Origin of the sequence: Roseivirga spongicola (genome assembly GCF_001592965.1) — a bacterium.
GTDB classification, from domain to species: domain Bacteria; phylum Bacteroidota; class Bacteroidia; order Cytophagales; family Cyclobacteriaceae; genus Roseivirga; species Roseivirga spongicola.
The window spans coordinates 1-115,343 of the sequence record NZ_LRPC01000031.1 but is presented as its reverse complement, the minus strand read 5'-3'; the positions used below and the strand labels follow the sequence as shown (position 1 = coordinate 115,343).

98 protein-coding genes and 1 tRNA gene (1 of these 99 running past the window's edge) are annotated in these 115,343 nt (G+C 40.7%); 51 read left to right on the top strand and 48 right to left on the bottom strand.

Translation table 11 applies throughout. The features are described 5' to 3' along the window. From AWW68_RS18865 to AWW68_RS18850, 5 genes are all read left to right on the top strand, one after another. Positions 1-760: the 3' portion of a serine hydrolase domain-containing protein gene (locus tag AWW68_RS18865; RefSeq protein WP_068224973.1), read on the top strand. The gene continues 389 nt to the left of window position 1, outside the view; only the last 760 of its 1,149 coding nucleotides appear in the window; the start codon falls outside the window, past its left edge; the stop codon is at positions 758-760. Positions 761-1,770: 1,010 nt separating this feature from the next. Further along, a tRNA-Tyr gene (locus tag AWW68_RS20205) sits at positions 1,771-1,853 on the top strand. A gap of 564 nt (positions 1,854-2,417) precedes the next feature. Further along, positions 2,418-3,512 carry a slipin family protein gene (locus AWW68_RS18860; protein ID WP_068224971.1) on the top strand — a complete coding sequence of 365 codons (1,095 nt, stop codon included), beginning with the start codon at positions 2,418-2,420 and terminating at the stop codon, positions 3,510-3,512. Between the two features lie 231 nt (positions 3,513-3,743). Further along, the gene (locus AWW68_RS18855; RefSeq protein WP_068224969.1) at positions 3,744-4,268 is read left to right on the top strand and encodes a tetratricopeptide repeat protein; all 525 of its coding nucleotides are present in this window, start codon (positions 3,744-3,746) and stop codon (positions 4,266-4,268) included. Continuing rightward, a complete protein-coding gene (locus tag AWW68_RS18850; RefSeq protein ID WP_068225053.1) occupies positions 4,250-5,671 on the top strand; it encodes an RtcB family protein in 1,422 nt (473 codons plus the stop codon). Before AWW68_RS18855 ends, AWW68_RS18850 begins: the two co-directional genes overlap by 19 nt. A gap of 46 nt (positions 5,672-5,717) precedes the next feature. On the opposite strand, the gene AWW68_RS18845 is transcribed toward AWW68_RS18850, so the two are convergent. Further along, complete coding sequence (locus tag AWW68_RS18845) at positions 5,718-5,996, bottom strand: TIGR03643 family protein (RefSeq protein WP_068224968.1); 279 nt, start codon at positions 5,994-5,996, stop codon at positions 5,718-5,720. A 102-nt stretch (positions 5,997-6,098) separates the two neighbouring features. Beyond that, positions 6,099-7,505, bottom strand: coding sequence for an MBL fold metallo-hydrolase (locus AWW68_RS18840; protein ID WP_068224966.1), 1,407 nt, complete (start codon positions 7,503-7,505; stop codon positions 6,099-6,101). 206 nt (positions 7,506-7,711) lie between these two features. Here AWW68_RS18840 and AWW68_RS18835 point away from each other — a divergent pair, with 206 nt between their 5' ends. Beyond that, entirely contained in the window at positions 7,712-8,071 is a 360-nt protein-coding gene (locus AWW68_RS18835; RefSeq protein ID WP_068224964.1) for a hypothetical protein, read from the top strand. 4 nt (positions 8,072-8,075) lie between these two features. Here AWW68_RS18835 and AWW68_RS18830 read toward each other — a convergent pair whose 3' ends face one another. From AWW68_RS18830 to AWW68_RS18805, 6 genes are all read right to left on the bottom strand, one after another. Next, on the bottom strand, positions 8,076-9,086 hold the full coding sequence (locus AWW68_RS18830) for a c-type cytochrome (RefSeq protein WP_084375775.1): 1,011 nt from the start codon (positions 9,084-9,086) through the stop codon (positions 8,076-8,078). Positions 9,087-9,174: 88 nt separating this feature from the next. Beyond that, entirely contained in the window at positions 9,175-10,509 is a 1,335-nt protein-coding gene (locus AWW68_RS18825; RefSeq protein WP_068224960.1) for a hypothetical protein, read from the bottom strand. A 2-nt stretch (positions 10,510-10,511) separates the two neighbouring features. Beyond that, positions 10,512-10,925, bottom strand: a complete 414-nt coding sequence (locus AWW68_RS18820) for a YeeE/YedE family protein (RefSeq protein ID WP_068224959.1) — start codon at positions 10,923-10,925, stop codon at positions 10,512-10,514. 10 nt (positions 10,926-10,935) lie between these two features. After that, complete coding sequence (locus tag AWW68_RS18815) at positions 10,936-11,511, bottom strand: YeeE/YedE family protein (RefSeq protein ID WP_068224957.1); 576 nt, start codon at positions 11,509-11,511, stop codon at positions 10,936-10,938. A gap of 46 nt (positions 11,512-11,557) precedes the next feature. Beyond that, entirely contained in the window at positions 11,558-12,970 is a 1,413-nt protein-coding gene (locus AWW68_RS18810; RefSeq protein WP_068224955.1) for an MBL fold metallo-hydrolase, read from the bottom strand. Between the two features lie 91 nt (positions 12,971-13,061). Next, positions 13,062-14,777, bottom strand: a complete 1,716-nt coding sequence (locus tag AWW68_RS18805; protein WP_068225052.1) for a SulP family inorganic anion transporter — start codon at positions 14,775-14,777, stop codon at positions 13,062-13,064. A 77-nt stretch (positions 14,778-14,854) separates the two neighbouring features. Here AWW68_RS18805 and AWW68_RS18800 point away from each other — a divergent pair, with 77 nt between their 5' ends. The 7 genes from AWW68_RS18800 (at position 14,855) to tnpA (ending at position 20,640) form a co-directional block, all read left to right on the top strand. Continuing rightward, on the top strand, positions 14,855-16,186 hold the full coding sequence (locus AWW68_RS18800) for an MFS transporter (protein ID WP_084375769.1): 1,332 nt from the start codon (positions 14,855-14,857) through the stop codon (positions 16,184-16,186). A gap of 66 nt (positions 16,187-16,252) precedes the next feature. Then, the gene (locus tag AWW68_RS18795) at positions 16,253-17,896 is read left to right on the top strand and encodes a DUF885 family protein (protein WP_068224951.1); all 1,644 of its coding nucleotides are present in this window, start codon (positions 16,253-16,255) and stop codon (positions 17,894-17,896) included. Positions 17,897-18,133: 237 nt separating this feature from the next. Then, positions 18,134-18,577 carry a hypothetical protein gene (locus AWW68_RS18790; RefSeq protein ID WP_068224949.1) on the top strand — a complete coding sequence of 148 codons (444 nt, stop codon included), beginning with the start codon at positions 18,134-18,136 and terminating at the stop codon, positions 18,575-18,577. Next, positions 18,577-18,798 carry a helix-turn-helix transcriptional regulator gene (locus AWW68_RS18785; RefSeq protein ID WP_068224947.1) on the top strand — a complete coding sequence of 74 codons (222 nt, stop codon included), beginning with the start codon at positions 18,577-18,579 and terminating at the stop codon, positions 18,796-18,798. Before AWW68_RS18790 ends, AWW68_RS18785 begins: the two co-directional genes overlap by 1 nt. 10 nt (positions 18,799-18,808) lie before the next feature. Further along, positions 18,809-19,786: an NAD(P)-dependent alcohol dehydrogenase gene (locus AWW68_RS18780; RefSeq protein ID WP_068224946.1), complete on the top strand. Its 978-nt coding sequence runs from the start codon at positions 18,809-18,811 to the stop codon at positions 19,784-19,786. A gap of 119 nt (positions 19,787-19,905) precedes the next feature. After that, positions 19,906-20,124 carry a hypothetical protein gene (locus AWW68_RS18775; RefSeq protein WP_068224944.1) on the top strand — a complete coding sequence of 73 codons (219 nt, stop codon included), beginning with the start codon at positions 19,906-19,908 and terminating at the stop codon, positions 20,122-20,124. Between the two features lie 57 nt (positions 20,125-20,181). Beyond that, entirely contained in the window at positions 20,182-20,640 is a 459-nt protein-coding gene (gene tnpA / locus AWW68_RS18770) for an IS200/IS605 family transposase (protein ID WP_068224942.1), read from the top strand. Between the two features lie 862 nt (positions 20,641-21,502). Here tnpA and AWW68_RS18765 read toward each other — a convergent pair. From AWW68_RS18765 to AWW68_RS18735, 7 genes are all read right to left on the bottom strand, one after another. Further along, complete coding sequence (locus AWW68_RS18765) at positions 21,503-22,129, bottom strand: Crp/Fnr family transcriptional regulator (protein ID WP_068224941.1); 627 nt, start codon at positions 22,127-22,129, stop codon at positions 21,503-21,505. Further along, entirely contained in the window at positions 22,126-22,668 is a 543-nt protein-coding gene (locus AWW68_RS18760; protein WP_068224939.1) for a ferritin, read from the bottom strand. The genes AWW68_RS18765 and AWW68_RS18760 overlap by 4 nt, the downstream gene beginning before the upstream one ends. A 144-nt stretch (positions 22,669-22,812) precedes the next feature. Next, positions 22,813-24,075, bottom strand: a complete 1,263-nt coding sequence (locus tag AWW68_RS18755) for an NAD(P)/FAD-dependent oxidoreductase (RefSeq protein ID WP_068224938.1) — start codon at positions 24,073-24,075, stop codon at positions 22,813-22,815. Between the two features lie 128 nt (positions 24,076-24,203). Then, the gene (locus tag AWW68_RS18750; protein WP_068224936.1) at positions 24,204-25,697 is read right to left on the bottom strand and encodes a TolC family protein; all 1,494 of its coding nucleotides are present in this window, start codon (positions 25,695-25,697) and stop codon (positions 24,204-24,206) included. Position 25,698: 1 nt separating this feature from the next. After that, on the bottom strand, positions 25,699-27,057 hold the full coding sequence (locus AWW68_RS18745) for an HlyD family secretion protein (RefSeq protein WP_068224934.1): 1,359 nt from the start codon (positions 27,055-27,057) through the stop codon (positions 25,699-25,701). A 4-nt stretch (positions 27,058-27,061) separates the two neighbouring features. Beyond that, on the bottom strand, positions 27,062-29,236 hold the full coding sequence (locus tag AWW68_RS18740) for a peptidase domain-containing ABC transporter (protein ID WP_068224932.1): 2,175 nt from the start codon (positions 29,234-29,236) through the stop codon (positions 27,062-27,064). A 1-nt stretch (position 29,237) separates the two neighbouring features. Further along, positions 29,238-29,894 (bottom strand): TetR/AcrR family transcriptional regulator, encoded by a 657-nt coding sequence (locus AWW68_RS18735; RefSeq protein ID WP_245660273.1) that lies wholly within the window; start codon positions 29,892-29,894, stop codon positions 29,238-29,240. A gap of 1,036 nt (positions 29,895-30,930) precedes the next feature. On the opposite strand from AWW68_RS18735, the gene AWW68_RS18730 reads away from it, so the two are divergent. After that, positions 30,931-32,601 (top strand): glutamine--tRNA ligase/YqeY domain fusion protein, encoded by a 1,671-nt coding sequence (locus AWW68_RS18730; RefSeq protein WP_068224925.1) that lies wholly within the window; start codon positions 30,931-30,933, stop codon positions 32,599-32,601. 62 nt (positions 32,602-32,663) lie between these two features. Here AWW68_RS18730 and AWW68_RS18725 read toward each other — a convergent pair whose 3' ends face one another. The 3 genes from AWW68_RS18725 to AWW68_RS18715 all read right to left on the bottom strand — a co-directional run bounded on the left by AWW68_RS18725 (position 32,664) and on the right by AWW68_RS18715 (position 33,689). Next, a complete protein-coding gene (locus tag AWW68_RS18725; RefSeq protein ID WP_068224923.1) occupies positions 32,664-33,074 on the bottom strand; it encodes a hypothetical protein in 411 nt (136 codons plus the stop codon). Between the two features lie 85 nt (positions 33,075-33,159). Next, a complete protein-coding gene (locus AWW68_RS18720; protein ID WP_068224921.1) occupies positions 33,160-33,456 on the bottom strand; it encodes a type II toxin-antitoxin system RelE/ParE family toxin in 297 nt (98 codons plus the stop codon). A gap of 2 nt (positions 33,457-33,458) precedes the next feature. After that, entirely contained in the window at positions 33,459-33,689 is a 231-nt protein-coding gene (locus tag AWW68_RS18715; protein ID WP_068224919.1) for a hypothetical protein, read from the bottom strand. 155 nt (positions 33,690-33,844) lie between these two features. On the opposite strand from AWW68_RS18715, the gene speB reads away from it, so the two are divergent. Next, positions 33,845-34,660, top strand: a complete 816-nt coding sequence (gene speB, locus AWW68_RS18710) for an agmatinase (RefSeq protein ID WP_068224918.1) — start codon at positions 33,845-33,847, stop codon at positions 34,658-34,660. 472 nt (positions 34,661-35,132) lie between these two features. Here the strand turns inward: speB and AWW68_RS18705 are convergent, their stop codons facing one another. The 11 genes from AWW68_RS18705 to AWW68_RS18655 form a co-directional block, all read right to left on the bottom strand. After that, the gene (locus AWW68_RS18705; RefSeq protein ID WP_068224916.1) at positions 35,133-35,930 is read right to left on the bottom strand and encodes a phosphatidylinositol-specific phospholipase C/glycerophosphodiester phosphodiesterase family protein; all 798 of its coding nucleotides are present in this window, start codon (positions 35,928-35,930) and stop codon (positions 35,133-35,135) included. Continuing rightward, positions 35,923-37,656 carry a metallophosphoesterase family protein gene (locus tag AWW68_RS18700; protein WP_084375766.1) on the bottom strand — a complete coding sequence of 578 codons (1,734 nt, stop codon included), beginning with the start codon at positions 37,654-37,656 and terminating at the stop codon, positions 35,923-35,925. Before AWW68_RS18700 ends, AWW68_RS18705 begins: the two co-directional genes overlap by 8 nt. Further along, positions 37,637-38,962 carry a (R)-1-hydroxy-2-aminoethylphosphonate ammonia-lyase gene (gene pbfA / locus AWW68_RS18695; protein ID WP_068224912.1) on the bottom strand — a complete coding sequence of 442 codons (1,326 nt, stop codon included), beginning with the start codon at positions 38,960-38,962 and terminating at the stop codon, positions 37,637-37,639. The genes AWW68_RS18700 and pbfA overlap by 20 nt, the downstream gene beginning before the upstream one ends. 175 nt (positions 38,963-39,137) lie before the next feature. Beyond that, positions 39,138-40,799 (bottom strand): alkaline phosphatase family protein, encoded by a 1,662-nt coding sequence (locus AWW68_RS18690; RefSeq protein ID WP_068224911.1) that lies wholly within the window; start codon positions 40,797-40,799, stop codon positions 39,138-39,140. A 1-nt stretch (position 40,800) separates the two neighbouring features. After that, complete coding sequence (locus AWW68_RS18685; protein WP_068224909.1) at positions 40,801-42,135, bottom strand: alkaline phosphatase PhoX; 1,335 nt, start codon at positions 42,133-42,135, stop codon at positions 40,801-40,803. A 127-nt stretch (positions 42,136-42,262) separates the two neighbouring features. Continuing rightward, a complete protein-coding gene (locus tag AWW68_RS18680) occupies positions 42,263-43,342 on the bottom strand; it encodes an alkaline phosphatase family protein (protein ID WP_068224907.1) in 1,080 nt (359 codons plus the stop codon). Between the two features lie 73 nt (positions 43,343-43,415). Continuing rightward, a complete protein-coding gene (locus AWW68_RS18675; RefSeq protein WP_068224906.1) occupies positions 43,416-44,966 on the bottom strand; it encodes a SusD/RagB family nutrient-binding outer membrane lipoprotein in 1,551 nt (516 codons plus the stop codon). Between the two features lie 20 nt (positions 44,967-44,986). Next, positions 44,987-48,247, bottom strand: a complete 3,261-nt coding sequence (locus AWW68_RS18670) for a SusC/RagA family TonB-linked outer membrane protein (protein WP_068224905.1) — start codon at positions 48,245-48,247, stop codon at positions 44,987-44,989. Positions 48,248-48,432: 185 nt separating this feature from the next. Beyond that, entirely contained in the window at positions 48,433-49,542 is a 1,110-nt protein-coding gene (locus tag AWW68_RS18665; RefSeq protein WP_068224903.1) for a TIGR03364 family FAD-dependent oxidoreductase, read from the bottom strand. A 5-nt stretch (positions 49,543-49,547) separates the two neighbouring features. Then, positions 49,548-50,846: a DUF5690 family protein gene (locus AWW68_RS18660; protein ID WP_068224902.1), complete on the bottom strand. Its 1,299-nt coding sequence runs from the start codon at positions 50,844-50,846 to the stop codon at positions 49,548-49,550. Between the two features lies 1 nt (position 50,847). Beyond that, a complete protein-coding gene (locus AWW68_RS18655) occupies positions 50,848-51,540 on the bottom strand; it encodes an HAD-IA family hydrolase (RefSeq protein ID WP_068224900.1) in 693 nt (230 codons plus the stop codon). Positions 51,541-51,610: 70 nt separating this feature from the next. On the opposite strand from AWW68_RS18655, the gene AWW68_RS18650 reads away from it, so the two are divergent. Beyond that, positions 51,611-52,186 carry a helix-turn-helix domain-containing protein gene (locus AWW68_RS18650; RefSeq protein WP_068224898.1) on the top strand — a complete coding sequence of 192 codons (576 nt, stop codon included), beginning with the start codon at positions 51,611-51,613 and terminating at the stop codon, positions 52,184-52,186. 254 nt (positions 52,187-52,440) lie between these two features. Here the strand turns inward: AWW68_RS18650 and AWW68_RS18645 are convergent, their stop codons facing one another. Then, complete coding sequence (locus AWW68_RS18645; RefSeq protein WP_068224896.1) at positions 52,441-53,619, bottom strand: aminotransferase class V-fold PLP-dependent enzyme; 1,179 nt, start codon at positions 53,617-53,619, stop codon at positions 52,441-52,443. Positions 53,620-53,717: 98 nt separating this feature from the next. Between AWW68_RS18645 and mltB the strand changes: the two genes are divergently transcribed. From mltB to AWW68_RS20520, 3 genes are read left to right on the top strand one after another with little or no spacing between them, the layout of a single operon-like run. Beyond that, positions 53,718-54,680: a lytic murein transglycosylase B gene (mltB, locus tag AWW68_RS18640; RefSeq protein WP_068224894.1), complete on the top strand. Its 963-nt coding sequence runs from the start codon at positions 53,718-53,720 to the stop codon at positions 54,678-54,680. Between the two features lie 25 nt (positions 54,681-54,705). After that, positions 54,706-54,900, top strand: coding sequence for a hypothetical protein (locus AWW68_RS18635; RefSeq protein ID WP_068224892.1), 195 nt, complete (start codon positions 54,706-54,708; stop codon positions 54,898-54,900). An 11-nt stretch (positions 54,901-54,911) separates the two neighbouring features. Beyond that, positions 54,912-55,220 (top strand): type II toxin-antitoxin system RelE/ParE family toxin, encoded by a 309-nt coding sequence (locus AWW68_RS20520; protein ID WP_068224890.1) that lies wholly within the window; start codon positions 54,912-54,914, stop codon positions 55,218-55,220. A gap of 59 nt (positions 55,221-55,279) precedes the next feature. On the opposite strand, the gene AWW68_RS18625 is transcribed toward AWW68_RS20520, so the two are convergent. From AWW68_RS18625 to AWW68_RS18600, 6 genes are all read right to left on the bottom strand, one after another. Then, positions 55,280-55,552, bottom strand: coding sequence for a hypothetical protein (locus tag AWW68_RS18625; protein WP_157717727.1), 273 nt, complete (start codon positions 55,550-55,552; stop codon positions 55,280-55,282). Between the two features lie 146 nt (positions 55,553-55,698). After that, positions 55,699-56,388, bottom strand: coding sequence for a DUF4097 family beta strand repeat-containing protein (locus tag AWW68_RS18620; RefSeq protein WP_068224887.1), 690 nt, complete (start codon positions 56,386-56,388; stop codon positions 55,699-55,701). Position 56,389: 1 nt separating this feature from the next. After that, positions 56,390-57,124 (bottom strand): hypothetical protein, encoded by a 735-nt coding sequence (locus AWW68_RS18615; protein ID WP_068224885.1) that lies wholly within the window; start codon positions 57,122-57,124, stop codon positions 56,390-56,392. A gap of 58 nt (positions 57,125-57,182) precedes the next feature. After that, entirely contained in the window at positions 57,183-57,959 is a 777-nt protein-coding gene (locus tag AWW68_RS18610) for a DUF4097 family beta strand repeat-containing protein (protein WP_157717726.1), read from the bottom strand. 79 nt (positions 57,960-58,038) lie between these two features. Beyond that, on the bottom strand, positions 58,039-58,803 hold the full coding sequence (locus AWW68_RS18605; protein ID WP_068224879.1) for a HEAT repeat domain-containing protein: 765 nt from the start codon (positions 58,801-58,803) through the stop codon (positions 58,039-58,041). Then, entirely contained in the window at positions 58,790-59,302 is a 513-nt protein-coding gene (locus AWW68_RS18600) for an RNA polymerase sigma factor (protein WP_068224877.1), read from the bottom strand. Before AWW68_RS18600 ends, AWW68_RS18605 begins: the two co-directional genes overlap by 14 nt. 147 nt (positions 59,303-59,449) lie before the next feature. Between AWW68_RS18600 and AWW68_RS18595 the strand changes: the two genes are divergently transcribed. After that, the gene (locus tag AWW68_RS18595) at positions 59,450-60,214 is read left to right on the top strand and encodes a YdcF family protein (RefSeq protein ID WP_068224875.1); all 765 of its coding nucleotides are present in this window, start codon (positions 59,450-59,452) and stop codon (positions 60,212-60,214) included. Here AWW68_RS18595 and AWW68_RS18590 read toward each other — a convergent pair. The 3 genes from AWW68_RS18590 to AWW68_RS18580 form a co-directional block, all read right to left on the bottom strand. Further along, the gene (locus tag AWW68_RS18590) at positions 60,211-61,575 is read right to left on the bottom strand and encodes an NAD-dependent succinate-semialdehyde dehydrogenase (protein WP_068224873.1); all 1,365 of its coding nucleotides are present in this window, start codon (positions 61,573-61,575) and stop codon (positions 60,211-60,213) included. The two genes, AWW68_RS18595 and AWW68_RS18590, sit on opposite strands and share 4 nt — an antisense overlap. 50 nt (positions 61,576-61,625) lie before the next feature. Continuing rightward, on the bottom strand, positions 61,626-61,928 hold the full coding sequence (locus AWW68_RS18585; protein ID WP_068224871.1) for an ArsR/SmtB family transcription factor: 303 nt from the start codon (positions 61,926-61,928) through the stop codon (positions 61,626-61,628). A 158-nt stretch (positions 61,929-62,086) separates the two neighbouring features. Further along, positions 62,087-63,496 (bottom strand): OmpA family protein, encoded by a 1,410-nt coding sequence (locus AWW68_RS18580; protein ID WP_157717725.1) that lies wholly within the window; start codon positions 63,494-63,496, stop codon positions 62,087-62,089. A gap of 178 nt (positions 63,497-63,674) precedes the next feature. Here AWW68_RS18580 and AWW68_RS18575 point away from each other — a divergent pair, with 178 nt between their 5' ends. Next, the gene (locus AWW68_RS18575) at positions 63,675-64,175 is read left to right on the top strand and encodes a metallophosphoesterase family protein (RefSeq protein WP_068224867.1); all 501 of its coding nucleotides are present in this window, start codon (positions 63,675-63,677) and stop codon (positions 64,173-64,175) included. A 48-nt stretch (positions 64,176-64,223) separates the two neighbouring features. Here AWW68_RS18575 and AWW68_RS18570 read toward each other — a convergent pair whose 3' ends face one another. Then, positions 64,224-64,520 carry a hypothetical protein gene (locus tag AWW68_RS18570; protein WP_068224865.1) on the bottom strand — a complete coding sequence of 99 codons (297 nt, stop codon included), beginning with the start codon at positions 64,518-64,520 and terminating at the stop codon, positions 64,224-64,226. Between the two features lie 158 nt (positions 64,521-64,678). On the opposite strand from AWW68_RS18570, the gene hisS reads away from it, so the two are divergent. The 8 genes from hisS to AWW68_RS18525 all read left to right on the top strand — a co-directional run bounded on the left by hisS (position 64,679) and on the right by AWW68_RS18525 (position 73,789). After that, on the top strand, positions 64,679-66,052 hold the full coding sequence (gene hisS, locus AWW68_RS18565) for a histidine--tRNA ligase (protein WP_068224863.1): 1,374 nt from the start codon (positions 64,679-64,681) through the stop codon (positions 66,050-66,052). Between the two features lie 53 nt (positions 66,053-66,105). Beyond that, a complete protein-coding gene (locus tag AWW68_RS18560) occupies positions 66,106-67,839 on the top strand; it encodes a gliding motility-associated C-terminal domain-containing protein (protein ID WP_068224861.1) in 1,734 nt (577 codons plus the stop codon). A 22-nt stretch (positions 67,840-67,861) separates the two neighbouring features. Next, positions 67,862-68,194 (top strand): YbaB/EbfC family nucleoid-associated protein, encoded by a 333-nt coding sequence (locus AWW68_RS18555; protein WP_068224859.1) that lies wholly within the window; start codon positions 67,862-67,864, stop codon positions 68,192-68,194. Continuing rightward, the gene (locus AWW68_RS18550) at positions 68,194-69,195 is read left to right on the top strand and encodes a glycosyltransferase family 2 protein (protein WP_068224857.1); all 1,002 of its coding nucleotides are present in this window, start codon (positions 68,194-68,196) and stop codon (positions 69,193-69,195) included. The genes AWW68_RS18555 and AWW68_RS18550 overlap by 1 nt, the downstream gene beginning before the upstream one ends. Positions 69,196-69,543: 348 nt before the next feature. After that, entirely contained in the window at positions 69,544-71,337 is a 1,794-nt protein-coding gene (locus tag AWW68_RS18540; protein WP_068224854.1) for a tetratricopeptide repeat protein, read from the top strand. A gap of 129 nt (positions 71,338-71,466) precedes the next feature. Continuing rightward, positions 71,467-72,444 carry a pyruvate dehydrogenase complex E1 component subunit beta gene (locus tag AWW68_RS18535; RefSeq protein WP_068224852.1) on the top strand — a complete coding sequence of 326 codons (978 nt, stop codon included), beginning with the start codon at positions 71,467-71,469 and terminating at the stop codon, positions 72,442-72,444. A gap of 53 nt (positions 72,445-72,497) precedes the next feature. After that, positions 72,498-72,995: a nucleoside/nucleotide kinase family protein gene (locus tag AWW68_RS18530; protein ID WP_068224850.1), complete on the top strand. Its 498-nt coding sequence runs from the start codon at positions 72,498-72,500 to the stop codon at positions 72,993-72,995. 56 nt (positions 72,996-73,051) lie between these two features. Continuing rightward, positions 73,052-73,789, top strand: coding sequence for a hypothetical protein (locus AWW68_RS18525; RefSeq protein WP_068224848.1), 738 nt, complete (start codon positions 73,052-73,054; stop codon positions 73,787-73,789). A 474-nt stretch (positions 73,790-74,263) separates the two neighbouring features. Here the strand turns inward: AWW68_RS18525 and ffh are convergent, their stop codons facing one another. Next, on the bottom strand, positions 74,264-75,598 hold the full coding sequence (gene ffh / locus AWW68_RS18520) for a signal recognition particle protein (RefSeq protein ID WP_068224846.1): 1,335 nt from the start codon (positions 75,596-75,598) through the stop codon (positions 74,264-74,266). 142 nt (positions 75,599-75,740) lie between these two features. Here ffh and AWW68_RS18515 point away from each other — a divergent pair, with 142 nt between their 5' ends. After that, positions 75,741-78,194, top strand: coding sequence for a YfhO family protein (locus AWW68_RS18515; RefSeq protein WP_068224844.1), 2,454 nt, complete (start codon positions 75,741-75,743; stop codon positions 78,192-78,194). Here the strand turns inward: AWW68_RS18515 and wecB are convergent. Next, positions 78,191-79,276, bottom strand: a complete 1,086-nt coding sequence (wecB, locus tag AWW68_RS18510) for a non-hydrolyzing UDP-N-acetylglucosamine 2-epimerase (protein WP_068224842.1) — start codon at positions 79,274-79,276, stop codon at positions 78,191-78,193. The genes AWW68_RS18515 and wecB overlap by 4 nt on opposite strands. A 70-nt stretch (positions 79,277-79,346) precedes the next feature. Between wecB and AWW68_RS18505 the strand changes: the two genes are divergently transcribed. The 3 genes from AWW68_RS18505 (at position 79,347) to AWW68_RS18495 (ending at position 82,751) form a co-directional block, all read left to right on the top strand. Further along, on the top strand, positions 79,347-80,579 hold the full coding sequence (locus tag AWW68_RS18505) for a glycosyltransferase family 4 protein (protein ID WP_185101302.1): 1,233 nt from the start codon (positions 79,347-79,349) through the stop codon (positions 80,577-80,579). Beyond that, positions 80,579-81,106 carry a methyltransferase domain-containing protein gene (locus tag AWW68_RS18500; RefSeq protein WP_068224838.1) on the top strand — a complete coding sequence of 176 codons (528 nt, stop codon included), beginning with the start codon at positions 80,579-80,581 and terminating at the stop codon, positions 81,104-81,106. Before AWW68_RS18505 ends, AWW68_RS18500 begins: the two co-directional genes overlap by 1 nt. 169 nt (positions 81,107-81,275) lie before the next feature. After that, positions 81,276-82,751 carry an oligosaccharide flippase family protein gene (locus AWW68_RS18495; RefSeq protein WP_068224836.1) on the top strand — a complete coding sequence of 492 codons (1,476 nt, stop codon included), beginning with the start codon at positions 81,276-81,278 and terminating at the stop codon, positions 82,749-82,751. Here AWW68_RS18495 and AWW68_RS18490 read toward each other — a convergent pair. After that, positions 82,737-84,011, bottom strand: a complete 1,275-nt coding sequence (locus AWW68_RS18490) for a glycosyltransferase family protein (protein ID WP_068224834.1) — start codon at positions 84,009-84,011, stop codon at positions 82,737-82,739. The two genes, AWW68_RS18495 and AWW68_RS18490, sit on opposite strands and share 15 nt — an antisense overlap. Positions 84,012-84,119: 108 nt before the next feature. Between AWW68_RS18490 and AWW68_RS18485 the strand changes: the two genes are divergently transcribed. Then, positions 84,120-84,566: a hypothetical protein gene (locus AWW68_RS18485; RefSeq protein WP_157717724.1), complete on the top strand. Its 447-nt coding sequence runs from the start codon at positions 84,120-84,122 to the stop codon at positions 84,564-84,566. Here AWW68_RS18485 and miaA read toward each other — a convergent pair. Beyond that, the gene (gene miaA, locus AWW68_RS18480) at positions 84,553-85,470 is read right to left on the bottom strand and encodes a tRNA (adenosine(37)-N6)-dimethylallyltransferase MiaA (RefSeq protein WP_068224830.1); all 918 of its coding nucleotides are present in this window, start codon (positions 85,468-85,470) and stop codon (positions 84,553-84,555) included. The genes AWW68_RS18485 and miaA overlap by 14 nt on opposite strands. Positions 85,471-85,513: 43 nt before the next feature. Between miaA and AWW68_RS18475 the strand changes: the two genes are divergently transcribed. From AWW68_RS18475 to AWW68_RS18460, 4 genes are read left to right on the top strand one after another with little or no spacing between them, the layout of a single operon-like run. Beyond that, positions 85,514-86,266, top strand: a complete 753-nt coding sequence (locus tag AWW68_RS18475) for a response regulator (protein WP_068224828.1) — start codon at positions 85,514-85,516, stop codon at positions 86,264-86,266. Positions 86,267-86,269: 3 nt separating this feature from the next. Further along, the gene (locus tag AWW68_RS18470) at positions 86,270-86,653 is read left to right on the top strand and encodes a response regulator (protein WP_068224827.1); all 384 of its coding nucleotides are present in this window, start codon (positions 86,270-86,272) and stop codon (positions 86,651-86,653) included. Further along, positions 86,653-86,928, top strand: coding sequence for a hypothetical protein (locus AWW68_RS18465; RefSeq protein ID WP_068224826.1), 276 nt, complete (start codon positions 86,653-86,655; stop codon positions 86,926-86,928). Before AWW68_RS18470 ends, AWW68_RS18465 begins: the two co-directional genes overlap by 1 nt. Beyond that, on the top strand, positions 86,925-87,686 hold the full coding sequence (locus AWW68_RS18460) for an MBL fold metallo-hydrolase (RefSeq protein WP_068224824.1): 762 nt from the start codon (positions 86,925-86,927) through the stop codon (positions 87,684-87,686). Before AWW68_RS18465 ends, AWW68_RS18460 begins: the two co-directional genes overlap by 4 nt. Positions 87,687-87,692: 6 nt before the next feature. Here the strand turns inward: AWW68_RS18460 and pyk are convergent, their stop codons facing one another. Both pyk and AWW68_RS18450 read right to left on the bottom strand, forming a co-directional pair. After that, on the bottom strand, positions 87,693-89,126 hold the full coding sequence (pyk, locus tag AWW68_RS18455) for a pyruvate kinase (protein WP_068224822.1): 1,434 nt from the start codon (positions 89,124-89,126) through the stop codon (positions 87,693-87,695). Between the two features lie 2 nt (positions 89,127-89,128). Continuing rightward, entirely contained in the window at positions 89,129-89,557 is a 429-nt protein-coding gene (locus AWW68_RS18450) for an IPExxxVDY family protein (protein WP_068224821.1), read from the bottom strand. A gap of 111 nt (positions 89,558-89,668) precedes the next feature. Between AWW68_RS18450 and AWW68_RS18445 the strand changes: the two genes are divergently transcribed. The 13 genes from AWW68_RS18445 to AWW68_RS18385 all read left to right on the top strand — a co-directional run bounded on the left by AWW68_RS18445 (position 89,669) and on the right by AWW68_RS18385 (position 104,082). Then, positions 89,669-89,908 carry an acyl carrier protein gene (locus AWW68_RS18445; RefSeq protein WP_068224820.1) on the top strand — a complete coding sequence of 80 codons (240 nt, stop codon included), beginning with the start codon at positions 89,669-89,671 and terminating at the stop codon, positions 89,906-89,908. A gap of 21 nt (positions 89,909-89,929) precedes the next feature. Beyond that, positions 89,930-91,180, top strand: a complete 1,251-nt coding sequence (fabF, locus tag AWW68_RS18440; protein WP_068224817.1) for a beta-ketoacyl-ACP synthase II — start codon at positions 89,930-89,932, stop codon at positions 91,178-91,180. A gap of 2 nt (positions 91,181-91,182) precedes the next feature. Continuing rightward, the gene (gene rnc, locus AWW68_RS18435) at positions 91,183-91,932 is read left to right on the top strand and encodes a ribonuclease III (protein WP_068224815.1); all 750 of its coding nucleotides are present in this window, start codon (positions 91,183-91,185) and stop codon (positions 91,930-91,932) included. After that, a complete protein-coding gene (gene nadE, locus AWW68_RS18430) occupies positions 91,929-93,770 on the top strand; it encodes an NAD(+) synthase (RefSeq protein WP_068224814.1) in 1,842 nt (613 codons plus the stop codon). The genes rnc and nadE overlap by 4 nt, the downstream gene beginning before the upstream one ends. A gap of 114 nt (positions 93,771-93,884) precedes the next feature. Next, on the top strand, positions 93,885-94,988 hold the full coding sequence (locus AWW68_RS18425) for a prolipoprotein diacylglyceryl transferase (RefSeq protein ID WP_245660272.1): 1,104 nt from the start codon (positions 93,885-93,887) through the stop codon (positions 94,986-94,988). Positions 94,989-95,070: 82 nt separating this feature from the next. After that, a complete protein-coding gene (locus tag AWW68_RS18420) occupies positions 95,071-96,417 on the top strand; it encodes a BamA/TamA family outer membrane protein (protein ID WP_068224810.1) in 1,347 nt (448 codons plus the stop codon). 41 nt (positions 96,418-96,458) lie between these two features. Then, positions 96,459-97,277, top strand: a complete 819-nt coding sequence (locus AWW68_RS18415) for a PorV/PorQ family protein (RefSeq protein WP_157717723.1) — start codon at positions 96,459-96,461, stop codon at positions 97,275-97,277. Then, positions 97,277-99,352 (top strand): helix-hairpin-helix domain-containing protein, encoded by a 2,076-nt coding sequence (locus AWW68_RS18410; protein WP_068224804.1) that lies wholly within the window; start codon positions 97,277-97,279, stop codon positions 99,350-99,352. The genes AWW68_RS18415 and AWW68_RS18410 overlap by 1 nt, the downstream gene beginning before the upstream one ends. A gap of 75 nt (positions 99,353-99,427) precedes the next feature. Next, the gene (locus tag AWW68_RS18405) at positions 99,428-101,314 is read left to right on the top strand and encodes a M1 family metallopeptidase (protein WP_068224801.1); all 1,887 of its coding nucleotides are present in this window, start codon (positions 99,428-99,430) and stop codon (positions 101,312-101,314) included. Between the two features lie 107 nt (positions 101,315-101,421). Beyond that, positions 101,422-101,760 (top strand): DUF4369 domain-containing protein, encoded by a 339-nt coding sequence (locus tag AWW68_RS18400; protein ID WP_068224798.1) that lies wholly within the window; start codon positions 101,422-101,424, stop codon positions 101,758-101,760. A 3-nt stretch (positions 101,761-101,763) separates the two neighbouring features. Beyond that, positions 101,764-102,447, top strand: coding sequence for a TlpA family protein disulfide reductase (locus AWW68_RS18395; RefSeq protein WP_157717722.1), 684 nt, complete (start codon positions 101,764-101,766; stop codon positions 102,445-102,447). Beyond that, positions 102,447-102,794 (top strand): DoxX family protein, encoded by a 348-nt coding sequence (locus tag AWW68_RS18390; protein ID WP_068224792.1) that lies wholly within the window; start codon positions 102,447-102,449, stop codon positions 102,792-102,794. Before AWW68_RS18395 ends, AWW68_RS18390 begins: the two co-directional genes overlap by 1 nt. A gap of 58 nt (positions 102,795-102,852) precedes the next feature. After that, entirely contained in the window at positions 102,853-104,082 is a 1,230-nt protein-coding gene (locus tag AWW68_RS18385; protein WP_084375759.1) for an MFS transporter, read from the top strand. A gap of 51 nt (positions 104,083-104,133) precedes the next feature. Here the strand turns inward: AWW68_RS18385 and AWW68_RS18380 are convergent, their stop codons facing one another. Beyond that, entirely contained in the window at positions 104,134-104,565 is a 432-nt protein-coding gene (locus AWW68_RS18380) for a hypothetical protein (RefSeq protein ID WP_068224785.1), read from the bottom strand. 81 nt (positions 104,566-104,646) lie between these two features. After that, the coding region (locus tag AWW68_RS18375; RefSeq protein ID WP_068224783.1) for a Calx-beta domain-containing protein at positions 104,647-115,343 on the bottom strand (10,697 nt) is incomplete at its 5' end.

Genomic DNA, 115,343 nt, shown 5'->3' with positions numbered 1-115,343 from the left:
GAATCAAGTGGTCTTAGACCAATTCAACTCTAGTGACTCCACTTACACTACCTTACCTGTAGACAAACCTGTAACCATCAGAAACCTAATGACTCACACCTCAGGTATAGTATATGGATCATTCAACCCAGGCAAAATTATGGCTGTATATGATCAATTCGATATGAACGTTGGATTTACTCACCCTACATGGTCTACGGAAAAGTGGATTAACAGACTTGCAGAAGTACCACTGGCCCATCAACCGGGAGCACGTTTTTCTTATGGGCTCAACATGGATGTGATGGGAAGAATTATAGAAGTAGTCTCTGGCCAGAAACTAAACACCTACTTTAAAGAGCACATATTCGATGTTATTGGAATGGAAGACACCTACTTTTATTTACCTGAATCTAAGCACGATAGACTAGTACCTTTAGCTCAGAAAATAAACGGCACTTTTATGTCTACCGATCAACTAGGCATGAGTGCTCTTACCGACTACCCAAAGCAAGGACCTAGAGATTTCTTTGCTGGAGGTGCTGGTTTAAGTTCTACAGCATTAGATTATGCACGTTTCATACAAACGCTGGTTGAAGGAGGTGGAGACCTACTTGGATCAGAAGCCATGGCTGAAATGACCAAAGACCAGCTTCCTTTAGTGATAAATGACTATGAAAACTACCCTAAAGGCCCCGATGGCAGTTTTGCATTAGGCTTTCAACTCTATCAAGACAAACCCACCAAGAAGAGTCCGAAATCTCCAGGCACTTATGAATAGAGCGGATACTTCAATACCAAGTTCTTCATAGACCCTCAGCAAAACATGATTTTCGTTGGAATGACACAAGTCAATGCTTTTCAGGGAGGTGCTTTTTGGGAAGGAATGTATAAGCTTATTTACCAATCAATAGACTAAATTCGTATAAACGTTTACTAGGGTTTTATAAGAATTTCAAATTTTATTGAAAAAATTCTACTGACACAAAAACTTGACTATCAAATACTTAGCATTTATATATAAAGAGTAAAAAGTTAACCACTGAAAATCAGTCACTTGCAAATTAAAAATCCTTTTCAGTACATTTGCAGCCATAACAACGAAATGAAAAATTTCAACTCACATAGCGAAACATTACAGCCAATAGGTAAAACAGCCTATGATCTATGTGATGAAAGCCGTTCGGGAAAGTAGAATTTTCGATATAAGATTTTTACAACCCGGGCTTTCAGTTCGGGTTTTTTGTTTCAAAAAAATTAAGAAATGCAGAAGATGACAATTCGCTTAGAAAACACAGGACTAGCGCCTTTGGGCTATCAAAATCACAGTGATTTTGAAGTTGGTAAAATATGTCTTTTGCAAAATAAGATCGGGAAGAATATGACTTGACAATACCGTACATAAGCGCGGCATTGAAAAGCCCGGTCTGCATAAGGCCGGGCTTTTTTTGTGCCCAAACAAAATGAAACTAAAAAACCACCTCGCCCTTCGGGCACTCCTCCTAAAAGGAGGAGAGTTTAATTACTCCCCTATCAACGGAAAATGTCCGCAGTACAAAGGGGTCAAGGGGTCAAGAAGCTAAAGGAGAGGCAGAACGAGTGTCTCCTCAATCCCGAAACATCGGGAGGAGAGAGCCTGCCTGCCGCAGGCAGGGTTAAAGCCCTCAAGCAGTCTTTCTCCCGATAGCTATCGGGACGGACTGTGATGTTTGAAAAAGCTCCAATGTAAATAGCGGGTCATTGCATCCAACAATTGGTTGATCGCCAGCTGAAAGGAACAATGGCCTCAATGGAAATGCGATAACGAGGGAGAGTTATACTGGTCTGTAAAACCAGTGCCTCAGGCTGAGTAGGTTCGAATCCTACCATTTCCACGGAATATAATCGTCAGGTATAAGGCCTGATGAGGGTTTCAGTATAGCCCCATAGTGCCGAACTAGTAAGTCTCGGTATGCTACTTAGCTTGAGGACATATTCCCATGCTTGTCGGAGGTTCGAATCCTCCCTACCCCACAATTGAATGAGAAATGGGGTAGTAGCTTAGTTGGTAGAGCACCATGCTTTTAACATGGTAAATGGACTAAAAATCCATTTTCAGAAGTTCATCGGGTCTTCTTTAAAAACCGATGCCAATACTGAAAGGAAGATTCAGTTTGCCCCTTACCTACTTCGGTAGATGAGGAAAGTTTTGAAAAAGCCAAGGTGGTTTAGGATATCGCCCGATGCAAGATTTGACTTCTGCTGTCACAGGAAGACGTTGCGAACTTCAGTTCCAAGCAAATTCCCCTGACTCTAGAACTCACTTCTGAATTCAGACTCAATAAACACCTCGCTTTGGATAGATGGCAAAACTGTTCAACCTTTCATAAAACGAAACTATTTGGCCAATAGCGATAAATAAATGTTTAACCGAGGGAAACCTCACAACCATTGTAAAAATGAAAAGAATACGAATCAACGATGGAAAAGTCGGTTTGGTTTTCAGAAATGGAGATTACCGCAAAGTGATCACCGCAGGTACTACTTGGTTATCGCTAGCGGACACTGTAATGGTTTACAACCTTACCGATCAGTTCTACTCTTCTAAAAACTTAAACATCCTTTTGAAGGATGAAGCCTTGGCTTCAATGCTTGAAGTAGTAGACGTGAAAGACAATGAGATTGTCATTCAATATGCTGACGGCAAGTTCAAACAAGTTTTGACTGTAGGAAAGTATGCTTTCTGGAAAGGTTTGGTGGAATACACTTTCACCAGAGTAGACCTAAGCGATTTCAACATTTCGCAAGACATTAGCAAAGCTGTGTTTACCAGCACCGATTTGCTAAGACACATCAGAGTTTACGTAGTTGAATCTTACGAAAAAGGACTCTTGATGATAGATGGAAAGTTGGAAAAAACGCTTGATAAAGGCACTTACTACTTCTGGAAAAACACCACCGCCATCAATGTTTTGAAGGCTGATATGAGGAAGCTTCAAATGGAAATTTCTGGTCAGGAAATTCTCACCAAAGACAAAGCCGGTTTGAGAATCAACTTCTACTGCCAATACAAAGTGGTTGATATTGAGAAATTTCTTATCGACAACAAGGATGCTGAAAAACAGCTCTATGTATTGATGCAGTTAGCTTTGAGGGAATACATTGGCAACTACACGCTTGACGAACTGCTAGAGCAAAAATCTGCGATTGCAGAATATGTACTGGAAGTTCTGAAGAGCAAAGCCGAAACTCTGGGAATTGAAATCAGGGATTGTGGTGTCAAGGACATTATACTTTCCGGTGAATTGAGAAACATCATGAACCAAGTTTTGGTGGCGCAAAAACAAGCACAAGCCAACGTGATTACCAGACGTGAAGAAACAGCTTCTACCAGAAGCTTGTTGAACACCGCCAAATTGATGGAAGACAACGACATGTTGTTCAAATTGAAGGAGATGGAATATGTTGAACGAATCGCAGATAAGATCAACAACATTTCACTTTCTGGCGGCAATCAGGTGGTAGATCAATTGAAGGAGATTTTCTCTAGGTAGTTGGTCTACCTGCTGCCACTCTAATGGTATGTCATCCCCGCGTAGGCGGGGATCTCCGAATGATAGGTGAGATTCCCGTTTTCACGGGAATGACGTCCAAAGAGAGGATAAAAAGGAACATGAAACAATTACATAAAAACTGAGGGAATACCTCCCAATGCTGCGGATTCTGTGCTCCACTTTAGGGGTGCTGTCCGAAGGACTGAGGGGTATTTACCCTCTCAAACGAAAATGGACATTTACGAAGAATACATAGAAAGTATTATTCAGATGGCAGATCAAGCCATAGATAATGGCCAAGATGATGAGGCCAAAAGATGGTTTGAGAGAGGATTGTGTGAAGAGCCTGGTAGTGCCAAACTTCATTTTAGAATGGCTTGCCTACTTCAATACGGCCTTGATGATAAAGCGGGAGCTGAACAGCATTATCTGCTGGCAATAAAATTTAAACCAGATTACCGAAGTGCTTATGTCAATCTCGCGCAGCTCTATCTGGATAATGAGAAATACCTTGGTCTGGAAAACCTTATGCATAAAGCCATGAAGGTTGAAGGCTTCAACAAAACCTTTGTCTATGAAAACCTAGGCAAAGTGGCCGAAACTCAAGGTCAATTTAGCAAGGCGATTGCTTGGTACCGAAAAGGTATGATGCAAGCCCTTGACAACTATGATGTGGACGATTTGAAAGACCACATCAAGCGAAATAAGTACAAACGACTAAAGAAACGTTGGAAATTATGGCAACGAGAAAATTAACTGGAAAAGACCTGAGAAAGCTCGGATTCCCTGAAGGCAGAGCCATTGGCGAGGCAATCAAGGCTATGGAAGAGTATTTCAAAGGCAAATCCATATTGCATAAAAAAGCCATGTTGAAAAAGGTGGTCGGAAACCCTGGTCTTTACCTAAAACATGAGGCCTGGGGCCCTGTGGCGATGGCGCTGATCATCAAAAAAGACCACAACGAGACACTGGCTTTGCGGGAAAAACGCATACCATATCATATATATGGGGCAGACGGCATTGAGCAAGGAGCAATCAACCAAATGGAGATTGCCATGAAATTGCCGGTGACTAAGTATGGAGCACTGATGCCGGATGCACACCATGGCTACGGACTGCCAATTGGTGGCGTTCTGGCAACTGAGAATGCAGTGATCCCTTATGGAGTTGGGGTAGACATTGGCTGCAGAATGTGCATGACCATGTATGACGTCCCTCCTGCTTTTGTGCATCAAAACACAGAGGAGTTGAAGGACATGTTGATGGAGAACACCAAATTCGGTCAGGCGGTATTTAAAAGGCCAAAAGACCATGAGGTGTTAGACCGAGGGCTTTTCAACGAAATCAATATTTTGAAATCTTTGAAAGACACAGCATGGAAGCAAATCGGTTCTTCCGGAGGTGGCAACCACTTTGTGGAATTCGGTATTACTGAGATTCATTCGGAGATCAATGAATTCAACCTGCCGGTTGGCAAGTATTTATCGGTACTCTCCCACTCGGGATCGAGGGGACTTGGTGCGAATATCGCAAGGCATTACACCAAGCTGGCCATGGATATGACCAAATTACCGGGAGAAGCTAAGCATCTGGCTTGGTTGGATTTAGACACTGAAGCGGGTCAGGAATACTGGCAAGCTATGAATCTGGCCGGTGACTATGCCTCGGCATGCCATCACCAGATTCACGATAGACTGGCTGCTGCCTTAGGTGAGCAACCACTGGCACTGATCGAAAACCACCACAACTTTGCCTGGAAAGAGCAAGATGCGGATGGAAAGGAAATCATTGTGCATAGAAAAGGAGCTACACCAGCAGGTGAAGGTGTTCTGGGAATTATCCCAGGCTCAATGACCTCACCGGGCTTTATTGTAAAAGGCAAAGGGAACGGGGATTCTATCAATTCAGCTTCTCATGGAGCAGGAAGGGTACTTTCCAGAACCAAAGCCAAGCAGACACTTTCTAAAAAGGAAGTGAAAAAGCACATCAAAAAAGCTGGAGTTACCTTAATCGGTTCCGGTTTGGACGAAGCGCCTCAGGTTTATAAAAACATCCATGAGGTAATGGCTCAACAAACCGACTTGGTTGAAGTACTTGGTACCTTCGAACCAAAAATCGTCCGTATGTGTGGGGATGAAAGGTTTGGGGAGGTGGATTAGAACAGCCTAGAATCAATAAAGAGTCTTGTTAAAGCGCAAGGCTCTTTTACCTTTTACTAATCTTGTTTCTGGTAATATCACGCTGCTGATTACTTCTGAACTTTTTAGATGACTGAAGTGCTGAATGCTTAGTTTTCCTCCCTTGAACTCTGGCCCTCCACATTTCGAAGGAACTTGGTTTCATCTCTCTTCTCATCAACTTGATAACCTCTTTCTCAGGTAGACCAAACTGTTGTTCAATAGCATCGAAAGGGGTCCTATCTTCCCACGCCATCTCAATAATTCTATCTATATCTTCAAAAGACAAACCATGTTTCTCAATCATACTCAATAAATATACTTTTAGTCCTAAATGTTTGAAAGTCAAACAAAAAAGAACCCCTACACGTATTGCAGGGGTTTCCAACCATCAACTTAACCAGAATCACTATAGCATAGTGATTTGCTCTTGAAACTCTGTCATTGGCAGAGCAGTCTCTTTGAGCGCTTTAAAGCCTCCTTTTATGTTTACAGCATTGTAATAACCTGACGATAAAAGAATAGATGTGGCTATCATAGATCTGTAACCACCCGCGCAGTGTATATACCATTTACTCTGACTATCTAGATTTTTGAGGTTCGTGTTTATAAAATCTAGTGGAAAATTGGTTGCTCCCCTAATGTGCTGCGATTCGAATTCGCTCTCTTTCCTCACATCCAATAAGTTCGCCCCATTCTCAAAGATGGATACAAACTCTTCTGCTGTAACTTGCTCAACCCTCTGAACTTCTTCACCTGCATTGCGCCATGCTTTAATGCCACCTTTCAGAAAGCCTAAGGCGTTATCGTAGCCTACTCTAGAGAGGCGAACCACTACTTCTTCTTCTTTTCCTTCTTCGGCTAAGAATACAATTGGGGTATTTAAATCGGTTATCAAAGCACCCACCCAAGGCGCGAACGTATCGTCAATTCCAATAAATATTGAATTTGGAATAAAGCCTTCAGCAAACTGCTCCTTAGGTCGCGTATCCAAAATAAGCGCCTTATTCTTTCGTACTACTTGCTTAAATTCTTTTACGTCTAAACCAATGACACCTTGCTCAAGTATTTGATCGATACTCTCATAACCCATTTTGTTCATTACTGCATTTTTAGGGAAGTATTGAGGTGGCGCGACAAGGTCTGACGTAACTTCTTGTACAAACTCCTCCTTGGTCATATCTGCTCTCAGTGCATAGTTGAATTTCTTCTGATTCCCCAGCGTATCAACAGTATCCGAACTCATGTTCTTTCCGCATGCAGAACCTTGCCCATGACCAGGATAAACAATAACATCATCTGCTAAGGGCATAATTTTATTTCTAAGTGAATCGAACAAATGAGCTGCTAAATCTTCTCTAGACAAATCTGTTTTCACCGCCAGATCTGGCCGGCCAACATCGCCCAAAAACAAGGTATCACCTGTAAAAATTGAATGTTCTTTCCCCGCTTCATCAATTAAGAGAAAGGTTGAAGACTCCATAGTGTGACCTGGCGTGTGCAGTACCTTGATCTTTACATTTCCCAGTTGAAGCACCTCACCATCTTTTACTACATGAGCTTTAAAGTTTGGCTGGGCAGTGGGGCCGTAAACAATGGTTGCTCCAGTTTTCTTGGCTAAATCCAAATGACCAGAGACAAAATCTGCATGAAAGTGAGTCTCCAAGACATACTTAATGGTTGCTCCATTTTGCTTAGCCATTTCAATATATGGCTCAACTTCTCTCAAAGGGTCTACAATGGCCGCTTCACCGTTCGACTCGATGTAGTAAGCTGCTTCGGCAAGACATTGGGTGTAAATCTGTTCTATTTTCATATCTGAGTACTTTTTCCGATCAATGACTCAAAGTTGGAAAAAGCCTCATTTGCCTTGCGTAACCTATGTTACCTCATAAACTGATATATATCAGGATTCTATAGCACTTCAACCAGTATGAATTTTTAAATACATTTTTTTGCTGTTAACAACTATTGGAATATTTTCGTGGGAGCTCAAGAAATTGTGCCGACCAAACTAAGATTATGACTAACATCTTGCTCGTGGAGGATCGCGAGATTCTTAGGACATTGTTTTCGGATTTAATCGAAAACTATTGGCCTGATGAAAAACCTCTTTCAATAAACACATGCGGCTTTGATGCTGCCGAAAAGCTGATCTCTGAGAAGGAGTATCAGATTTACGTTTTCAACATATCTACCAATAGTGCTTCTAACTTTGGCTTAGTCAAGCAGCTAGTGCAAAAAGGCCATTGCAATAAGTCTAAGATAATTATCACTTCTGTAGATAAGCCTCCAATCATAACTACAGACCAAGAAGTAGAAATTCACTATTGTAATGAAGACAACTTTACTGCAGAGTGCCTACCACTAATGGTTCAGTAAGCGACTACTTTTTCTTTTCTATACCAAAAGTAAGCTTGTAGTATTCCATGATAGGCTGAAAAGGGCCATACTTATGTTGCTCAGCAGAAAAATTATCTCGCCAAGGCCCGTAGGGTGTAGAAACAGGCTTTAGCTCCTTCTTTGGAAAATCGGCTTCAGGGTTTGCCTTCTGAGGTCTATCAAAACTGTTAATGTAAGCTGCCACATGGTAGGCCTCTTCATCGGTTAACACTGGCTTATCGTAAGTAGCTTGTTGAAATGGCATATTGGATTTAATGAACTCTGCAGCGGTGATTACTCGGTGCATTCCCGCTCCATGATTGTAAGAATCATTGCCCCATAATGGTGGAAACTCATAGAGCGCACCTTCATTTGGTCTCACCCCTTGTCCATCTGCTCCATGGCAAACAATACAATACTTCTGAAAAATCGTTTCCCCTTTAGAAAGATCTGCCTTTACTTCAGGTAGGTCAATAGCCACATACCCCTTATACTCAGCGAGTTTCTCTTCAGGCACATCTTCACTTAGCCACTTCATATAGGCTATCATGCCTTTCATTTCTAGTGTATTATGAGGCAGTTTTTGCCCATTCATACTGCGCTCCATACAGCCATCAATTCTTTCCTCCAAGGTGCCCATTTTGTCTTCGCGCCCTCGGTATTGAGGAAATCGGTTATAGACGCCCACGAAGCTTCCAGACCCTGGCTTAGTTCCGGCTTCTAAATGACAGCTCTGACAGGTAAGGTTATTCCCAGCAAATTGCATTTCCTCTTTTTCTGCCAAAGGACCAATAAGCTCAGGAGTTCTAGTAATTACATCATATCCTAACTTGATCAATGAAGCTTTTTCTTCGCCCTCCAAATCGGTAGTTATAGATTTAGGCTTCCAAACGAGGTTATTTGGTTTATGCTGAATGAGACCTATATGCAGTGCCACAAGGCCAAATAATGCAGAGAAAACAAGCAATACTATTGTACTGAGTAATAACCGAATTCTAAAAAGCAATTTGTCCATTTTTCCCATCTCCTTAGAAAAAGTTCAAGTAACCATTCTCTCTAAAGTGGATATACACCAAAATACTCAGTTTTTGATTCCGAACATATCAAAAGCTATATACTAGGCTTAAATCTGTATGAAAAAAGTCTGCATTATTAATTATCACTGATGAGTCGGAGATAGAGTTGTCCGACAGAAACCTATAAGCTACTAATGTTTCCAAGCTTAAACTACTTAGATTTTTTATGGGCTTAACTTTTAAAACAGCATCCCAATGAATGTGAGAAGGCAACTTGTATTTATTGCTTTCAACATCACTCGGTTTTGGCAAACGGTTGTAGGCGATTGAGCTGGTAAATTGATAGCTCATTTGCTCATCAGACCAAGCATTTTGCCACTTAAACATAAGAGAAATTGCATCCCTAACACCTTCAATTCGTGTTCTTCTTTGAAAAGTATAGAAAGGCTCGTAGCCCCATTCTCTTGGCATTAAAAACCTTCCAGCATCACTAATTCTAGAAACATTCAGTTGCATTGAATTATCCTCCCATTGCTTCTCAAGTCTCAAACCATAATACAAAGCCGATTGATCTACCTTATAAGTTCTGCTTTGATCGGAATTACCACCACTGCCTAAGCGTTCTTGATACATAACCTTTGCAGCAATGCTCAAGCGGCTTTCAGAAAGCTGTAACCTCGGTTCAACTAGGAAGGTGTTCATCACCCCCTCAACCAAATAATTCCAAATATCTAAAGAGAGCCCTCCACTAAAAAGCTTATTATAGTTGGTTACCAGCAGAAAATCAGATGCTATATTATTGCGGTAACCACTCGGAGATCCATCTTTATTAAAACCAACTCCTGCAACACCTAATGAGCGCCCTATTTTTTCAAAATCTCCAGAAAATCTTGGCATAGACTTATGTATAATGGCCAATTGCCACGAGGCATTCTCAGCTTTATAATTCTCATACCAAATACCTTCTAAAGCATTAGGAAAAGGCCATTGCTCAGCTTTTAAAGCTTGAGCATTCTTAACAAACCTACCGACAGTTAGTATTTGTCCGTTGTGATTCAACTCAGCGTTAAGAACGGGAAGTGCAAACTCAGAATGAGCACTCATAGTTCTTAAATTGAAAAGGTTCGCCTCATAAATTGGCCCTCTTCCCGTTATAGCATCTCGTTTCTCCAAGTTTTCTGTGCTTGGCAGAAAAACTCCATTAACCTGACCGGAAAAACTCAGCCAAGATTTAAGCTTATAACTTGCCTTATAAGAACCATAGCCCACAAAAGCATTAAAATCAGTCAGTTCACCCTTGTTATTGGTAGACATATAGCGCATTGTCACAGCACCTTTTGTCTGAAATGGCTTTTCGTCTTGAGCCGGTAAAACTCTTACTGAAAAAGTAAGAACCGTGAAAACTATAAAAACCTTCTTCAACCCTAATGAGGCAGTTTACGCTTTATTCTTCCGTAAACGTAAGTTCCCAAAATTCCTGAAGCAATAGCCACAATAATCACGAAAACTCCATTTCCTAATAGAATGAACATTGGTCCCGGGCAAGCGCCAGTCATTGCCCAACCCAGCCCGAAAATGGTTCCACCAATAAGGTAACGTGGTATAGAAAACTGCTTAGGCGGAATAACAATTGGGTCGCCAGAGATGGCCTTCATTTTAGTACGCTTAATAATCTGAGTAATGATGATTCCCAAGACCACTGCAGTACCTATAACACCATACATGTGGAAAGACTGAAATTTGAACATTTCGTAAATCCTGAACCAAGAAACCACCTCTGCTTTGGTGAGGGTAATACCGAATAGAATACCCAGAAAGATATATTTTATGAATTTCATAAGTCTAGATTTAAAGGGAAAGAAGGTGAGGCAATAGCAAGTGCGTCATAACCAGACCACCAATAAAGAAACCTATCACAGCTACCAAAGAGGCTGGCTGAAGATCGCTCAAACCACTGATGGCGTGCCCACTGGTACAACCACCAGCATAGCGTGTTCCGAAGCCAACTAAAAAGCCTCCCACCACAAACATAATGAGGCCTTTTAGGCTGAATAGTGACTCAAAACTGAAGAGATCTTGAGGTACAATACCCTCTCCAGGATTGGCAATTCCCAACGCTTGCAAATCTGCCACAGTAGCTTCTGATATGGCAATAGTGGCATCTGGCATTAGGTATTGATGAGCAATGAAGCCTCCAATTACTGTTCCTGCCAAGAACAAAAGGTTCCAAGTTTGCTTTCTCCAATCAAAGTCGAAGAAGTCACAAGACCTGCCCCCGCCTAACATGGAGCACATATTTCTGAAGTTTGCAGAAAGGCCAAAACTGTTGCCAAAATAGAGCAATGCGAACATTACAATGGCAATAATGGTCCCGGCAACATACCACGGCCATGGCTGTTGAATGAATTCAATAAGATTGTTCATTTGATTTTTTATATGACCCCGAGCCTGAAGTGGCTCAGGGCAATTGTTAGTTTAGAGTACTTGGACAAACATAATCCGTTACTGGAATACCTACTTCCTGAATGGCTTTAAAGCCACCAGCTACATCGATAATCTTATCGTATCCTCTTGATTTTAAGATGGAAGAGAAGATCATAGATCGGTAACCACCGGCACAGTGAATGTAGTACTCAGTGTTTTTATCAATTCTTGCCATCTCATCGTTGATGAAATCTAGTGGCGTATTTTTCGCTTTTTCAATGTGTTCTGCCAAGTATTCTCCAGGCTTTCTCACATCTAAGACATTGGCAGTTCCTTCTTCGAGTTTTTCCTTCAATACATCAGCTCCAACAGAGGTTACTGAATCAATCTCTTTTCCGGCTGCTCTCCAGGCTTCCATTCCACCTTTCAAATAGCCAAGCGTATTGTCATACCCTACTCTAGAAAGTCGGGTCACCACTTCTTCTTCTCTACCTTCATCGGCTAAGAAAATAATAGGTTGCTGAAGATCAGGAATCAAAGCTCCTACCCAAGGGGCAAAACTTCCATCGATACCGATGAAGATTGAGTTAGGGATAAAGCCTTTGGCAAACTCCTGAGGCTTTCTGGTATCTAACACTAAGGCACCTTCGTGATTGGCCATAGCTTCGAAAGTCTCTACACTCAAAGCTACCTTTCCAGTTTCGAGTATCTTATCGATGCCATCCGTATTGGCAGATTTGTTCATGGCCACATTTTGAGCAAAATATTGAGGAGGTGGAAGCAAACCATCGGTCACTTCTTTGATGAACTCCTCTTTGGTCATATCAGCCCTCAAAGCATAGTTTACTTTCTTCTGATTGCCCAAACTGTCTGTGGTTTCCTTGCTCATGTTTTTTCCACAAGCCGAACCAGCACCATGAGCAGGATAAACAATTACATCGTCTGGCAAGGTCATGATTTTCTCTCTCAGGCTATCGAATAACATTCCCGCCAAATCTTCTTGCGTAATGTCGCCTTTTTGAGCCAAATCAGGCCTACCTACATCTCCTATAAATAGCGTATCTCCACTGAAAATTGCATGTTCTTTTCCTTCTTCATCAATAAGTAAGTAGGTAGAGCTTTCCAGCGTATGACCTGGAGTGTGCAATACCTTAATTTTTACATCGCCCAGCTCGAAGATTTCTCCGTCAGTTGCCTTATGGCTATCGAACTCAGTTTTTGCGCCTGGTCCATAAATTATGGTTGCGCCTGTTTTCTTGGCTAAGTCCACATGACCAGAAACAAAGTCTGCATGGAAATGTGTCTCGAAAATGTATTTGATAGTGGCCTTATTTTTTTCGGCCATAGAAAGGTATGGATGTACCTCTCTGAGCGGATCGATGATAGCTACCTCGCCCTTACTTTCAATGTAGTAAGCTCCTTGCGCTAAACAACCCGTGTAAATTTGATCTATTTTCATTTTGCTTTTCTTTTCTCGTTAAGTCGATATAAAGACAAGGTCAGTGTAAATTACGTTCCAACTTCTGAAAGCTGAAGTAACTTAAGTTACATTAGGCATTGGTTTGACTAACCAAGTGCGCTCTTCCATCTTCAAACTTACCTGATAGACAGTAATTTACTGCATCGTTGGTAGTTAAAAAGAAGGCATGTTTCTCACCTTTCTTAATCAATTCGTTTTTATAAAATGCATCTCTTACCGGGCCAATTACCTCGGCAAAAAGCATGGTAATGTTCTTCTCTTCTAAACTTTCAATGAGCTCGCGCAAACCAATGACTCCGGTGGCATCTATGTAGGCTACCGAAGCAGCATCTAAAACCACATACTTCAGCTCACCATTTCTCTTTTGCACCTCATTCATCACCTTGTCTTTAATGGTTTGAATGTTGACAAAAGCAAAAGGAGCGTCCACCCTCAACACCAACAGTTCTGGCCAGGTTTCCAACTCATTAAAACGTTTTACATTCCTATATTCTTCAATACCCTTTACCCTTCCTAGCACAGCCATATGTGGGTTTGCCGCTTTAAAAAGTAGGATTAAAATGGATAGAATAATTCCTGTAACAATACCCGGAACCATGCTGAACTGCAGCGTCACAATAAAAGTAGCTAACAGTAAACCGAACTCCACTTTGTTGGTTTTCCATAGTGTTCTTACATAGCCTATATCAATGAGGCCAGAAACGGCTACCATAATAATTGAAGCTAAAATAGCATGTGGCAAATTGTAGAACAGCGGAGTGAGGAACAGCAACGTCAAGGCAACCAAAACAGCGGAAATAATGGAGGCCAAAGGCGTATTGGCACCTGCCTGATGGTTTACTGCTGAGCGTGAAAAGCCACCAGTAACTGGGTAACTTTGGAATAGTGAGCCGACAATATTTGATGCTCCCAAGGCTATCAATTCTTGGTTTGGAATCACCTTATAATCTCTTCTTTTGGCTTCAATGGCTTTAGCCACGGAAAATGCCTCCATAAAGGCTACTACAGCAATGGTTAGTGAAAGTGGAAGCAGCTTTTGAATAGTCTCGATTGAGAAATCTGGAATGATGAGTGACGGCAATCCACTTGGTACTTCTTTCACTATGCTTACACCCTCGGCTTCTAGCCCAAATGCCGCTACAATCAGAATACCAATAACAACCGCTACTAAAGCTCCCGGAATTTTTTTGTTGATCTTTTTCGCTCCTTTGATGAGAATAATTCCAGCAATACCTAGAAGCAAAGTGAGCAGATGTGTTTCATCGATTTGACCGATAGCACTACCAATAATTCGGTGTACTTGATTACTTTTTTCTAGCTCAACCCCGAGGAAATACTTCAGCTGATTCAATCCAATAATCAATGCGGCCGCTGAAGTGAAACCACTGATAACAGGCTTGGCCAATAGATTGGTGATAAAACCCATTCTAATTACGCCTAGCAGAAATTGAGCAGTACCCATAAAGAAGGCCAACATAATAGCGTAAGTGATGTAGGCTTCGCTCCCTTCCATAGCCATCACTGATACCCCAGTTGCTACCAAGAGAGAATCCATTGCTACTGGAGCTACTGAAAGCTGACGAGAAGTACCGAAGATGGCATATATTATCTGAGGTACTACTGACGCATAAAGACCATAAACTGGTGGTAAGCCCGCGATAAGCGCATACGCCATTCCTTGAGGAATTAGCATTACCCCTACCGTTAAGCCGGCAAATAAATCACCGCTTAGGTCTGACTTTTTATAGTTCGGTAACCAAGAGAGTATGGGTAAAAACTGCTTCACTTTATTCTGATTTAGCTGACACAAAAGTAGGCCCGCTCAGAAGCTGTAAAAGTAACTAAAGTTACGAAAGCTGATAAATGATCATCAGTTGGTTATTTGGCATTTCTCTCGAATCTTCTCAATTTCATGCATTGGGCACATCTAAAATCAAAAAACTTCTAACTCTAATTACTCTGATGATTGTTGGGGAAGCTATTTTCTTCCTTCCCTTTGTAATTACTAGAGTGTTCAGACCCACCTTTCTAACTGTTTTTGAGATAGACAACCTTGAACTGGGAACAGCCTTTTCTGTATACGGAATTGTAGCTATGGCTTCTTACTTTTTTGGTGGGCCTATTGCCGATAGGTATTCACCCAAAAAACTATTAATCTTTTCTCTAATTGCCACCGCTTTGGCTGGGCTAATAATGGCCGGAATCCCTTCATTAACTACTTTGACCATACTTTACGGTTTTTGGGGCTTGAGCACTATTCTGTTTTTCTGGGCCGCATTCATTAAAGGCATTAGACAGTTTGGTGGCGAAGAATCTCAAGGAAAATCTCAAGGCTTAGTTGATGGTGGTAGAGGATTTGTAGCTGCTTTAATAGCCTCCTCCTCTGTTTTTTTATTGGATGCACTACTTCCTGTTTCGGCCGATCAAGCGACCAAGAATCAACTAGAAAATGGATTAAGCCTCATTATTATATTCTTTTCAATTTTAGTTCTGCTCACAGCAGTGCTCGTATGGAAAGCGCTGCCCAGTGCAACTTTAAAGACGACTGAGAAAGCTGAAAAAATGAGCTTAAGCGGTGTAAAAAAGGCTATCTCTCACCGGTCAGTTTGGCTCCAGGCCATTATTCTACTTTGTGCATACGTGGGTTATAAATGTACAGACGATTTTGGCCTTTATGCGCAAGATGCCTTTGGCTATGATGATGTTGAATCGGCACACATTGCGACCATCTCCTTCTGGATGCGACCTATTGCTGCCGCTTTGGCCGGTTTTTTAGGCGACAAACTGGTTCATTCGAAAATAACCAAGGCATGCTTTGTTATTCTCATCTTAGGTTCAATGATAATTAGTTCTGGTGTTCTTGGTGGAGATATTTTTCTTCTCATAGCCCTAACACTTGCCAGCACAAGCTTAGGAATTTATGGACTAAGAGGCCTCTACTATGCCCTTTTTCAAGAGTCGAAAATACCACTATCCTATGCAGGCGCTGCTATTGGCTTTATTTCTGTCATTGGCTATACTCCAGATGTTTTTATGGGTCCACTGATGGGCGTTTTATTAGATAACAACCCTGGTAAACTTGGACATCAATACTTATTTGGTGTTCTGGCTGTTTTTGGAGTTATAGGCTTGTTGGCTTCAGTTTTATTTGGAAAGGATAGCTCTGTAACTGGCGAAGAGAGCCAGAGTATTTAACCTCGCTATAAGTACACTTTCTCAAAGCCTATAATTTGGCTATTTTACAAATGTCAATTCAACCTTATGCAAAACATTAAACTCACTTTAGCCATTTTGGTCATGGTCATTTCTGGCTGTCAATCCAATAACAGCCAACCAGCCGAAACTAAAACCAAAGCATCTTATCAAGACCTTGTTCAGCTTTTCAAAGATTGGCGGGCATTTGAAACCCCTCCTTTACTCAAGGGCACACCTGACTATACAAAAGTAACTTTTGACGAGCGTTGGCCCGAGTTTAAAATGCTACAAACGCAGCTACATTCGATGGACACTACTGGCTGGTCAATCCCTGAGCAGGTAGACTATCATATTGTTTGGGCTGAAATGAATGGTTATGATTTTAATCATCGTGTACTAAAACCATGGCAAAGAGACCCAGCATTTTACAAAGTAATTTGGATGCACAGAAGCGATGTACCAGCCCATGAAGGCCCAACCAATCACGGAACCGTTGAGGTATGGACGTATAACTTTCCTCTTATCGCTGATAAAAAGGACGAGTTTCTTCAAGGTATTAAGACAATTCCCACATTTAATGAGCAAGCCAAAGAAAACTTAACCGGCAATGCCAGAGACCTTTGGATAGCCGGAATTAGAGACATCAAAACGCAATCTCAAGACTTGGAGTCCTTGAAATCATTGGCTGGAGTTGCTGAAGATAACTCTTTGATGGACGCCATTGACCAAGCCATTTCATCGACAAATGAATTAGCAGAATGGCTAGAAAATGAGTCTACATCTAAAACCGGTCCTTCTGGTATAGGCAAAGAAAACTATACTTGGTATTTGCAAAATGTGCATTTGGTACCACTAACATGGGAAGATGAGGTAATGATACTTAAAAGGGAATTGGCTAGGGCTTGGTCTGCCTTAAAGCTAGAAGAACATCGCAACCGCAACTTGCCTGAGCTTACTGCGGCTGGCTCGCCAGAAGAATATGATGCTATGGCCGATAGATCTGCCAAGAGCTTGCTGAAGTTTCTAGACGAACAGGAAATTGTAACCGTAAAAGACTATTTCGAACCAGCTCTAAGAGCACATTTAGGTGAATTCATACCTAACTTCTTTACCATTGGCGAGCACTATGATGCCCGCCCCTTATACTCTCATTTTTACCACTGGTTTGAACTGGCCAGAATGGACAATGAACCTCACCCTAGCGAAATTAGAAGAGAGCCCTTACTCTACAATATCTTCGATTCGAGAAATGAAGGTACTGCCACCGCTGTAGAAGAGATGTTTATGGATGCCGGGCTATATGAGGATGACCCGAGAGTAAGAGAAATTGTGCTTATCATGATTGCGCAAAGAGCAGCTCGTGGATTAGGCTCCCTATACGCTCACGCCAATGAAATGACCATGGAAGAGGCAGGTGGTATTCATTCAGAATTCACTCCTAGAGGCTGGATGAAAACCGAAAAGGAACTGCTTATTTTTGAACAACATTTGTACCTCAGACAACCAGGCTACGGCACCAGCTACATTACCGGAAAGTATCTCTTAGAAGCTGCTATGGCCGATTATGCTCGATTGAATGAAGATAACTTCAAGCTAAAAGACTTCTTCGACCAACTGAACTCAATTGGCTCAATACCTATTGCGCTTGGCCATTGGCAAATGACAGGAGTTAATGATCAGGTATTAAGCATTACCACAAAAGAAGACTGATTGATTTCATTGATTAAACACAAATTCTAAACCTCTATCAAACATTGAATAAGGCATACACAGTCTTATCACTTAAGATTACATCAATTATCACCTGAAAAAAATAGAATGCATCATACTGAATATCAATCAATTAAAAATTGATGTAAAATATTTTTTACACAGAGTAAAACTTTTTTTACCTTTAGTACGTCATTTTTTACATAAGGTCAAATTTATCATACTAAGTAATAAGTCATGGATTATCGTGAAAACAAGAATTGGGTCAACATGCTGGCAGCTATTATAGTACCAGCAGTCTATTTCTTCTTTATTTTTCAAGACTCGCCACAAGAAGGGTTAAACACGGATGAACTGCTCAAATTTTGGGGCAAGCAAATGATGGTGTACATACTAGTGGCCATTGGAGTTAGAATAGGAATTGAAATATTATACGCCATAATCTATTCAGCCATAACAAAAGAGGCTGTTCCGAAGACAGACGAAAGAGACAGGCTCATAGAGCTTAAATCCAAGAACATCAGCCAAATCATTTTCATCTTCGGGATTATTGCCGGAATGGGTGCTCTGGCTATGGAAAAGTCTGTCAACAGTTTCTTTTTAGCATTTTTAATTGGAGGCGTTATTTCAGAGCTAGTTGAAAACACCATCCAACTGGTTTACTATAAAAGAGGATTTTAATGGCGAAGTATAAGATCGAAAATAAGATAAGAACGCTTCGCTTTATGAACGATGAAATGACACAGCAACAGTTAGCGGATAAGGTAGATGTATCTCGTCAAACTATTGTGGCCATAGAAAAGGGAAAGTACTCTCCTACCCTTGAGTTGGCCTTTAAAATAGCGCAGGTCTTTCAGGTTCCTTTGCATGAAGTTTTTTCCTACGAGCCCGAGGTAAAGTAAATCAAGACACATGAAAGCGTATATCAGGAAAAAATACGGTGGGCCAAACAAGCTGCAATTGCTTGATTTTCAAAAGCCCAGCCCGAAAGAAGATGAGTTACTAGTTAAGGTGGTTGCAACATCTGTTAATCCAGCAGATTGGCGTGTAATGCGTGGCACACCATACATGATTCGCCTGATGATGGGAGTATTTAAACCTAAAAACCCCTTCATTGGAGCAGATGTTTCTGGCATAGTAGAAAAGGTTGGCAGCAAGGTAACTCAGTTTAAACCAGGAGATGAAGTTTTTACTGATGTAATGGGTACTGGAGCAGGTGCTTTTGCCGAATATGTTTGTGTAAAAGCATCGCACTGGGTTAGAAAGCCTCAAGAAGTAAGTCATAAAGAAGCCGCTGCAACTCCCTTAGCAGGAATTACAGCATGGCAAGGCCTCAATGATATTGGCAAACTCCAAAATGGTCAACAGGTCTTGATTAATGGTGCTTCTGGCGGAGTAGGAACATTTGCGGTTCAGATAGCTAAGCATATTGAGGCTCATATTACAGCCGTTTGTAGCACTTCTAAAGTGGAAATGGTAAGGTCATTAGGTGCTGATGTTGTTATTGATTACAAGAAGAATGATTACCGAAAGTTAAATCAACAATTCGATCTGATTTTTGATGCAGTAGGCAATGTTAGCCCATCTATAGCCAAGCGTTTGCTTAAGCCAAGTGGCATTTGTGTAATGGTTGGCTGGAGTGGTTTTGGTCACTTCATTGGCTTTAGTCTAGGAAAGCTCTGGCTCTCTAAGGCTTCTGATAAAAAATTAGAATCGTTCACAGCAAAAATGAAAACTGAAGACCTTTCATTATTAGCAGAACTAATAGCTACCAATAAGTTAACACCCGTTGTATCAGACCATTATAATTTCACAGAATTACCAGCAGCTATTGCTTTTCAAGAGAGAGGTCATGCAGCAGGAAAAGTAATAGTAACGGTCTCGGAGTAGCACAGCTCAGCCGAGGAAATAGTGACTTCAGCCAAGAAAATATCCGCTTCGGTAAGTCATTTATGGAACTAAAAAGAAAAGAATAGAGATTACATTAAAATATCAACTCAACAACACCGATGAAACTCTTAATATTCAAAACTAATATTGCCAACGAGAGCAGAATCAAGAAGGTCAACGCACTGCTCGCTTATAACCCAGGTTTAATGGATTGGTCTATCGACATGGAAGACCGAGATAAGGTGCTTCGCATAGAGGCTGAAGACCAAGTAGATGAATCTGACGTAATGGAAATTGTCAACTCTTGGGGCGTAGAATGCTATAGTATGGAGGATTGAGCTTGTAATGCATTAATGCCATGATTGTTCTAAATTGAATGGTTATTAGAACACATCATGGCTAATACATACACACAAGTACATATTCAGGTGGTTTTTGCAGTTAAAAATCGAAGTAGTTTGATTCATGCCACTTGGGAAGATGCTCTTTTTCGTTACATCACTGGTATCATTCAAAATCATGGTCATCGAGTATTGCAGGTTAATGGAATGCCAGATCATGTTCATATTTTATTCGGAATGAAGCCAGATCAGGCCTTGTCTGACTTAATAAAGCAGGTCAAACAAGATTCTTCTAAGTGGATCAATCAACAAGGGTATGTTAAAGGCAGGTTTTCATGGCAAGCAGGCTATGGCGCATTCTCATATAGCAAATCGCAGATTCCTAGGGTGGTTAGGTATATCCAAAATCAGAAAGAGCACCACAAAAAGAAAACGTTCCGAGAGGAGTATCTTGAATTCCTTAAGGCCTTTGAGATAGATTTTAACGAGGGCTATATTTTTAACGAGGTGTAATGTGATGTACCTAAAGGCACATTAAAAACAACTTTTGCATCTAATGATTCTACCGAGATGTAGTCCCTAGCGAGACAAAAAAATTACATAGATTAAATTGATATCTCACCCTATAAGGTATATTGACGAAAGGACTGTCACCTCCTTTAATGACAGAAAAAAGAAAGCAATATCCGATGCCAGTCTAAGCCGAATTCAACCCAACAAACTCTGCAAGCTTAACCCCTTTAGAGGTTAAACATTGGTGAAATTCGGATTATACGATACCCGATTTATTCCTTTAGTTAGAAAACAAATGTGATGTACCTAAAGGCACATGCTGGTCGAAAAACAATTATAGCTACCGACATGTGATCCCTAAAGGGACATGGTTGCATCCTATTATCTTTTTCTCAAAACACCCACGATTGTTAATAGAATCAGTGCATGCTCATTAAAACTAAATACGCTTAAGAGAACAAGACAACCATACCCCGTTAGGGGTTAAACATCGGTAGACCTGAAGATTGCAGGATATACCATTTGTGCCTTTAGGTACAAAACCCAAACTTGCATTATGTTATGTACCTAAAGGCACATTAACAAATTTCTCTGTTATCAAAGAGCTACCGAGGTATAGTCCCTAAAGGGACATAAGAGTTATACAGGCTGACTCGGCAGTTGGCTTTATAATATATTTACCGACAGACTGTAATTTCTCTAAAGTAGCCGAAATCAGGAGAAAGTAGTATCTAGCGCCAGTCTAAGCGGAATTCAACCCAACAAACTCTGCAAAATTCACCCCGTTAGGGGGTAAAACATTGGTGAAAATGGGAGTCTACGACATACGGTTTGTGCCTTTAGGTACAAAACATGATGGTTATCACAACACCTCTATCCTATTTCTGTGCAGCTCAATTTTATCTTCTCGTTCCAATTTTTTTAGGAGGCGAGAAACCACTACCCTTGACGTATTCAATTCCTGAGCAATTTGCTCGTGGGTTTTGTTGATGACGAATGATCCTGTGCTCTGCTTTTTGTCAAGCAGATACTTCATTAGCCTCTGATCCATATTCATAAAGGCTATGCCATCCACCGTGTTCAGCATTTCATCGAACCGATCGTGATAGGAATCGAAAATGAACTTTCGAAACGATCGGTACTTCACCATCCAAGTATCAATGTAGTGCATAGAAACCATCCAAAGTGTGGCGTCTTCCTCCGCCACTACTTTGAATTCTGAAATTTGTGTACCTAAACAGCACGAGATAGACATGGCACAGGCATCGCCTCCTTCAAGGTAATAAAGGAAAATCTCTCTACCCTCTTTGTCTTCACGCATTACCCGAAGAGTTCCATTAATTACCAAAGGCATCTCTTTAGCCTCCATACCTGGCTCAATTAAAGGTTGTCCTTCACGGACTTTTAAAAAACGACCAGTGTTAACGATCTCTTCGATCAATTGACCTTCAAGACCTACCTGTTCAAGTGCATCAGTTACTATTTTCATTGACCTCCATTGGGAACCTCTTTTCTAAGGTTCAATATTTCTTTATCTATTGTCCAAAGTCCCATACCATCTTCACCAATGATATCGAACAATTCTACAGCCCTTCTGGCTAAGGTTTCTTCTTCTCTTTGTTCTTCAACATACCAATTCAAGAAACTCATGGTAGTGTAATCCTTAATTTTATAACAATGATCTACAATGTTATTGATGGAAACAGTTACCTCAATTTCGTGATTCAGAATCTCTTCGAACACCTCTTTTAACGAACTAAAATGATGTTTAAGCTCTGTGATATCTGGCTGAATAGCATGCCCTCCGGCATCGTTGATATAATGAAAAAGCTTTAACATATGCTGTCTCTCTTCTTCAGAGTGCATATAGAGAAATTTGGCAGAGTTTTCATAGCCTGTCATTTCACACCACGAAGCCATAGAAAGATAGGCTGCCGAAGAAAGCGCCTCCATTCTAATCTGATCGTTCAACAACTTCTCTGTATCTTCTGTAAGCGATCTTTTCGCTGTTACTTTCTGTCTTTCCATAATTATAGATTTGGTTCATTAATGTAGTTCACAGCAAGCTAAATACTGTACTCTAACGACAATTTTTAATGAAAAAGAGTGCCGTCTTCACTCCAATTTAAATCTAAACCAAATCAAGACTAAATGCTTTGCACTGCGACTCAGTTAAACAGGCACACCCTTCATCATTTTATTCCAATACAGATATGGCAACATGTATTTTTTAAGCATCCATAACCTCCAATGCTCTTTAGAAGAGTCGAATACAAGCATCTTCTTTAGCTGCGGATCTGGTAAGAAGTTATTCTTATAGTCGAACTCGGCCAATACCATTTTACCATAACCAGTAACTAATGGACATGAGGAGTAACCATTGTATTTCATGTCTGTGATACTCTTAGCCTCCATAAGCTTTAGAATGTTGGCTACCACTATTGGAGCTTGTTTTCTAATGGCTGCTCCAGTCTTGGCAGTAGGAAGACCTGCAGCATCTCCCAGACCAAAGATGTTCTGATAATTTACATGCTGGAGGGTTTCAATATTCACATCCAACCAACCAGCCTCATTCGCTAGAGAAGAGCTTTTCACAAAGTCTGGAGCGGTTTGAGGTGGAGCCAAGTGCAGCATATCATAAGGCATTACTGTTGAGTATGTGCCTTCTGTTCGCTCTTGCAAAACATTGCCTTCGTTTACAATACAGTTATTCTCTTCGGGGTTGACACTTTTGAAGGTAACCTCCCTATTACTAGCATCGATTTTAACAGGTGCATAGAAGGGTTTAAAGTGAATCCCATATCTATGAATAACCTTCATTAAAGTTTTAGCAATAGCAGGAACACCAAAGATGACGGTACCTGGAGTAGCAAAGACTACATTTGTGTTATCTAGAATCCCTTCTTTTCTGAAATGATCTGCCGCTAAGTAGCAAATTTTCTGAGGAGCACCTCCACATTTAATGGGTGTTTTTGGTTGGGTAAAAATGGCGTTACCACCCTTAAAGTTCTTCAAAACCGTCCAAGTATGCAGCGGATCAGTGTAATTACTGCATACGACATCTCGGTCTAAAGCCTCGGTTAGGCCATCAATCAAGCTAGTATCAATTTTAATACCTGGTGCTACTACCAAAAAATCGTAGGTTATGGAATTTCCCTCAGCAGTAACTACAATGTTTTCTTCGGGTTTGAACTCGCTAGCCGACTCTTTTATCCAGTGGACTCCTGGCGGAATCAGCCCCTTCATTGGTCTGGCGGTTTTTTGGTAGTCGTAGGCATTTGCCCCGACCAAGGTCCATGCTGGTTGATAGTAATGGGTGTCTGCAGGTTCGATAATTGCCACATCTAAATCTCTTTTCGCTCGTTTGAGCTGAGCAGAGACCATGATTCCGGCAGTACCTCCTCCAATGACCAATACTTGATGATGAGAACTCATTTGTTTTAGGTTTAATAGTGGACAAATAGGGTTCTAAAAAGAACACAGTAAGTTTAGCTATTCCCTAAAAACTCGAGTGTTACTTTAGTTACACAGGCAGGTGACTCTCATCAGACAGCATCTGGCCTCTAATTCTGGTTGGCAGGTGTGTAATTAAAATCTAGATAAGGCTTTCCTGCAGCCCAAAGCAATTCAAGTTTGGCTTTTTCAATAGACACCTGTTGTTTGATTAGCTTAATTCTGGCCTCCAGGAGCTTATCTTGCTGAAAGTTGATTTTAAATAAATCACTCTCTCCTAAAGTAAGGTTCAATAGTTCGGCCTCTAGTAACCGCTGATAATTACTTACGGAAGTTTCTAAAAAACTGAGCATCTGCTGGCCATTCACCATTTCAAAATACGCCCCCTCAATTTCATTCACTATCTCTTGTTGAACGAACCTACTCTCTAAACCCGTTTGATCTATTTTTATTCGGGTCTGCTTTAGCTTGGCTCTTTCTTTCCTTAAGAAAAGTGGAAATTCAACTTCTAAACCGAACTTGTAATTGTTACCTAAGTCTATATCTGAAAACTCTCCATTATAATTAATGGGCGAGTTAATGAGGTTGTAATTTAAGTCTACCCTCGGCTTCAGGTTTTCCTTTGCTAACCTTTCATCTACTCCCAGTTGATCTAGTTTTAAACTATACTTTTGCAACTCAGGATGGTTTTCTACAGCAAACAACATTAGGCTATCTAACTGCTCGGCTGGCTGTTGAAAAGCCACACCCCAGATTGGTGCCACGTTATCCTGAATTTCCAGAGGCTCTTCATTTTCGCCCCATAAATAATTAGAGAGTACTAAGCCAGCACGTTTAAAGCCAATCAAAGCAGCCTGCCTATCGGCACTTCTATTTTGGAAGGTAATAGCAGCCTGAACAGTATCTACAGCCGCAACTTCACCAAACTCAAAATCTAGCTTTACACGCCTATAAATCTCCTCAGATATGGTTAAACTCTGGTCTACAAACCTAAACTCGAAATAATTGTAGTACCAATCCCAATAAGCTTTTACCGCAGATAGCAGCACCTTGTTGATCATTTTAATGCGCTCGGCTTCTGTAATTTGAGCGAACAATTCGGCTTGTTGAACTGCGGCCCGCCTCTGGTCAATGAACAACCCTCTACCCACTGGCAAACTTACCCCTGCTGTTACCTGCCTGAAATCTTCATCCTCAGAAATGTTTCTTTCCGGGTTAAGATAGTATCCTCTATTTCTGTCTACACTAATTTTAGGGTCTATGGGAAACCAAAGAGGCACTTTCAATGTGGTATTGAATATGTCGTAGTACTCGGTATCCTTATAGTTTTTCACATCCCAATTACTAGTCAGTTTTGGGTCGAAAGCACCCTTAGCTAAGCGAATCTCTTGTCTAGCATTCTCGGGCATTAAGTCGGCCTGTTTTACCACCGGGTGATTGGCCAGAATAATCTTCACATAGTCTTCTAAAGCAAAGATCTGTACAGAGTCTGCTGGCTCAACAATCTCATCGATGCTAGTCACACTAATCTGCTCTTGCGCATGGACCAAGTTTATACTCAGGCCAAGGCATAAAAGAACGAGGTATTTTAAGTTGTTCAGCATACTACTTTTTGCCTTCTTCTTTTTTAAGAACTGATTCTTCTGGTGCAGAATACAAACTAGGAGGGAATCCATTTAACTGTCGCCAGATTTCGTACCATACTGGCACGTTGTCTAGCATTACCCAACCCTTAGTTCCCGAACCAATGCGCAACTGTTCTGGCCATGGCTCCTCTTCCGGGTCTGGTGTAACCAGAATCCTGAACTCCCCATTCACCGAGTTTACTCTATCTATTACCTGCACTACTCCGCCAAAAGTACCGACAGAAACGCTTGGCCAACCTGAAAACTGCAAGGCAGGCCATCCATCGAATTCAATTCTGGCCTTTCTACCCTTTTGAATCAGCGGCACATCCATTGCCCTCACGTACATTTCTACAGCCAGTTGAGGGTTTTCTGGCATTACCTGAGCTACAGACTCTCCCTCTTTGATAGTTTCTCCAACACCTGCCTTCATGGCTTTTACCACATAACCACTTTGCGGAGCAATTAACTGGTAATTACTGGTTCTGATTTCATAATTGGAATATTGATTCTCTAGCTTAGCCAAAGCCGCTTCTGCTTCAAAAACCTCTGCAGTGGTATTATTAAGGTCAGATCTGGCCTTACTGATTTTGTCTTGATACTCTGCCTGAACGCCTGAAATATTCACCTGCGCATTAATTACCTCGGTCTTAGACTCCAGAAACTTGTTCTCGGAACTTACCAGCTTCATTTTGGACTCCTGAAACTTAGACTCCAGTTCCTGAAACTTTGTCAAAGCAATGTTTCCTGCATCAAACCTCTTCTTATTTCGTTCAAAAATATTCTCTTGGTTAGCAAACCTCACCTTCTCCGCTTCAAAGTCTACACTATCGCTTGTGAGCTTAAACCTAGCTTGTTGCAGCTTGTTTTTTGCCTGCTCGAATTTGGCCACTTGTAGTTTTTCAAGCGCTTCAATTTGTTGCTCTAAGGCTTCTACTTTGTCTTTCTTAGCCTCAATCCCCTGCTTCTTAGCCTCAATTTGCTGAGCAGTTCTGTTGAGTAATTGAGGATCGAAGTAATCGTCTTTTACTTCAGAAAGTGAGAGAATGGTATCACCTTTCTCTACAAACTGGCCTTCGGTAATATGCCAAGCTTCTATTCTACCTGCTATTGCAGACTGAATAGACTGTGGCCTTTCACCAGGTGAAAAAGCAGTAATTTTACCCGTAGCTCTAATGTTTTGTTGCCATGGAAAAAACAATAGAATGAAGAACAGCAACGACACTCCAACTAGTACTTTTGCTACCACCTTACCCGCTCCTGGGGTTTTTAGCGTTTTGAACAAAATACTCTTTTGCTCAATCATTTCGTTGTCCTTATTGTCAGATATATTCAACATTAGACTAATCGTTAACTAGTTCACTCAAATACCCTGCAGCTAGTAATTCTTTATAATTGCTGTCTGCTTTAATTCTTCCATCATCCATAATAACCACCCTGTCGCAAGCTGAAAGAACTGCCGGATCGTTTGAGACTATTACCACTGTGCACACACTCATTTCCATTACCAGATTAATAAGCCGCTCTTTCTCCGTACGCTGAAAACCATTGAAGTAATCATTCAGAATCATCAGCTTTGGCTTTTTAACTAAGCAACGGGCTAGAATCAGTTTATTGACAAAGGAGGTGGAAAAGCCTTTTCCGCCACTAAGCATATGCGTATTCATTCCGTTTGGTAGCATATTAACCTTGTCTTGCAAACCTACTTGCTGAATGGCTTCTACGGCATCACTGACCGAAACCTGAGGTTTACCAACTGTGACATTATCCAAAATGCTTCCCTCGAAAATATCCTCTTGAGAAACATTCTTGGCTATTTTGTCTCGCAGGTTAGTATAGTCTAAGTCTCTCAAACTATAGCCATTAATGGTTACCAATCCTTTATAATTATGGTTAAGACCAGAAAGTGTATTGGTAAGGGTTGTTTTGCCAGAATCGTTAGGGCCAGCAATACACAACTTCGTTCCACAAGAAATGGAAAGGTTAATATCTTTAAGTGCTAAGCCATCTGAATTCGGATATGAGTAATTGAGCTGTTTAACATCTATTGTAAAACCTCTATCAACATCTTCTTTTCTAAGGTCTATTCCCCCTACTTTCTCAAGTGGCAAGTCTGTAACTTGACTAATTTTATCTACCGCAGTGAGCATATCGTAAACCACATCCATGTAGGTAATGATTTTCTCTACGGAATTAAGAATTAGGATAATAATAACCTCTGAAGCTACAAACTGACCTAGCGTTATCTCCCTGCTAATAACCAATGACGTACCAATAATGAGCAAACCGCCCGTAATTGCTGCCTTAAAAAGCACTATGTACCCATATTGCGTAAGCAGCACTCGGAAGTGCGTTCTTCTATTCAGTAAGTAGCTATTTACGTTGAACTCTGTTTTCTTGATTGGTAAGTTAGTATTACCTGAAATTTTGAAAGAGTTGAGCACTCTAGCAATCTCTTCGAGCCAATAAACCACTTTGTACTTATACTTAGACTCTTGAATGGAAGAGTGCAAACCTTTGGGACCGGTTAATCGGAAGATTAAGACCAAAATAAGAATGAGTACCATTCCGAAGAACACAAAGAATGGGTGATAGAACGAAAGCAGCAGCAAGCCAAAAACAATCTGAATAGTACCAGACATTAAATCGCCCAACAACTTAGGCAACCCTTTCTGAATGGTCAAAACATCGAAAAAGCGATTAACCAACTCAGGTGTATGTAAATTACTCAGCGACTCTACCTTCATTCTTGGAATTCGGAAGGTAAACTCAAGTGCTGCTTTGGTAAATATTCTTCGCTGGATATACTCCAGAATGGTCATCTGCATTATTTGCAAACCACCTGCTGCCAGAATACCCAAAAGTACCAAGCCAATAAGTAAGTAAATGGAGCTAAACACCACTCCACCCGATACTAACTCTACTGTAGCTTGAATACCCAATGGTAGCGTAAGTGATACAATACCCACAAATGCGGCATAAATAAACACATAGAGAATATCTTTTTTCTCTTCACCTAAAAGCCTAAGCAGTCTTTTTACTGGAGAAAGGTCTTTTGGTTTTTCGTCTTCATCGTGTTCCGAAACCAAGCTTTTGTAGCTAAAAGCCCCCATCATTACCAGTTCGCCTTTTTCATTTTTGATCAGGCTATCCTTTACATCTTCCAGTGTAACTTCCTCAGTATCGCTATCATGCACTAGGTACACGCAAGTTTTACCCTTCTTCCCTTTAGAGATAATAACTGGTAAAAAACCATCGGTAGATGTTGTAAGCGCTATAATTGGAATATTTACATCGGCTATGAATGCCTCAAACTCCTGATCTTCCAATACCTGATCAAGCAAAACCACCCTCACCTTATTGGCCGATTCTAGTAAATCTCTTTTGAATTCGTAAGACTCATCTATGGAGTAGATTCTGGTACCCACTTGAAGGTCTTGATAAAGCGCATCTTCTATGCTCTCGCCTAAAAGCAGCTTTACCTCTTTAATTGTATTAGCAATATGCTGATTTGTCATTTTACTTCTGAATGGCTTTTAAGACTAAACTGTGGATGAACTCGAAATTGCGTGAATACACTTCTTCGTGAGCATCTTTATGGTCTGTTAATGAAGGAAGGTGTTCCGCAAAAAACACTTGTTGATGAGCGGCCTGCAAGCAAGTGCTAATCAGTGAATGTGAAAATGGGTACTTTGGATTAATTTCAGACACAATATCCGCTATACGTCCGCATAAAGACTTATAACCTTTAAAGAGCCCAAATTTGTTATCATGATCTACCTGTTTAGTAAGATAAGTCTTCTCCGACTCATTTATTACAATGCGCTGAAGTGCGGTTTCATCTACATCTGGAAAGGAGTTATCGTAGCATTTTTTCTCTGTAATGAGCTTCATTGCTTTTTCCAGACGTTCATAAGGATCTTTGATATTATTAGTGGCAAAATCGATTTTATACTCCATCCATGTCCAGTACCAAGTGATGAGGTAAACTAGCAGCTTGTGCTTGTTCTCGAAGTATCTATAGATAGAAGCCTCTGTAGACTCAATTGCTACCGAGAGTTTTTTGAAAGTAAATCCTTCCAAACCCAATTCATCGATCAGCTGGATTGAATGACGAACGATCTTCTGACCCAGTTCGGTATCTTGAGGGTCTTTCAGATACAGATTATCGTTCATCTGTAACTTAAGCAGGGTGGTCATAGATTCAGTTTGTTAATCTAACTTTACTAAATAATAGTAATACTATCAGCAAAGATAGGTACACAACGGAACCACTTGAGAAAATGTTCAGTTACTGGCGATTTTTTTTTCTAGAATGAAGCAAAAAAAATGAGACACTCCCCAGTGTCTCATCTCCGTATTTTTACAAATACCCCCAAATAACAAAAGCGGGGGACGATTGCTCGCCCCCACTCACCCTGTCTCAAGTTGACTTGGGACAGCGTGCCAAGATACTGTTCAGAGCCAGACTCAATGGTTACCCAAATCATCTATCTCCTTTCAGCTTCGCCTATATTACCAGTACATCGTACTCGTAAAAGGTGAATTTTGCAGCTCTTTTGCGCTTAGCGCTGAATCATCTCTTACTCAGAGAAACCCCTTTCGGAGCATCATCCTTCCATTGAAGGTTGAAAAACCGTTTCCAGTCTGACTCATCCCACACCTGAAGGTGCAGTAGTCATGGCTTTCACCATAACCTGTTTCAATTCTTTGGCCTGCCTTAATCACTTTCAGCAGAAAGATTTTTTAAAACGTCTTTGATTACTCCCTTTCAAGTAGTGATCATGCCTATAGAGCGCGTCCCTGAAAAGCCACCCTCTATATTTTCCAATGCTGGAAAATCAGTTTTGAAACTTTAGCTGTTTCAGATTTACCTAAGTAAACCCTTTCATTACACTTTTTCAGGCTTCCCCTGAAGAGAGATTGAAGCATTGCTTCAGCTCTTTATCCCTCACTTGGTATTTCTAAAGTAGAGTTAATAATTTTACACCCCAAACTCGTAACATCTTAGTTTTCAACAAGTTTCCCACTCTCTAATTCACATCATTATCCACAGGGTTTTCCACAGAGTTATACACACTTCCTTATTATTCAACGACTTAGCCTACCCTCTACTATAAGCCAATTCTCTCAAGACTTTCATTAAGAAGATGGAAGCAGATAATGCCATTTGAGTCATTTTCACTAAAATTGCAGCCTAATTGAAACGGTTATGAGCGAAAACGAAAAAAGGGAATCTTTGAACTTTATTGAACAAATGATTGAGGACGATTTGGCCTCTGGAAAAAACTCATTTGTCCAGACCCGTTTTCCTCCTGAACCAAACGGTTACCTACACATCGGCCACGCCAAGTCTATTGTTTTGAACTTCGGCCTAGCCGAAAAGTACAATGGCAAATGCAACCTTAGGTTTGACGACACCAACCCTGAAAAGGAAAGCACTGAGTACGTTAATGCCATTATTGAAGACATTAAATGGCTGGGATACGACTATGGCGAAAAAGCTTTATTTACCTCTGACTATTTTGATACGCTGTATGAATACGCTATTAAACTGATCAAAAAAGGCAAAGCCTATGTAGACCATCAATCGGCCGAAGAAATTAGCGCAGGCAAAACCAACCCTACTATTCCGGGCATTGAGAGCCCTTACAGAAATAACTCTGTAGAGCAAAACCTGGAGGAGTTTGAGAAAATGCGTGCTGGTGAATATGCCGAAGGAAGCTGCGTACTACGCGCTAAAATCGATATGACCTCGCCAAACATGCACATGCGCGACCCGATCATTTACCGAATTAAAAAGGTAGCGCATCACCGCACTGGCGACAAATGGTGTATTTATCCGAATTACGATTTTGCGCACGGCCAGTCAGACTCTATTGAAAACGTGACTTACAGTTTGTGTACGTTAGAGTTTCGTGACCACAAACCTCTTTACGATTGGTTGATTGACGAATTGGAGATTTTCCCATCGAAACAAACCGAGTTTGCACGATTGAACCTCAGTTATACCATTGTGAGTAAACGGAAGCTACTACAACTGGTAAACGATGGCCATGTAGCCGGCTGGGACGATCCGCGCATGCCAACTATTTCGGCTTTGAGAAGAAGAGGTTTTACGCCAGACTCTTTAAAGAAATTTGCACACAAAGTGGGTGTTGCCCGTAGAGATGGCATTACCGATGTTGCCCTTCTGGAACATAGTGTGCGCGAAGACCTGAACAAAAAAGCCAACCGTGTTTTCGGAATTCAGAATCCACTAAAAGTGGTTATTACCAACTGGCCAGAGGATAAGGAAGAGATAATGCAGGCCGTGAACAATCCGGAAGATGAAACTGCCGGAACCCGCGACATGCCATTTACACGCGAGCTTTACATAGAGCAAGACGACTTCTTGGAGAACCCACCTTCGCCACGTAAGTGGTTCCGTTTGGGACCAGACCGTGAGGTGCGCTTAAAGTACGGTTACATTGTAAAATGTACGGGCTTTAAAAAGGCTGATGATGGAAGCATAGAAGAGATTTACTGCGAGTACGACCCAGAAACCAAAAGTGGACAAGACACTAGCGGTAAGAAAGTAAAAGGTACGCTCGGTTGGGTCTCTGCCAAGCATGCGGTAGAAGCTGAAATCAGATTGTATGACAGGCTTTTCAAAACTGAAAACCTAAATACTATTGATGATGATTTCATTAACCACTTAAACCCTGACTCGCTTACCATTGTACCAAATGCCTTGGTAGAACCATCACTGAAGGATGCGAAAGCGGGCGATCAATTCCAGTTTGAACGCCAGGGCTACTTTATTGTTGACAAAGAATCGACAGACGACAAATTGGTGTTTAACCGCACCGTAACCCTCCGAGATAATTGGAGTAAGAAATAATTTAGAAAAGGAGCTTCGGCTCCTTTTTTTGTTTCTCAATACTAATACCTTTCAGGAACAGTCTACTCTAGCTTTTTTACTGAAATTTTATCGTACGAATACTCAGAAATATCAATTTCATAATCTTCCTTCCCATTAACCTTTACTACAAAAGTATACTTTGATTTCCATTCCAATAATTGAATTTTATCAATCACATATTTATCAAATCTGTCGCTCGAAAGAAAGAAACTAGCTTCAAGTGCCTTCTGATTACCCTCAATACCCTTAAGACTAATTTGCTCTATAACTATAGAAAAGTGCCCTTCCTCACTTACTGCCAATGCTCTAAACATGAAATAACCTTCGTTACCATCCCCAATCGAGTAGGGAGATGTCAAAACAGATTTTATATTGAAATAATACCTTGGTAATTCTTGAGCATTAAGATTAACAAATGCGAAAAAGAGTACAGCAGTAATAAGTTGTTTCATTTATTCGAAATACTAATTTCCTATCTTACAGTTTAATTAAATAAGTAAATAGAGTGCAAAAAAACCAACCCTAAAAACCTCATAATTAAATATTAAAATGATTCGGGTTCTTTTTATTAGGTCGAAAACTAATGACTTCGATAAAACTAGCATTCACTCGGTAATAAATGCTTGTTTGCTCACTAAAAACACATTTTCGCAAGCCTTTTTTGCGTTTAGATGCCTTAAACATATCAGGGTTTTCAGCAATAAGACCGAGCACTTTTTCTATCCTGCTATATATTTCTTTGGCCTTTTGAACACCAAAGTTCTCAACGATATACTCAAGTAGTGCTATTTCTTCTTGCCTTGCCCTAGGCGAGTATCGTATTTCCAGCCTCAACTTCAGAAATTAAAACGATTCTTGATTTCTTCTTGTAATGACTTATGAGATACATACTCACCTTTATCCAACTGCTCAATTCCTTCATTAATTGCAGCCTGATCTTCAGGGCTTACGTCACTCCAAAAATCTTCATCATCAATTTTTAACAAAGATTTTATCTGGTTTAATAGCTCCTCATCTTTAGTATTGATGATTTCAGATATGATTCTATACTTTACAGCAATATCCATTTCTATGTATTCTCAATGATTAAAGTTAGCAATTAAAGTGCATTAGAATGAATTCATCTGCTATCTATTCGCAATATACATTGTATACTAGCAAACAAAAGAGACTGTCTTCACCACGCTCAATTCTATCACTATCTTAGCACAAAACTTAAACCATGCCGCTCATTAGAACTTCGATCAGCCACCTTTCAAAAGATCAAATTGCATTAATCGGAATTCCGTTCGATGCGCACGCTTCTTTTTTGCAAGGGCCAGCCAAGGCACCTGAACTGATTATTGAGGCTATTGAGTCTGACTCGGCTAATTTCTTTACAGAATCACTAAATGATCTGAATGAGCACGCAAGAATTGCTTGGTGTGGCAATGCTGATTTGGAAGATTACTTCTCAATTAGCCAACCGATTGAGGCAATTCTGGAAAAAGGAGCGATTCCGTTTTCACTAGGTGGCGACCACTCGATCACCTACCCGATTCTCAAAGCCATCCACAAACATCATGGCAAAGTGAACATCCTTCATTTTGATGCGCACACCGACCTATATGATGAATTAGACAACAACAAGTACTCTCACGCTTGTCCTTTTGCCAGAATTATGGAAGAAGGGCTGGCTGAAAGCCTCACGCAAGTTGGCATTCGCACACTTACACAGCACACCAAAGAGCAAGCTGAGCGATTTGGCGTGAACATCATTCAAATGAAAGACTGGACTCCTGAAACGAAGTTTGAAATTGAAGGCCCGGTTTATCTTTCCTTCGATATGGATGTGCTTGATCCTGCTTTTGCGCCAGGAATTTCTCATCATGAACCAGGTGGTTTTTCAACCAGAGAAGTGCTCCGAATTATTCAAAAGCTAGACCTAAACATTGTTGGTTTAGACCTAGTGGAATACAATCCCGACAGAGACGTTAATGGCGTAACTGCAATGGTCTCAGCGAAAATCGTCAAGGAGTTGATCGATAGATTCCTATAAATTAATCCTATCACTTGAAAGGCTCGTTTTACAATTTTATCGTGCTGATCCCTCCGCTACGGTCGGGATGGAAAATGGAATAATCAAAAGTGATCAGTTGGTGACAACACCAACTGAGGGTTATAAATACCTATTGGTCTGACCACTTGGAGTGGTCAGACCAATACATAAGTCCCGAATCTTGGAACACATAGAATATCTTGAACAAAAGACACGATAGTAGAAAAAGTAAAACCGAAACATCTGAATCAATATCCACCTAAACCTTGTCTAAAATCCGACCCAAGCTTGTAAGAAACTTGACCTAGGTATGGCAAATTTGCTTAGTTGATCCCTCCGCTATGGTCGGGATGGAAAATGAGATGATCAGTTGGTGACAACAACTGAGGACTATAAATACTTATTGGTCTGACCACTTGGAGTAGTCAGACCAATAGTGAGGCTTTAGGTGCTCATAAGGGATTGGATCTGGCTACTTTGAACCAGTGCGCCACCAATAGAACTCTTCTAGTTTATCGGTATTGATAAAGTCTACACCGAGTTTTTCCATTTGCTCCCAGCTATTCTGATTATCAGGGATTGCCCAAAAGCGGAGCTTCTTGCCTTCAGCATGCGTTTGCTTAACCAATTCCTTGATTTTCTTTCGGTCTTCTTTTGGAAGTTTACCTTCTCCATTCCATTTAGAATAAGTCCTAAAACCGACACTAATTACAGGCATTATGTGCGTACGATAGCCCTTCCCTAAATCATTCGGCCTACCATCTAATGCAGCTAATTCTGGGTTATTATTTACTAATCCGATGGGTCTTTGGCCTGATATGAACAATGTTACTGCTCCATCCTTATCCACCTCAGTTTCACCCAATTTGGTAAATAGGTGCGTATATTTCTTCTGTAGCTTTGCCAAAGCTATGTAAGAAGCATCAGCATCGTTTTTAAAATCTACCATCAGGTAAAAAGGCAATTCACTTCCCTTATAAACCCTTCCAGCATTGGCTTTTACTATACTGTCTAATGGTTGAAAATAAAGCGCTTCTAAAGTGCGGTCTTCGGAAATATCCTCAAAATCATGCGCTACAAACAGCTCTCCGTTCACCTCAAAAACATCAGCTTCTATAGAGGTAAAGCCAAATGAGTGAGCATCTAAAAGTGGTCTCTCATGATCGTAATCATTATGCGCATGCGATTTAGGCAAAGGATTTTGCGCATATACAAAACAGGAGAAAGTAAGTAAGCAGCAAAAAATGGAGATACGTTGTAGGTTAATCATGGGTCAAAAAAAAGTTATCGATAATATTATTGTCTAGATCTATGGCCTTAAAATTAAGCGTATCGTTGGTGACTTTGATTAAGCCAAAATGATGAATACTTAATACTTTATCCATTTTAGGATGAGAAGCATTTTCTTTCGGCTCCAAACCTCCACCCGCTCCACCAACTATTACAAATGCTGTTTTCTGTTTTCCGTAGGTTTTTATTTTCCTCTCATAATCGTGCGTATGACCAGCTATCACCATGTCTATCTTCGCCTTCTCATAAAGAGGAAGAAGTAGGTTACGTAGGGAAATTTCTCCATGATACCCGGGCCAACCTTGAGAGTAAGGCGGATGATGACTCACCAAAAACCGCCATTTGGCAGAAGTCCAAGCTTCGCTTTGAATCTGTTCCATAAACCATCGATACTGCTCAGAGCTATTAGGTAGACCCACCGGGAAAGTTTCATTTAGGTCGAGGGCTATAAATGCTAAATCACCATCCTTCCAAGCGTAGTAGTTTTGTTGATTGGGTACCCCTAAATACTTACTGAAATTATTCGGCTTCAATTCTTCATAGTAGCCATCGTAATCGTGGTTACCGGGAACAGGATAATGCGCGTAACCACCGAGATGCATTGAACGCAACAACCTCAAATACTCCTGCTCATTATCTCCTTGACCCACCAAGTCGCCAGCTCCCACCGAAAAATGTGGCAAATACTGATTCGACATGCGCATGATTCTATCAAAAACTTTCCAGCCACTTTGACTATCGGCCCAAACCATAAATTCTTGGCTATTCGTATTCTTCTTCTCTGGAAAAATATAGACGGGAGAAATCAAGCCATCTTGAATAACTCTGTAATACTTAAGCGAATCTGAAATAGCTACTAGAAACACCCCTTCTTCCCCTTCAACCTCCACTTGATTAGACAACGCATCTGGCTGCTTTCCATAAATAAGTTTGGCTTTTGAGTTACTAATACTCACCCATCTAGCATATAATTGACCTGTACTACCCTTTTGAAAAATAGGCTCAGCCAATAGAACTGGTTTTCTCTTCAGCTTCTGAATGGTAGACTCCAATTCGGCTAATGTCAGCCGCTCCTTTGCCTTCATTATCTGCCTTGTTTCAGACTCGGACAGATTGGTTAACAAAGCTTCTTTGGTAAGAACTTCGCGAAGAAGCGCTCTTCGCTGCATTAGAAGTTTATGCGACTCCCATTTATCTTGATCAATGAATTCAACAGACCGCAATCCACCTGCCATGGCATTGTTTAGAACTCGTATGGTAAGTGTATAATTACCAGCCTTAGCTACTGGGTAGTAAGCGGCCAGTTCGGGAGCAACTCTTTCTCCATTTAACCAAAGCTGAGCACCATCATCGGCATTTATTCGAAGCACTCCTCTACCCAATTGAACCTCGGTTTGATACCAAATGGAATGGTCTGGCAATAGAATTCGATGGGGAATCCGTATAGTCTTTTCCTCCGTAAATTCTGGAAGAGATATATTCGCCCCTCCTCGAAAATCGGCCAAGTTTAACCGCCAAAGGGAATCGATTGAGACACCCAAACCATCCTCAAAAGGAATTAGTCGATCTACCGCACCAGATATTTTTTCGTCTAATTGAAGTGTAAAAGGCCTGAAGCTAGCTTTTTGCTCCTCTTCCAAGTTACAGCTAGTTAGAAACGCTACCAAAAAGCTTATGAGTAATAGGCTATATCTTTTGCAACCCATCTTCTAAGGTGTTTAGTACCGCATCAATCTCAGGCTGGGTAATAACCAAAGCGGGCTTGAGGTTGAGAATGTTTTGCTGAATCAGCTTAAATGACACACCACGCTCGAAACAAAAGGCCATTAATTGATGTGCTTCTTCAACTGCTCGTTCTTTAGTGGTTCTGTTCTTCACCAAGTCCAAACCCAGATTCAAACCTAAGCCGGTAACATTTCCTATAATTTCATAACGTTCTTTGAGTGTCTCAAGGCCATTTTTGAAGTAATCGCCCAAGGTTGCCGCTCGTTCAACCAAGTTGTCTTCTTCCAACACCTCAATTACCGTTTTAGCAGCGGCTGCGCAGAAAGGACTCTTTTCATGGGTGTAATGTCCAATGGATTTATGCTGAAGTGTATTGAGTTTTTCCTTACCAATAATACCAGCATAAGGCACTATCCCTCCTCCAAAACCCTTGCCGATTACCAGTATATCTGGAGTTACAAAGTGTTCCGAAGCAAACATTTTCCCCGTTCGACCAAAAGCAGTATAGATCTCATCGAAAATGAGCAGAATACCAAGTTCATTGCAAAGCTTTCTAACCTGTTCCCAATAGTACTTTGTGGGCACGGTACTGTTGTAGAATATTGGCTCTGTGACTAATGCAGCAATCTCCTGCTCTTTAGCAACCATTTTATCCAATTGCTTGAGATACATCTCATCGATGAACATTTGATCATCGCTATTCCATGGGTTTCGGTAATAATCTGGCAATGGAAGATGCAAGGCTCCAGGCATCATCGGGCCGAGCCCTTCTTTAAAATGTGGGTCGGCACCAATTGAAACTGCTTGAAAGCCAGTTCCATGAAAAGTCCCTTCGAATGACAGCGTCTTATACCTGCCAGTATGGTGTTTGGCCAACATTACGGCCATTTCAATGGCTTCTGAGCCGCCTGGGCAAAAAAGTACGCGAGACAGATCGTCTGGAGCGAGCTCGGTTAACTTTTCTGCCAAAACTACAGTTGGCTCATTAGTGAACCTTCTTGGTGCGAAAGAAAGTCCAATATCCATTTGGTGCTTTAGCGCCTGCACTACTTTCGGATGATTATATCCGATGGTGTGCACACCATTTCCATGCAAATCGAGGTATTTCTTTCCGCTACCATCAAAGATATAAGCCCCTTCTGCCTTGCTGATAGTATTGAAAACTGGAGTGGAAAGTGTCTGATGGAGGAACACCTCTGCATCGCGTTGAAGCAGCTCATCATCTACTCCTTCTCTTTCAGTCATTTGCTTTAAAGCGCCTATTTGTTCTCCTTGATTTACTGCCATCTTAATGGTGAATTGGGTGATTAGTGAATTAGATGATTGGTAAATTGAGTTTTTACCCCTGCCCTAAAGAGTGAGTGACAACGCCTTCGTTTAGTCATCCCTTTAGGGATTGAGGGTGTTTTTTTGGTCATTGGACAATAGTCACTTGTCATTGGACATTGGTCATTGGCATGAGCTATTGACTAACATACAACACACTTGCTGGTATGAGTTGCTTTCTGATTTCTGGACCTTCATAATAAGCACCCAGCCATTTGCCTCCGCCACCATTAAACCATTCAATTCTGATCTGATGCTTACCAGGCTGCAAATTCACTGTGCCAAATTTCTCAATCACCCCGTGGTCACCATCATTATCCGCAACTAACTGATCATTGATAAAAAGTCTACTGCCATCATCGCTTGCTACGGTGAAGGTGTAATCTCCAGCTTTCTCAATGGCGATAAAGCCTTGATAAACAACCGCTACATGCTCTTCTCTTGTCAGTTTTGTCCTACTCAAACTAGGCTCTAGCGCTACGCCCTCCGCCACTGGCTTGTGAGCGTTGAAGTTTGGTAGCTTTACCATTTCATCTACCTCGTAGACTTGGTATTTCATTCCATGATTCACTTCCGCATCGATAAACCTAAAAAAGCCTCTTTCTACTTCGCTTTTCCTAGTTCCTTCTGCAAACACGGCAGAGCTCACCACGGTATTTTCTTTCAACATAAAAGGCACTCCAAACATTTGAGATTGAGCAGTTGGCGTAGATCCATCAGTGGTATATCTTACCTCGCCTTTGGCATTCGGGTTGGCGATTTTGACCTCAGCAGGCTCACCAACATACAAGCCTCCGGCCGGTGACCAAGCATCGGCTTTTGGACTGATTTCTGGCTTTCGCATAGATGTAGGAGCCGTATACTCTGGCTCAATTTCTTCACCCTGAAAAATCTCTAATACTGGTCGGCCAATCCAAGCTTGAGGCTTCTTCAGTCCGAAAAGTTCGGCAACTGTAGCCGGTGTATCGAAGGTGTTAATTGTACCCTTTATCTGATAATTCTCTTTGACACCTTTTCCATAGGCAATCCAAGGAATTTGAATTTCTTCTAGCGACTCACCTCCATGACCAAAACCTTTACCTCCATGATCTGAGGTTATAATAATCACTGTTTCGTCCTTCATGGGAGATTTCTCAACAGCCTGCTTGATGAGGCCTATGAGAGAATCTGCTTTCTCTACCGACTGATAATAAGCTGGAGAACCATGCCCTTTTCCGTGCCCAGCTCCATCTACATGGTCTAAATGCACGAACATGAAGTTAGGCTGATCGTTTTCCCAATATTCCACAGCGTGTTGGGCAGTAGCCACTTCGCCCTCTACATGCTTCTGATAAGTTGGATCGGCATGATCGAACAGGTTACCAAAACCTCCCCAGTCGTAAATAATTGAAGTTTTAAGCTCTGGTTTCTGCTCTTTCGCTATTCTGAAAATTGTTGGAAAGAAAGCACCAGTAGAATTCACCTGTGTTGGTAAAATATGTTGATCTGCTCGCCAGGCATTCGAAGTAATTCCATGCTGGGCTGGGCTCGCCCCCATAATCATAGAGGCCCAATTTGGGCTACTGCTTGTTGGCAACACCCCTCTGGCTATCATAGAAGAAGCACCATTTACCATCATTTCATCCATATTTGGTGTGCTTGCTTTTTGGACTCCATCAGGACTCATGCCATCTACACCTATAACAATTACGTGCTTTGCACTATGCTTTTGGCTTTCTTGCCCGCAACTAAAAAGCAAGGCGCTGCCAAGCACAGCCCATATACAGGCTGTGAAATTTCTTCTGAAAGTATGTTTCATGCTATGAAAGTTTGTCCCAAGGGCCAGTAATGGCCAGGGTATCTCCATTTTCTTGAATATTTACAAAAAGTGTTTTTCCCGAAGGTGAGAACGTAACACCAGCAAACTCCGACTTTGAGCTTCTGTTACAAGCAATGTCGTACAGCTCGCCTTTTTGATTGATTCCACGAACGTGATTGAGCTCTCCGTTGTCTTCTGTTAGCACTACATCTCCCCATGGCGCAATACACAGGTTGTCACACATGTGGAGCACAGTTTTGTCTTCCGACTCAGCAAATAGCTCTAGTGTATTTTCTTCGGGAGAGTACTTAAATACTTGCCCAAACCTTTTTGGACCACCATTGGTACAAGCAAAATAGACTTCGTTATTGCCATACCACATGCCTTCTCCTCTGGCAAAACGAGCGGCTCCTTGGTCAAAGCCTCTAAACCTTAGGTCATCTTCTTCCGGATCTACATTCTCAAGGTCGATCCACTCTACATCGAATTTTTCGTTCGCTTTAATGGTTACCCCTTCCCAGTTTCTGGTATCGAAGCTCGGTTGACCCTTAATGGCTAAGGCCTGAAGTTTTCCTCCAGCATGTAAATCATTCTTGTCATTTGGAATGAAGCGATAAATTAAGCCATCATGAGTATCTTCGGTTTGATACACGTAATGCGTTTCTGGATCTACAGCCACAGCTTCATGATTGAAGCGGCCCATAGCTTTAATTGGCTTAGGTTCGGCAACTGCAATATTTTCGGAAGCTGGCACCTCGAAAACATAACCGTGGTATTGCTCTACTGGCCCTTCGGGCTTGGTCACATCTTCTTCACAAGTTAACCAGCTACCCCAAGGCGTTATACCACCAGCACAGTTTCGGTAAGTTCCGGCCAGGCTTAAGTATTGCTTTTCTACCTCGCCAGTTTCTTCATTGTAAACCAAAGTGGTTGTTCCTCCTAAACCTGGAAATTCATTATTACCAGCATCGAATAGGTTTTCGGCACCAAATGCTTCTAGATTTTCATTTTCATTACCAAAAGCTCCCTCCTCTTTTCTGCCAGGGCTGTTTTCATGATTCCTAACTATTAACACTTTACCATTGGCCGCCTCAAAGGTTCCCATGCCATCCGGTCTGGCAGGCACTTTTAAACCATCGTCCATCTTTTCGCCCCACTTAGAAATTACTTTATAAGAGAAGCCTTCTGGTAAATCTAGATAGCCTTTAGGATCGGTGATGAGTTTAACTTTAATATCTTCGGTTACCGCCTTTGTTGCGCATCGGGAAAGAGCTACAAAGCCCATACTTACAATTGCCGATTGCTTGATGAATTTTCTTCTGCTGGTTGTGGTCATAGTAGTAGTTTTGAAAAGTGTGAACCACCCCTAAACCTGAAGTGGAACACCCGTCCTATATTGAAAAACCTAATCTAATTCAATTGAATGCCTTTTTGAGGTTCAGGAAATGAACACTCTGTTAAGCTTACTTAATGAAGGTTTCTACGGCTTTTCCGCCACCTTCTATCTTATATTCTAGCCCTAATAATTTTGCTGCGGTGGCTGCTAACTGGTTTTGATAATACTGGCCTTTCTCCACCACTCCCAAAGCAGGAGTGTCTGGCCCTATAGCGGCCATCCAAATTTCACCAGCCCCGGTAATATCGGTTCCGTGACTTCTCCAAGTATCTAATGGCTCAGTTCCTCTACCATGGTCTGTTGTGATGAGCAAAGTAGTTTTATCCTTGTACTGAGGAGTAGACTGAATGTACTCCCAAATTTCTTTGATGAACTGATCGGTTTGCTTGGCCGACTTTAGGTAATGATCGTATTCGCCATCATGGGCAAAATCGTCAGTTTCTCCGTAGGCAATGTACACCAGCTTAGGTGAGTGCTTTTTGACGTATTCCATAGCGAAATGATGAGTAAAAGCATCTAATCTCACTCCTCCCCATGGGCTTGGAATTTCATCTTGTAGCTTATTCAGAAATTGCTCTCTCTCAGAAAGTGGCTCATCTGTAGATTTCTCGAAGCCTGCATTCACGGGCACTCCGCTTCTTTCTTCATTGATGATATAAGGAAAAACATCCCACGAACCGAAAGCAGCTACTTTACCTTTAAGACCCTCTTGCTTATTCGCAAACTCTAAAATAGTCTCGTTTGGGTTTTGGATTTTAGCATTAGAATTTATTCTGGCATCGTCTGCTTTACCAGTTAGAATTTCATTGTAACCAGGATAAGAAAACCACATGTTATTGGTGCAGTTAACTAGACTTCCTAACTCTCTATTTCCTAAAAGTTGCCCCTCCTTAGCTAGAGTATTCCAAAAAAATGGCATTAACACCTCTCTTCTCTCAGTAGGCGTTTCCCTCCAAAAAAGCGTTGAAAGCTCTTTAGTGTTGTCTACATAGTCTTTGTTTTCAATGAGCTGAGCATCGGCACCAGTGTAAAGCTCTTGCCACCTTAAACCGTCTAAAGAGATAATAAATAGGTTTTCAGTTTTGTGTTGAGCACATGCATTTAGGCTCACAACACCTAAAAGTAGAATCAGTAATCTGGTTTTCATGATTGAGTTTTTAAAACGGTCGTGACATTGTATCACGACCGTTCTCTTTATGAATTAATTAACAACTATGTTCTTATTGAACATCCCACCACACCTTAGTGACATTATTATCTGGGCCTTGTCTCTGGATTACAGCGTTGTAATTATCCTTGTTCAAAGCCTGAACGCTAGATGGGTAAATGAATCTCACAGGTACTGTTGGTTGAACAGCTCCGGGGCCAGGGTTAATCTCTGGCATTCCAGTTCTTCTCCAGTCGAACCAACCTTCCAAACCATTGAAGAAGTTGGCAATCCACTTTTGAGTGGCAATTTTCTCCAACTTTTCTGCACTAGTTCCTGTATAAGCAACCTCTGGTTGAGCAAAGTAAGCTGCATCTGCATTTACTGCATCTTTAATGGCTGTGTAACCTGCCACATCAAGTCTCTCATCATAATAGTCATAAGAAGCCTGAATACCATTATTGTAGTAAGTGGCAGCATCTCCAGTAGAAATAAATCCACGTTCTCTGGCTTCAGCCAAAATGAATTGAAGCTCTGAGTAGGTCATAATTAAGCCTTGTCTGGCAATTGGCGAAGCCAAAGGGTTACAAGCAGAACAAGAGAACATTAAACCTAATCTAGAGATGAAGTTTGAACCACCCTTAGCAGGGTCTCCACTAGGAGAATATTGAAGCGCCTCTTCATCGGCCAAGCCGTTAGGCACTCCTTCATAATCGTCCCAATCTCCTACTAAACCAGCACCTGAATCGGTAGTTGGCTGAGCGTATACAAACAACCTTGTATCGTTAAGAGACTTCAGTGTGTTTTCCATTTTCTCGCTCAATCTATACTCATCGAATGAACCAGATCTGGTAGTATAAAGCGGCTGCTGGTTTGGCAAATCGGCCAAGTATTGCAATGCCACGTTATCATCATTGCTCTCAAGAATTGGGAAGGTAGTTGGGTTAGAAACAATAGCCTGCATTGCACTGCTAGGATCTATTCTATCTGACAAACGCAAATGCGTTCTCAACAGTAATGAGTTGGCAAACTTCTTCCAACGAAGTATATCACCAGAGAAAAGAATATCGCCTTCAATTCCTTGACCATTTACATCTAATAGGTTGTTGGCTTCAGAAAGGTTAGCAATAATACTCTGATAGATGCTCTCTTGAGAATCGAATGTAGGCAGGTTAGTACCTTCTTTGGCCATAGTGGCTTCGCTGAAAGGCACATCACCATAGCTATCTGTTAAGATTGAGTACAACCAAGACTGATAAACCATGGCAACTCCTCTGTAATTATTGTTACCAGACTCAGTAGCAATGCGCTTAATGTTCTCCAAATCGCGCATAATGTTGTAGTAAGAGTTGTAAGGGTTAGACTCTGGCCCCCAGTTATACCTATCTTCATTGGTAAACTGAATTTTAGCAGAGTACTGCATTACCACGTTTCCTGTTCCCCAAGCCTTACCAGCATTTTCGTTGATTCCGTTTCTCAATACTGTTGGTAGTAATAGAGAAGCCGGCACTTGCTCTGGGCTGTTAGGATTCATGTTCAATTCTTCGAATCCGTCTTCACAAGCAGACACACCTATTACTAAAGCTAGTGTGGCTGCTGTTCTTTTTATATTGAATAATTTCATTTTCGTTGAATTAAAAGAGATTAAAATTTAACGTTCAGATTGAAGCCAATGCTTCTGGCAGAAGGGTAAGCCATGTTTTCGATACCTGGCTGAAGTGTTCCTCCGCTCATTGCCATCACATCTGGATCGAAGTGTGGATTCTCTGTCCAAAGGGCTAAGTTTCTACCAACTACAGACACTTTAATTGACTGCACAAAAGAGTTAGCAAACCAGCTAGAAGGCATGGTGTAACCAATTCTCACTTCTCTCAACTTTACATAAGAAGCATCGTACTTAGCCGCCTCTACGTTGTTACGCTCATAATATCTGTTGTGCCAGTTTCTAGAGCTCACCTTTGTGGTATTTGGAGAATAAGAACCATCAGGATTTTCAACTACACCCGGAGAAACAATTCCGTTCTCTTCTTGCGTTAGGTCATATCCGTTTTCACGTCCGTAAAGAGTTTCTTTTAACTGACCTGAGGTACTACCAATGGTTTTGGTTCTAGAAACTACAATACCGCCATGTCTGATATCGAATAAGAAACCGAAAGAGAAGTTTTTGTAAGACAATGTATTCTGGATACCCATCATCCAATCTGGGTTGTAGTTACCTTGCTTCTTCAATTCAGGGTCTCTTAAAGGAGTACCTTCTGCAGAGTGAATTATCTGTCCAAAGTATTCGCTGTTCGGATCTTCTACTCTAGCGAAGCCTACACCGTAGATATCGCCCATTCTTTCGCCTTCTCTGGCCTGTACAAAGGCTCCGTTTCTTTCGGTCAACGTGTAAGCATCAACATTTTCGTCTAGCTCAATTACTTTAGATCTGTTTCTAGTAAAGTTTACTGACGCATCCCAAGTAACACCATTGACCTTCTGCACAGGAGTACCATAAGCCATTAGCTCAATACCATTATTCTGAATTTCACCAGCATTGATAATTCTGCTAGCATAACCTGTAGCAATATCTAAAGTGATCGGAATAATCTGATCTCTCGTTCTATTGTCGTAGTAAGTGAAATCTACTCCAAAACGGCCACCAAACATTCTAAGGTCTGCTCCAATTTCATAAGAGCTTGTTCTTTCTGGCTTAAGCTCGGCATTGGCCAAGGTAGAAGATTCAGATTTCGCTTGAACACCACCCCAAGCTGTACTTGAATTGTACACATTAGTAAGGCTGTAAGGGTTTGTATCATTACCCACTTCAGCATAAGCGGCTCTCACCTTTGCAAATGAAATAACAGAAGGTAAAATGAACATATCGCTCAATACAGCACTCGCAGTGATAGACGGATAGAAGTAACTATTGTTTTCTACAGGAAGCGTAGAAGACCAGTCGTTTCTACCAGTAATATCTAAGAACAACATGTTCTTATAAGCGAATTGTCCGTAACCGTAGATCGAGTTAATCTTCTTTTCTTGGTCGTACTGATTTACCTGGAGATTTACAGCAGAGTTTGAGAAATTATAGATACCAGGAATCAATAACTGAGGAGCCACCGTTTGGTTGTAGTTGTTTGTTTGGCTCATTCTGTTTCCACCTACTGATACTGTAAAAGAGAAGTCTTCATTCACCTCCTTGTTGTAGGTTAGAAGTACATCTGAGTTTTGTTCGTAGAAGAATAGCTTGTCTTCTCTATACATTCCCAATGGGAAACGCTGTGTACTGAATGCTCTTTTTCTATCGCGAAGCTCGTTGTAAAAATCAATACCTGTTCTCACCATTAGGCTCAACTCATCAGTAAACTGATAGCTAGCTGAAACAGTACCGAATATTCTATTCTTATTCTGTCCGTTTGTGTTTTCGTAAGTAGTGAAATACGGGTTATCGTGATAATTGTAGTTGTAGTTAAACTGCTGTACACCTTCCAAGCCTGGCATCCAATAGTTTCTCAGGTTGTTGGTATTGATTTGTCTACCATACCAAATCCACAGATACATCAAACTTTCAGTACCGTAGCTAATTGCTGGTCTGTTATCACTTTGTGTGTTCACGTAGTTAGCTGATGCGCTTACCTTCAGCTTATCTGTAAGGTTCATATCGGTTTTAAGTGAAACTGTATTTCTCTTAAGGTCGGTATTTGGCACCATACCTTTTTGATCTAGATTGGTATAAGAGAAACGTACGTTTCCGAAGTCATTATTAGCACTTACACTGATGTTGTTGGTAAGCGTAACACCTGTTTCGAAAAAGTCATTGATGTTATCAGGATTTGCTACCCAAGGAGTTGGAGTAATAGTGCTACCTGCAGGTGCGTTTAAATCTCCTCCTCTAAAGCCTTCAGCATCTCTAGGAGAGTCGAACTGAGGAATTAACTGACCATCCATTCTAGGGCCCCAGCTTTCGTCAACACCATCGGCAATACCTGAACCTGAACCGTCTACGAATGCAAACTGACCGTTGTTTCCTTGGCCATAAACATCTTGCCACTCAGGTAATCTCAAAGGATTTTCAAAGCTAACATTTGAGTTGAAGGTGATACCCAAACCTCTTTTCCCTTTACCAGATTTAGTGGTAATTAAGATGGCTCCATTGGCAGCTCTTGAACCATAAAGTGCTGCAGCTGCAGGGCCTTTAAGTACAGAAACCGAAGCAATGTCATCAGGATTGATTTCACCAGCAGCGTTACCGTAATCTACTTCTAAGTTTCCGCTTCCCGATGAACCATTTACATTGTTACTGATAGGAATTCCGTCTACCACAAACAGCGGTTGGTTAGCATTTACGTTTAGAGAAGATTCACCACGAATGATTACTCTGGATGATCCTCCAACGCCAGAACCAGAACCAGTGATTTGAACACCAGCAATTTTACCACTCAATGCATCTACCACATTGGTTTCTCTTGCTTCGGTCAATTCTTCGCCCTGAACTTCTTGAACAGAGTAACCCAAAGCCTTAGACTCTCTTTCTACACCCAGTGCAGTTACCACCACTTCTTGAAGAGAAGTAACGTTTTCAGAAAGGCTTACATTAATTACAGAACGGTTTCCTATGGTCTCTTCTAGGGTTACATAACCCACAAATGAGAAAACTAATACATCGGAATTGTCTGGAATACTTAAGTTGAAACGGCCATCGGCATCTGTAACCATACCTAAGGTTGTTCCTTTTACTTTAACCGTTACAAAAGGTAAAGGCTCGTTGGTAGCTGCATCTACAACAGTACCCGTAATTGTCTTATCTAAAGACTCGGTGAGTGCACCGGCCTTTGCCTCTGGATGCATAAAAACACCCATTATTATTGCTAGAGCTGTAAGCCAAACCGACATGCGAGAAGGCTTGTTCGCACAATTTTTCATAGATTAGATTGTTTATTAAAGTTGTCTTAAAAGGTTGCTTTAGTAAATTTTAGTTTGATCCTGTCTGAAGCTTCCGCCAAGATGATTCAGACAGTAAGAGCGAATTTTGGAGTGCCTACAGGCACTTCTTTTTTGAGTATCGATCCTTATTACATAGGCCTTCTTTTTTTGAGTTGAGTCTTTGTTTACAATTCATTGAGGATTTCCTCAGCCAAGCCAAATGACATGGTCATTCCTGCCCCACCGAGACCGTTAACTATCATTACTCCCTCTTGAGGTTGAAGCACCAATTCAGTGGCTCCATTCATCATTTTAGGGTATATTCCGTGCCATCTAGAAGAGATTGACCAATCCTTGAAATCAGCAAAAGTGGCCAAGTAATCCAGAATCATTTGGTCTATAAACTCTTGATTGAAAGGACTCAAGTCCTTACCATACTCATGTGAATCTCCAATGGTTAGCTCCCCACTTCCATTCTGCGAAACCATTACATTTAGTCCCCATTTGAGGTATTCAGGGTGATTTTCTTCATAATATGCCTTTAGCGCTCCATGCGAAGGTGTTTGCTTAAAGGCTTCATAGTGAACCAGAGTTAAGCCTCCACATAAGGCAGGACCTATTTTCCATTCGTTGGGTTGACTAATCAAACGCATCATTTGCAGCTTGCATTTGTTGATGTCTTGCTGCCCGAAAAGCTCGGGGTACAGCGTTTCAAAGTCCGCACCACTACATACCAAAATCAAATCGGCCTGAAGTAATTGGTCTTTCGATGTTTTAACTGATGGATGATTCACCTCTACCGCGGTGGTATTCCAGTGAAACTGAACACCCAATTGCTCTTGCAGGTATGCTGGAATTTTAGCGATGGCTTCTCTCGGATCAACAATCAGTTCTTCATTACTCCATAGTGCTGCTTTTAGGCCTTTCTGTACCACAGCTTCTGAAGTTATTTGAGAAGGCTTAAGTACACTATATTGACTTTTCTCAGAAGCAAACTCTTCTATTACTGCCAACTCTTCTGGCAAATACGCCATGTGCAGACTACCAACTTCGCCATGCCAGATATTGGCCTTTTCGGCAACTTCTTTCCAAATAGCTCTTGAGTTGATCGCTCTTTGATATTTCTCCCCTTTTGGTTGACCTACAGGCCAAACCATTCCGAAATTTCTAACTGATGCGCCCTGAGCTTTTTCGCTTCGCTCTATCACTTCTATACTATAGCCTTGCAAGGCTAATTTTCTAGCGCAAGCCAGACCTACAATTCCGGCACCTACAACAATTGCTTTCTTACTCATAGTATTCAGTTCAAAACCAATTGACCTGCTACAGTCGATTGGCGTTGATATTTTCTTTTAAAATAAATGGCCGAACCCGCAGTGATAATCACTCCAAACACAGAAACCACCAGTAATGAATTTTGAAAAAACTGAGTCCAAGACATTTCTCCGAAGCCTGCTAGCTCTTTGTAAAAGAGAAAGCCCATGCTGCCCAAATAGCCAAAGCTATCGGCCAGGTACATCAGATAACCTGCATTGCCCTTGCTCTTAAAAACTGCCATAAATCGATCGAAAATGACGCAGTTGAATGGCACGTAAGCTAAGTACAAACCGAAGCCCACCAAGACCATCCAAGGCAGGGCTCCGATCTGTGACATTGAGAAAATATATGAACTAGTAAAAATGATTATGAACCCTAGACCAATCAGCAAGTGATTGATCATGAATGCTTTAAGATTATCCTTTATAAGTACTAGCAGACAAATAATTACCAATACCGCTAGTGAAATCGGCACCTCTGTTTGAGTGAAAATTCCTGGCTGCTCACCATACCCTTGCTCTACCCAAATATTGGCTACGAAGTTGTCTCGAACATCTCGTAGAAGGGTCAGAAAAACATAGGCAATAACCAGTAGCAAAATGCCACTGGCGTATTGCTTAAAAAAGCCTGATCGCTCTGCCTTAGACATAGTGTCTCGCTTATTCTTTCTAGCTATATCCTTGGTACACGGAGCAGGTATTTGATCCAGTATCCAGACGAACAAAAGCAATGGCAGCACAAAGACTAAACCTGTTAGAAAGGGCATCCACCAAGCCGAAACACCAAAGTCTACCATAAGACCAGCTCCAACAGTTTTCACTAAGCCAGAAGAAAAAATGAAGCTAACTCCTAAAAAAGCGCCCATAAACTCCGTGGCTCTTCTACCTTCTAGATAACTGAATACAAGCCCCCAAACCATACCTAGTGGGAAGCCATTGATAAGAAGCATAAGAATATTGGCGGGCTTTGGCACCAACGGAAAAAACAGCAAAGCCAACCAGCTTATAGCAATTAGAACTAAAGTAGCTTTAGCTCTACCCTTTTGTCCTCGCTCGGCAATGAACTTAATTCCGTAGAATTTAGATAAGGTATATCCTATGGTTTGGGCAAAAATGAGCCAGATTTTATAATCGATTCCGAGCCATTCCATTTCACCGAAAGTGGCCGCTGTAAATGGTTTTCTAAAAGCATACATGCAGGAGTAAGTACCAAATGCGGCAAGCGCCCCAACAATGGCTACTACTTTATGATCTGCCCTCTGTAAGTATGCCTTCGGACTCATATCACTCAGTTTCAAAAATTTCTTTCAGCTCCTTAAGTGAATCTACCGCATGAGAAGCGCCCATATCTATCAGGTCAGCTTTGCTATACATGTCTGAGCTTACCCCAACAATCACCAAGCATCCGGCATTCTTTCCTTCAGCTATATCAGAAGCAGTGTCGCCTACTTTCGCCACCTGAGAAGACTCTGCTATTTGAAAGTGAGCTTTAGCCTTTTCAATCATAAAGGGTGCTGGTCTTCCAGACTCCACCTCGTCTGAGGTTACAGAAAAGTCTATGAGTTGGTTTTTCGCCCACCCCATCTTATCGATGAGTATATCTGCCGTAGTTCTGAAATAGCCAGTATCCAAAACCACCTTGATGTTATTGGCCTTTAAGAACTCAAAAAACTCTGTGGTACCTTCTATTTCTGTTAAGTCGTCAGCGGCCTTATAAGCATCTTCAACATTTCCGATAAAGGAGTTAAAAACAACTTCAATGGCTTCATCTGTGATATTTTCATCTTCAGATTTCATGAGCAGGGCAATTCCCTCCTTCTTATTCATGCCTCCAATTCGAGACATTACATCTTCCAGAGTAAACTCAAACCCATATTCGGACAAGGCGTCCCTTACGCATTTATAAACAGTTTTTCCTTCATCTATCGTAGTGCCTGCCATATCGAACACCACCATCTTCACAGTATCTTTAATCATTCTTTACACTGATAATCGGCATGTAATCCATGCCTTTGCTTACATTTAAAAAATCCAACCTGAGCGTTACATGAAATCTGACATCCTGAGTGCCATTGGCAAAAAGCTTCGAAACGTGCGTAAAGAGAAAGGGCTAAGCCTTGCTGATGTAGCCCAGAAAAGCGGCATAACGCCAGGGCTACTTTCGAAAATCGAAAACTTCCGTACCATGCCTTCTTTGCCTGTTCTTTACAAAATTTCAGAGGCGCTAGAAGAGCCTTTGTCTGAAATTGTAAAACCGGTGGATGAAGAGCCTGAAGCATCATTTACTCTGATTCGAAAAGGTGAAGGTGAAAGAGAATCTAGATACGACTCTAAAGGTCTCATTTACGAAAACCTGATGTCTCAAATTATTCACAGCCAACCTGTTAAGGTGGTTACTGTAACAGTATTGCCAGGTATTTTCAGAAAGCCATTGGCTAATGACTCGTACGAATTGGTGTATTTGCTCGAAGGAGAAATTATCTATGGTCTTCTCGATGAAAAAGTTCATCTGAAGAAGGGAGATACACTTTATTTTAATGGTCAAATTCCTCATTCTCTTAAAAACCCCGGTACTACACCAGCCAAGCTGTTTAAGGCTTACTTTATGAACTCAAGTATTTAGAAAGGCCTTCTCTCTAAATGTTCATATATGTAAAATTAGGAAGAGATTTTTTTGAGAAAATCGACTTAAGATTCTTTAATAAAACAGTAACTCCTTTCACACAGAGTTAATATTCAATTAATTGATTACTAGTGATTTAAAATAAATTGAAAAGCAGATTTTACATTTCAATTGATGAGCATGATTAATTTTTCATAACCTATTGACTTGAATATTTGTCACTTTTAAAAGTTGACAAATATGAAAACTAAGAATCAACTTCCTAACTCTTCAATGGCTTTAAGGAATAGAGATACTTCCTCCTCAGTATTATAATAATGTACGCAGGCGCGGACTATTTCTTTCAGACCTTTGGCAGTCATATCCAAGTAAGTGTTTGGCACTCCATTCCAACTAAGGTTAATACCTCTATCTAACAACCAAAACATTACGTCAGGTGCTGCCATGCCATCTACGGTGAAAGAGATAATACCACCAAGTTCTATACCCTGATCTTGAAGATGAATATGTTCCATTTTACGAAGCCCATCTCTCAATTGAGTGGCCAATACCTGAACTCGCTGCCAGATATTCTCCAGACCTGCCTCATAGGCATAATCCGCTGCGACTTTCAACCCTAATTGATTAGCTCTATTGCCCTCCCAGTTTTCGAACTTGCGTGCATCTTCTCTTATTTCATAAGTCTGTTCACCTGTCCAAGTGGCTGAATGTAAATCGACAGTGTAAGGAGTAAGTTTCGGCAAAACCGACTCACGAACATATAAGAACCCTGTCCCCCTAGGCGCACGAAGGTATTTACGGCCCGTTGCAGAAAGCATATCGCATTGAATCTTCTCTACATCAATTGGATATTGCCCTACAGTTTGACAGGCATCTAGCAGATAGAGCACTCCTTTCGACTTACAGATTTCACCAATCTGCTCTGCTGGAGCTAAATGGCCAGAGTTGGTAGGCATATGAGTGATGGAAACCAACTTTGTTTTAGCAGAAAAGAGCTTTTCAAAAGCCTCCAAATCTTCATCTCCATTCTCATTATTAGGAATCACCTTAATGATTGGTTTCTTAGGATGATGTAAGTAAGCCAAGTAATTACTAGCGTAATCGGGTCTATTGCAGATAATTTCATCGCCTTCTTGCCAATCGATGGCCTGAAAAGCGGCATTCCATGCAGCTGTAGCATTTTCGACAATGGCTATTTCCTTACTTTGAGCATTAATCAACCTAGCTACAGAATCATAGGTAGAATCTAGTTCATCAGCCCGCTTCATTTGAATCTCATATCCACCAATTGTAGCCTCTTCTTTCAGAAAATCGATGACTGTATCTCTCACAATATTGGAAGGCAATGAAGCCCCAGCATTATTGAAGTGAATGACTTTCTGAACTCCATCGGTTTCTGCTCTAAATCTGGCAATATCTTTGTCTGAAAACATATTGAAAGTTAAGGAACCTAAAGAGAATGTCACCATTTAAGAAACATGTATTTCGGGCATTCGTTGGCTTCACTATATTTCGAACAAATTCTCTAAGCATGAAAAAACTACTCGCTCTCCTACTATTTATTGGCAGTCTCAATCTACAAGCACAGGTAAACCAATCTGAGGTTAATGACTTCATTTCTGATTATGCCAAAAAGAACAACATAAGTGAGAGTGAAGTAAAAGACATCTTAGATGCTGCTGAATTTCAGCAAGACATCATTGATAAAATTAGCAAGCCTGCGGAAGGCACAATGACCTGGGAGCGTTACCGCAAAATATTTATAACCGAAGAGAGAGCTCAGGCCGGGGTTGAGTTTTGGAAGGAACACAAGGAAACAGTAGCTAAGGTTGCACAAGAAACTGGTGTGAATGAAGAAATCATTATGGGCATTATTGGGGTTGAGACTTACTTTGGACGAATTAAGGGAAACTACAAAGTACTGGATGCACTTTATACGCTTGGGTTTGGCTATCCTAAAAGAGGTAAATTCTTCCGGTCAGAACTCGCGAAATACCTAGAACTCACTTCTAAGGAAAAACTAGACCCAAAAGAGATCAAAGGTTCTTATGCTGGAGCCATGGGTTACTCTCAGTTTATGCCGAGCAGCTACTTAGCCTACGCCAAAAGCTTCGATGAAGGCGGAACTGCAGACCTCATCAATGACCCTACTGATGCTATTGCAAGTGTTGCCAATTACTTAAAAGTTCACCGTTGGAAGAAAGGCGAACCCGTTGCAGCCACAGCAACCTTCAGCAGAAAAGTAACCAACTTGAATAAGCAATCTCTGAAGCCTAAAAACAAGCTTTCTGATTATACAGCACTGGGTATTCAACCCGGCATTGAGGCATCTGGCAACACTCCTGCAACCCTGGTAATCCTGGATATGGAAGAAGGAAAAGAACACTGGTACGGTTTCGATAATTTTTATGTCATCACACGCTATAATCATAGCCCAATGTATGCCATGGCTGTTTTTCAGCTAGCTGAAAAAATGAAGGAGATGATGAACTGATAAGCTTTTTGATTAAATTAAGATTATGTCAACAGACGAAAGAAAATTGGAGATAATCAGAAAAGTAAGCTCTGATATAGACGAGCCTACACTTGATGCAATCGAATATTTATTATCAACCCCTTCCGATATCCCAGAACCTATACTGAGAATTATAGAACAAGCTATGGCAGAAGAACCTTTAGAAGAGTACACATCCGCTAAAAGTGTTATTAAGTAGAGAGAAACGCAATGAAAGTCAAATGGACATACACTGCGAAAAAATCTCTCAACCAAGTTTATGAATTTTTAATTGACGTTTGGGGAAACCATGTAGCCGACCATTTTTTACAGCTGGTAGATGCAAGAATCAGTTCTCTGGCCAAAAGGCCTGAGATTGGGAAAAAACACCTTAATCGTGACTTTAGATCTATATTAATCCACAAGCATATTCGGCTCTTTTACCATATTGGAAATTCAGAAATAGTTCTTCTTACCTTTTGGGACAATCGACAGGATCCTGTCAGATTTTCAGAAGCCCTTATAAAAAAGAAGCCCTAATTGACTTAGGGCTTCCGGATAGAAAACACTTTTATGCTAAATTTATCTCAAACCAAAAACTAATCAGGCATTTGTAAGTGTTTTGTCTTTTGTATCAAGTGATGAACTTGTTCTTCTGTAACGATCTGTTTTCCAACTTCATTTAATTCCTCTAATAATAATTCAGCCAATCGCTCTTCGCACCAAGCATCCTTTTGTTTTTGTTGGAATGATTTGAGGTAATCATTTAACATACTTCGGCAGGTGTCTTCCACATGAAAAACCACACCGCTAATGGTGACTTTGTCTTGGCTGCTCATCGCTTCGGGATAATATATTGGTTGGAAAAACATTCTAACTACACTTTATTCTTTAGACTCAACTTGCTCAGAATGGTTACTGACTTACAGTTGTTTAATATATAGATGATGCCTAAGGCCGAAATGTTGCATTGCCTAGCAACTTTAGCACTGGTTAAACTTGCTTAACACTTCTTCACCTAGTTCTTCTTAAAATAAATATCTGAAGTTACTGTCTCTAGCGACACATACTTCCCACCCTTGCCTAAGTTGCCTTTTACTTCATGTGAGCTGATTAAAGGCAAGCCTCTATCTTCCTTCATCTGAAAGTTGTGATTAGTATAAATACCGCCATTTACGGTTTTTATTTCCACCTCTGCACCCTGACTCTCGGGCCATTCTAGCTCTATATCACCAGTGACAGTTTTGGCATATAGCTCTTTGTAAGTGCCTGCAATGAATAAATCACCAATTACAGATTCTACATCTAATTCAGCATCGGCAGGAAGCTTCACTTCCACTACAACATCCAAGCAAATTCTATTTTGCTTCCCATTTCTGCCCCAACTCATGGCTTTTTCATCATCGCAACTGTAGTAACCACCGTCTTCTAACTTTTTGTCGTCCAACTCTACTTTTAGACGAATGCGATTTGAACCCTCATCGAGAGAGACTTGCAGCAGATCATTCAAATCACCATCGTTGATGGAGTATTTTACCACTACCCCCACTTGCTTTTCAGCCCAATTACTGATGGTAATCTTATCTACCAATTCAGCATCAATATCTACACGCTGATTGTTAAAGCTCACTTTCTTCTCAAATAACTCGCTTTGAGCCTGCACAAAAGAACAAGCCATCACGAATAACGCAGTTAGAATAGTCTTCATATCAGTTCTTTCTAAGGAAAACATTACCATATTCCGACTGCACCTTTACTGAGTTCACCCCACTGCCATTATCTATTTCAGCTACCAAGCTTTTACCCAGCATATCATCTCCAGCTACAGACACCTTAGAAGAAAGGTTGGAGAATATCTGACCCCAACTGGTTGAAGCATACAAATTCTTCAATGCCGATTCTTTAATCATGATATCAGCTCCGCCATATTTTGCATAAACATTCAGTTGCTTGGGAGCAGACAACACCTCTACCATTCCGTATTTAGCATCAATTTCTACGAGGGCATTTTCAGGAAGAAACACCTCTAATAAAACCTCAATCTCAGTTCCATTGTAATAGGTTTTAGAACCCTTTCCTATCTTATAGGTAGATCCATCCCTGCTAACTATAATCGACTCATTTTCATCAGAATCACTTTGAACTGAAACATAGTTTTGTTTATAGCTATCAAGATTTTTCAGTTCTGATGAAATTGTCAGCTGACCTGAATTCCTTGTAGGAGACAGCACAAAATCTTCTGACCCATCTTGCCCATTGATTAACACTTTGGCTACTATTTGCACTTCTTGCTTATCCCAAGTACTCACCTTTACCAATTCAGGATATTCGAATTTTAGCGAGAGCTTTTCCGTATTGGCTAATGGATAATTCTTTTCGACTTGCTGTGCTAAAGAAAGGCTAGCGCACAGAAAAAGAAGTAAAAGTGTGGTGATGTTTTTCATGATATTTGAGTTAAGATGAAAAATCCCCAGCGCTGACCTAACACTGGGGATTCTAGATTTATTTCTTTCTGAGATAGACGTTGTCGTAAGAGGCTTTAATCTCTAAATCAACACCGCCCCCATTGAGAGTTCCTTGAATAGTAGAGCTAATCTTCTTCATATCTCCATTTTTGGAGAACTCTATATCCATATCCGAATAGGCCTCACCGTAAGGGGTTTTTACCACAATGTTAGCCTTTGTATTAGCCGGTAGGGTTACATCCACATCGTCATAAACCGAAACGAGTGAAGTTGGACCAACTTGGCTGAGAGAAGAAAATTTAGCCACAATGGTACCATAAACCGTATTAACCAATGCAGGGCCAGTTACCTCTTCCATGTATACATCGTTATATCTACCTGAAATCTCTAGCTCAGATGAAACACCGTATACCTCAATCTTTTCGCCTTCATATTGCCCTGTATGCTCAATCTGTACCTTCATTCCCTTAGGCACTTTAATTTTGAACATACCATCTTCTCTGCGAGCTGCCTGAAATATGGTCACACTACTACCTTCAGAAGTTACATTCAAACCAATACCTGTATTATCTTCTCCTCGAGCACTTAGAGGCTTTAGGCCCTCAGCTCTTTCTGGTCGCCCACCTTTGTTACTAGTTTCTATCTGAATCTCGTTACCATCGTAAGCCTCTACCCTTACATTATTGACCTCTTTTACATGGAGTGTCTTACCCGATGGGTTTGAAACCGCCAACTTATAATCTTGAGCTTGAGCGCTCATTAAACTGATGGCTACTAAAGTCATTACCATCATTACTTTGTTCAATCTATTCATTTTCATTGTTTTACTTTTTTGCCCCGAGTTTCGGGATGAGTTTTAAACTTTTGGACCGTCCTTATTTTTTAATTATTAATTACATTTCTTTTAGTTTGAAGATGCCTAGATAGGCTTCATCCTTAACTTCTTTGAGCACACCCTCCTCTTCAGTTAGTTTTTCTAGCGATTGAATAGCCGAGCTTTCGTCCAACCCAATCAGCGCATCGATGATTGCTATTTGAACTGCTGGTTCAGATTCCTCAAGCAAGGCTCCACTGAGCAGCTCAAGTACTTCTTGTTTACTACCCGTCTTAACCAGTGCCTCTACCGCTTTGGTACGCACATGCATGTTCGGATCGTTTTTCATTACAGCTTCCAGTGTCAGAATCATTTCTTTATTAGACTTCTTTACTCCAGAAACATTACTCACAGCTTGCAGCCTTCCACTAGCAGAACTACTCTGCAACTGACTTTTTAGTGTTGCCAACTCCTGCTGCATTAGCTTAACTTCTTCATTGGTAGAAAACCGACCTCCTACCCAAAACCCCACCATTATTAATGCTACGGCAGCCGCTACACGGTATGTCCAAGTGAGTACAGTAGAACGCTTAGGCTCCATCACTACCACCCTAGATTGTTCTTCTCGAGCATCAAGCTTTGCAAAGAGGTCGTCATCAGAAAAGTTATTAGAACTAACTTTCTTCAGCGTTTCACTCATAAGAAACTGATCTTGATAAGACTTCAATTCAGCGGGAATATCTTCTCCTTGAAAGAAAACTTGGAGTTGCTTTTCCTCTTCCAGAGAAGTCTCCCCGTTGAAATACTTTTCGATCAGAATTTCTATGTCTTTATTGCTGTTCATAATCTGCTACTTTTAAATAGGCCTCTCTAGCTGCTTTTCTTGCCCTAGAAAGCCCAACTCTAATATTATTGACCTGAAGGCCGGTCTGCTCTGCTATTTCCTCGTAACTATAGCCTTCTAAATCTCTCAGTGTAATTAGCAGTCTTTGCTGTTCAGGCAATTCCTGAAAAGACCTAATCATCACCTGCATACTCTCACTCAGCTCAAGTCTCTTGTATGGACTTTCAAAACCCGAATCGACTTCAAGCTCTTGTACATCGAGATGATATTTGTGCTTTTTACTTTTGAGTTTATCGAAACACCTGTTCTTGGTGACTGTCACCGCAAAAGCTTCTACACTTCTGTATTCTTTAAGCTGCCCTCGTTTATCCCAGAGCCTTACCATTACATCTTGAAGCGCATCTTCAGCTTCTTCGGCAGACTTTAGCAAATGCACTGCTATTCTGAAAAGTCTATCCTTTAGTGGTAAAACCTTAGTTTTAAATTCTTGCAACTCCATTCAGTTCTATAGACGAGATGATACAACAGTCATTACAGGCGATGAAAAATTATTTCGAAAACACATCGCAACACAAACACATCTACCTGATTATCAAAAGATAAGGTTTATAAAATATTTGAGATTATTTTCGCTTTAGGAATAGCTATGTTTTTCATCCTCTCTAAAATACTCGCTTTTTTCGTTCGACCTTTAACTTGGATTATTGGTCTATTTCTGGTCTCTGTTCTATGGAAGAATAAGAAATGGAGGAAGCGTTGCTTTTGGCTAGCCCTCGGCCTTCTCACACTTTTTTCTAATCAATACATTGCGAATAGGGTAATGCTTTGGTGGGAATATGAGCCAGTCCCGTTCTCGGAAATCGGAAATTACGATGTTGCGATTGTTTTTTCTGGAGTAACTAAAGGCAGTAAAACCCCAAGAGATAGGGTGTATTTTAATAATGGAGCCGATAGAATTACCCACACACTCCAGCTCTACAAAGAAGGAAAAGTAAAACACATTTTAGTAAGTGGTGGACTGGGTTTTGAACAAGTAGAAAACAGCAGAGCAGCAGACAGACTGAAGTCGTTCTTAATGCTGGCAGGAGTTCCAGACACAGTAATAACAGTAGAGCCAGATGCAGTCAACACTCATGAAAATGCAGTAAAGACAGCAGAGATATTAAGGAGAGACTTTGCAGGTCAGAAATATCTACTAGTTACTTCAGCCTTCCACATGAAGCGATCTAGGTTATGCCTTGAGAAAGAAGGCATAACCTTTGACACTTTTCCTGCTGGCTATTTGACAGATAGACCAACTCTCAATTTTGATGATGTAATAATACCAAGAGCCAACGCCATAGATAAATGGGAAATACTTTTTAAAGAATGGGTTGGCTTGGCTACGTATAAACTTATGGGCTACATTTAGTCAATTACGATCGTCTTTTTATTGACAAATTCTCGAATTCCTAAATGTGACAACTCTCTGCCGTAGCCAGATTTTTTAATACCACCGAAAGGTAATCTCGGGTCAGACGCCACCATTGAGTTGATAAACATAGCGCCTGTTTCTACTTTTCTAGCGACCTCTAATGCTTGGTCCTTATCTTCAGACCAAACCGAACCTCCGAGACCAAAGCGAGAATCGTTCGCGACCTTAATAGCCTCTTCCATATCCTTAACTTTGATAACAGAAGCTACAGGACCAAACATCTCTTCTTCATAAGCAGGCTGACCTGGCTGAACATTGGCTAAAATAGTCGGCTGAAAGAATGCTCCTTCACCCTCTACCCTTTGACCACCCAATACAACTTCAGCTCCATTTTCTACAGATTCTTCTACTTGCTTCAGCAAATCATCGGCAAACTTTTTAGAAGCCATAGGACCGCAATTGGTAGTTTTTAGGCTTGGATCTGCTGGTTGATAGGTTTTCATATACGCCACAAATTTGGCCAAGAATTCTTCATAAATTCTTTCAACCACAATAAAGCGCTTTGCGGCTATACAGCTCTGACCACAATTAATCATTCGTGCTTTTGCAGCCGTGCGAGCCGTCTTTTCTAAGTCCGCCTCTGACAACACAATGAATGGATCGCTCCCACCTAATTCTAATACTGAGATTTTGATATTGCGGCCAGCAGATTCGGCAACTTTTGAACCAGCGATTTCACTCCCTGTGAGGGTTATCGCCTTAATTCTATCATCATCTATTAGTGCTTCTACCTTATCAGAGCCTATCAATAAACTTTGAAAGACCCCTACAGGAAAACCAGATTCGATAAACGCCTTTTCAATAGCTTGTGAGCATTGAGGTACATTAGATGCATGCTTCAAAACACCTGTATTTCCAGCCATTAGAGTAGGTGCTGCAAATCTAAAAACTTGCCATAGAGGAAAATTCCAAGGCATAACAGCCAGAATACATCCTAACGGTTCATAGCTAATAAAAGCCTTACTAGCATCGCTTTCCAAAAGTTCGTCCTTTAGAAATTTTTCAGCATTATCTGCATAATACTCGCATACCCATTCACACTTTTCTACTTCAGAAACTCCCTCTGAGGCTATCTTCCCCATTTCCAAAGTCATAAGACTTGCTAGGTGTTCTTTATTGTCTTTAAGGTATTTAGCTAATGATTTAAAAAGCTTAGACCGATAGGAAAATGACTCTTTAGACCATGTATGAAAAGCGCCATCAGCTCTTTCTACTGCCGATTGCACATAGTTTTCGGAATGTTCATCGAATTCTGCTTCGACTTTATTATTAAACGGATTAGTTGATTTAAATGCCATAACTATAAAAGTACCGAGCGGACTTATTTGTTACGACTAAGAAGAGAAATTTAAAACACTATTACATCTACGCCTTCTAGAACCTTCACTAGATCTACCACCTCTTTCATTCTTAGGAAATAGAAAATATTCTTCCCCTCTCTCTTACTACCGAGGATGCCTTTCATTTTCATATTGGCCAAGTGGTGGGAAGTTAAGGACTGCTCCAAGCCTAAATAGGCCGTAATGTCATTTACAGACATTTTCTCATGCTCGTTCAGCAAATCTATAATGCCGACACGCATGGGATGAGCAATTGTTTTTAAAACAAAAGCAATTTTCTCAACTCTATCATGATCAAGTTGCTCTTCCATTAGGATAGGTTTGTTTATCAAATATATGAACATACGTTCATATTAAAAAACACTAGCCAGATTATTTAGCACACTCTTTCAAACCTAGCTACAACGTAAAACGAAAAGAGGCCAGCAAAAATCTTTGCCAGCCCCTATTATTTTAAACCAGACTATTCTTATCTGAAGATTATTTCAATCTCAACTCTTCTATTGGCAGCTCTCCCCTCTCTTGTGCTGTTATCAGCAACTGGATTAGCAATTCCATATCCGTCCGAAGATATTCTAGAAGCATCAATTCCTTGATCTACAATATACTTCTTCACTGAATTGGCTCTTCTCTTAGAAAGCTCCAAGTTGGAAGCCGCATTACCAGTATTATCTGTGTAACCACTCAATTTAATATTGAAGTTATTCTCTTTCATTAATTGAACTACCTGATTCAATGACTCAAAAGAGCTAGGCCTCAATACATCACTACCAGAGTTGAACTGGATATTCTTAACCGCCAGATCCAAAACCTGCTGAACCTCTTCTTGCACTTCTGGGCAACCACCATTGGATGCCAAACCATACGTTTCAGGACACTGGTCTTCGCTGTCTTTAACACCGTCTTTGTCTTTATCTGGACAACCATTAAGGGTTCCAGCAACTGAAGGACACTCATCTTCACTATCTTTTACACCATCGCCATCTCTGTCTGGACAACCATTCAAAGTACCTGCAACTGTAGGACACTCATCTTCTGAATCTTGAATACCGTCACCGTCAGTATCAGGACAACCATTAAATTTGGCTATACCAGCCACACTAGGACAAGCATCTTCGCTATCTTTAATTCCATCACCATCGGCATCAGGACATCCATTTAAGGTTCCTGCTTCGGTAGGACATTGATCGTCTTTATCTAAAACACCATCACCATCAGTATCTGGCCACGGACAACCCTTATTTTCAACTGGGCCCGCAACGTTAGGACAAGCATCTTCTTTATTTAAAACACCATCTCCATCAGAATCTCTTTTACCTCCAAGAGAGAAAGAAACACCTACAGTATACTGCATGTAATTAGGCGCTTGCTCAATGCTCTTTTTGTAAGATGCCATAGCTTCAATACTAGCACCTTCGGTTACTTTGAATTCTAGACCAGCACCAAGTGGCATATGACTTCTTAATCCATCCTCAAACTGAGTGTAGAATCCGCGAATATTGCTGAATGAAGTAACGCCATAGCCAGCAAACACAAAAGGAGCAACCTTAGATTCTTCCTTCAGCAAATACCCATTGGCCAATTTGTAGACCAACCTTAAGTCTACATCGAAAACGTTAGCTTCAAAAATATCTTCATGGCTCAACTTGCCATAGGAAGTTCCAAACTCCACATCCAAACTGCTATTAAGGTATCTATCTACACCTACTCTAAAACCAGAGTTATCTAAATCTCCGAAGTCGAATAAACTCTCGTAGTAACGGTAGCTGAACTTATTGTTAGAGTAGTTAATATCGATCCACCACGGATCGTCTGAGGTTTGTGCATTCATTGATGAAGCGACCACAACCATCGCAAAAAGTAGTACTAGTTTTTTCATGTCTTGTTGTTGATTAATGTGTGCGAAATAGTCAAATAATTGGCCAAGCTTTCCCTTAACCACTTAAAAGCAATATAATTAAATAAAATCTAAGTTTTACAATATAAAATTTAAGAAACGATGAAAATTTAAATAGGAATAAGTCTTGAGAACGGAAAAGATTCCCAATCTTGGACACATGAAGATTGGATTGATTTCCGACACCCACGGCAACCTCGATGAAAGAGTTTTCCACCACTTTAAAAACTGTGATGAAATATGGCATGCGGGAGACATTGGCGAAAATGACGTACTCAAAAGACTTCAGTCTTTTAAACCCACCCAAGCTGTATTCGGCAACATCGATAGCCATCAAATGCAAAAAGAGTTACCAGAATTTCTGGTAATGGAAAATGAATCTGTAAAAACCCTAATGATTCATATTGGTGGCAAACCCAAAAAGTATGCAAAAGGAGTTAAGGACCTGATTAAAAAACACCAACCCAAACTATTCATTTGCGGCCACAGCCACATATTAAAAGTTATGATGGATCAAGAACTAGGCACCCTATACATGAATCCTGGCGCAGCAGGAAAACATGGCTTTCACCAAATGAGAACACTCCTTCGTTTCGACTTAGAAGCAGGTTCTATAAAAAATCTAGAGGTAATTGAACTTGGCAAAAGAGCTCAAGCATAAAAAAAGTCCTGATGTAAATCAGGACTCTCTATCAATATCTTAGACTGATTACTCAGCAGAATCTTCTTTTTTCTCCTCTTTCTTAGCAGCAGCTTTCTTTTCAGCTTTTGGCTCTTCTGCTTTCTCAGCTTTTGGAGCAGCCTTTTTAGCCTCAGCCTTAGGAGCTTCCTCTTTCTTTGCTTTAGCAGCTCTTTTAGGCTCCTCAGTTTTGAAAGAAGCTTTTAACTCTTCTTTATCTACGTTTTTCAAAACTGGCTTAGCCGTCAATTGCTTAATTGAATTTTGTCTTTCAGCAGCTCTCTGCTTATTTCTTCTGCCTTTTCTCTTTAATCTTGTAACTCCCATGATTAAGACCTTATTTCTGAATGAGGGCACAAAGATACTGGTTTAATATTGATTTGCGAATATTTCTACAAATAAAACTTTCGAATTTTCCTTTTTGAAGCACAAATTCTTTCGAATGAAAGGATTGGTTTTACTAGTTTTGGCAAAAATTGAGAGATATGGCTCAAAAACCTTCATTACCAAAAGGCACTAGAGACTTCGGTCCAGAACAGATGTTCAAGCGCAATTACATTATTGATACTATCAAGGATGTATTTAGAAAGTATGGCTTTATGCCTCTTGAAACGCCAGCTATGGAAAACCTTTCTGTACTGACAGGCAAGTATGGCGATGAAGGAGATCAGTTATTGTTTAGAGTATTGAACTCAGGAGATTTCTTGAGCAAAGTAAATGATGACGATTATGCCGAAGGATATAAATCGCTAAGTCCTAAAATCACGGAAAAAGGTCTTAAATACGATTTAACCGTTCCGTTTGCTCGATACGTAGTAATGAATCAAACGGAAGTAACTTTTCCATTTAAACGATACCAGATTCAACCAGTATGGAGGGCCGATCGTCCTCAGAAAGGAAGGTATAGAGAGTTTTACCAATGCGATGCAGACATAGTAGGCACTAATTCACTGGTATGTGAAGCAGAACTATTAGCGATGGTTCAAGAGGTGTATAAAAAACTCACATTCGATGCTTACCAAATTGCCATTAGCAACAGAAAAGTGCTCGAGGGTATTGCTGAAGTTTGCGGTGCAAAAGAGGAATTCAGCCGTTTCTGTGTGATACTAGACAAGCTGGATAAGATCGGAAAAGAAAAGGTCTTTTCAGAACTAGAAAGCATTGGAGTTAATGAAGCTGGCCTAAAAACGCTAGACTCTATATTATCTTTAACTGGTCATAACATAAGCAAATTAGATGTGCTTGCAGAGATATTCGGCACATCAGAAATTGGTCAGAATGGTATTTCTGAGGTTAAAGAGACACTTGACAACCTTAGCCTTCTGGGCTTTTTAACAGACAAAGTATCGGTAGACTTTACATTAGCAAGAGGTCTCTCCTATTACACCGGAATGATCTATGAAGTAAAGCCAACTACGGTAAAAATGGGCACTATAACTGCCGGAGGGCGCTACGACAACCTTACTGGAGTATTTGGACTGCAGGGTATTTCTGGAGTTGGCGTTTCTTTCGGAATTGATCGTATTTACGACACTCTAGAAGAGCTGAACCTCTTCCCTATTTCCGAAGCCAAATACTCCAAAGTATTGCTTGTTCCATTCGATGAAGAAGCTCAAAGACACTCCCTTCAGTTACTTTGTCAGCTCAGAAATGCGGGCATTGCCTCTGAAGTATATCCAGAACCTGCTAAAATGAAAAAACAGTTAGGCTATGCAGATAAAAAAGGCATACCATTCGTTTTATTAATAGGCTCTGAAGAAATAAAACAACAACGTTATACCTTGAAGTATATGGAAACTGGTAATCAAGATATGTTCACAATAGAAGATGTTATTACCAACTTGCAAGAAGAACTATAGGCTTTGGTTAATATATAACTTTCAGACTAGCCTAGCGTTTATCGAGTATTGCTATGCCCAAAAAACAACTCATTTCTAGGTTAACAAGCATCCTAATCGCAACTTTTTTTTTGACGCTTTGCCATCATAATCTAAAGTCTCAGAATAGAAGTACGGATGGCGATTTTGAAACAGATTTTATCATTGGGTGCGGTCCATTTCCCATTAGCATTCAAAACAAGTTTAGTGGAACAATTGGTTCTGCGCAGTATATTTTTGATAACACCATTGATCCCAGCACATGCCCTAACTACAAAACAGACCCGAGCTGCTTCAATGGCACCCTTACAGCTAATAACAGTTTTACCTATAACACCCCTGGTACATACTACGCCATACAGATTTTAGGAACAGCAACGGTACCTAGAGTAGATTATATTAGAATAGATGTCTTGGACTATTCTAACCCACCTGCCGTAACAGTCAATAATTGCCAAGGCAATAGCTTTGAGTTGATCTTTGATAAAAACAGTGACCCATACGATTTTTACAGCATCAATTTTCAGGATGGCCCAGGAAACACCATTGACATCCAAAACTGGAATGGAGACACTCCTTACTCCTACACTTTCTCAAACCCTGGGAGCTACAATCTTAGCATTAGAGGACATTTTAATAACGGCACTTCCTCTAGCTGCGTATCACCTCCTTACGTTGTTTCAGCATTTCAGACTCTTCCTACTCCAGAAATCACCTCACTGGAAGTTCTAGATGGCTCAAAAATCAACCTCACCTACAATCGATTAGCCAAAGGATTAAAATACGAACTACTAGCCAACGATGGAACTGGGCTAAGGTCAGTCGCTCAGATTAATCCTAATACTTACAATGAGGAATTCACCTTCGAAGATCCTGGCTTCAATTTTTCTCAATCTCCTTACGCTTTTCAACTCTTAGTCACCGATGACTGTGGATCATCAAACCAAACCTCTAAAACAGCCTATTCCATTGCCTCTCGATTAACGAATGAAAACATCTCAGATCAATTTACATATGATATTCAATGGTCTACCTTCCAAGAAAACTTCACCGAAATCAACCTAATTTCAGGTACTTCATTATTAAACTCGTACAATACTCATCAAAGTAGTACTACCATTAGTTTAGACAACTGCAACTCAATAGTTGAAGTAAAATTCCAAAGAACTGATGACGGGATTGTCTCAACAGGCATCTTAATGAAGCCATTTGAGTCGACCTCAATACTCCTTCCCTCCCCTCCTCCCAATGTAGCATCTATTAGAGGTTCCCTCGTAGAACTAACTCTCCCACCCACCCACTTCCCCTTAGGAGAGTATATTGTTTATAGGAAAGATACTGGCCCAGATTTTCAAGAAGTATTTAGAACCGCATCTGCGAATTACACAGACACCACCATCCCTAGCGGAACAAGTGAAGTTTGCTACAGAATAGCTTATATGGACGAATGTGGGAATCAATCTGAGGTTTCTACAGAAAGTTGCTTAGTACTGTCTACCTCTTTGGGAGTGCCGAACGCCTTTAGCCCAAATGGAGATCAGATTAACGATGAATTCAAGATAAGCGAAGGTATTTATGCAAACTTTAAAATGGCAATCTTCAACAGGTGGGGAACCCTGATTTACTACAGCACCGATCCTGCCAAAGGATGGAATGGAGACTATGAGGGCCAACCCGCAAGAAGTGGAACTTATCTTTATCAGATTTCATTTCAGAATGCAGACAATCTGCTGATTACAAAATCGGGTAGTTTTGTTTTAATTCGATAGTTTTGGAGAAAATTGAGCAGCTATGTTTGATATGATGAAAATGATGGGCAAGGTGAAGGAGATGCAAGCCAAGATGAAGGAAGCCCAAGAGAAGCTAGAGTTTATAGAAGAAACTGGTGAAGCCGGAGCTGGTATGGTGAAAGCTGTAGTTAATGGGAAGAAAAGCGTTATCTCAATTGATATCGATGAAAGCCTTCTGAGCAAAGACGATAAAGAGATGCTACAAGACCTGACCGTTGCCGCCATCAACAATGCTATGGAAAAGGCAGACGCTCGCGCAAAAGAAGAAATAAAGAAAAGCACCGATGGGCTTATGCCCAATATCCCTGGCATGGACTTGGGCAACTTATTTTAATGGAGAAACTATCCATTGTTCTCCTCAACTTTAATGGGAGAAATCACCTAGAAACTTTTTTACCTTCTGTGGTTGAATATAGTCAACCTCACAGCATCTATGTGGTTGACAATGGCTCTTCAGATAATTCTGTACAGTTTGTTAAGGAGCACTTCCCAACAGTAAAACTCATCTGTTTTGATCAGAATTATGGGTTTTGTGAAGGTTACAATAAGGCCCTCCCTTTAATTGAATCAGAATACACCGTTTTATTAAATACGGATGTAGAAGTTAGCTCTAACTGGACAGCCCCTCTATTAAAACTAGCTGAAACTGACAAAGAAATTAAAGCCATTCAGCCAAAAATTCTAGACTACAAAAACAAAACACGTTTTGAATATGCAGGAGCCGCAGGCGGCTTCTTAGACCTAATGGGGTACCCCTTTTGCCGGGGCAGAATATTCGAAACCCTAGAAGAAGACCAGAACCAATATCCAGATTCTAGAAGTATTTTCTGGGCTTCTGGCAGCTGTTTATTTATCCATAGAAACACCTATCTAGAACTAGGGGGTCTTGATTCAGACTTTTTCGCCCACATGGAAGAAATAGACCTTTGTTGGCGAATTTGGAACTCAGGAGGCAGAGTAGTTTACTGTCCAGACAGCACTATTTTCCACCTAGGCGGTGGTACACTTAACAAGTCGAAGCCGAAAAAAACTTACCTTAATTTCAGAAACGGATTAAGCTTGATAATAAAGAACGAAAGTGCTTTAGCCCTGCTTTGGAAGTTGCCATTAAGAATACTTCTAGATTGGTCTGCATTACTCAAATTTTCCTTGCAAAGTGGTCCTCAACATGGAATAGCCATTCTTCATGCACATTTAAGCACGCTAGTGAATTTACCGAAGACTTGGAAAAAAAGAATAAAAGCCCCTTCACCCGGAAAAAACATTCCGTATTACAAAGGGTTCATAGCTTGGCAGTACTTTGTAAAAGGTAAGAAAACCTTTGATCAACTCTAATCAGATCAATTATACCAAACCGGGTTCTGTCTCCTTCTTAGGTGTTTGCGAATATTAATTACATAAGCTAGACCTAAATAAACAATTAGAGGCGAACCGAAGGTTAAAAACGAGGCGTAAATGAAGAAAAGTCTGATGCTAGAAGTTGAAAGATTTAGCTTCTCACCAAGTTTAGTGCAAACGCCAAAGGCTTGATTCTCAAAAAACTGCTGAATTCTTTCCATTTCGCTAAAAGATGTCCGAATTTAGAAACAATTTCTCATAGGTGAAATCGGAAAGTACTAAAAAATTATTAAACTTGCAGCCTGCTAAATCAGGCTTAAACAGACGAAAACAATCAAAATTCTTATGAAAACCCAAACTGCTAAAAAGTTTTTTCTATTTGCTCTAGTGGCCGTTTTTACCCTTTCGGGTTGTGCCTTGAGCAAGATGAAGAAAATGGCTAAAGACCAACAGTTGACAGTTACTCCAAGTCCTCTTGAAGTACACGCAGATACTGTAAAATTTGAGATGTCTGCCAAACTTCCGGTGAAAATGCTCAAGCCGAAAAAAGTATATCAAATCAACACTTTCTATACTTACGGAACGCAAGAGCGTCAGTTAAAAACTGTTCAATTCAGAGAAGTAGACTACCCTAATTCTGCTACTGAGCAACCATCTATCACTGAAACTTACATGTTCCCTTATGTTGATGGAATGAACAGAGGTAGCCTTCAAGTTCAAGGTAAAGCTTTGAACCCAAAGAATGGCAACTTCCTAGAAACTGAAAGATTAGGCATTGCCGATGGAGTAATTACTACTTCTAAACTTGTACAGCCTTCTTACTATGCTTCTTACGCTCCTCACGGTTACAACGACCAAGAAGAATTGATCCCAACTAATGTTGAGTTCTTCTTCGACCAAGGAAGATCTGTTTTCAAAACTTCTGAGAAAAACAGTGATAGAGGTGAAAAATTCGCTGCATTCATTGCAGAGAAAAATGTTACAAGAACTGTTACTATCACAGGTACTCACTCTCCAGAAGGTAAAGAAACATTCAACTCTGAGCTTTCAAGAGAAAGAGCTGCTGCTATTGAAGCATGGTACAGAGAAAAGATGGATCAGTATGACTACCAAAACATGGCTAGCCAAATCAGATTCATCCAGAAGCCTATCGTTCAGGATTGGACTGGCCTAAAAAACATGCTTGCTAGCTATAATGGTATCACTTCTGCTCAAAAGTCTGAGTGGACTAACATCATCAACGGTACAGGTTCTTTCGAGCAGAAAGAAAAACAACTTCAGACGCTTAGCACTTACAACAAAGTTTTCACTGACATCTACCCTCAGTTGAGAACAGCTAAAACAGAAGTATTAACAGTTAAGCCTAAGAAAGCTAGAACTGAAATTGCTACTCTTGCTACTCAAATTGCTAACGGTTCTGCATCTGCTGATGCGCTTTCTTTAGAAGAAATGCTTTATGCCGCTGCTAACAACCCTTCATTGACTGAGAAGCAGAAGATTTACGAAGCTGCCGCTAAGAAAAACGATACTTACGTTGTACATAACAACTTAGGTGCTGTTCACTTGCAAATGGCTATGCAAACTTCAGGTAGAGAAATGACTAACCACGTTAAAACTGCGTTGAACCATTTCAATATCTCAAACCAGAAACAAGCCAATGTTTATGCTCAAGCTAACATGGGTATGGCTCTGGCAATGCAAGAAAACCTTTGGGGTGCACACGATGCTTTAACTAAAGCTGTTGCAATGAACCCAGGTAACGAAGTAAGCCAAGGCGTTAATGGTGCTAAAGGATATGTAGAAACTAGAGTTGGCCGTTACGATTTAGCTATTGCTTCTTTGAACAGAGCTACCAACAGATCTGTAGATCAATTCAACAAAGGTTTAGTTCAGTTACTAAGAAAAGACTTCAGAAATGCTCAGTCTACTCTAGAAAGCGTAATTAGTAGCGATAGAGGTTACGTTATGGCACACTATGCTGCTGCTGTAGCTGCTGCTCGTCAAGACAATGAAAACAAGGTAATTGAGCACCTAAGAAATGCTATCAATGCCGATTCTTCATTAAAGTCTAAAGCTGCAACCGATCTAGAATTCAGACAATACACTGGTTCTCAAGCCTTCATGGACTTGATTAACTAAGAAAACCATATTTTAATAGTGAAGCCTCTGGTACAAACCGGAGGCTTTTTTTATGCCAATTCAAAACAGAATCTATGTTGGGATTTGAACCCTGATTGATTATTTTTACGGCCGTTTAAAAAGAGTTCGATGAGAGAAATACAATTCAGAGAAGCCCTAAGAGAAGCCATGTCGGAAGAAATGAGAAGAGATGAGAAAATCTTCCTCATGGGTGAAGAAGTTGCAGAGTATAATGGTGCATATAAAGTGAGCCAGGGCATGCTCGATGAGTTCGGAGCTGAAAGAGTGATAGACACTCCTATTGCCGAATTAGGTTTTGCAGGAATTGGTGTTGGCGCAGCAATGAACGGCCTTCGTCCTATTATCGAATTCATGACGTTCAACTTCTCATTAGTAGCTATTGATCAGGTGATCAACTCAGCTGCTAAAATGATGTCGATGTCTGGAGGTCAGTTTCCAATGCCAATGGTATTTAGAGGCCCAACTGGTAACGCTGGAATGTTGAGCTCTCAGCACTCGCAAAACTTCGAGAACTGGTATGCTAATACTCCAGGTTTGAAAGTGGTTGTTCCATCAAATCCCTATGACGCAAAAGGACTTCTAAAGTCTTCCATTAGAGATAATGACCCTGTAATCTTCATGGAGTCTGAATTAATGTATGGAGATAAAGGCGAAGTTCCTGAAGGAGAATATTTACTACCAATTGGTCAGGCTCACATTGTAAAAGAAGGCTCTGACGTTACTCTAGTTTCTTTCGGTAAAATGATGAAAGTAGTTAATGAAGCTGCTGAAGAACTTTCCAAAAATGGTGTAAATGCTGAGGTTATTGACCTTAGATCAGTAAGACCACTAGACTACAAAACAATTGTAGAATCGGTGAAGAAAACCAATAGACTTGTTGTTGTTGAAGAAGCTTGGCCACTAGCTTCCATTTCAGCTGACATTGCCTTCAACATTCAGAAAGATGCATTCGACTACCTAGATGCTCCTGTGAAAAGAGTGAACAGCATGGACCTTCCTTTGCCTTACGCTCCTACCCTGATTGACGCCATTCTTCCTAATGTGAAGAGAACCCTTGAGGCCGTTGATTCAGTAATGTACAAGTAGTTTTATAAAGCATTAAATTGAAGCCTTGATGGAAACGTCAGGGCTTTTTTATTATGAGTCAATTAGTTCTTATTGCTGGAGTAAGCAGGTCAGGGAAATCATCTCTAGCTAAAAGATTGTGCGCTCAACTCAAGAATGCCAAGCATCTGGATCAGGATGAGTTTGTAAAACCAGAGTCAGAAATACCAACCATCAAAGATAGAGTTGACTGGGAAACTCCAGAATCTATAGACTGGACGGAGTGGAAAGAAGCAATAGGCCAGGCTAAGGAGAAGCACGAATACGTTATTGCCGAAGGGATATTCGCTTTGAGTGATGAGAGCCTAGTTAGAGAGGCCGACCTAACCATTTTACTTTCTATCGGTAAAGAAGAGTTTGTAAAGCGTAGAAAGGAAGAGACACGCTGGGGATATGAACCAGTATGGTTTATAGAACACGTTTGGCATTCACATCTTAAGAACCATAATCCGCACAGCATTAATGTAGATTTTGAACTTACTGAAATAAATAGTCCATTAACTACAATTTTAGGGAGACTCGGTAGAAATTAAATCTCATCGCTTGCAAATCCGAGACATAAGCTCTTTCTTTAACGAAAGACTTAGTTTTGAAAAAAGCACTTTCCGCCCTCACTCTGTTATTCTTACTCGTCATTTCATGCTCTGCACCTCAAAAGGAACCTGAGCAACTAGAAACAATTCCGGAAGTTGTTCAAGAGGTTGATCAGCCGAGAACTAGAGTGTATGCCGATATGCCCAACTATCAGTTCCAGTTTGGTTCGTTACAGCTTAATCAGCATATGAAAGATATAGACCTACGAGTCTTTAAGCACTATGGTGAATTCTACACAGATGACTTTACCATCTACAGACTCAACCGGATCGATTATTTAGCTGAATCTTACTTCATCGATGACATTAACCTTTACTTTATAGATAGCCTTTTGGTGAAAATTCAGGCCTATTTGAGAGAAGATAAATCGCATGAATTCCTAAACAAATACGGAGCAGCTAAAATCTACATTAACGACTACCACAACAAGAAGCTATTAGAAACTGAAAAGGTGTTAATAAAGGATGATGGCAAATACCGCATCAATGAAAACTTAGACTACTACACCCTTCGTTGGAAAAGAGGCGAAACCGACATTGAATATATAGTGAATAAAAAAGCAGATAGCACTAAGACCATTGCAGCCGATGACATCCGGTACTTCGATGATAAAAGGCACCGCTTCAAACTCACCTTTCAAAGCTATGACTATGACAATCAGTTAGCTTGGGTGAAGTGGGAATCTTACAAAGAAGCCAGAGGGTTAGTGGCTAAACCAGCTGAGGAGCAATAGGTGTCTTAAAGTATTCATTGATACTCACGTTTGTTAATATCAAAAGAAATTTATCTTGGAAGAGTATTTTGGATCAGTTTTACTTGAATACTTGGGTGCCTCGGTCAAATGGGTGTTATTTAGGTTTTTCCATTTGTTTAAAAAAAGTCCTCCTCCTTCATTCAAGGACATCTTAGATCGGAAATCCAGTGGTACTCCTGAGGGCTTTTTGATCGGACTTTCCAATATTCTCATTGGAGCAATAATGATCGTTTTGCTAACTTACACTATCATTCTCCTCGCATAGCAGCTCAGAACATCCATTCTTATCCTAATCGATATTTATAAGGCTTGAAATAAAAAAGTCCTCGTTGCGAACGAGGACTAGCTATTTCTTTAGGAGCTGTAAAATTATTAGAGGATTAGTTGGCCACTTTGGGTACCCTCACCCAAAGCAAGAACACGTTGGTGAAGATACTAACTTTAGCTTTCAGACTATCTTCTTCCCCCCATCTGAGCAAGGCTCTGCATGGCTCGTTTACCACCAACCTTGTTCATCATCTTCATCATTTTACGCATATCGCCAAACTGCTTCATAAGGTTGTTTACTTCTTGAATAGAAGTTCCAGAACCATCAGCAATACGCTTTCTACGGCTACCATTCATTAATTCAGGGTTCGCTCTCTCCTCTTTGGTCATAGAGCGTATAATAGCTTCGATTGGCTTAAATGAATCATCATCTATGTCCAAACCTTTCAAGGCTTTGCCCATACCAGGAATCATACCCATCAAGTCTTTCAGGTTACCCATTTTCTTGATCTGATCTAGCTGAGAAAGGAAATCGTCAAAGTCGAACTTATTCTGGCGAATCTTCTTATTCAGCTTCTTAGCTTCCTCTTCATCAAAGTTCTGCTGAGCCTTTTCAACCAATGACACAACATCACCCATTCCTAGGATTCTGTTGGCCATACGATCTGGGTGGAAGACATCGATAGCTTCCATTTTCTCGCCAGTCGAAATAAACTTGATTGGCTTATCTACAACGGTTCTGATAGAAAGAGCTGCACCACCTCGGGTATCACCATCGAGTTTAGTTAGCACCACTCCATCGAAATCGAGTCTTTCGTTGAAGGTCTTAGCAGTGTTCACTGCATCCTGACCAGTCATTGAGTCAACCACAAACAACGTCTCAGAAGGATTAAGGGCTTTCTTCAAACCTTCAATCTCTTGCATCATTTGCTCGTCTACCGCTAAACGACCAGCAGTATCGACAATTACAATTTTCTTACCAGTAGCCTTTGCATGTTTGATGGCGTTATTGGCAATTTCTTCTGCGTTCTTGTTTTCAGGTTCAGCATAAACCTCCACACCAATTTGCTCACCGAGCACTTTCAATTGGTCAATCGCAGCTGGGCGGTAAATATCACAGGCAGTCAGTAATACCTGACGGCCCTGAGACTTGAGCATTCTGGCTAACTTTCCAGAGAAAGTAGTTTTACCAGAACCTTGCAAACCAGAGATAAGCACAACGGCAGGGTCTCCCTGAAGGGTCATATCTACCTTTTGCCCACCCATCATCTGGGTAAGCTCTTCGTTTACAATCTTGATCAACAACTGACCAGGGCTAACTGAAATCAATACATCGCGACCAAGGGCCTCTTCTTTGATTTTATCGGTCACATCTTTGGCAACCTTATAGTTAACATCCGCATCGATTAAGGCTCTTCTGATTTCCTTAACTGTTGTTGCTACGTTGATTTCGGTGATTGACCCTTGTCCTTTAAGAGTCTTAAAAGCTCTATCTAACTTCCCGCTTAAATTTTCAAACATGCTTTTAACTTTTGGCTTGCAAAAATAGCCATTTTTCCCTGCATAAAAAGCCGTTGAAAAGACTTAGCTCCATAAATCGAATCATATACTTTTGTATTAGTGTCCTTAATGAGGATATTGTGCCCCAAACTGAACTAACCGAATGAAGAAGATCAACTTTTCTCAGGATGTTTTACCGCACCTGATTGCCGTTATTATTTTCCTGATTATTACCGTTTCATTTTTTAACCCGGTCTTTTTCGATGATCAGAGTTTAGCCCAAAGCGATATAGTTCAGTGGGAAGCTAGTGCTCATGAATTGATGGAGTACAGAGCAGAAACAGGCGAAGAAGGCCTTTGGACTAATTCAATTTTCGGAGGAATGCCAGCCTATCTGATTAGCGTAAAATGGGGGAATCAGTTGATTAAGCACACTCATGCACTTTTTTCATTAGGCCTTCCCCACCCAGTGAGAATCATTTTCGTTAGCATGCTGTCCTTCTACATTATGCTTCTTTGTTTTAGGGTAAATCCGTATTTAGCGCTTATCGGTTCTGTAGCTTTCGGTTTATCTTCATACAATATTATTGGCCTTACCGCTGGGCATAACGCCAGAATTTCAGCTGTCTCCTTTATGCCTTTGGTAATGGGTGGAATTCACCTTTGCTTCACAAGAAATAAATATTTAGGCGCGAGTTTAACCGCTCTAGCACTTGCCATGCAATTGAGGGTAAATCACCTTCAGATCACTTATTACCTAGCTTTCATCATAGGCATCTACGGACTTCTTCAACTTATTTATGCTTACAAAGGCGGTACAATCAAAGACTTTTCTCAGCGTCTTGGCTTGTTAGTAATAGCGGCAGTAATGGCCATAGGGACCTTCTTTGGAGAGTTTTATGCTACTTATGAATACGGAAAGTATTCCAACAGAGGAGCTTCCGAGCTGAGTCAACAAGTAGATGATGAAATGAATGCCGATGGACTTTCATCTTCTTACGCCTTTCAATACTCAAATGGTATTTGGGATCCTTTCACTTTATTCATCCCTAATGCTTTGGGAGGAAATGGCACCTACCCAAGTGACTCAGAAACTGTTCAGTTTTTAAGAAACAATGGAGTAAACAACCAACAGCTAAATCAACTATTAAGTCGAGACCCAAGGTTTAGACCATATTGGGGGCAAGAAACTCCAACAACATATTATGCAGGTGCTATTATGGTATTCCTGTTTGTTTTAGGCTGCATACTGGTAGAAAGAAAATATGTAATCTGGCTAGTTGCCGTGGCGGTTCTGGGTATCATCCTAAGCTATGGTAGAAATATGGCATGGTTCAACGACATCATGTTCCATTACTTCCCAGGCTACAATAAGTTCAGGTCGGTGACCTTCACCATGGTTATGCCAATTTCCTCCATTTCACTCTTAGGAATGATGGGCTTACAAAAGCTATTTGAACTGAAGTGGGACAAAGACACCAAAAAGAAATTCTTAATCGCTTTGGGTTCAACAGCAGGACTTGCTTTGTTACTATCAATATTTGCAGGCACTTTCAGCTTTAGAGGCCCTTACGACAGCCAGTCTCAACTACCACCAGAATTACTAAGAGCATTTAAAGCCGACCGTAAATCTCTATTCTCCGCAGATGCTTTAAGGGCATTCGGGTTCATAGCCATTTTTGCCTTGACCATTTACCTCAATAGAATTGGTTCGGTTAAGAAAACCGTGCTTTATCTTTCTCTCATTGCTATTGGTATAGCTGAAATAGTCATTGTCAGCAATAGATTCATTTCTGATTCCAACTATAGCAAAACCTATAAATCGAACGCTTTTGCATTTACTCAAGCCGACAGATTTATCACACAAAACAAGGCGCTTGGTGATAGAGTGATCGACATGAATGGCTCATTCTATAATGCCACTTCATCTTATCATCACCATCTAGTAAATGGATATCATGGAGCCAGAATTAGAAGATATCAGGAGCTTATTGACAATGCTATTTTACCTGAATTCAGCGCTGTTGCTCAGGATATGGGCAAAGGCTCAATACCAGATTTTTCTAGTACTCCAATGCTCAACATGCTGAATACGAAGTATGTGATTGAGCCTGGTGCACAAGATGCAATGATCAACCCTAGAGCACTTGGTTCTGCATGGTTTGTAGGAAATATTAACTACGTTAACGATGCCGATGGTGAGTTCAATGAAACTAAAACGCTTAGAACCCCTGCCACAACTGCTATCGTTAATCAAAGAGAAGTTCCTCAAGGCATTGGCACCTCAACCGATGGAACGATTGAGCTTACGGAATATCATCCTGGATACTGGAAATACGAGTCGTCCAATACTGGAGATGGCTTTGCTGTGTTCTCGGAGGTGCACTACCCTAAAGGTTTTAAAGTAACAATAGATGGAGAAGAAGTAGATATGCTTAGAGCAAACTATATTCTGAGAGCACTTGCAATCCCTGCCGGTAACCACACCATTGAATTTAGCTTTGAACCGAAGATTTACAAAGTGGGAAGTGGTATAATGACCGTTTTCTCAATACTTGTAATTCTGTGCTTTTTAGGTGCTGTATACCTATCTGTTAGAAAGGAATCCGCACTCTAAGACAGGAGCTCTACTAGTTTACTGACAATTCTATTAGATGCTTTACCATCCCAAAAAGTAGGAATTGAACCTTTTTTCCATTCTCCTATTGATATCTTCTCAATAGAAGAGGTCAACAGGTTCAGGTTCTCACCAATGAGTTCATTAGTGCCTATGTGTATAGTCTCTGGGCGTTCTGTGTTTTCTCGAAGTGTAACACATGGAATCTTTAAGAATGTAGTTTCCTCCTGAATTCCTCCAGAATCTGTGACTACACCAACAGATTTTTTCATCATGTCTAGAAACTCCAGATACGGCAGTGGTGGTATAAATAAAATATTCTGGTAGTCTCCTTTATCAGTTATCTTAGATTCTGTTCTTGGGTGAACAGGAAACACAACTTTAGCCTCACCAGCTGCTTTATCTATAGTTTTTAGAAAAGTATTAAGCTTAACAGCATCATCTACGTTGGAAGGTCTGTGCAACGTTAACAAGAAATAATTCTCCAAATCTTCACCCTTCAACACATTCGGAAACCTTGTCTTTTCTAGTGATTTGACTAGGCTGTCTATCATAACGTTTCCAACAAGAAAAATTCGTTCTTTCTCAATCCCTTCCTTCAGAAGGTTTTCATCTGCCTCTTGGGTAGTAGTGAAAAAATAGTCAGTAACTGAGTCGGTAAGAAGTCTATTAATTTCTTCCGGCATTGATCTATCTAATGACCTTAGTCCCCCTTCAACGTGAACTAATTTTAGGTTAAGCTTCTTTGTTACCACAGCACAAGCCATGGTAGAGTTAACATCTCCTACTACTAAAACACAGTCAGTCCTATTTTCGAGCAAATGTTTCTCGAAAGCCACCATAATTCTAGCTGTTTGTTCAGAATGTGAACACGAACCAACACTGAGATTGACATCTGGCTGAGGAATATTCAGATCGGTAAAAAAGCTACCGCTCATTTTATCGTCATAATGCTGACCTGTATGCACTAAAGTGTATTCTAAACCAACCTGATGTTTCTTTTCATAATCTTTAATAGCGTGAATGATTGGAGAAACTTTAACGAAGTTAGGCCTGGTTCCGGCAACGATAGTTATATGCATACAGCAAGTTTTGTGTAAAAAAAGAGCTCTCTTTCCAATAATAAAAGTTGCTCCTTATAAATTTGAAACAATGAACATGAAGATATGTATGCTCCTGCATGAATTCTACCCTAATGATATTAGGGTAAGCAAGGAGTCTTCAGCATTAATTGATGCCGGTTTTGAAGTTCACCTGATCTGTTTACAGCGTAAAGGAGAAGCTCAAGAGGAAGTTATAAATGGAATAAAAGTGAGTAGAGTCCCTATGGCTCAATCTTTCTTTTGGAGAGGTATTTGGGATATTACCCTCGTAATCTTAGGTTTTCATCAGCCTCTATTTTACAAAAGGCTAAAGCAAAAAATGAGAACCGAGAATTTCTCAGCCATTCATGTTCATGACTTGCCTTTGGCAAAAACTGCGCTGAATCTTAAGAGGCTTTTTCACTCTACAAAAGTAGTGTTGGACTTTCATGAGAATTATCCTGAGGCTCTGAAAGTCTGGTTTCAATGGAAATCAAATCCTGTTATCAGGCTGAAGAACAAGATCTTCTTTGGCTTTGACAAATGGCTGAAGTTTGAAAAGGTAGCAGCAGAGAAAGCTGATCATTTAATTGTGGTTGTTGAAGAGATGAAAGCTCGAATTCAACAAATCCATAATATTGATTCAAATAAGGTATCGGTTGTAACTAATAGCGAAAGTGTTGAATTCTTAAATCAAAAGGTATTTCATGATGTTTACAAAAAAGAGCCTGATGATTTTATTCTTGCCTATACTGGCAATGTGGGGCCTCACCGAGGCGTAGACACAATCATTAAAGCCCTTGCTCACCTAAAGCAATACCCACAGATAAAGCTCGAAATTACCGGCAAACTATCTATTGACACTGAAAAGTGGTTACTAAATCTAGCTCAAAACTGTGGTGTAGAACATATGGTAAAGCTGAACGGGTATCAGCCTTTCGAAAAATTCTATTCCTATATGGCTTTAGCCGATGTAAACCTTATTCCGCACAATAGAAATGGTCATACAGATAACACCATTCCACATAAGCTTTATCAGGGAATGTTGGTTGGCAAGCCAGTATTGGTTAGTGATGCTCCTCCGCTAAAGAGAGTCGTAGATGAATTGCAAAGCGGTTTAGTCTTTGAAGCAGAGAATGAAAGAGATTGCGCTAACAAGATTGAAAGCATGTTTTTGAATCCAACTTTAACAGCCAAACTAGGTAATAATGGCTTCTTAAGCACCACAAAAAAAATGCATAATTGGGAGGCTGAAGGAAAGAAGCTGGCTTCTTTTTATCATGAACTTATAGATAGCAAATAATGGATAAGAATAAAGAAAAGACCAAGAGAGATCGGTTTGTCAAAACACTACACTTTTTGGAGCCTACTCTTCCTAAGGGAAGTAGAATACTAGACTTAGGCACTCCTAACGACATGTCGGCCTACCTTCAAGCCAATGGCTATGAAGTTGACAATGCTTATGGTGAAGACTTCGACCTTAATCCAGAGATCATTGCAAAAGAGGGCTATGATGCCGTGACTATCTTTGAGGTGCTCGAGCACCTAATTAACCCTATGGGAATTCTTCAGCAGATTAAAGCTCCTAAACTCTATGCTTCAGTCCCTCTAAGCCTTTGGTTTGCCAAAGCCTACCGAAACAAAAATGACGAATGGGATCAACACTTTCATGAATTTGAAGACTGGCAATTCGATTGGTTATTGAAAAAGGCGGGATGGAATATTGAAAGAAATGAAAAGTGGACTAGTCCAGTGAAAAAAATCGGTTTCAGACCATTATTAAGAAAAGTGACTCCTAGATATTATATAGTAGAAGCATCGAGAGCCTAGTTTGGTTCTCTGGGTAAAGCTGACCTTCTTCATTTTTTTGTAATTAAGGGCAATACCTGTAGGGCATAGCTGAAAAAAGCCATCTAGCATAATTGGTAAGTTAATGTCTGTCTCTCAACCACTATCTTTCCGCTCAAAATATTACCTTTCAAACTTATAAGCACCAGTTTTGGGTATTGTAATTAAACAAAGCATCCGCTCATCAATCATCTCCTATATAGGCGTGGTTATTGGCTATGTAAATGTGCTTTGGCTTTACACTTATTTTCTAAGTACTGAACAGGTTGGTTTATTCAGGCTTATTCAGAGTGCCTCTTACCTCCTAGCAACTTTTGGGCAAATAGGTCTGGCACAAAGCTTCATTAAATTCTTTCCCGAGTTTAAAAATGAAAAGGGCTTTCTGCCAGCTACACTCTTAGGTGGAACATTAGGATTTTTTGTGCTATGCGGAGCCGCCTTGGTTTTTAAAGACGCCATAGTGGGATATTTCTCTCAAGAATCTCCACTATTTATAGAGTACTTTCAGCTTACTCTACTACTGACTTTTTTGGTTATACAGTTTCAGCTTTTGGAGGCTTACTCTAGAAGCTTATTGAAAATTACAGCTCCAACTTTTTTTAGAGACATTGGCCTGAGAGTGACCACAGGCATCTTTTTAGTGCTTTATGGCTTTAGCTTTATCAACTTCAATCAACTTGTTTATTCCTTATTGATTGTTCATGGAATTGCTGTAATAGGCCTGATTATTAACTTTCTTAAGAACAAAGAACTTCAAGTATCATTAGACTTTAGCTTCCTGAGAAATGGGCAGTTAAAGAGAATCATGAACTATGGTTTTTATTCGCTAATTGGTGCTGGAGGAACACAGATTATACTGCTAATAGATAATATAATGATTAGCGGATATGAAGGTTTAGGTAATAATGGAATCTATACGATTGCCTTCTTTATTGGAGTAGTTATAGAAATGCCCAAGCGAGCCATCACCCAAATTAGTTCGGCATTGTTATCACAATCTTTCAATAAAAACGATATGGCTGCCGTAAACAAGCTTTATAAGCAGACAGCCATTAATCAATTGCTCATTGGTTCACTTCTTCTCATTGGTATTTGGGCCAACCTTACCAATATCTATTCTTTTATTCCGAATAGCGAAGACTATATAGCTGGTTTTAATGTGGTGCTTTTTATAGGCTTAGGTAAACTTTCTGATATGGCCTTTGGTACCAATGGGGAAATAATAGTAATGTCTAAATACTATAGATTTAATGTAATTACGGTAGCCATATTGGCTCTGTTAGCGGTAGTTTTAAACACTTTCCTTATACCTATTTACGGTATAGAAGGTGCAGCTATTGCTTCCTTCTTGGCCATGCTGGTCTTTAACCTTACCAAGTATGTATTTGTATGGATGAAATTTGGCATTCAACCTTTCAGCATTGCTACACTAAAAATGGTTGGAATTTCGGGTACAGTACTTCTTCTCAATTCCTTACTCCCAAGCCTAGACTCATCTATTTTGGATATCGTGGTGAGATCTACCACCATAAGCCTAGTGTTCTTAGGGTTAACTTATGGCCTTAAAGTTTCTGAAGAATTCAATGGGGTAATCAACCAAGTCTTTACCAAGCTAAAGCTCCGATAACCAACTAGAAAGCGCTTCGGTAAGGGCTTTGCGATTATACTTTTCGATATGCTGAAACTCGAATTGCAATTCACCTGAAAAGAAAGCCTTTAAGAAGGTCAACACACCCAACTTGTCATCATAAGCATAGCAAGCACCGGCATCTGTTTCCGCAAGAATTCGAGCCAAGTCGCTTTCGGTGTCTCCAATACAGAGAATTGGCTTTTTAGCCTGAAGGTACTCAAAGAGTTTACCTGGCAGTTGGGTTTGAAGCCTATCTGTCTTGGTCTGAATTAGGAGTAACAAGTCAGATCCTGCATAATGCTCAGAAAGTTCTGCATGAGGAATTGAGTCTTGAACAGTAATCATGTCTTTTAAACCTTCAAACGCCTGAATATCGTTTAAAACCTCAGAGCTGATAATACCCGTGAGCTTCAGTTGAAACTTCTCTGTTGAAGCTAATTTCGACAGACTTTCCCAAAGCACTTGAGGGTTCCGCTGATTACTCAGCATACCAATATGACTTATCAGTTTCACCTCTCTGGCACTTGTACTTGCTTCAGTAAAATCATCAGAATCGAATCCATTAGTAATCACTTTCACTCTTCTGGCTCCTAGCTCTTCAAATTCTTTTGCTGCACTACGACTCGTAACTAAAAGCGAATTGGCCACCTTAAAGACCTGTTGCTCCAATTGTTTATGACGTTTCCAAATGGGCTTAGAAATCTTCATTTCATGAAGTATTTCCCATTGTGTCCAAGGGTCTCGAAAGTCGGCCACCCAAGTGAGGGAAGGAACCTTCATTTTCAATTTAGCACCAATTAAATGCATGCTATGTGGTGGCCCTGTAGTGATAATATGCTTGATTCCGTTGGTTTCAAGAATTCCCTGTAGATAATTCACGGAAGGTTTTACCCAGAAAACCCTTGGGTCTGGCACAAACAGATTCCCTCTAATCCAAATAGCAAGACTCTTTAAGGAACTTCTTTTAGACGATTCTAAAATCTGCCCCTGCTTTATTTCTTTTTGACCTGTGAGCTTCTTAAAAATCCTATAAGGCTCCCATATAGGAAACTTAAGCACTTCTACCTCGGGGTTTATGTCTTTTAGAAGTGATTCATCCTTAAGATCAAAGTCTGGGTTTTCTGGAGTAAATATGATTGGCCTCCAACCAAACTCAGGTAAGAACTTACTGAATTTTAGCCAGCGCTGAACACCTGCCCCACCACTTGGTGGCCAATAATAAGTTACAATGAGAATGGGTTTTAGTTGATTATCCAAACTGCTCGAAAATTGCGCTTTTAAAGCCTATGCTTCGGTTTGCTTGCAATTAAGAATAAAAAAATATTATTTCAGCCATCAAATCAGGTCAAACTCAACAAATCAAACATGGGCTTTCTTCCAATCTTTGTCGCTCTTTTAGGACTTATTCTTCTTTACACCATATATACCTACAATCAGATTAAACCACGAAAGGCTAATCTAACCAGTGTAATTGACCATATGGCGGCCAACAGCAGAGAAAGAAAACAGCTTGTATTAACCTATGACGCCCAACATCCAAACTCAGAACTGAGTGATTTGGCCGAAAAGTTTAAAAGAACTTCAACAGATAGGTTTCAGAGTTATAAAAAAGAAGAAGAGTTTATTGAGGAAGTAGATAGTGCAGCACAAAAAACAACAGATTCAGAACTTGCTGAAAAACTAAGACTTTACAATAGCAAACAAAAAGACTTAATGAGCAGCCTAAAGAGTAAAGCAAATGAATATAACCGCTTTATATCAAAAGCTCCTGCCAAAACCGTTGCTGCTATCTTCGGTTTTAAGCCTTTCTAATCTTCTGATCTATATAATCCAATATCTGTTCTGTCTTAGATGGCTCAAACCACTCTACAGATTCGTCTTTCCGAAACCAAGTTAGCTGTCGCTTGGCATATCTCCTAGAGTTTCGTTTTAGCAACCTTACCGCTTCTGCATAGTCATAATCTCCTTCCAGATAAGGAAATATCTCTTGGTAGCCGACAGTTTGTAATGCATTAAGGCTTTTATAAGGAATGAATTGCTTGGCTTCTTCAAACAAGCCTTGCTCAATCATAATATCCATTCGCCTATCTATTCTACCATAAAGTTGTTCTCTCTCCATGGTAAGTCCAATCTTTATAACCTCGAAAGGACGCTCCTTCTTAGATCGTTTACGGAAGTCTGAAAACTTCTTGCCTGTAGAACGGATCACCTCTAATGCTCTAATTATTCGCTGAGGGTTCTTACGATCTACTATACTCCAATATTCTGGGTCTTTGCCCTCGAGTTCATCAACTAGCCGCTGTAACCCATTTTGCTTAAACTCATCATTTAAGGTATCTCTTAAGCCATCTTCTATTTCAGGGAATTCATCGAGTCCATTACAAACAGCATCAATGAAAAGACCAGAACCTCCAACCATTACAACTGAATTATTTCTCTCATGAACTTGATTAATAATGGCTAGAGCATCCCCTTCAAACTGCCCTACATCGTATTCATCATGAATAGAAAGTGAGTTTACTAAATGGTGCTTGGCTTCTGAAAGCTCCAAAGCATCTGGTTTAGCGGTTCCAATTTCCAACTCTTTGTAGAACTGTCGAGAGTCGGCAGAAATTATTTCAGTATTTAAAAATTGGGCAACTTTTATAGCTGTTGACGTTTTACCTACAGCAGTTGGCCCTACAATACAGGTTAAATACTTTTTAAGTGTTTCCATTTAGTAATCTAAGGGACAAATATATTATAATTGGAATTTCAAAATGAACAAAACACCTGGCACAATACTAGTAATTGACGATAATGAGGTTAATAGGAAGTACTTAAAAACTGTACTTTCACATAACGGGTTTGAGCCGCTCATTACGTCTAGTGGGTTTGAAGCGCTTGAAGAGTTAAAGGTAAAAGAGGTTGACCTCATTTTGATAGACATTCAAATGCCTGAAATGGACGGTTTTGAGTGTTTCAGGCAAATCAAAGCACTTTTCAACCTAGATTGTCCTATTTTGGCTATTACAGCTTTTTCAGATTTAACGGATAAAAAGCAAATCATTGCTTTTGGCTTTAATGATTACATTGCCAAGCCTGTTAAGCCCAATGTTCTGATCGATACCTTGAGTTATTGGATCAATAATCACTCAGAAATTGTAACGGAGGGAAACCATGTAATGATGGAACATGTTGACAAGGGTATTCTTAAAGACCTATTGCGGTTTACAGATGAAGAATCTCTTTTGAGTTTGATTGATGAATTTATTGAGGAAACCAAAGCCAGTCTTCAATCTATCGCATTTTTAAGGAGTGCTAATAAGCATGCTGAAATTTTAAGTATCTTGCACAATATAAAAGGAAATTCCGGCTCATTCGGCTTTAACTTGCTTTCATCTAAAGCTGCAAAAATTGAAGCTCACATTAAAGAAAAAAGGTTTGAAATGGCTGAATCAGACCTTGATGATTTTTTTGAATACACCGACTTCCTTTTACGAGACTACCAGAGACTGTTAAATATTGACTAAATTATGACTTTAGAATTTAAAAAAGTTCTAGTAGCAGAGGATAGCTCTGTGATTCAGAACTTACTTAAGAAAATTCTCTTGTTTGAGAACTGTAAAATCACCTCTGCCAAAGACGGGCAAAGTGTTCTAGATAAATTCGAAGCCGAAGACTTCGACTTGGTAATTATGGACATTAACCTTCCTAAACTTAGTGGATTAGAGGCTACCAAGAGAATTAGAGCAGGAAAAACCAAGAAGGCTCAGATTCCTATTATAGGAATTTCAGGCAATGCTAAAAACCTACCTGTTTCCGAATTTTATGAGGCAGGAATGAACGAATACATTCAAAAACCACTTGATTATGATAAGTTAATTGAGCTGGTTAAGAAATACACTCAAAACAATTAATGTCGGTAAAGTATACAAAGCATTTCTTAAGTAAACTAGAAGATATATTCGCAGAATCAGACTACGTTTTGCGCTACGAAAAGGGCAACTTTAAGTCTGGTTATTGTGTTCTTAAAGACACCAGAATTGCTATTGTAAACAAATACTATACTACAGAAGGCAAAGTAAATTGCCTCATTGACATTTTAAAATCTATTGACATTGACCATAAGCACCTTAGCGAGAAAAACGCTAAGCTGTTTATGGAACTCTCCCAAACCACTTTAGAACTGTGATTGTAACCGTACTCGGATCCGGAACTTCACAAGGCGTACCAGTTATAGGCTGCGATTGCCCAGTTTGCACCTCTTTAGATTATAGGGATAAGCGACTGCGCTCTTCCATTCATATTGAAACCAGTGGCAAGAGTATTGTAATAGATTCTGGGCCAGATTTTCGTCAGCAGGTCTTAAGGGAGCGAGTGAAGTCGTTAGACGCACTTATTTTTACCCACGAGCACAAAGATCATACTGCAGGAATGGATGACATTAGATCATTCAACTTCCTTCAAAAAAAGGATATGCCAATTTATGGTGACCCTAGGGTGCTCAATCAATTAAAACAGGAGTTCTCTTATGTTTTTGCAGAGAAGAAATATCCTGGTGTACCTCAGGTTGAAATGAAAGCACTAGATGGCTCTCCGTTCTTAATAGATAATGTTGAGATAACGCCTATTGAAGTCATGCATTATAGGCTGCCTGTCTATGGCTATCGCATTAAAGACTTCACATATATTACAGATGCCAAAACCATATCGGAAGAATCTATAGAAAAAATTAGAGGCAGTAAAGTGGTTATTTTAAATGCGCTCCAAAAGACAGACCATTTAAGTCATTTAACACTAGATGAAGCCTTAGAAATGGCAGAAAAAATTGGAGCAGAAAAAACCTACCTAACTCACCTTAGCCATAAGATGGGAAAACATCAGGAAGTTGACTCACAACTCCCTGATCATGTTTCTATAGCTTATGATGGACTAAAAATAGAGCTTTAAGCCCATTTAGTCTACCACATTAATTTTCAAGGTGTTTGTTCTACCTAAATCGTGGATTGGCATACTTGCCGTGGTAATGAACACATCTCCAGTAGAAAGACAACCTGCTGCTTTAAGTATATCTTCCTGATCTTTAAAAGTCTGATCTGTGGACTGTTTACTATCATAAAAGAAGGCTTCAACACCCCAAACCAAACCAAGCTTAGTCAACAACTTCTTATTTGCTGTGAAGATAAAAATCTTAGCGTGCGGCCTGTGCGATGATAATTTAAAAGCAGTATATCCCGAAACCGTGTTGCCTGTTATACCTTTTGCCTCAACTTGCTCGCTCAACTTAGTAGCTGCCAACATTACGTTGTCATTCATGAAAGTATCGCTATTAGGGTTAGGGTCTTGGAATTTATCGTAGATTTTGGCCGAAGACTCTACTGAAGAGATAGTTCTAGCCATATAATTTACAGTTTCTACAGGATACTTACCCGCTGCAGTTTCTGCTGAAAGCATTACGGCATCGGCTCCATCCAAAATTCCATTAGCAACATCATTAGTTTCAGCTCTAGTTGGTCTAGGATTACTAATCATGCTCTCCATCATCTGAGTGGCAATAATAACGGGCTTGGCAGCTCTGTTACATTTTTCAACCATCATCTTCTGAGCCATTGGAACTTCTTCCATCACAATCTCAACCCCTAGGTCGCCTCTAGCCACCATAAGTGCATCAGAAGCTGCAATAATCTCATCGATATTCTTGAGGGCTTCAGGCTTCTCAATCTTAGCCACAACCCTAATATCTTTTCCTGCTTTCTTAATACGCTCTTTTAGATCTAGAATATCAGCAGCCGTTCTTACAAACGATAGAGCAATCCAGTCTACCTCCTGCGCAATACCAAACTCCAAATCCTTCTTATCTTTCTCGGTAAGTGCTGGTGCAGAAACTTCTGTAAAAGGAAGGTTAATTCCTTTTCTAGACTTCAAAGAGCCACCATACTTTACTTCGCAAGTAACCTCATTGCCATTTATGCTCTTTACGAACAATTCTAGGTTTCCATCATCAATAAGTACAACATCTCCAACCTTTACATCTTTCGGCAAGTCTTGGTAAGAAGTACTTACTTTCTTAGATGTTCCTAGAAGGCTTTCTGTAGTTATTATAAGGTCTTCACCCGGCTCAATAAACACCTCACCATCTTCAACCTTTTCAACTCTGATTTTCGGTCCTTGCAAATCTTGTAGAATAGAAACGTGCGTTCCTAACTCTTCATTTACCTCTCGAATTCTTTGAACTACACCTGCATGAGTTTCATGTTCTCCATGCGAGAAATTTAACCGGAAAACGTTTACACCGGCTAATACAAGTTCTTTTAAAACATCTTTTGATTGACTGGCTGGACCAACTGTAGCAACAATTTTGGCCCTCTTAGAATGTATAGCTTGCCCCATTTTTAGAAGATAAGGTTATCCTTAGACTTTAATGATTGAGTATTAATTTTTGATACAAATTGCACGAAAGGTATTTGTTTGATTTCGCTTATGAAAACATTCTCATTGAAAGTAATGCTTTCGTTTTCCAAAAGAATCAAATAGTCAAAGTTTTTAAGCTCTGGCAATAAAAAACCACTGAAGCTTCCATTCACATCTTCAGCCTTATTCCTAATGAGCCGAACTGTTTGGAAATCAGTGATATTTGCAAAATTCTGAATAGACAGACTCTTAGTTTGAGTAAAGCCTATTTCTATATTCTCAGATTTCATCAGGTTCAGGCCTAACTCCTTATTTAAAGACCATGCGAGTTTATACGGCTTCACACTTGCGTTGACAGCCAATAAAAGAAAGTCGAAATCGTAAGTAACTTGTAGCTTATTTTTAGCCATATAGGGCAAAATTAGGGCTTTTAGCCGCCTAGGACAAGATTAAAAATTTTGTTTGACATGTGGGCAGAATTGCATTTCTTTGCATCGAGTTTTAACTAAATATTAACCAAAATGTCAGAAATCGCATCAAAAGTTAAGGGTATTATTATTGATAAATTAGGTGTTGAAGATTCTGAAGTTACTCCTGAGGCTAGCTTCACTAACGATCTTGGCGCTGATTCCCTTGACACTGTGGAATTGATTATGGAGTTCGAGAAAGAGTTTAATATTTCAATTCCAGACGATCAAGCTGAGAACATCGCAACGGTAGGCGATGCAATATCCTATTTGGAAGCAAACGTTCAGCAATAACATTTTACATACGACTCCTCTATGCAATTAAAAAGAGTTGTAGTAACAGGTTTAGGTGCACTTACACCGCTAGGCAATAATCTCAATACTTATTGGGATAATTTGATTAAGGGTGTGAGTGGTGCCGGACCAATCACCAAATTCGATCCTGAATTATTCAAGACCAAGTTTGCCTGTGAGGTAAAGGGTTACGATCCTAACGATTTCTTTGACAGAAAAGAGGCTCGTAAAATGGATCTCTTTACGCAGTACGCAATGATTACTGCCGATGAGGCCATTGTAGACTCAGGTTTAGACTTAGATTCCATCAATAAATTGAAAGCTGGAGTTATCTGGGGTTCAGGAATTGGTGGTTTAAGAACTTTTCAGGAAGAAGTTGCTTCATTTGCACAGGGTGATGGAACTCCTAGATTCAATCCTTTCTTCATTCCGAAAATGATCGCAGATATTTCTGCAGGAATGATTTCTATCAAATACGGTTTTCACGGACCAAACTTTGTAACAGTATCGGCTTGTGCTTCTGCTACCAATGCCATGATAGACGCCATGACCTACATTAAACTAGGTAAAGCGAATGTTATGATTACCGGTGGTTCTGAAGCTTCTGTAACTGAAGCAGGAATGGGAGGTTTTAACGCGATGAAAGCCCTTTCTGAGAGAAATGATTCTCCTGAAACTGCATCGCGACCTTTTGATAAAGATAGAGATGGATTTGTTCTTGGAGAAGGTGCTGGAGCACTGATCTTAGAAGAATATGAGCACGCAAAGGCAAGAGGAGCCAAAATCTACGCTGAATTAGTAGGTGGTGGCATGTCGGCCGATGCTTATCATATAACAGCCCCACACCCAGAAGGATTGGGAGCTGAGAATGTAATGATCAACGCTCTGGAAGATGCTTATATGAAGCCAGAAGAAATTGATTACATCAATGTTCATGGTACGTCTACCCCACTTGGTGACGTTTCTGAAGCCGTGGCCATTGAAAAGGTGTTTGGAGAGCATGCTTATAAACTAAACATAAGCTCTACCAAGTCTATGACAGGACACCTTTTGGGAGCTGCTGGAGCTATCGAGGCTATTGCAAGTGTAATGGCAATCAAAGATCAGATTGTACCACCAACTATCAATCATTTTACTGATGATGACAGGTTCGACCCTAAGCTGAACTTTACGTTCAACAAAGCTCAGAAAAGAACTGTTAACGCAGCAGTAAGTAATACATTTGGTTTCGGTGGTCACAATACATCGGTAGTTTTCCGTAAAATCGACTAAAAGTGCGGTTGTTTGTAAACCGTATCAAGTCCGTATTTATTTCCTATAGTAAAGAAGACAAAGCGCTTATTGCCTCTATCAAAATGATAGCAGGCAGTAAGCCTTATAATTTAAAACCCTACAAGATTGCCACACAACACACTTCTGTGGCAAAATCTGTTAAAAGAGGTTTTAAAGAATCTAACGAGAGGCTAGAATACTTGGGAGATGCCGTACTCAGTGTAGTAGTTGCTGAGTATCTATTCAAAAGATATCCTTTCAAAGATGAAGGGTTTCTTACTGAAATTCGATCTAGAATTGTAAGCCGAGACAGCCTCAACAACGTAGCCAGAACCATAGGTGTTCCTCAGATTGTGCGCTACGACAAAAAGCGCAAGACCCCTAATTCGCATAAATCATTATTCGGCAACACCCTAGAAGCACTTATAGGAGCCATATATTTAGATAAAGGGTTTAAGCACAGCCGTAGTTTTATTCTAAATAAACTCCTAAAGCCTCATTTCGACATTGAAGAGCTTATTAACACCACCAAAAACTACAAAAGCAAGTTAATTGAGTGGACCCAAAAGCAGTCTAAATCTCCATCATTTCAGCATTTAGAAACCATAGACAAGGGCCATTATAAAGAATTTATAATGGAGGTAAGAATTGATGACGAACCAATAGCCAAAGGTCATGGTTTAAGCAAGAAAAAGGCTGAGCAAGACGCTGCTAGAGAAGCCTGTCTGAAATTAGAGCTTGAGGAGCAATGAGAAAATACAGAATTGGAGGAGCCACAGTTAACCAAACTCCACTAGATTGGAAAGGCAATATACAGAGGCTAAAAAAAGTACTTCAAGAAGCTAGACAGCATAAAGTGGAGATACTTTGTTTGCCTGAACTCTCTATAACTAGTTATGGCTGTGAAGATTTATTCCTAAGCGATTGGCTCCCTAAGAAAGCACTCACTTTTATTCCTGAATTAATAGCTGAAACAGAAGGGCTTCTTACCACCTTCAACCTACCTATAAGACATAATGGCACGCTTTATAACTGTTCTCTACTTGTACAAAACAAGGAGATAATGGGCATCTACGCCAAGCAATACATGGCGCTAGACGGGGTTCATTATGAACCTCGCTGGTTCAACCCTTGGCCAATTGGTTTAGTAGAAGAGTTTGAGATTGAGGGTAGAAACTATCCAATAGGCGACATTACATTCGACTTTGAAGATTGGAAAATTGGCTTAGAAATTTGCGAAGATGCCTGGCGGGGCGATGTTAGACCAGCTTGCAGATTAGTAGAGAAAGGCGTAAACCTGATTCTAAACCCAAGCGCTAGCCATTTTGCTATGAAAAAGACCTTGGAAAGAATCGCTTTGGTCGAAAAATCTTCTAGCGAATTCAACTGCACTTATGTTTATGCCAACCTCTTAGGCAATGAGGCTGGTAGAATGATTTACGATGGCGAAATTCTTATTTCACAACGAGGCGATATACTTTTAAGGAACGAACTCTTAAGCTTTAAATCGCATCAATTAGTTTATGGAGACTTCTATCCTGACCAATCTACTGAGAAAGACGAAACATTAATTGCACCTGTTGAGCCTAAAGAGATTGAGTTCCCAAAAGCTTCTGCCCTTGCCTTGTATGATTATATGAGGAAAAGTAGAACTAAAGGTTACACGTTATCTCTTAGTGGTGGTGCAGACTCAGCTACTTGTGCAATCATGGTTGCAGAAATGGTGAAACGAGGAGTTGCTGCCCTCGGAGCAGATGAGTTTTGCAAATCCATTGGCTTTGCCACTCTTAACGAGAAAAGCGAAAAAGGAATTGTTAAAGCTATATTCAATACGGCTTATCAAGGTACGGTTAATTCTTCTGACACCACCTTAAATGCTGCCAAATACTTGGCCGACTCCATTGGTGCTAAATTCTATAGCTGGAATATTGACAGCACGGTGAATGCCAATACAGATATTATTGAAAATGCGCTGGGCAGAGAGCTCACTTGGGAGCAAGACGACCTGGCCTTACAAAATATTCAAGCAAGATCTAGAAGCCCCATCATCTGGATGCTCACTAATATCACAAACACCCTCCTACTCACTACATCAAACAGAAGCGAGGGAGATGTTGGCTACGCAACCATGGATGGAGACACCAGCGGAAGCCTTGCCCCTATCTCTTCAGTAGATAAGCACTTTATTCGCCAATGGCTCGTTTATGCAGAAAACGAATTGGGTTATGATGGTTTGAAATACATCAATAAGCTTCCTCCTACAGCCGAATTAAGACCTCAAGACCAAAAGCAAACCGATGAGGACGATTTAATGCCTTATCATATTATGGTTGAAATCGAAAAACTCGCAATAAGAGACCACAAGTCTCCACTTGAAGTTTTCAATGCATTGAAAGATGCCAACCTAGAAGCTGAAGACTTACTCAAACAGCACATCAAAAAATTCTATCAGCTTTGGAGCCGCAACCAATGGAAGAGAGAACGCTTGGCTCCTGCTTTTCATTTAGACGAGTTTAATGTAGACCCTAGAACTTGGTGTAGATTCCCTATTTTATCTGCTGGCTTTGTAGAAGAGTTGCAAGAGCTGTAAATCTATTGTTAAACTTTAGGCTTTATAAGCTAGTAATCTAAGAGCTTCGAGCATTTCGTATATATTTGCTCCATGCTCAATCTATCTATACTATCGTACATCGTGTGGGACCCCATGCGAGAGATCATAAAAGGAATTCAACCACCGGTTTGGTATAGCGTATTATTTGCAGCCGGATTTATTTTTGGTTACCAAATAATGGTTTACATCTTCAAAAAGGAAGGTAAAAACCCATTGAATGTAGACACCCTTTCGGTGCATATGATTTTGGCTACCATTATTGGAGCTAGATTGGGCCATTTAATTTTTTATGAGCCAGAGCGCTTCTTGGCCGACCCATTAATGTTCTTTAGAACTTGGGAAGGTGGTTTGGCTAGCCACGGAGCAGCCATCTGTATTCCTATCGCTCTTTACCTCTACAGCAACTATGTGGTTTCAACCAGAAAATCCATATTCCCGCTGAAATTCACTAAAAAACGAAGACAAGGGCAAAGCTATCTTTGGATTGTCGATAGAATTGTGATTACGGTAGCTCTTGCTGGTGCTTTCATTCGCTTTGGAAACTTTGTGAACTCTGAAATTATTGGTAAGCCTACTGGTTCAGATTATGGTGTTGTTTTTGGTCGGGTGGCCGAAGAAAGACTAGAAAAAGCTGAACTAGGGTTTGAATCTGTAGAAGCTTCAAAGGGAGAATCTAGAGAAAACCTAGAGGCAGGTATTGTACCTGTAGACCTGACTATAGTATTCGAAAACAGACAGATTAGCGAAGAGCAAGCAAGTAATATTATCAATACAGGCGTACGCAGAATGCTCATGTCTGACCCAGCCATAACCGAGCACTATTCTCAACCGAGTGGGCCATTAGATTTTGAGCTTTCTTTAGTAGATAGAAAAATGCAAGCTGTTGTGCATACCTGGGGAATAAGCAGATACCCTGCACAGCTTTATGAATCGGCTACATGCGTAATTCTATTCTTAATTTTACTTGGGCTTTGGTTTAAATGGAAAGAAAAGACACCAGAAGGACTCTTTTTTGGTATATTCCTAATCTGGATTTTCGGATTGCGTTGGTTCCATGAAACTTTCAAAGAGAATCAGGTAGCTTTCGAGGATTCTATGACCTTCAATATGGGTCAACTCTTGAGTATTCCTCTAGTATTGATAGGGGTATTCTTGGTAATAAGAGTCATTATACTATCTAAGAAAGCTAAAGATTAGCGTGCTGAATACATTGTCAAGATTGTTTTTGTTGGTACTGTGTTGTTTGTGTTTCAACCTTGACTGCCTTTCTCAAAATACTATGCCGGATATAGACCCGGAAACTGACGTCACTATTGGGAAAATCTATATTATAGGCAACAAAAAAACTCGCAACTCTATCATTTTAAGGGAATTGAACTTTGAAGAAGGCCAAACCCTAAAGATGAAAGACTTTGCCGAGTCAGTTGAACTAGACAAACAAAAGCTTATCAACACCCGACTTTTTCAAACTGTTGAACTAGTACCATTATTCTTATCTCCTAATAATGTAGAGGTACTAGTAAGGGTTCAAGAAAGATGGTATGTTTTCCCAGCCCCCATCTTCAAACTGTCAGATAGAAATTTCACTGAGTGGTGGGTAAATCAAAACAGAGACTTCTCAAGGGTAAATTATGGAGCTCAGCTTTATCACCTCAATTTTTCTGGCAGAAATGATAGACTTGTTCTGAAAGCACAATTCGGGTTTACCAAGCAATATGCCTTTCAATACTCTATACCATACATCAATAAAGCTCAAACCACTGGCCTAAATATTTCAACCTCCTTTGCCACAAACAAAGCCGTGAGTTACGCTTCTGATGGTCATAGGTTACAGTTTGTGGAGAGCGAAAACACTATAAGGCGTTTATTTTCTACCAGTGGAACACTCACCTTTAGACCTTCCTTCTACAATAGGCATTCGTTCTCTTTGGGTTATAGTAGAACTTCTATTGCTGATACAGTTTACCAGCTCAACAACGATTATTTTCAGGTAGACGCTAACTTGCAAGAGTATTTTGTCTTCTCTTATACTTACAACCATGACAACCGAGATTATGTAGCCTACCCACTCAAAGGAAATAGGTTTACAGGTAGTGTTAATCAACTAGGGCTAGGCATTTTTGACGACATCAACATGCTCACTACAAGGGTGGAGTTTTCTACCTATACTCCTATAGGCCAGAAGCTCTCATGGGCTAATTCAATAGATGTCTACAAAACTTTTACAGACGAGATTCCTTATTTAGTACGTGCAGGTTTTGGCTACAGCCCGAACTTTATCCGTGGCTATGAACGCTATGTGGTAGAGAGCGACTTTCTTACCTCCTACCGCACCTCTATGCGATTTCAAATTTTGAAAGGAATGAAACAGCTCAACCGAAGAAGCATGATAGAACAGTTTAGGGCGCTCCCCTATGCTTTTTACCTAAAGGTATTTATGGATACTGGTTATGCTGGTGACCCTCTAGAGTCTAACTCTAACAATTTCTACAATAACAAGTGGATTGGAAGTGTAGGTGTAGGTGTAGACTTGGTTACTCTATATGATTTTGTAGTACGTTTCGAGTACAGTATGAATAGAGAGGGAGATACAGGCTTCTTCGTGAATTTTAGGTCGGCTCTTTAAGACAACCCTCCTTTTCTTTGGCAGATTGTTTATATTCGAATGTGCGCATACTAACACTCACAGCTCTTCTTTTTTGCGGAATTTGGACTCAGACTTTTAGCCAAATTTCTGGTGTCCCTCCGAAGGGTCCAATCTCTATAGGAATGGGTGGTGTTTCTTCTGCTACAGCCAATGAATGGTCTATATTCAATAATCCAGCAGGACTCACTGCAAACAATGGAATAAGCGGAGTAATATCTTATCAGACCATTTTCAACTTTGCACCCTTTAATACCGTAGTTACTGGTGTCAATGCTGAAACTCCATGGGGAAATGCTGCTTTTGGTGTTTATCGCTTTGGCGATGAAATTTTCAGTAATCAAATGGCCAGCCTGGGCTTTGCTAAACAAATAGGAATTATGGCTTTAGGTGCTAAAGCCAATGTTCTTCAATACAATATAGACGGCTTCGGAAAGAGATCGATATTTGTAGCCGAAATGGGCGCACTAGCAGAGTTTACTCCTGAGCTAAACTTTGGAGTCCATGTATACAATTTCACTCAATCGGTTATTGCTCCTGAAAGTCAGGAAAGAGTTCCTACCATAATTCGCTTGGCTCTCAATTATCATCCTGATGAAAACCTTAACTTGTTTCTAGAAGGAGAGAAAGATGTAGAAGATGACCCTGATTTGAGACTAGGTATTGCCTATAGCTTAATCGAAAACCTCTGGCTAAGAACAGGCTTCTCTACCCTCACCAACCGACATTCTTTCGGAGCCGGATTTACGTTTAGAAAGTTCACCATAGACTACGCTGTCAGGTCGAACAGAAGTACTGGTGCTACACACAATTTTGGTCTGACCTACCAGATTAAGGACTAATGAAACGTACTTTCATAGCGCTGCTTACCATTGGTTGTATTTCATTTACAAACCAAGTTCAAGCTCAGCAAAATGAAAACTTCGACCTTCAAAGTTTTATAGAAAACCTCTTCAACCTACAGGATGAATCGCTCAACTATGAAGACTTATACGAGCGTTTACTACTGCTATATGAAAACCCGGTAAACCTAAATTCAGCTTCTGTAGATCAGTTGAAAGGCCTTTACATTCTTTCTGACCCACAGATAGATTCCTTAAAGAATTACATTACTGAGAACGGGAAGCTACTCACAGTCTATGAGCTTCAGTTGGTTCCTGGTTTCGACTACAACACAATAGAAAAATTAGCCCCTTTTGTTTCGGTAGACTCTAAAGAGTTTATCCAAGACGACAGGCCACTTTTACAGCGAATTCTTACAGAAAGAAATAACTACTTCATTTATCGCTTTGAGCAAACTCTAGAAGAGAAAGAAGGTTATACTGAACCAGAATCGCCTGACGACACCCGCTATGCTGGAGGCCCAGCCAAGCACTACCTTAGGTACAGAGTTGCTAAAAGTGGAGACTTTAGTTTTGGATTCACAACCGAGCTAGATGCTGGAGAAAAATTCACTTGGGATCCGGCTACTAAAAGATTTGGAATGGACTTTTGGTCTATTCACGGTATGGTTGAAAACTATAAAGGCTTCAGGAAAATTATCTTAGGCGACTATCAACTTCAGTTTGGACAAGGTTTAATTTTTGGAGCTGGGTTTGGAGTTGGAAAAGGATCGGAAACTATTAATGCCTTGGAAAGGGTAAACACTGGAGCCAAGCCCTATACTTCAGTTATTGAAGGAGGCTTTTTAAGGGGAACTGCCGTTACCTATGATGTTTCTGAGAAAATGGAAGTCACAGCCTTTGCTTCTCACTTAAAACAAGATGCTTCTATAAGGCAAGACGAGGAGTCTTTCGAAGATTATTTTTCTTCTATACAAACCACCGGTTTCCATAGAACGCCCACAGAAATAGCCAACAAAAGGCAGATTGCTGAAACTGTGCTTGGCGCCAACCTTCATTTTAAGATGAGCGAAATAGCCCAATTCGGCATGGTGTTGAATTCCAATAGTTATAGTTTACCTATCCAACGAAGCAATCAAGCCTATAATCAGTTTGAGTTCTCAGGAAAATCTAATCACAACGCAAGCATTTATACCAGCTTTAGTCTTAGACAGTTCCGTTTTTTTGGAGAAGGTGGTATTTCTAAAAGTGGCGGTACTGGTGGTGTTTTCGGCTTCACCTCAACCTTATCTCCAAGGGTAGATTTCGCAATGATGTTCCGAAGTTATGCTCGAGATTTTCATGCTCTGAGAGGCGCTTCATTTGCAGAAGGTAGCCGAAACATTAATGAAAGCGGTATTTACTGGGGCTTCAAATACACCTTAAATAGTAAATTCTTTTTAACAGCCTATTACGATACCTTCCAATTTCCTTGGCTCAGATTTAGGGTAAATACACCTTCTGAGGGCAACGACTATTTATTGCGTTTAAACTATTTTCCGCAGAGGTCGGTAAAGATTTATATTCAATACAGAAACAAATCTCGAGAAGAAAACACAGAAGATCCAGAAGACGGTTCTACCGTTGTTCGAGCTGGAACAAAGCAGCAAGTGTTAGCCAATCTCGAATACAGAATTACGCCTCAACTCAACTTAAAGTCTCGTGTTCAATTCAGTGATTTCAGAATTACAGATGAATTCAATGATGGCTACGCTTTTATTCAAGATGCTGTCTACTCTACGGGAAAATTTGTTTTCAGTGGCCGCATTGCCATATTCGATACTGAAGGAGCCAACAACAGACAATATGCATATGAGCGAGATGTACTTTACGCCTTTTCAATTCCCGCTTACAGCGGAGAAGGTATTAGAAATTACTTATTGATTCAGTATAAACTAAACCGACAAATAGACATTTGGGCTAGAGTGGCCAGAACTTCATTTTACGACCGAGATGAAGTTGGCACAGGTCTTGAAACCATTGATGGAGACAAAAGGACTGATGTTAAATTTCAGATTAGATATAAAATCAGATAATCTAGCCTTTTAAACCATTTGATTTGTCGCAGTAGACAAACTTTGATAATTTCCGAACTATTAAAAATTTAAGAAATGAGGACAAGACTTTTATCATTCGTTGTGCTCTTTTCTTTGAGTACTTCTCTGGTTTTTGCTCAGGGAAAAGCTACAAGAAAAGACAGTGAACGATGGCAGCAACATGCCAACTACTTCATGGAAATTGACATGGATGTGAATACTAATCGCTTCCAAGGAACCCAGAAGATCAAGTATACTAACAACTCTCCAGATGTTTTAGATCAGGTGTTTTACCATCTTTACTTTAATGCTTTCCAGCCAGGAAGCATGATGGATGTTCGTTCTAGAACCATAGAAGACCCAGACAGAAGGGTAAGAGATAGAATTTCCAAGCTTTCTGAAGACGAGATTGGCTACCAGAAGATATTCTCTCTCAAGCAAGATGGAAAAGATGTAAAGTATGAAGTAGAGGGTACAGTTTTAGAGGTTGAGTTAGCCAAGCCTATCCAACCAGGTCAAACCGTTACTTTCGACATGACTTTTGAGGGACAAGTCCCTGTTCAGATCAGAAGATCTGGTAGAGACAACGCTGAGGGTGTTCGCTACACCATGACCCAGTGGTTCCCTAAATTGGCTGAGTATGATTACCAAGGATGGCATGCCGATGAATACATTGGCCGAGAATTCTATGGGATTTGGGGAGATTACGATGTTAAAATCTCAATAGACAAAGATTATGTAATTGGTGGAACTGGCTACTTGCAAAATCCACTAGAAATTGGCCACGGTTATGAAGATGCTGGTCAAACCGTGAAGAAAAAAGTTAAAGACGGTAAACTAACTTGGCACTTTAAAGCACCTAATGTTCACGACTTTGCTTGGGCGGCAGATCCAGATTATGTTCATGATAAACTAACCATGGATAATGGAATGGTGTTACACTTCTTCCACCAAAAAGGCCAGAACGAGAAAAACTGGAAAGAGCTAATGCCTTTGGCAGAACAAGCGTTTGAGTATGCTAATGAGCATTTTGGCCAATATCCTTACAAGCAGTTCTCCGTAATTCAAGGTGGTGACGGTGGTATGGAATACCCAATGTCTACTATGATTACCGGAATGAGAGGAAGCTTGCTAGGTGTAACCATTCACGAAGCTATGCACGATTGGTACCATGGTGTTTTAGGTAATAATGAAGCGCTTACTCCTTGGATGGACGAAGGCTTTACTTCTTACGCTTCTGCCAGAATTTCACGACACATAAGAGCTAACGGAAAAGAAGAAGAACCTACTATCGAAAACCTAGGCATGGCTGCTAACGGTGGTTATTTGAGAATTGCTATGAGTGGTGTAGAAGAGCCACTAAGCACACACGGAGACCACTACAACCTAAACGGAGCCTACAGTGCCGCTTCTTACAGCAAAGGTTCTGTATGGATGAGCCAATTGGGCTATGTAATTGGAGAAGAAGCTCTAGACAAAGGTCTTTTAGAGTACTTTGATACTTGGAAGTTTAAGCACCCTAACCCAAATGATGTACTTAGAGTTTTTGAAAGAGTTTCTGGCTTAGAGCTAGACTGGTACAACGAGTACTTTGTTTACACTACCAAGAAAATCGATTATGGTATTCAGAACGTTGTTGGAGAGGGTAACTCAACTAAAGTTACCTTAGAAAAAGTAGGCCTAATGCCTATGCCAACGGACGTTGTTGTTACCTATAAAGATGGTACTAAAGAAGTGCACTACATGGCGCTAAGAATGATGCGTGGTGAAAAACCTGCTGAAACTAACGATCCGAGAGTAGTTCACCCTGATTGGCCTTGGACTCACCCTACGTATGAGTTTAGCATCAACAAACCTGTTTCTGAAATAGCATCAATAGAAATTGATCCTTCAAAGAGAATGGCAGATGTTAACAGAGAAAATAATGCATGGACAGCCGAAGCATTAGACAATAAAAAGTAAGCGAACATCGAGTTCAAAAACATAAATAGTCCGACTTGTGCAAACAGGTCGGACTATTGTTTTTAAAGCATTCTCGTAATTCTTAAATTATACCAAACCACGCAATTATGGCTAAACCCGTATTAATCCTTCTCGCCTCCCTACTTATTTACTCCTGTACATCTAAACCAGAATTCAAAATAAAAGGCTCCATAGAGAATTACGAAGGCTATGTATTTCTTCGCTATGGAAACATCTCAGATAGCACATTAATTGAAAATGGTGAATTCGAATTTACAGGCTCGGTTGATCAAGTAAGACGAGCAACCATAACAAACAAAGCAGACGGAATCTATTCGGCTTCATTTTTTCTAGACAATGAAGATATAACCCTCAAAACAGCATACAAAGAGCCTTTTATAAGGTTACTAGAGGTAAACAGCGAAGCAAACAGGTTAATGGAATAAATCTTGGGCGATTTGGAAGTAGTGATGGAAGATGAAGAGAAGTTGAGGAGCAACGAGCTCTTCTTATACATGGACTCAATTACTCACCTCTATCCAAACAATCAATTCATAGTAGAGCTAACATCAGAAGTAGTTACCAGCGATTTTGTGACCATCGACCAATCTCGGCAGTTGCTATCTCAAATAGATACTGCTTTACTAGACCCATTAGAACTAAAGTCTATTATAGTCTCATTAGATAGACAAGAAAGAATTAACTCTGGAGACCAATTCCCCAATTTCACTTTTGAAAGCTTTGAAGGTGAAACGTACTCACAAAACAGTTTTTCAGATCAATACATTCTAATTGATTTTTGGGCTACTTGGTGTGGTCCATGCACCAAAGGGTTCGGAGAATTACAGCCTCTATATGAGGAACTAGATGGAAAGCTGGAAGTCATAGCAGTATCCATAGATCCGAACAAAGAACTTCCAATGAAGCACCTCAGTCAAAAGAACTACCCGTGGAAACAAGCTTACGCTAAAGGGCAGTTTGAAAACCCATTTTTAGAGCAACTTGGGGTGGTATTTCTTCCATTCTATTATTTAATCAGCCCCGATGGTGAAATCTTAGCAATTAATCCTGATATAGCAGAAATTCCGGAGTTAGTTAAAAAGCGATCGAGCCTCAAAGAAGTTCTTAAGTAATGGATATTAGTAAAATCTTAATGGGAGCCATCTACATTTTGGCTGGTATAATGCACTTCATTAAACCTAAGGTGTATATGAAAATTATGCCGCCCTATCTCCCCTATCATAAGTTTTTGGTTTACCTCAGTGGCTTATTCGAAGCTCTTTTCGGTGCTTTAGTTCTATTCCCTTCAACACAAAGTATTGGCGCTTGGGGTATAATTGCTACTCTAATTGGAGTGTTCCCTGCAAACATTTATATGCTTACTTCTTATAGAGGCAAAAAGACCTGGTATAGAGTAGCACTGTGGATTCGTCTACCTCTTCAACTTTTGCTCATATACTGGGCGTGGCTCTATACCTAAGAACTAAAAGAACCTTCGGTTGAACCAAAACCGAAACTTTAGGTGTTGTTGCTGCTTAATGCCTAGCAATTTGAACAAGCCCCTAGTTAAGGTTACGATATTATTCTGCAGTATGATGACAGTAATGGCAGGAGCCACTATTGCTCCTTCATTACCAGAGATGACTAAAGCCTTCCCTGACAACCCTTCTGCAGAAACTTTAGTGAAACTCGTGCTCACCATTCCGGGCTTGGCTATAGCCTTAACATCGCCATTTTCGGGTTGGTTTATTGATAGATTTGGAAGAATTAAGCTTCTCGCTTCTATGCTAGGGCTATATGCCTTAGCAGGCAGTTCGGGTTTATACTTGAATACCCTTGGAGAGATTATAGTTGGTAGAATTTTCTTGGGCATTGCCGTTGGTGGCATTATGACAACTGCCATTGCTCTAATTGGTGATTACTTTGATGGTGAAGAAAGAAAGTCTTTTCTTGGAACACAGGCAGGAATAATGGCTTTATCAGGGACTGTATTTATAAGCTTTGGTGGATACTTAGCTGACCTTGGATGGCGATATCCGTTTGCTATTTACTTATTGGCTGCCTTGGCTATCCCTATGGTTTTACTGTTCTTAAATGAGCCTGAGCTAGATATTAGTAACGATGAAAATCGATCAAACACTGACCTAAAAATTCCTAAAACCGCTTGGACTATTTATGTAATCTCCTTCTTTGGAATGGTCGTTTTTTACCTAATGCCTGTTCAAGTCCCTTTCTTAATGAAAGAAATTTCTGATGTTGGCAATACTGCTACTGGGCTAGCCATTTCCGTAGTAATGTTAGTTGGCGGTTTAATGTCTTTTTTATTCCCTAGAATTAAATCTCGACTTACGCATTACCAGATTTATGGCATTACATTTTTATTGATGGGTATTGGATATTTAATGATTTCCAATGCAAGCAGCTATGCCATGACCATTCCAGGCCTCTTTGTATCTGGGTTGGGCGCTGGCCTTCTAATGCCTAACTCAAACTTATGTTTGGTCACCTTGGCTAACTCAAAGAACAGGGGAAAGATTTTGGGCTTTCTTACTACTTTTTTATTCATGGGGCAATTTGCATCTCCATTGCTTTTTCAGCCAGTAATCAATGCTACTTCAATCTCAGGAGGCTTTCTCTACCTTTCCATAGCCTTGATTATTATTTCAATTATTGTACTGTTTAGAAATAAGCGATTTGTTCCGAAGAGTCAGAATGAACCTGTAATAGTACAGGAAAGAAGTTCTACAAATGAAGCCGAGATTGATTAAAATAAGAAAGGCTCCCAAAAGGAGCCTTTACTTCACAATCTAATTATCGGTCTACTTCTCTACCGTTATCACATAGTTACCGGCCAAGCCAGCTCTTACTGGCCCATCGGACTTAGTAAAGCTGAACACAAACTTGGAGGTAGTCAGTGAATTAATATTTACCACTTTGCCATCGTCTAGGTTAACCACTTCGGCAGACTCACCAGCCCACTCCCAAGTACCACTGGCTTTAAACAAGTCGCCAGCGTTGGTTGTGGTATAAGTACCATTAGCAAAAGACAGGGCAAAGCCCGGATAGTTCGCACTTACGTTAGAACCATCTACTTTAATGCTTCCGAATTGACCCAGTGTCCATTGGCCAGATAATTTCTCAAAAGCGAGTTCTTGTAAACTCGGCTCCATAGGATCATCAGGATCGCAAGAAAGACTGAACAGGGCTAGCGCAGCTATCAGTACAAAAGTGTATATTTTTCTATTGTTCATCTTGGTTGTATGTTTTGACCTCTCCCAGCCCTCCCAAAGGTTGGGAGGACGTAGGTTAGGCATATTTTATTACTTCAATTACTATTTTCTAATGAGTACTTTCTTTCTCACAAGAGATCTCTCATTGCTGAACTGGATGATGTACAGACCACTTTCAAAGTTGGTTACATCGATAGTCAACTCTGGCTTGTCATAGCCTTCTTTCTCCAGCTTACTCACACCAGTTGGATTAATCATCTGGATGTTCAACGGCATGCCGTTGAGCTCGCTCAAGTCTATAGTTACATAGTTGCTCGCAGGGTTCGGGAACACATTGATCTGCTCTTCGCTAATCTGTCCGTTATCCACACCCGTGACTATCACACCTTCTCCACTCAATCCAATTTCCAATACATTGTCTTGAATGTTGTCTGTGATATCATAATTGAACACTACAACTCCATTATACACTTTTGCTTCTGTTGGCCTGAACACCGCGGTAATATTCTTTGTATCACCAGGGTTAAGCTGAACAGATCCAGGGTTAATACTGAAACCTTGAGTAGAGTTAATTACTCTTACCTCAGTTGCAGCGTCTCCTCTATTCTCGATGGTCCAAGACTTAGTAGTCGATAATCCTAGAACCGTTGGATCAAATACACCATCGCCAGTTACAACGATAATGGCTTCTCCCTCATTGGTAATAGCAATGGTCAATGCCTTCTCATAAGTACCGCCAAACTCATCGGCTGTTCTTACTCTGATACTATAGCTATCCTTAGTTTCAAAGTCGAAGACTTCTGCAGCTAGCAACTTATTACCAGTTATGGTAAAGCTTGCATTGTCAGCATCTCCTGTTCCTGATACTAAGGTGTAAGTATGGCTATCGCCAGCATCGGCATCTGTTGTGCTCAATACTCCAATCTCTGCTCCTACTGCATTGTTTTCTTGAATGCTTGCTGTAGAAAGTGAAATGTCAGTAGCTACAAAGTTGGTAGTGTAAACCTCTCCTGTAAAGCCTGCTGCCAGAGTATTGGTAGCCGCATCCGTGATATTAGTTCCTGCTTTGGCATTCAATCCAATAGTACCTTCTCCTGAGATACTTCCCACAGTAACTGTATATGTTTTAGCATCTACTACAGTAACTGTACTGACAGTGGCAGTGGCGGTTCCTGTAACCACCGTTTCAAAGTCTGACACATCTACTCCTGTTACATCTTCACTAAAGACCACAGTGTAATCTCTGCTTGTTGTACCAGTAGGTATCTGGTCAGCCTCTGCTCTTGTAATACTGGTGACAGTAGGTGCTGTTCCATCAAAAGTAGTACTAACTGTATTGCCAGACTTACTGCTGTTGCCTGCCACGTCTTCTGCAATGTTGGCTCCAAGAGTAACAGTAGTGGCCCCATCGGCTGTAGGTGTAATTGTAGCACTCCAAACTGTACCTACTGTTACATTAGTAAAGTTACTTGCTGTACCATTGGTTACAGTGATATCTCCCAATTCAAATCCAGTTACCGCCTCATCGTAAGTGAAAGTTGCGGTAAAGGCTGCATTGGTCAATGTACCTGCTGAAGATGTAATGGTTGGTGTTGGTTTAACACCATCTACAATCACTCCTGCTGAGCTTGGCACATTATTGAGTGTTGGAACTGCATTCACATTGAATGCATCTACAATGATGGCTCCATTTAAGGTTAAGCTATTAGACAGTGTAATACCGTCTGAATCTAGATCACCTTCTTGTATAGTATATACAAAGGTTGCTGATGTTCCAGCGCTAACTGGCGCTTGTAAAGTTGCAGCAACCGTTTCTGTACCAATAGTAATATCCAGAGTTGGTGCTCCTGTAATTGTCACTGGCAGGCTGAAGGTCAACTCTACTTCTAGCTCATCACCGATTCCATAGATGCCATCGTTAGATAATCCTACAGCGGTAATCACCGAGGCATTAATGGTTGTGAAGGTCCAACTTGTATTGTTAGAAATACCCGCGTAGCTATTTCCAGCATCATCAGTAAATGCACCCGCATCAACCATCACATAGAATTCTGTACTTGGTGGTAATAGTGCATTATCTGGATTAATGGTAACAACATTATCTACGATACTCACTTTGTCACTAGCTACATCAATAGTTTCTAGTACAGTGTTATCACTAGTCTGCGCTATAGTAATATCTCCAGAGCCTACGTAAACATCTTCATTGAAGTCCATTAAAAGGTTGGCATTCGGTAGAATATCAATAGCATTGTCAGCTGGCGATAAGGTTGCCTTCATCTGCTGATCTAGCACAATCGTCAACTCTCCTGCTGTACCTACATTACCTGCTACATCGGTTGCTATAGCACGAAGTGTCAGGTCATTCACTGTTCCATCTACAAGTACTCCTCCTACTGTTGAACCCACATCAATTGACCAGTTACCTGCGCCATCTGTTGTGGCTGGCAAACCAGTGAAGGTAGTTCCGTTGTAGGTCAACTCTACTTCTACTGAAGCGCTAGCCTCTGCAGTTCCTGAGAAGGTCATTGCATCTCCAGTAGTGAAGTTGGTCAGATCATCGCTATCGCTAACCCCATGGTCTGAACCTGCATCAAGGTCTACTGTTGGAGCATCTGGGCCTGTGGTATCCAGTGTGATATCATAAGTAGCCGCTGTACCGGTGTTACCTGCTGCATCCGTCACAGTAACAGTCACGGTTTCGGTTGCATCTTCGGTTAGTGCATTTGAAATATCCAAAGACCAGTTGCCGCTACCATCTACCGAAAGGCCAGAATAAGTAACACCATTAAATGTTAGGTCGAATGTAGCATTCGCTTCTGCCATACCACTGATGGTTACGCTGCTCATGTCATTGATAATAGCATCTGAACTGCTTGCCCCTGTATCGTTGGTAATACCTGAGAAGGTTGCTGCAGCAGGTGCTGTAGTATCAATGGTGACATTTACAGCAGTGCTAGTAACACCAGTATTGCCAGCGGCATCTGTTGCATTAGCCGTCACTGCAATGGTTCCATCCGTTAGTGGGTTAGCACCTGTATAATCAAGTGTCCAGTTTCCTGAACCATCTGCGGTGGTTGTTCCTACACTAGTTCCTCCTACAAACACTTCTACAGTGGAGTTTGCTTCTGCTGTTCCGTTTACAGATGGTGTATTGTCACTTGTTATTCCATCACTGGCACTTGAACCTGTATCGTCACTTACTGAAGTAACAATTGGCGCAACTGGTGCAGTAGTATCTAGTACCGTATCGTCTGTTGCTGCCGTACCTGTATTAGTCGAGGCATCGGTCAATGTTACTGATAAGGTCAATGTTCCATCATTCAAGCCTGAAAGGTCTGCTAACGTGACTTGATCTGTTGCCGTAACAATAGTTCCTGATCCTGTAACATTGGTTCCGCCATTATCTGAGCTCACTGTATAGTTGTATGTAGTACCGATCTCTGCTCCTGCAAAGGTGAAAGTTGTTGTAGTCACTTCTGCATCTCCAACCAAGGCATCTCCTAAGGTTACCGAATAACCTGATGGAGCGGTTAAGTCATCATCGTCATTGGTCGTAACCGTTACTGTTTGATCTGCAAGGCCACCAAAGTCGCTATCACTGGCCGCTACATCTATAGATAGAGTAATGGTAGACATTACATGTCCATCTTCTATGGCATCATCAGTTCCTGTAATCACTACAGTCTGAGGCGTATCCCAGTTAATTGAAGTGAATGTCAAGGCAGAACTCCCGACTGTGGCTTCACCTGTATCGTTGCTAGATACATTGATCACTACATCACTAGCAGGTTCTGCATCTAGCACTACAGTAAACTGATCGGTGGTTCCTGTCTCTGAAACTGTTGCGGTGATTTTCGAAATGGTAAAGCCTGCAACGTCATCATCTGAATTATCTACATTCACTATTTGATCCGCCACAGCATCATATACATCATCACTTGAAGCATCTTCTACGGCCAAGGTAATATTGAAGCTCTGTGTACCATCGATAATATCGTCATCTACTCCAGTTACCGTTACTGTCTGTGCGGTATTCCAGTTAGCTGTTGTAAAGGTTAATGTAGAAGCACTCACTGTTCCTTCTCCTGTATCTCCACTAGTAATCGAAATCACTACATCGCTCAAAGGTTCAGCATCGAGTACTACGTCAAAGCTATCAGTTCCACCTGCTTCAGTAATTTCGGTGGAGCCAGCGGTTTCTGTAATTGTGAAGCCAGCGGCATCATCGTTTTCAATTGTTCCGAGTCCTACGTTATCGGAAATAGCAACATTTCTACCGCTTGCTTGAAGGCTAGAAAGAGTTATTCCAAATTCCTCATCAAATTCGGCTAGACCATCGTTGGCCACTGTTACAGTGATTTCTTCTATCTCACCTGCTGTTCCAGCAAAGTTCAACTGGCCTGAAGCACTCGTATAATCACCATCTGCTGTAGTAGCTGTAGCATCATTCGTGGCATAGCTTAAGCTAACACCTGTATCTACCGCCTTATTCAAGGTAACTGTAAATACAAAGTCTGTTGTCGCTCCGCCATCGGCATTTTCTGCTTTAGACACATCATCTATTGATATGCTTGCTGCATCGTCATTCGTGATAGTACCCAAGCCAGTGGCATCCGAAATGGTCACGTTCTTTCCTCCTGCTTGAACATTGCTAAGGGTTACTGTGAACGTCTCGTCTAGTTCCACTATATCATCGTTCGCTACGGTTACATTAAAGGTTTGCGTTTCACCGTCTGTTCCTGTAAAGTTCAATGTTCCATTTGCTGCGGTGTAATCGCTTGCACTTGCTGTTCCATCGCTTGTCGCATAGTCCACTGAAATAGCTTGATCTATGCTGCCAGTAAGCGTAGCTGTAAATGTATAAGTAGTTGTAGCACCACCGTCTGCATTTTCGTTTTTGGTCACATCATCTATGGCAAAAGTTGAAGCATCGTCATTTGTGATTGTTACTGTTGCCTCATCACTTACCCCTACAGCCAAAGTTGTAGCACTTAAGTTGGTCATAGAAACCTTAAATGTTTCATTGGCCTCTACTATGGCGTCTAGACTAGGTGTAACTGTGAAAGTTTCAGTCTCCCCTGCTGTTCCTGCAAAAGTTAGCGACTGCCCTACTAAGGCGGTGTAATCACTATTTGCGACAGTTGCTGTACCATCTACCGTTATCACCTCTACGGTAAACCCTCCTTGCACAGGGTTATCCAACGTAGCTGTTAATGTTATTGCGCCATCATCTTCATTACCACTTTCATCTGCGATGGTCACTGTGGCTGTATCATCATTATTAATGGTTACGGTTGCGCCATCAGTAACATCGATATCTCCAGAAGCCACCGTTGCAGGAGTAAGGTTACTCATGGCAACTGTGAAGGTTTCGTTTGCTTCAAGTTTAGAGTCTGAGCCAATGGTAATGTTTACATTCTTTGACTCACCAACTGTACCAGTGAAAGTTACTGGACTAGAAACCAAGGCAGTGTAATCGCTATCTGCAGTAGTGGCTGTTCCATCGGCAGTACTTAAGTCTACAGTAAGGCCTCCATCTACCGCTTTATCTAGTACTAAGCTTACAGTAGCCGTTCCATCTTCTTCGTCAACAGTAACGTCTGCAATAGTTACAGTTGCTTGGTCATCATTGGTGATAGTTCCTGTACCTGTACCGTCACCAATCACCATATTGGTACCAGTAGGACTAGTTAGCGTTACGGTTATTGTTTCATCATCTTCAACAATAGCATCTCCAGCTACACTAACGGTAATTGTCTTGCTAGACTCTCCCACTGCAAAGCTTACTGTTCCTGAAGCAGCTGTATAGTCTGAAGCTGAGCTAGCTGTACCATCAGAGGTAGCATAAGCTACAGTTGCTCCTCCCGCTGGTGCTGGTTGAGATAAAGAAACCGTAAAAGTAAGGCTTGTGCTACCAGACTCTCCTTCTGCAACAGAAGGATCATTAATTGATATTTCTGTTTGATCCGTGGTAGTAAAGCTCCATGCTGAGGTGCTCATTATTCCCCCAAAGGCATTACCGGCAACATCCTCAAAGGCTCCATTATCAACCAAAATATAATGCTCTGTTATAAGTGCAAGGTCTGAAGTGTTATCAAATGTAACTACGTTACCAGAAATGGATACAACAGTATTATTGGTCACATCAAAGGTTCTTACTACACCATCATCACTCACTCTATGTACAGTAACATTACCTGTATTGGCTACTACAGCCTCATTAAATGTAAGGGTAAAGTCTCCATTCAAACTCACACCTGTGGCATTGTCTGCTGGACTTAATGTGCTGATTGTTGGGGCTGCATTGTCTACTAGAATAGCTGATGTATTTGGTAGCGTTGGTAAAGTAGTGTTCAAAGCATTGCCTGCTTCATCTTCAACACCTACGTCTCCTACATCGAAAGAGCTAATTACAATACCATCGCTATCGCTGTCAGTAACTCCTACAGAATAGGTAAACGTCCATGTATTGGTGCCATTTCCTGATGCATAGGTAGCTGCTTTGGTTGTCCCTCCAACATCGATCACCAAATAGGGAGGTTCGCATGAGCTTCCATCGTCATAATTCACTGCATCACTAAAGGCAACAGTAAACGTTAGGTTTTTTCCTGAGTTGTAAGAGCCATCGGAAGGTGCTGTAATTGATGTAATTGTTGCTGCTGTATTGTCTACCACAAAGGAATTATTATTGGTTCCTGTTGGGATAACGTTGATTAACGAATTTCCCGCAACATCTGTGATATCTTGACTACCAGAAAAGCTTAAGGTCACAGTTCCATTAAGTGATGCCAAGTCTCCTCCAGACACAGTCACTCTATAAATATTACCACTTGGATTGATAACCGAAGTTGGCGTTCCTGTTGTGCCAGTAACCGCAAAGTCTGCAGTACCAACACCACTTACTGCTTCAGAGAAGGTAACATCCCAAATTAGCGCATCATTATTTGTTGGACTTGTGGTTGGGCCAAACCTGGCAATTGATGTAATCGTAGGTGCATTTCCATCAATTACTAATGCCTTGTTGCTGCCTAAAGAATTCGCTGCCCCAGGTGTTGGTAGTGTAAGCACTGCATCGTTTCCAGCTGCGTCCTTAATAGTCCCACCGTTCAACCCTAGCGCATTGGTTGCAACATAGTCTAAGTCTGAATTAGTATCTCCTGATTGAATTGTATAATTAAAAGTCAAAGTAGTTGATCCCGACCCAGTAGTGTAGTCAACCACTCTATCTGTATCTCCAGTTTCTAGGGTAAGCTGAGGAACTCCTGAAACGGTAACAGACTCACTAAACGTGACGGTTACTGGAATTTCATCACCTACTTTATATGACCCATTAGTCTTAGTACTCGACACACTACTTACAGTAGCTGCAATGCCGTCAATAACGATATCCTTATTCTGACTAAGCGAGCCACCAGTCCCTCCCTGTTGAACGGTAAGGCTAGCATTATTACCTGCATTGTCCTTAATAGTCCCTCCGTTTAATGATAGCGCTGTAGAACTAGTAACATCAAGGTCGGCACTTTCATCACCAGCCTGAACAGTATACACAAAACGCAAGGTCGATACGCTTCTATCAACATAATCGATGGTTCTGTCTGTAGTTCCTGTCTCCATAGTTAACTGCGGAGTTCCTGTTACCAATACCTCTTCAGAATATTGAACATAGACGTTTATTTCATCGCCTATTTTGTAAGTACCATTATCTGCATTACTAGTTACCTCAAGAACTGTAGGAGCGACACCATCAATTTCTAAGGCTTTATTGTCTGATAATGAGCTCCCTCCCCCAATAGTTGGTAGTGTTAGAGAAGCATTATTCTGAGCACCATCGATGACCGTAGCACCGTTTAAACTCAGTGCGTTAATACTGGTGTACTCTAGATCGTTATTCTCATCACCGGCTTGTACGGTGTAATTAAATGTCAGCGTGTTTGAGTTACTTCCACTTGTATAATCAACCGTTCTGTCTGTCGAACCCGTTTCTAGTTCTAGTTGAGGATTGGCTACAAAAACAAAAACTTTTTCACTGAAAGTCACTGTGATTGCGATAACGTCTCCTTGCTTGTATGTACCATCTGCAGTACTTGAGCTTACACTGGTAACGGTTGGAACCACCCCATCAACTACGAGAGCAGCATTGCCCGACAAGGAATTCCCCCCTCCAATGGTTGGTAAAGTTAGAACAGCATTATTTCCTGCTGCATCTTGAATGCTTGTACCGGCAGTTAACGAACTGGTACCTACATATTCCAATGCAGAAGATTCATCGCCCGACTGAACCGTGTAATTGAAGGTAAGTGTAGTTCCTGGTGACCCAGAGGTATAGTTTATAGTTTGATCCGTATCGCCTGTCTCCAAAGTGAGCTGTGGTGTACCGGTTACCGTAACGGCTTCATCGAAAGTAACCGTTATAGCGATGACATCACCCAATTTGTAGGTTCCATCAGAATTTGTTGAACTCACACTTGTAACTGTTGGCAATTCAGTGTCTACTACCAAGGCTTTATTCGCTCCTAAAGAGTTGGCTGCGCCCGGTGTGGCCAGTGTTAACGTGGCATCATTGTTTGCCCCATCTTTAATAGTACCTCCATTCAAACTCAAGGCTGTAGTACCTGTATAGTCTAAGTCAGCACTTACATCGCCTGACTGAACTGTGTAATTGAAGGTCAATGTAGAAGTCCCGCTTCCTGATGTATAGTTGATTGTTCTATCTGTGGTACCGGTCTCCAGTTCCAACTGAGGAGTACCCGTTACTGTAACGTTTTCACTGAAGGTTACCGTTACTTCAATTACATCGCTTGCCTTATAGCTACCATTGGCTGTTGTTGAACTCACACTTGTAACTGTTGGTGCAGTCTCATCATTCAGAGTAGCTGTATTGTTGGTAGTTTGATCCGCTACCGCGGTACGTTCATTAATATCAAAAACCTCACTTGCTTGAATATCTACCTCAATGGTTTCTCCTCCATCAGGTGTGCCCGTTAAAGAGAAGAAGATTCTGATTGTTGTTTCACCACCTGATAATGCAGTAGCAGAAGCCTCTACAGTATTGTCGTTCTGTTTAACACTAGAGATGGCATTCAAGGTGGCTGTACCTCCTGTGATTTTCAGGTCAAAATCGGCCGGTGTTAGACCACCGCCTCCGCAGTTGTCTTCATAAACTCCTTCATTGAAGGTTACATCTATGTACGAATTGTCAGAGGCTAAGCTTACACCAGTTATGTATGGGTCCACCAAATCATTCAGTATTCTTGTATTATTGCTTTGTGTTGCTGCTGCGGCATTTCCTGCTGCATCAAATACTGAACTTCCATCAGCAAAGTTGATAGTTATCGTTTCTCCTCCGTCAGCTACCCCAGTAGTCGTGAAATTCACTCTAATCATGCTCTCTCCACCTACTAGGTCAGAAGTTCCATTCAATTGTTTTAGACTCGTAACAACAGGCGTATGAGCAGTTCCACCAGAAATGGATATATCTATATCTGAAACCTCCAGTGCTCCACTGCCTCCATTCGTGCTGTAAAGCCCTTCACTGGCGAAAATCTCTACAAAGGCATTGCTATTGTTTAAGCCTAAGCTTGTTATTTGAGGCCCGGACGCATCATTGACTGCCCCAATACTTGCGGCTGCTCGTACAAAGTCTGCATCGTCAGCATCAGTATCTGTACCGTTAGGAATTCTTTGAACAGATTCATCAGAAACACTGGAAGCGTTACCAGTAGGTGCCTCACCAGCTCCCGCGCCTAACTTTACTTGATCTACAACAGCCCCCCCTGGATCTTTGAGAACTATTTGAACATCGTTATTAAGTAGTCCAGAACCATCTGGATTTCCTAGCACTAAATAATCACCAACCTCAGAACTATTAAATGTTCCAGCTCCTGATGAGATATAGTTGGAAACATCAAAAGCTCCATTATCAGTCAAATCCCCTATGACATCGGAACCATCGATAAGTTCAATTGTCCAGCCAGTAAAATCAATAGCCGCAGTTTTTATGTAAAGCTCTACCCACTCATCGTCTGAACCAGGAGCACCGCCTGGAGCCGAAGCGAAAACTGAAGTACTCCAATCTTGCTGAGGATCAGTAACTATTTCATTGATTACTACATCTACAGTACTAAAATTAAGTGTAGTAGTATTAGAAATACCTGCAAAATCGTTTCCAGCATCATCATCCAGAGCAGCGGCATCAATTTCTATGTGATAGTTTGTTCCTTTTTTTAGAGTACCTGCAGGGTTTAACGTAACCGTGGCGCCAGACACACTAACCAATGTACCATTGGTAACATCCAACTGCTCAAAATTACCTACACCAGTTTCAACTATTGTAATGTTACCAGTGCCTACAGCCATATTATCGTCAAATGTAATGGTGAGATTCTGGCTGAGTGTAACGTTGCTAGCTCCATCTGCAGGACTACTGCTTTGTATCGTTGGAGCGGTAACATCAGCTACGCTAAAATTGTAATCAGTATCATTTGTAATCCCAACAAAACTATTTCCGCTAGCGTCATCTATAGCGCTGGCATCTATTCTAACAGAATAAGCATTTGTTTCAGTAAAACTATTCGTTGGATTGATGTATAATTTGTCATTTGAAATACCAAGAGCACCATTGGCTGGGTTACTTGTAGCTGTTGCTGTTGCAATATCAAAGACTTCAAAGTTAGTCGAACCAGTAACATCTCGAATAGTAATATTACCAGTACCCGCTGCGATATTTTCACTAAAGTCGAGTACCAGATTATCGGCAGCCCCTACGTCTGTCGCACCGTCTGCAGGATTGCTTGAAA

Excerpts from the sequence above, each read along its gene's own strand:
- AWW68_RS18860 (WP_068224971.1), top strand. The coding sequence starts at position 2,418 with ATGAAAAGAATACGAATCAACGATGGAAAAGTCGGTTTGGTTTTCAGA.
- AWW68_RS18855 (WP_068224969.1), top strand. The coding sequence starts at position 3,744 with ATGGACATTTACGAAGAATACATAGAAAGTATTATTCAGATGGCAGAT.
- AWW68_RS18850 (WP_068225053.1), top strand. The coding sequence starts at position 4,250 with ATGGCAACGAGAAAATTAACTGGAAAAGACCTGAGAAAGCTCGGATTC.
- AWW68_RS18845 (WP_068224968.1), bottom strand. The coding sequence starts at position 5,996 with ATGATTGAGAAACATGGTTTGTCTTTTGAAGATATAGATAGAATTATT.
- AWW68_RS18840 (WP_068224966.1), bottom strand. The coding sequence starts at position 7,505 with ATGAAAATAGAACAGATTTACACCCAATGTCTTGCCGAAGCAGCTTAC.
- AWW68_RS18835 (WP_068224964.1), top strand. The coding sequence starts at position 7,712 with ATGACTAACATCTTGCTCGTGGAGGATCGCGAGATTCTTAGGACATTG.
- AWW68_RS18830 (WP_084375775.1), bottom strand. The coding sequence starts at position 9,086 with ATGGACAAATTGCTTTTTAGAATTCGGTTATTACTCAGTACAATAGTA.
- AWW68_RS18820 (WP_068224959.1), bottom strand. The coding sequence starts at position 10,925 with ATGAAATTCATAAAATATATCTTTCTGGGTATTCTATTCGGTATTACC.
- AWW68_RS18815 (WP_068224957.1), bottom strand. The coding sequence starts at position 11,511 with ATGAACAATCTTATTGAATTCATTCAACAGCCATGGCCGTGGTATGTT.
- AWW68_RS18810 (WP_068224955.1), bottom strand. The coding sequence starts at position 12,970 with ATGAAAATAGATCAAATTTACACGGGTTGTTTAGCGCAAGGAGCTTAC.
- AWW68_RS18800 (WP_084375769.1), top strand. The coding sequence starts at position 14,855 with ATGATCATCAGTTGGTTATTTGGCATTTCTCTCGAATCTTCTCAATTT.
- AWW68_RS18795 (WP_068224951.1), top strand. The coding sequence starts at position 16,253 with ATGCAAAACATTAAACTCACTTTAGCCATTTTGGTCATGGTCATTTCT.
- AWW68_RS18790 (WP_068224949.1), top strand. The coding sequence starts at position 18,134 with ATGGATTATCGTGAAAACAAGAATTGGGTCAACATGCTGGCAGCTATT.
- AWW68_RS18785 (WP_068224947.1), top strand. The coding sequence starts at position 18,577 with ATGGCGAAGTATAAGATCGAAAATAAGATAAGAACGCTTCGCTTTATG.
- AWW68_RS18780 (WP_068224946.1), top strand. The coding sequence starts at position 18,809 with ATGAAAGCGTATATCAGGAAAAAATACGGTGGGCCAAACAAGCTGCAA.
- AWW68_RS18775 (WP_068224944.1), top strand. The coding sequence starts at position 19,906 with ATGAAACTCTTAATATTCAAAACTAATATTGCCAACGAGAGCAGAATC.
- tnpA (WP_068224942.1), top strand. The coding sequence starts at position 20,182 with ATGGCTAATACATACACACAAGTACATATTCAGGTGGTTTTTGCAGTT.
- AWW68_RS18765 (WP_068224941.1), bottom strand. The coding sequence starts at position 22,129 with ATGAAAATAGTAACTGATGCACTTGAACAGGTAGGTCTTGAAGGTCAA.
- AWW68_RS18760 (WP_068224939.1), bottom strand. The coding sequence starts at position 22,668 with ATGGAAAGACAGAAAGTAACAGCGAAAAGATCGCTTACAGAAGATACA.
- AWW68_RS18755 (WP_068224938.1), bottom strand. The coding sequence starts at position 24,075 with ATGAGTTCTCATCATCAAGTATTGGTCATTGGAGGAGGTACTGCCGGA.
- AWW68_RS18750 (WP_068224936.1), bottom strand. The coding sequence starts at position 25,697 with ATGCTGAACAACTTAAAATACCTCGTTCTTTTATGCCTTGGCCTGAGT.
- AWW68_RS18745 (WP_068224934.1), bottom strand. The coding sequence starts at position 27,057 with ATGTTGAATATATCTGACAATAAGGACAACGAAATGATTGAGCAAAAG.
- AWW68_RS18740 (WP_068224932.1), bottom strand. The coding sequence starts at position 29,236 with ATGACAAATCAGCATATTGCTAATACAATTAAAGAGGTAAAGCTGCTT.
- AWW68_RS18735 (WP_245660273.1), bottom strand. The coding sequence starts at position 29,894 with ATGAACGATAATCTGTATCTGAAAGACCCTCAAGATACCGAACTGGGT.
- AWW68_RS18730 (WP_068224925.1), top strand. The coding sequence starts at position 30,931 with ATGAGCGAAAACGAAAAAAGGGAATCTTTGAACTTTATTGAACAAATG.
- AWW68_RS18725 (WP_068224923.1), bottom strand. The coding sequence starts at position 33,074 with ATGAAACAACTTATTACTGCTGTACTCTTTTTCGCATTTGTTAATCTT.
- AWW68_RS18715 (WP_068224919.1), bottom strand. The coding sequence starts at position 33,689 with ATGGATATTGCTGTAAAGTATAGAATCATATCTGAAATCATCAATACT.
- speB (WP_068224918.1), top strand. The coding sequence starts at position 33,845 with ATGCCGCTCATTAGAACTTCGATCAGCCACCTTTCAAAAGATCAAATT.
- AWW68_RS18705 (WP_068224916.1), bottom strand. The coding sequence starts at position 35,930 with ATGATTAACCTACAACGTATCTCCATTTTTTGCTGCTTACTTACTTTC.
- AWW68_RS18700 (WP_084375766.1), bottom strand. The coding sequence starts at position 37,656 with ATGGGTTGCAAAAGATATAGCCTATTACTCATAAGCTTTTTGGTAGCG.
- pbfA (WP_068224912.1), bottom strand. The coding sequence starts at position 38,962 with ATGGCAGTAAATCAAGGAGAACAAATAGGCGCTTTAAAGCAAATGACT.
- AWW68_RS18690 (WP_068224911.1), bottom strand. The coding sequence starts at position 40,799 with ATGAAACATACTTTCAGAAGAAATTTCACAGCCTGTATATGGGCTGTG.
- AWW68_RS18685 (WP_068224909.1), bottom strand. The coding sequence starts at position 42,135 with ATGACCACAACCAGCAGAAGAAAATTCATCAAGCAATCGGCAATTGTA.
- AWW68_RS18680 (WP_068224907.1), bottom strand. The coding sequence starts at position 43,342 with ATGAAAACCAGATTACTGATTCTACTTTTAGGTGTTGTGAGCCTAAAT.
- AWW68_RS18675 (WP_068224906.1), bottom strand. The coding sequence starts at position 44,966 with ATGAAATTATTCAATATAAAAAGAACAGCAGCCACACTAGCTTTAGTA.
- AWW68_RS18670 (WP_068224905.1), bottom strand. The coding sequence starts at position 48,247 with ATGAAAAATTGTGCGAACAAGCCTTCTCGCATGTCGGTTTGGCTTACA.
- AWW68_RS18665 (WP_068224903.1), bottom strand. The coding sequence starts at position 49,542 with ATGAGTAAGAAAGCAATTGTTGTAGGTGCCGGAATTGTAGGTCTGGCT.
- AWW68_RS18660 (WP_068224902.1), bottom strand. The coding sequence starts at position 50,846 with ATGAGTCCGAAGGCATACTTACAGAGGGCAGATCATAAAGTAGTAGCC.
- AWW68_RS18655 (WP_068224900.1), bottom strand. The coding sequence starts at position 51,540 with ATGATTAAAGATACTGTGAAGATGGTGGTGTTCGATATGGCAGGCACT.
- AWW68_RS18650 (WP_068224898.1), top strand. The coding sequence starts at position 51,611 with ATGAAATCTGACATCCTGAGTGCCATTGGCAAAAAGCTTCGAAACGTG.
- AWW68_RS18645 (WP_068224896.1), bottom strand. The coding sequence starts at position 53,619 with ATGTTTTCAGACAAAGATATTGCCAGATTTAGAGCAGAAACCGATGGA.
- mltB (WP_068224894.1), top strand. The coding sequence starts at position 53,718 with ATGAAAAAACTACTCGCTCTCCTACTATTTATTGGCAGTCTCAATCTA.
- AWW68_RS18635 (WP_068224892.1), top strand. The coding sequence starts at position 54,706 with ATGTCAACAGACGAAAGAAAATTGGAGATAATCAGAAAAGTAAGCTCT.
- AWW68_RS20520 (WP_068224890.1), top strand. The coding sequence starts at position 54,912 with ATGAAAGTCAAATGGACATACACTGCGAAAAAATCTCTCAACCAAGTT.
- AWW68_RS18625 (WP_157717727.1), bottom strand. The coding sequence starts at position 55,552 with ATGTTTTTCCAACCAATATATTATCCCGAAGCGATGAGCAGCCAAGAC.
- AWW68_RS18620 (WP_068224887.1), bottom strand. The coding sequence starts at position 56,388 with ATGAAGACTATTCTAACTGCGTTATTCGTGATGGCTTGTTCTTTTGTG.
- AWW68_RS18615 (WP_068224885.1), bottom strand. The coding sequence starts at position 57,124 with ATGAAAAACATCACCACACTTTTACTTCTTTTTCTGTGCGCTAGCCTT.
- AWW68_RS18610 (WP_157717726.1), bottom strand. The coding sequence starts at position 57,959 with ATGAATAGATTGAACAAAGTAATGATGGTAATGACTTTAGTAGCCATC.
- AWW68_RS18605 (WP_068224879.1), bottom strand. The coding sequence starts at position 58,803 with ATGAACAGCAATAAAGACATAGAAATTCTGATCGAAAAGTATTTCAAC.
- AWW68_RS18600 (WP_068224877.1), bottom strand. The coding sequence starts at position 59,302 with ATGGAGTTGCAAGAATTTAAAACTAAGGTTTTACCACTAAAGGATAGA.
- AWW68_RS18595 (WP_068224875.1), top strand. The coding sequence starts at position 59,450 with ATGTTTTTCATCCTCTCTAAAATACTCGCTTTTTTCGTTCGACCTTTA.
- AWW68_RS18590 (WP_068224873.1), bottom strand. The coding sequence starts at position 61,575 with ATGGCATTTAAATCAACTAATCCGTTTAATAATAAAGTCGAAGCAGAA.
- AWW68_RS18585 (WP_068224871.1), bottom strand. The coding sequence starts at position 61,928 with ATGGAAGAGCAACTTGATCATGATAGAGTTGAGAAAATTGCTTTTGTT.
- AWW68_RS18580 (WP_157717725.1), bottom strand. The coding sequence starts at position 63,496 with ATGAAAAAACTAGTACTACTTTTTGCGATGGTTGTGGTCGCTTCATCA.
- AWW68_RS18575 (WP_068224867.1), top strand. The coding sequence starts at position 63,675 with ATGAAGATTGGATTGATTTCCGACACCCACGGCAACCTCGATGAAAGA.
- AWW68_RS18570 (WP_068224865.1), bottom strand. The coding sequence starts at position 64,520 with ATGGGAGTTACAAGATTAAAGAGAAAAGGCAGAAGAAATAAGCAGAGA.
- hisS (WP_068224863.1), top strand. The coding sequence starts at position 64,679 with ATGGCTCAAAAACCTTCATTACCAAAAGGCACTAGAGACTTCGGTCCA.
- AWW68_RS18560 (WP_068224861.1), top strand. The coding sequence starts at position 66,106 with ATGCCCAAAAAACAACTCATTTCTAGGTTAACAAGCATCCTAATCGCA.
- AWW68_RS18555 (WP_068224859.1), top strand. The coding sequence starts at position 67,862 with ATGTTTGATATGATGAAAATGATGGGCAAGGTGAAGGAGATGCAAGCC.
- AWW68_RS18550 (WP_068224857.1), top strand. The coding sequence starts at position 68,194 with ATGGAGAAACTATCCATTGTTCTCCTCAACTTTAATGGGAGAAATCAC.
- AWW68_RS18540 (WP_068224854.1), top strand. The coding sequence starts at position 69,544 with ATGAAAACCCAAACTGCTAAAAAGTTTTTTCTATTTGCTCTAGTGGCC.
- AWW68_RS18535 (WP_068224852.1), top strand. The coding sequence starts at position 71,467 with ATGAGAGAAATACAATTCAGAGAAGCCCTAAGAGAAGCCATGTCGGAA.
- AWW68_RS18530 (WP_068224850.1), top strand. The coding sequence starts at position 72,498 with ATGAGTCAATTAGTTCTTATTGCTGGAGTAAGCAGGTCAGGGAAATCA.
- ffh (WP_068224846.1), bottom strand. The coding sequence starts at position 75,598 with ATGTTTGAAAATTTAAGCGGGAAGTTAGATAGAGCTTTTAAGACTCTT.
- AWW68_RS18515 (WP_068224844.1), top strand. The coding sequence starts at position 75,741 with ATGAAGAAGATCAACTTTTCTCAGGATGTTTTACCGCACCTGATTGCC.
- wecB (WP_068224842.1), bottom strand. The coding sequence starts at position 79,276 with ATGCATATAACTATCGTTGCCGGAACCAGGCCTAACTTCGTTAAAGTT.
- AWW68_RS18505 (WP_185101302.1), top strand. The coding sequence starts at position 79,347 with ATGAACATGAAGATATGTATGCTCCTGCATGAATTCTACCCTAATGAT.
- AWW68_RS18500 (WP_068224838.1), top strand. The coding sequence starts at position 80,579 with ATGGATAAGAATAAAGAAAAGACCAAGAGAGATCGGTTTGTCAAAACA.
- AWW68_RS18485 (WP_157717724.1), top strand. The coding sequence starts at position 84,120 with ATGGGCTTTCTTCCAATCTTTGTCGCTCTTTTAGGACTTATTCTTCTT.
- miaA (WP_068224830.1), bottom strand. The coding sequence starts at position 85,470 with ATGGAAACACTTAAAAAGTATTTAACCTGTATTGTAGGGCCAACTGCT.
- AWW68_RS18475 (WP_068224828.1), top strand. The coding sequence starts at position 85,514 with ATGAACAAAACACCTGGCACAATACTAGTAATTGACGATAATGAGGTT.
- AWW68_RS18470 (WP_068224827.1), top strand. The coding sequence starts at position 86,270 with ATGACTTTAGAATTTAAAAAAGTTCTAGTAGCAGAGGATAGCTCTGTG.
- AWW68_RS18465 (WP_068224826.1), top strand. The coding sequence starts at position 86,653 with ATGTCGGTAAAGTATACAAAGCATTTCTTAAGTAAACTAGAAGATATA.
- pyk (WP_068224822.1), bottom strand. The coding sequence starts at position 89,126 with ATGGGGCAAGCTATACATTCTAAGAGGGCCAAAATTGTTGCTACAGTT.
- AWW68_RS18450 (WP_068224821.1), bottom strand. The coding sequence starts at position 89,557 with ATGGCTAAAAATAAGCTACAAGTTACTTACGATTTCGACTTTCTTTTA.
- AWW68_RS18445 (WP_068224820.1), top strand. The coding sequence starts at position 89,669 with ATGTCAGAAATCGCATCAAAAGTTAAGGGTATTATTATTGATAAATTA.
- fabF (WP_068224817.1), top strand. The coding sequence starts at position 89,930 with ATGCAATTAAAAAGAGTTGTAGTAACAGGTTTAGGTGCACTTACACCG.
- nadE (WP_068224814.1), top strand. The coding sequence starts at position 91,929 with ATGAGAAAATACAGAATTGGAGGAGCCACAGTTAACCAAACTCCACTA.
- AWW68_RS18425 (WP_245660272.1), top strand. The coding sequence starts at position 93,885 with ATGCGAGAGATCATAAAAGGAATTCAACCACCGGTTTGGTATAGCGTA.
- AWW68_RS18420 (WP_068224810.1), top strand. The coding sequence starts at position 95,071 with ATGCCGGATATAGACCCGGAAACTGACGTCACTATTGGGAAAATCTAT.
- AWW68_RS18410 (WP_068224804.1), top strand. The coding sequence starts at position 97,277 with ATGAAACGTACTTTCATAGCGCTGCTTACCATTGGTTGTATTTCATTT.
- AWW68_RS18405 (WP_068224801.1), top strand. The coding sequence starts at position 99,428 with ATGAGGACAAGACTTTTATCATTCGTTGTGCTCTTTTCTTTGAGTACT.
- AWW68_RS18400 (WP_068224798.1), top strand. The coding sequence starts at position 101,422 with ATGGCTAAACCCGTATTAATCCTTCTCGCCTCCCTACTTATTTACTCC.
- AWW68_RS18390 (WP_068224792.1), top strand. The coding sequence starts at position 102,447 with ATGGATATTAGTAAAATCTTAATGGGAGCCATCTACATTTTGGCTGGT.
- AWW68_RS18385 (WP_084375759.1), top strand. The coding sequence starts at position 102,853 with ATGCCTAGCAATTTGAACAAGCCCCTAGTTAAGGTTACGATATTATTC.
- AWW68_RS18380 (WP_068224785.1), bottom strand. The coding sequence starts at position 104,565 with ATGAACAATAGAAAAATATACACTTTTGTACTGATAGCTGCGCTAGCC.